The 115,343-nt window shown below is 44.3% G+C and carries 104 protein-coding genes (2 of these 104 cut by a window edge); 62 read left to right on the forward strand and 42 right to left on the reverse strand.

Translation table 11 applies throughout. The features are described from left to right. Positions 1–701: the 5' portion of an HD domain-containing phosphohydrolase gene (locus tag ACHUFZ_RS04660; protein WP_394126106.1), read on the reverse strand. 1,306 nt of this gene lie to the left of the window's left edge; only the first 701 of its 2,007 coding nucleotides appear in the window; it begins with the start codon at positions 699–701; its stop codon lies beyond the left edge, outside the window. Between the two features lie 102 nt (positions 702–803). After that, positions 804–1,616: a nickel-binding protein gene (locus ACHUFZ_RS04665; RefSeq protein ID WP_394126107.1), complete on the reverse strand. Its 813-nt coding sequence runs from the start codon at positions 1,614–1,616 to the stop codon at positions 804–806. Between the two features lie 162 nt (positions 1,617–1,778). Here ACHUFZ_RS04665 and ACHUFZ_RS04670 point away from each other — a divergent pair, with 162 nt between their 5' ends. The 5 genes from ACHUFZ_RS04670 to ACHUFZ_RS04690 all read left to right on the forward strand — a co-directional run bounded on the left by ACHUFZ_RS04670 (position 1,779) and on the right by ACHUFZ_RS04690 (position 6,300). Continuing rightward, positions 1,779–2,372: a LysE family translocator gene (locus ACHUFZ_RS04670; RefSeq protein WP_394126108.1), complete on the forward strand. Its 594-nt coding sequence runs from the start codon at positions 1,779–1,781 to the stop codon at positions 2,370–2,372. A 14-nt stretch (positions 2,373–2,386) separates the two neighbouring features. Next, complete coding sequence (locus ACHUFZ_RS04675) at positions 2,387–3,214, forward strand: AraC family transcriptional regulator (protein ID WP_394126109.1); 828 nt, start codon at positions 2,387–2,389, stop codon at positions 3,212–3,214. Positions 3,215–3,293: 79 nt separating this feature from the next. Continuing rightward, complete coding sequence (locus ACHUFZ_RS04680; protein WP_394126110.1) at positions 3,294–5,021, forward strand: sensor domain-containing diguanylate cyclase; 1,728 nt, start codon at positions 3,294–3,296, stop codon at positions 5,019–5,021. Between the two features lie 120 nt (positions 5,022–5,141). Then, positions 5,142–5,648, forward strand: a complete 507-nt coding sequence (locus ACHUFZ_RS04685) for a DUF3087 domain-containing protein (protein ID WP_394126111.1) — start codon at positions 5,142–5,144, stop codon at positions 5,646–5,648. A 457-nt stretch (positions 5,649–6,105) separates the two neighbouring features. Beyond that, positions 6,106–6,300, forward strand: coding sequence for a hypothetical protein (locus tag ACHUFZ_RS04690; RefSeq protein WP_394126112.1), 195 nt, complete (start codon positions 6,106–6,108; stop codon positions 6,298–6,300). A gap of 92 nt (positions 6,301–6,392) precedes the next feature. On the opposite strand, the gene ACHUFZ_RS04695 is transcribed toward ACHUFZ_RS04690, so the two are convergent. After that, the gene (locus ACHUFZ_RS04695) at positions 6,393–6,965 is read right to left on the reverse strand and encodes a YceI family protein (protein WP_394126113.1); all 573 of its coding nucleotides are present in this window, start codon (positions 6,963–6,965) and stop codon (positions 6,393–6,395) included. A gap of 286 nt (positions 6,966–7,251) precedes the next feature. On the opposite strand from ACHUFZ_RS04695, the gene ACHUFZ_RS04700 reads away from it, so the two are divergent. Next, positions 7,252–9,051, forward strand: coding sequence for an FG-GAP repeat protein (locus ACHUFZ_RS04700; protein ID WP_394126114.1), 1,800 nt, complete (start codon positions 7,252–7,254; stop codon positions 9,049–9,051). 120 nt (positions 9,052–9,171) lie between these two features. Here the strand turns inward: ACHUFZ_RS04700 and ACHUFZ_RS04705 are convergent, their stop codons facing one another. The 3 genes from ACHUFZ_RS04705 to ACHUFZ_RS04715 form a co-directional block, all read right to left on the reverse strand. Next, complete coding sequence (locus ACHUFZ_RS04705; RefSeq protein ID WP_394126115.1) at positions 9,172–10,557, reverse strand: TRAP transporter large permease; 1,386 nt, start codon at positions 10,555–10,557, stop codon at positions 9,172–9,174. After that, on the reverse strand, positions 10,547–11,101 hold the full coding sequence (locus tag ACHUFZ_RS04710) for a TRAP transporter small permease subunit (RefSeq protein ID WP_394126116.1): 555 nt from the start codon (positions 11,099–11,101) through the stop codon (positions 10,547–10,549). Before ACHUFZ_RS04710 ends, ACHUFZ_RS04705 begins: the two co-directional genes overlap by 11 nt. A 63-nt stretch (positions 11,102–11,164) precedes the next feature. Then, on the reverse strand, positions 11,165–12,238 hold the full coding sequence (locus ACHUFZ_RS04715) for a TRAP transporter substrate-binding protein (protein WP_394126117.1): 1,074 nt from the start codon (positions 12,236–12,238) through the stop codon (positions 11,165–11,167). 212 nt (positions 12,239–12,450) lie between these two features. Here ACHUFZ_RS04715 and ACHUFZ_RS04720 point away from each other — a divergent pair, with 212 nt between their 5' ends. From ACHUFZ_RS04720 to ACHUFZ_RS04745, 6 genes are all read left to right on the forward strand, one after another. Further along, the gene (locus ACHUFZ_RS04720) at positions 12,451–13,836 is read left to right on the forward strand and encodes a cache domain-containing protein (RefSeq protein WP_394126118.1); all 1,386 of its coding nucleotides are present in this window, start codon (positions 12,451–12,453) and stop codon (positions 13,834–13,836) included. After that, positions 13,833–14,462: a response regulator gene (locus tag ACHUFZ_RS04725; RefSeq protein WP_126572216.1), complete on the forward strand. Its 630-nt coding sequence runs from the start codon at positions 13,833–13,835 to the stop codon at positions 14,460–14,462. Before ACHUFZ_RS04720 ends, ACHUFZ_RS04725 begins: the two co-directional genes overlap by 4 nt. Beyond that, entirely contained in the window at positions 14,462–15,394 is a 933-nt protein-coding gene (locus ACHUFZ_RS04730; RefSeq protein WP_394126119.1) for a LysR family transcriptional regulator, read from the forward strand. Before ACHUFZ_RS04725 ends, ACHUFZ_RS04730 begins: the two co-directional genes overlap by 1 nt. A gap of 117 nt (positions 15,395–15,511) precedes the next feature. Next, entirely contained in the window at positions 15,512–17,086 is a 1,575-nt protein-coding gene (locus ACHUFZ_RS04735; protein WP_394126120.1) for an acyl CoA:acetate/3-ketoacid CoA transferase, read from the forward strand. Positions 17,087–17,151: 65 nt separating this feature from the next. Next, positions 17,152–17,886 (forward strand): beta-ketoacyl-ACP reductase, encoded by a 735-nt coding sequence (locus ACHUFZ_RS04740; RefSeq protein ID WP_394126121.1) that lies wholly within the window; start codon positions 17,152–17,154, stop codon positions 17,884–17,886. A 1-nt stretch (position 17,887) separates the two neighbouring features. Continuing rightward, positions 17,888–19,096 carry an acetyl-CoA C-acetyltransferase gene (locus tag ACHUFZ_RS04745; protein ID WP_394126122.1) on the forward strand — a complete coding sequence of 403 codons (1,209 nt, stop codon included), beginning with the start codon at positions 17,888–17,890 and terminating at the stop codon, positions 19,094–19,096. Positions 19,097–19,144: 48 nt separating this feature from the next. Here the strand turns inward: ACHUFZ_RS04745 and ACHUFZ_RS04750 are convergent, their stop codons facing one another. Beyond that, complete coding sequence (locus ACHUFZ_RS04750; protein WP_394126123.1) at positions 19,145–20,395, reverse strand: SGNH/GDSL hydrolase family protein; 1,251 nt, start codon at positions 20,393–20,395, stop codon at positions 19,145–19,147. Between the two features lie 426 nt (positions 20,396–20,821). Here ACHUFZ_RS04750 and ACHUFZ_RS04755 point away from each other — a divergent pair, with 426 nt between their 5' ends. The 4 genes from ACHUFZ_RS04755 (at position 20,822) to ACHUFZ_RS04770 (ending at position 25,375) form a co-directional block, all read left to right on the forward strand. After that, positions 20,822–22,843 carry a S8 family serine peptidase gene (locus ACHUFZ_RS04755; RefSeq protein ID WP_394126124.1) on the forward strand — a complete coding sequence of 674 codons (2,022 nt, stop codon included), beginning with the start codon at positions 20,822–20,824 and terminating at the stop codon, positions 22,841–22,843. Between the two features lie 9 nt (positions 22,844–22,852). Beyond that, positions 22,853–23,200, forward strand: a complete 348-nt coding sequence (locus tag ACHUFZ_RS04760; RefSeq protein WP_394126125.1) for an ATPase — start codon at positions 22,853–22,855, stop codon at positions 23,198–23,200. 126 nt (positions 23,201–23,326) lie between these two features. Further along, positions 23,327–24,856 carry a phospholipase D family protein gene (locus ACHUFZ_RS04765; RefSeq protein WP_394126126.1) on the forward strand — a complete coding sequence of 510 codons (1,530 nt, stop codon included), beginning with the start codon at positions 23,327–23,329 and terminating at the stop codon, positions 24,854–24,856. A 99-nt stretch (positions 24,857–24,955) separates the two neighbouring features. Next, entirely contained in the window at positions 24,956–25,375 is a 420-nt protein-coding gene (locus ACHUFZ_RS04770; RefSeq protein ID WP_394126127.1) for a VOC family protein, read from the forward strand. Positions 25,376–25,429: 54 nt separating this feature from the next. Here the strand turns inward: ACHUFZ_RS04770 and ACHUFZ_RS04775 are convergent, their stop codons facing one another. Next, positions 25,430–26,155: a TetR/AcrR family transcriptional regulator gene (locus ACHUFZ_RS04775; RefSeq protein ID WP_394126128.1), complete on the reverse strand. Its 726-nt coding sequence runs from the start codon at positions 26,153–26,155 to the stop codon at positions 25,430–25,432. Positions 26,156–26,369: 214 nt separating this feature from the next. On the opposite strand from ACHUFZ_RS04775, the gene ACHUFZ_RS04780 reads away from it, so the two are divergent. From ACHUFZ_RS04780 to ACHUFZ_RS04830, 11 genes are all read left to right on the forward strand, one after another. After that, a complete protein-coding gene (locus ACHUFZ_RS04780; RefSeq protein ID WP_394126129.1) occupies positions 26,370–27,416 on the forward strand; it encodes an efflux RND transporter periplasmic adaptor subunit in 1,047 nt (348 codons plus the stop codon). Between the two features lies 1 nt (position 27,417). Then, on the forward strand, positions 27,418–28,473 hold the full coding sequence (locus ACHUFZ_RS04785) for an efflux RND transporter periplasmic adaptor subunit (RefSeq protein WP_394126130.1): 1,056 nt from the start codon (positions 27,418–27,420) through the stop codon (positions 28,471–28,473). Beyond that, complete coding sequence (locus ACHUFZ_RS04790; protein WP_394126131.1) at positions 28,470–31,532, forward strand: efflux RND transporter permease subunit; 3,063 nt, start codon at positions 28,470–28,472, stop codon at positions 31,530–31,532. The genes ACHUFZ_RS04785 and ACHUFZ_RS04790 overlap by 4 nt, the downstream gene beginning before the upstream one ends. A gap of 248 nt (positions 31,533–31,780) precedes the next feature. Continuing rightward, a complete protein-coding gene (locus ACHUFZ_RS04795) occupies positions 31,781–33,541 on the forward strand; it encodes an ABC transporter ATP-binding protein (RefSeq protein ID WP_394126132.1) in 1,761 nt (586 codons plus the stop codon). Continuing rightward, entirely contained in the window at positions 33,535–35,322 is a 1,788-nt protein-coding gene (locus ACHUFZ_RS04800; protein ID WP_394126133.1) for an ABC transporter ATP-binding protein, read from the forward strand. The genes ACHUFZ_RS04795 and ACHUFZ_RS04800 overlap by 7 nt, the downstream gene beginning before the upstream one ends. Before the next feature lie 664 nt (positions 35,323–35,986). Then, the gene (locus tag ACHUFZ_RS04805; protein WP_394126134.1) at positions 35,987–36,727 is read left to right on the forward strand and encodes an SDR family oxidoreductase; all 741 of its coding nucleotides are present in this window, start codon (positions 35,987–35,989) and stop codon (positions 36,725–36,727) included. Between the two features lie 14 nt (positions 36,728–36,741). Further along, the gene (locus ACHUFZ_RS04810) at positions 36,742–37,950 is read left to right on the forward strand and encodes an acetyl-CoA C-acetyltransferase (RefSeq protein ID WP_394126135.1); all 1,209 of its coding nucleotides are present in this window, start codon (positions 36,742–36,744) and stop codon (positions 37,948–37,950) included. A 33-nt stretch (positions 37,951–37,983) separates the two neighbouring features. Further along, positions 37,984–38,331: a phasin family protein gene (locus ACHUFZ_RS04815; protein ID WP_394126136.1), complete on the forward strand. Its 348-nt coding sequence runs from the start codon at positions 37,984–37,986 to the stop codon at positions 38,329–38,331. 57 nt (positions 38,332–38,388) lie between these two features. Then, positions 38,389–40,164 (forward strand): class I poly(R)-hydroxyalkanoic acid synthase, encoded by a 1,776-nt coding sequence (gene phaC, locus ACHUFZ_RS04820; RefSeq protein ID WP_394126137.1) that lies wholly within the window; start codon positions 38,389–38,391, stop codon positions 40,162–40,164. Between the two features lie 119 nt (positions 40,165–40,283). Next, on the forward strand, positions 40,284–40,976 hold the full coding sequence (locus ACHUFZ_RS04825; protein ID WP_394126138.1) for an aspartate/glutamate racemase family protein: 693 nt from the start codon (positions 40,284–40,286) through the stop codon (positions 40,974–40,976). After that, positions 40,976–42,145, forward strand: coding sequence for an MFS transporter (locus ACHUFZ_RS04830; RefSeq protein WP_394126139.1), 1,170 nt, complete (start codon positions 40,976–40,978; stop codon positions 42,143–42,145). Before ACHUFZ_RS04825 ends, ACHUFZ_RS04830 begins: the two co-directional genes overlap by 1 nt. Positions 42,146–42,227: 82 nt before the next feature. On the opposite strand, the gene ACHUFZ_RS04835 is transcribed toward ACHUFZ_RS04830, so the two are convergent. From ACHUFZ_RS04835 to ACHUFZ_RS04845, 3 genes are all read right to left on the reverse strand, one after another. After that, positions 42,228–42,413: a hypothetical protein gene (locus ACHUFZ_RS04835; RefSeq protein WP_004411643.1), complete on the reverse strand. Its 186-nt coding sequence runs from the start codon at positions 42,411–42,413 to the stop codon at positions 42,228–42,230. Positions 42,414–42,592: 179 nt separating this feature from the next. After that, positions 42,593–44,251 carry an FAD-dependent oxidoreductase gene (locus ACHUFZ_RS04840; RefSeq protein WP_394126140.1) on the reverse strand — a complete coding sequence of 553 codons (1,659 nt, stop codon included), beginning with the start codon at positions 44,249–44,251 and terminating at the stop codon, positions 42,593–42,595. Between the two features lie 12 nt (positions 44,252–44,263). After that, the gene (locus ACHUFZ_RS04845; RefSeq protein ID WP_394126141.1) at positions 44,264–44,449 is read right to left on the reverse strand and encodes a YgaP family membrane protein; all 186 of its coding nucleotides are present in this window, start codon (positions 44,447–44,449) and stop codon (positions 44,264–44,266) included. Between the two features lie 171 nt (positions 44,450–44,620). On the opposite strand from ACHUFZ_RS04845, the gene ACHUFZ_RS04850 reads away from it, so the two are divergent. The 5 genes from ACHUFZ_RS04850 to ACHUFZ_RS04870 are packed head-to-tail and all read left to right on the forward strand — an operon-like array spanning position 44,621 to position 50,192. Beyond that, entirely contained in the window at positions 44,621–44,914 is a 294-nt protein-coding gene (locus ACHUFZ_RS04850) for a metalloregulator ArsR/SmtB family transcription factor (protein ID WP_394126366.1), read from the forward strand. A 16-nt stretch (positions 44,915–44,930) separates the two neighbouring features. Further along, positions 44,931–45,350 carry a YeeE/YedE family protein gene (locus tag ACHUFZ_RS04855; protein ID WP_394126142.1) on the forward strand — a complete coding sequence of 140 codons (420 nt, stop codon included), beginning with the start codon at positions 44,931–44,933 and terminating at the stop codon, positions 45,348–45,350. 13 nt (positions 45,351–45,363) lie between these two features. Next, complete coding sequence (locus tag ACHUFZ_RS04860; protein ID WP_394126143.1) at positions 45,364–45,822, forward strand: DUF6691 family protein; 459 nt, start codon at positions 45,364–45,366, stop codon at positions 45,820–45,822. A gap of 18 nt (positions 45,823–45,840) precedes the next feature. Beyond that, the gene (locus ACHUFZ_RS04865; RefSeq protein WP_394126144.1) at positions 45,841–49,146 is read left to right on the forward strand and encodes an efflux RND transporter permease subunit; all 3,306 of its coding nucleotides are present in this window, start codon (positions 45,841–45,843) and stop codon (positions 49,144–49,146) included. Then, on the forward strand, positions 49,146–50,192 hold the full coding sequence (locus ACHUFZ_RS04870; protein WP_394126145.1) for an efflux RND transporter periplasmic adaptor subunit: 1,047 nt from the start codon (positions 49,146–49,148) through the stop codon (positions 50,190–50,192). Before ACHUFZ_RS04865 ends, ACHUFZ_RS04870 begins: the two co-directional genes overlap by 1 nt. On the opposite strand, the gene ACHUFZ_RS04875 is transcribed toward ACHUFZ_RS04870, so the two are convergent. Next, positions 50,193–51,071 (reverse strand): endonuclease/exonuclease/phosphatase family protein, encoded by an 879-nt coding sequence (locus ACHUFZ_RS04875; RefSeq protein ID WP_394126146.1) that lies wholly within the window; start codon positions 51,069–51,071, stop codon positions 50,193–50,195. 300 nt (positions 51,072–51,371) lie between these two features. On the opposite strand from ACHUFZ_RS04875, the gene nrdD reads away from it, so the two are divergent. From nrdD to ACHUFZ_RS04900, 5 genes are all read left to right on the forward strand, one after another. Then, positions 51,372–53,492, forward strand: a complete 2,121-nt coding sequence (gene nrdD / locus ACHUFZ_RS04880; RefSeq protein ID WP_134837190.1) for an anaerobic ribonucleoside-triphosphate reductase — start codon at positions 51,372–51,374, stop codon at positions 53,490–53,492. Positions 53,493–53,568: 76 nt separating this feature from the next. Beyond that, complete coding sequence (gene nrdG, locus ACHUFZ_RS04885) at positions 53,569–54,036, forward strand: anaerobic ribonucleoside-triphosphate reductase-activating protein (protein ID WP_394126147.1); 468 nt, start codon at positions 53,569–53,571, stop codon at positions 54,034–54,036. Between the two features lie 162 nt (positions 54,037–54,198). Next, positions 54,199–55,380: an amino acid aminotransferase gene (locus tag ACHUFZ_RS04890; protein WP_394126148.1), complete on the forward strand. Its 1,182-nt coding sequence runs from the start codon at positions 54,199–54,201 to the stop codon at positions 55,378–55,380. Between the two features lie 55 nt (positions 55,381–55,435). Then, positions 55,436–56,086, forward strand: coding sequence for an ATP-dependent zinc protease family protein (locus ACHUFZ_RS04895; RefSeq protein WP_394126149.1), 651 nt, complete (start codon positions 55,436–55,438; stop codon positions 56,084–56,086). Positions 56,087–56,296: 210 nt separating this feature from the next. Continuing rightward, positions 56,297–56,683 carry an NUDIX hydrolase gene (locus ACHUFZ_RS04900; protein ID WP_394126150.1) on the forward strand — a complete coding sequence of 129 codons (387 nt, stop codon included), beginning with the start codon at positions 56,297–56,299 and terminating at the stop codon, positions 56,681–56,683. Between the two features lie 93 nt (positions 56,684–56,776). Here the strand turns inward: ACHUFZ_RS04900 and ACHUFZ_RS04905 are convergent, their stop codons facing one another. Both ACHUFZ_RS04905 and ACHUFZ_RS04910 read right to left on the reverse strand, forming a co-directional pair. After that, entirely contained in the window at positions 56,777–57,250 is a 474-nt protein-coding gene (locus tag ACHUFZ_RS04905; RefSeq protein WP_394126151.1) for an FKBP-type peptidyl-prolyl cis-trans isomerase, read from the reverse strand. 17 nt (positions 57,251–57,267) lie between these two features. Beyond that, positions 57,268–57,888 (reverse strand): thiol:disulfide interchange protein DsbA/DsbL, encoded by a 621-nt coding sequence (locus tag ACHUFZ_RS04910; protein WP_394126152.1) that lies wholly within the window; start codon positions 57,886–57,888, stop codon positions 57,268–57,270. A 252-nt stretch (positions 57,889–58,140) separates the two neighbouring features. On the opposite strand from ACHUFZ_RS04910, the gene ACHUFZ_RS04915 reads away from it, so the two are divergent. After that, positions 58,141–58,758 carry an OmpA family protein gene (locus ACHUFZ_RS04915; RefSeq protein ID WP_394126153.1) on the forward strand — a complete coding sequence of 206 codons (618 nt, stop codon included), beginning with the start codon at positions 58,141–58,143 and terminating at the stop codon, positions 58,756–58,758. 76 nt (positions 58,759–58,834) lie between these two features. Here ACHUFZ_RS04915 and ACHUFZ_RS04920 read toward each other — a convergent pair whose 3' ends face one another. Continuing rightward, complete coding sequence (locus ACHUFZ_RS04920) at positions 58,835–59,074, reverse strand: YgjV family protein (RefSeq protein WP_394126367.1); 240 nt, start codon at positions 59,072–59,074, stop codon at positions 58,835–58,837. Between the two features lie 293 nt (positions 59,075–59,367). Continuing rightward, positions 59,368–59,685 carry a DUF496 family protein gene (locus ACHUFZ_RS04925; protein WP_004411669.1) on the reverse strand — a complete coding sequence of 106 codons (318 nt, stop codon included), beginning with the start codon at positions 59,683–59,685 and terminating at the stop codon, positions 59,368–59,370. Between the two features lie 186 nt (positions 59,686–59,871). On the opposite strand from ACHUFZ_RS04925, the gene ACHUFZ_RS04930 reads away from it, so the two are divergent. The 6 genes from ACHUFZ_RS04930 (at position 59,872) to luxQ (ending at position 66,102) form a co-directional block, all read left to right on the forward strand. Further along, complete coding sequence (locus ACHUFZ_RS04930) at positions 59,872–60,063, forward strand: hypothetical protein (protein WP_394126154.1); 192 nt, start codon at positions 59,872–59,874, stop codon at positions 60,061–60,063. 36 nt (positions 60,064–60,099) lie between these two features. After that, the gene (locus tag ACHUFZ_RS04935) at positions 60,100–60,750 is read left to right on the forward strand and encodes a YceH family protein (protein WP_394126155.1); all 651 of its coding nucleotides are present in this window, start codon (positions 60,100–60,102) and stop codon (positions 60,748–60,750) included. Beyond that, positions 60,750–61,064 (forward strand): GIY-YIG nuclease family protein, encoded by a 315-nt coding sequence (locus ACHUFZ_RS04940; RefSeq protein ID WP_394126156.1) that lies wholly within the window; start codon positions 60,750–60,752, stop codon positions 61,062–61,064. The genes ACHUFZ_RS04935 and ACHUFZ_RS04940 overlap by 1 nt, the downstream gene beginning before the upstream one ends. A gap of 74 nt (positions 61,065–61,138) precedes the next feature. Further along, positions 61,139–62,299 carry a conjugal transfer protein TraF gene (locus ACHUFZ_RS04945; protein ID WP_394126157.1) on the forward strand — a complete coding sequence of 387 codons (1,161 nt, stop codon included), beginning with the start codon at positions 61,139–61,141 and terminating at the stop codon, positions 62,297–62,299. Positions 62,300–62,446: 147 nt separating this feature from the next. Further along, positions 62,447–63,544: a substrate-binding domain-containing protein gene (locus tag ACHUFZ_RS04950; RefSeq protein ID WP_394126158.1), complete on the forward strand. Its 1,098-nt coding sequence runs from the start codon at positions 62,447–62,449 to the stop codon at positions 63,542–63,544. Further along, complete coding sequence (gene luxQ, locus ACHUFZ_RS04955; RefSeq protein ID WP_394126159.1) at positions 63,544–66,102, forward strand: quorum-sensing autoinducer 2 sensor kinase/phosphatase LuxQ; 2,559 nt, start codon at positions 63,544–63,546, stop codon at positions 66,100–66,102. The genes ACHUFZ_RS04950 and luxQ overlap by 1 nt, the downstream gene beginning before the upstream one ends. 55 nt (positions 66,103–66,157) lie before the next feature. Here the strand turns inward: luxQ and ACHUFZ_RS04960 are convergent, their stop codons facing one another. The 4 genes from ACHUFZ_RS04960 to yccS form a co-directional block, all read right to left on the reverse strand. Beyond that, entirely contained in the window at positions 66,158–67,417 is a 1,260-nt protein-coding gene (locus ACHUFZ_RS04960; protein ID WP_394126160.1) for a hydroxymethylglutaryl-CoA reductase, read from the reverse strand. Positions 67,418–67,516: 99 nt separating this feature from the next. Then, positions 67,517–67,798, reverse strand: a complete 282-nt coding sequence (locus tag ACHUFZ_RS04965) for a hypothetical protein (RefSeq protein WP_394126161.1) — start codon at positions 67,796–67,798, stop codon at positions 67,517–67,519. Between the two features lie 55 nt (positions 67,799–67,853). Continuing rightward, positions 67,854–68,015 (reverse strand): hypothetical protein, encoded by a 162-nt coding sequence (locus ACHUFZ_RS04970; protein WP_394126162.1) that lies wholly within the window; start codon positions 68,013–68,015, stop codon positions 67,854–67,856. Between the two features lie 219 nt (positions 68,016–68,234). Further along, positions 68,235–70,403, reverse strand: a complete 2,169-nt coding sequence (yccS, locus tag ACHUFZ_RS04975) for a YccS family putative transporter (RefSeq protein WP_394126163.1) — start codon at positions 70,401–70,403, stop codon at positions 68,235–68,237. A gap of 244 nt (positions 70,404–70,647) precedes the next feature. On the opposite strand from yccS, the gene helD reads away from it, so the two are divergent. The 3 genes from helD to ACHUFZ_RS04990 all read left to right on the forward strand — a co-directional run bounded on the left by helD (position 70,648) and on the right by ACHUFZ_RS04990 (position 74,072). Then, positions 70,648–72,714 carry a DNA helicase IV gene (gene helD / locus ACHUFZ_RS04980; protein ID WP_394126164.1) on the forward strand — a complete coding sequence of 689 codons (2,067 nt, stop codon included), beginning with the start codon at positions 70,648–70,650 and terminating at the stop codon, positions 72,712–72,714. 12 nt (positions 72,715–72,726) lie between these two features. Then, positions 72,727–73,047, forward strand: a complete 321-nt coding sequence (gene cutA / locus ACHUFZ_RS04985) for a divalent-cation tolerance protein CutA (RefSeq protein WP_394126165.1) — start codon at positions 72,727–72,729, stop codon at positions 73,045–73,047. 185 nt (positions 73,048–73,232) lie between these two features. Beyond that, positions 73,233–74,072: an isopenicillin N synthase family dioxygenase gene (locus ACHUFZ_RS04990; RefSeq protein ID WP_394126166.1), complete on the forward strand. Its 840-nt coding sequence runs from the start codon at positions 73,233–73,235 to the stop codon at positions 74,070–74,072. Between the two features lie 10 nt (positions 74,073–74,082). On the opposite strand, the gene ACHUFZ_RS04995 is transcribed toward ACHUFZ_RS04990, so the two are convergent. The 3 genes from ACHUFZ_RS04995 to ACHUFZ_RS05005 are packed head-to-tail and all read right to left on the reverse strand — an operon-like array spanning position 74,083 to position 78,821. After that, positions 74,083–75,585 (reverse strand): ATP-binding protein, encoded by a 1,503-nt coding sequence (locus ACHUFZ_RS04995; protein WP_394126167.1) that lies wholly within the window; start codon positions 75,583–75,585, stop codon positions 74,083–74,085. A 1-nt stretch (position 75,586) separates the two neighbouring features. Next, complete coding sequence (locus ACHUFZ_RS05000; RefSeq protein ID WP_394126168.1) at positions 75,587–77,293, reverse strand: ABC transporter substrate-binding protein; 1,707 nt, start codon at positions 77,291–77,293, stop codon at positions 75,587–75,589. 13 nt (positions 77,294–77,306) lie between these two features. After that, the gene (locus tag ACHUFZ_RS05005; protein WP_394126169.1) at positions 77,307–78,821 is read right to left on the reverse strand and encodes an HD domain-containing phosphohydrolase; all 1,515 of its coding nucleotides are present in this window, start codon (positions 78,819–78,821) and stop codon (positions 77,307–77,309) included. Between the two features lie 248 nt (positions 78,822–79,069). On the opposite strand from ACHUFZ_RS05005, the gene ACHUFZ_RS05010 reads away from it, so the two are divergent. Next, entirely contained in the window at positions 79,070–79,687 is a 618-nt protein-coding gene (locus ACHUFZ_RS05010; RefSeq protein ID WP_394126170.1) for a DNA-J related domain-containing protein, read from the forward strand. Here ACHUFZ_RS05010 and ACHUFZ_RS05015 read toward each other — a convergent pair. The 5 genes from ACHUFZ_RS05015 to tesA form a co-directional block, all read right to left on the reverse strand. Further along, positions 79,676–80,227, reverse strand: a complete 552-nt coding sequence (locus ACHUFZ_RS05015) for a GNAT family N-acetyltransferase (protein ID WP_394126368.1) — start codon at positions 80,225–80,227, stop codon at positions 79,676–79,678. The two genes, ACHUFZ_RS05010 and ACHUFZ_RS05015, sit on opposite strands and share 12 nt — an antisense overlap. A gap of 63 nt (positions 80,228–80,290) precedes the next feature. Beyond that, positions 80,291–81,946 carry an ABC-ATPase domain-containing protein gene (locus tag ACHUFZ_RS05020; protein WP_394126171.1) on the reverse strand — a complete coding sequence of 552 codons (1,656 nt, stop codon included), beginning with the start codon at positions 81,944–81,946 and terminating at the stop codon, positions 80,291–80,293. Positions 81,947–82,030: 84 nt separating this feature from the next. After that, positions 82,031–83,944 carry a sensor domain-containing phosphodiesterase gene (locus tag ACHUFZ_RS05025; protein ID WP_394126172.1) on the reverse strand — a complete coding sequence of 638 codons (1,914 nt, stop codon included), beginning with the start codon at positions 83,942–83,944 and terminating at the stop codon, positions 82,031–82,033. A 201-nt stretch (positions 83,945–84,145) separates the two neighbouring features. After that, positions 84,146–85,339 (reverse strand): enoyl-ACP reductase FabV, encoded by a 1,194-nt coding sequence (fabV, locus tag ACHUFZ_RS05030; RefSeq protein WP_394126173.1) that lies wholly within the window; start codon positions 85,337–85,339, stop codon positions 84,146–84,148. Between the two features lie 73 nt (positions 85,340–85,412). Next, complete coding sequence (gene tesA / locus ACHUFZ_RS05035) at positions 85,413–86,012, reverse strand: multifunctional acyl-CoA thioesterase I/protease I/lysophospholipase L1 (RefSeq protein WP_394126174.1); 600 nt, start codon at positions 86,010–86,012, stop codon at positions 85,413–85,415. On the opposite strand from tesA, the gene ACHUFZ_RS05040 reads away from it, so the two are divergent. The 3 genes from ACHUFZ_RS05040 to ACHUFZ_RS05050 all read left to right on the forward strand — a co-directional run bounded on the left by ACHUFZ_RS05040 (position 86,011) and on the right by ACHUFZ_RS05050 (position 90,859). After that, on the forward strand, positions 86,011–86,685 hold the full coding sequence (locus ACHUFZ_RS05040; protein WP_394126175.1) for an ABC transporter ATP-binding protein: 675 nt from the start codon (positions 86,011–86,013) through the stop codon (positions 86,683–86,685). The genes tesA and ACHUFZ_RS05040 overlap by 2 nt on opposite strands. Beyond that, a complete protein-coding gene (locus ACHUFZ_RS05045; RefSeq protein WP_394126176.1) occupies positions 86,685–89,126 on the forward strand; it encodes an ABC transporter permease in 2,442 nt (813 codons plus the stop codon). Before ACHUFZ_RS05040 ends, ACHUFZ_RS05045 begins: the two co-directional genes overlap by 1 nt. Before the next feature lie 287 nt (positions 89,127–89,413). Further along, entirely contained in the window at positions 89,414–90,859 is a 1,446-nt protein-coding gene (locus tag ACHUFZ_RS05050; protein WP_394126177.1) for an FAD-dependent oxidoreductase, read from the forward strand. A gap of 25 nt (positions 90,860–90,884) precedes the next feature. On the opposite strand, the gene ACHUFZ_RS05055 is transcribed toward ACHUFZ_RS05050, so the two are convergent. The 3 genes from ACHUFZ_RS05055 to ACHUFZ_RS05065 are packed head-to-tail and all read right to left on the reverse strand — an operon-like array spanning position 90,885 to position 93,273. Continuing rightward, positions 90,885–91,817 carry a 5-oxoprolinase subunit C family protein gene (locus tag ACHUFZ_RS05055; protein WP_394126178.1) on the reverse strand — a complete coding sequence of 311 codons (933 nt, stop codon included), beginning with the start codon at positions 91,815–91,817 and terminating at the stop codon, positions 90,885–90,887. After that, on the reverse strand, positions 91,814–92,521 hold the full coding sequence (locus ACHUFZ_RS05060) for a 5-oxoprolinase subunit B family protein (protein ID WP_394126179.1): 708 nt from the start codon (positions 92,519–92,521) through the stop codon (positions 91,814–91,816). The genes ACHUFZ_RS05055 and ACHUFZ_RS05060 overlap by 4 nt, the downstream gene beginning before the upstream one ends. Continuing rightward, positions 92,518–93,273 (reverse strand): 5-oxoprolinase subunit PxpA, encoded by a 756-nt coding sequence (locus ACHUFZ_RS05065; protein WP_394126180.1) that lies wholly within the window; start codon positions 93,271–93,273, stop codon positions 92,518–92,520. Before ACHUFZ_RS05065 ends, ACHUFZ_RS05060 begins: the two co-directional genes overlap by 4 nt. Before the next feature lie 256 nt (positions 93,274–93,529). On the opposite strand from ACHUFZ_RS05065, the gene ACHUFZ_RS05070 reads away from it, so the two are divergent. The 4 genes from ACHUFZ_RS05070 to galE all read left to right on the forward strand — a co-directional run bounded on the left by ACHUFZ_RS05070 (position 93,530) and on the right by galE (position 99,022). Further along, entirely contained in the window at positions 93,530–95,470 is a 1,941-nt protein-coding gene (locus ACHUFZ_RS05070; protein ID WP_394126181.1) for a TonB-dependent receptor plug domain-containing protein, read from the forward strand. Beyond that, positions 95,460–95,957 (forward strand): YfiR family protein, encoded by a 498-nt coding sequence (locus ACHUFZ_RS05075; RefSeq protein ID WP_394126182.1) that lies wholly within the window; start codon positions 95,460–95,462, stop codon positions 95,955–95,957. Before ACHUFZ_RS05070 ends, ACHUFZ_RS05075 begins: the two co-directional genes overlap by 11 nt. Next, the gene (locus ACHUFZ_RS05080; protein ID WP_394126183.1) at positions 95,954–97,921 is read left to right on the forward strand and encodes a sensor domain-containing diguanylate cyclase; all 1,968 of its coding nucleotides are present in this window, start codon (positions 95,954–95,956) and stop codon (positions 97,919–97,921) included. The genes ACHUFZ_RS05075 and ACHUFZ_RS05080 overlap by 4 nt, the downstream gene beginning before the upstream one ends. 84 nt (positions 97,922–98,005) lie before the next feature. Beyond that, positions 98,006–99,022: a UDP-glucose 4-epimerase GalE gene (galE, locus tag ACHUFZ_RS05085; RefSeq protein ID WP_394126184.1), complete on the forward strand. Its 1,017-nt coding sequence runs from the start codon at positions 98,006–98,008 to the stop codon at positions 99,020–99,022. Positions 99,023–99,142: 120 nt separating this feature from the next. On the opposite strand, the gene ACHUFZ_RS05090 is transcribed toward galE, so the two are convergent. The 6 genes from ACHUFZ_RS05090 to napF form a co-directional block, all read right to left on the reverse strand. Next, positions 99,143–99,277 (reverse strand): TIGR02808 family protein, encoded by a 135-nt coding sequence (locus ACHUFZ_RS05090; protein ID WP_134834659.1) that lies wholly within the window; start codon positions 99,275–99,277, stop codon positions 99,143–99,145. Between the two features lie 13 nt (positions 99,278–99,290). Next, positions 99,291–99,869: a NapC/NirT family cytochrome c gene (locus tag ACHUFZ_RS05095; RefSeq protein WP_134834660.1), complete on the reverse strand. Its 579-nt coding sequence runs from the start codon at positions 99,867–99,869 to the stop codon at positions 99,291–99,293. A 28-nt stretch (positions 99,870–99,897) separates the two neighbouring features. Continuing rightward, positions 99,898–100,353, reverse strand: coding sequence for a nitrate reductase cytochrome c-type subunit (locus ACHUFZ_RS05100; protein ID WP_394126185.1), 456 nt, complete (start codon positions 100,351–100,353; stop codon positions 99,898–99,900). 73 nt (positions 100,354–100,426) lie between these two features. Next, positions 100,427–102,916, reverse strand: a complete 2,490-nt coding sequence (napA, locus tag ACHUFZ_RS05105; protein ID WP_394126186.1) for a periplasmic nitrate reductase subunit alpha — start codon at positions 102,914–102,916, stop codon at positions 100,427–100,429. Continuing rightward, entirely contained in the window at positions 102,913–103,227 is a 315-nt protein-coding gene (locus ACHUFZ_RS05110; RefSeq protein ID WP_134834663.1) for a chaperone NapD, read from the reverse strand. Before ACHUFZ_RS05110 ends, napA begins: the two co-directional genes overlap by 4 nt. A gap of 14 nt (positions 103,228–103,241) precedes the next feature. Beyond that, complete coding sequence (gene napF, locus ACHUFZ_RS05115) at positions 103,242–103,724, reverse strand: ferredoxin-type protein NapF (RefSeq protein WP_394126187.1); 483 nt, start codon at positions 103,722–103,724, stop codon at positions 103,242–103,244. Between the two features lie 243 nt (positions 103,725–103,967). On the opposite strand from napF, the gene narQ reads away from it, so the two are divergent. Together narQ and ACHUFZ_RS05125 are read left to right on the forward strand one after the other, a co-directional pair. Further along, positions 103,968–105,701 (forward strand): nitrate/nitrite two-component system sensor histidine kinase NarQ, encoded by a 1,734-nt coding sequence (gene narQ / locus ACHUFZ_RS05120; RefSeq protein ID WP_394126188.1) that lies wholly within the window; start codon positions 103,968–103,970, stop codon positions 105,699–105,701. Then, entirely contained in the window at positions 105,688–106,320 is a 633-nt protein-coding gene (locus ACHUFZ_RS05125) for a response regulator (protein ID WP_053439123.1), read from the forward strand. The genes narQ and ACHUFZ_RS05125 overlap by 14 nt, the downstream gene beginning before the upstream one ends. 72 nt (positions 106,321–106,392) lie before the next feature. Here ACHUFZ_RS05125 and dcuC read toward each other — a convergent pair whose 3' ends face one another. From dcuC to ACHUFZ_RS05140, 3 genes are all read right to left on the reverse strand, one after another. Next, entirely contained in the window at positions 106,393–107,760 is a 1,368-nt protein-coding gene (gene dcuC, locus ACHUFZ_RS05130) for an anaerobic C4-dicarboxylate transporter DcuC (protein ID WP_004411725.1), read from the reverse strand. A 242-nt stretch (positions 107,761–108,002) separates the two neighbouring features. Further along, complete coding sequence (locus tag ACHUFZ_RS05135; protein ID WP_394126189.1) at positions 108,003–108,848, reverse strand: EAL domain-containing protein; 846 nt, start codon at positions 108,846–108,848, stop codon at positions 108,003–108,005. A 374-nt stretch (positions 108,849–109,222) separates the two neighbouring features. Further along, positions 109,223–109,858 carry a hypothetical protein gene (locus ACHUFZ_RS05140; RefSeq protein ID WP_394126369.1) on the reverse strand — a complete coding sequence of 212 codons (636 nt, stop codon included), beginning with the start codon at positions 109,856–109,858 and terminating at the stop codon, positions 109,223–109,225. Positions 109,859–109,961: 103 nt separating this feature from the next. Between ACHUFZ_RS05140 and ACHUFZ_RS05145 the strand changes: the two genes are divergently transcribed. The 3 genes from ACHUFZ_RS05145 (at position 109,962) to ACHUFZ_RS05155 (ending at position 111,468) form a co-directional block, all read left to right on the forward strand. Beyond that, entirely contained in the window at positions 109,962–110,210 is a 249-nt protein-coding gene (locus tag ACHUFZ_RS05145; RefSeq protein ID WP_134834667.1) for a DUF2164 domain-containing protein, read from the forward strand. A 152-nt stretch (positions 110,211–110,362) separates the two neighbouring features. Then, positions 110,363–110,902: a cytochrome b gene (locus ACHUFZ_RS05150; protein ID WP_394126190.1), complete on the forward strand. Its 540-nt coding sequence runs from the start codon at positions 110,363–110,365 to the stop codon at positions 110,900–110,902. Next, a complete protein-coding gene (locus tag ACHUFZ_RS05155; protein WP_394126191.1) occupies positions 110,899–111,468 on the forward strand; it encodes a YceI family protein in 570 nt (189 codons plus the stop codon). The genes ACHUFZ_RS05150 and ACHUFZ_RS05155 overlap by 4 nt, the downstream gene beginning before the upstream one ends. Positions 111,469–111,566: 98 nt before the next feature. On the opposite strand, the gene focA is transcribed toward ACHUFZ_RS05155, so the two are convergent. Further along, the gene (gene focA, locus ACHUFZ_RS05160; protein WP_394126192.1) at positions 111,567–113,018 is read right to left on the reverse strand and encodes a formate transporter FocA; all 1,452 of its coding nucleotides are present in this window, start codon (positions 113,016–113,018) and stop codon (positions 111,567–111,569) included. A 251-nt stretch (positions 113,019–113,269) separates the two neighbouring features. On the opposite strand from focA, the gene ACHUFZ_RS05165 reads away from it, so the two are divergent. Both ACHUFZ_RS05165 and ACHUFZ_RS05170 read left to right on the forward strand, forming a co-directional pair. Next, positions 113,270–114,175, forward strand: coding sequence for a LysR substrate-binding domain-containing protein (locus tag ACHUFZ_RS05165; RefSeq protein WP_134834671.1), 906 nt, complete (start codon positions 113,270–113,272; stop codon positions 114,173–114,175). A gap of 179 nt (positions 114,176–114,354) precedes the next feature. Further along, positions 114,355–114,837, forward strand: coding sequence for a DUF1097 domain-containing protein (locus tag ACHUFZ_RS05170; protein WP_394126193.1), 483 nt, complete (start codon positions 114,355–114,357; stop codon positions 114,835–114,837). Between the two features lie 111 nt (positions 114,838–114,948). Here the strand turns inward: ACHUFZ_RS05170 and ACHUFZ_RS05175 are convergent, their stop codons facing one another. Next, positions 114,949–115,343: the 3' end of an ATP-dependent endonuclease gene (locus tag ACHUFZ_RS05175; protein WP_394126194.1), read on the reverse strand. Its footprint extends 1,237 nt past the window's final position; 395 of the gene's 1,632 nt are visible here — the last part of the coding sequence; its start codon lies beyond the right edge, outside the window; it ends in the stop codon at positions 114,949–114,951.

Below are 115,343 nucleotides of genomic sequence, written 5' to 3' on the forward strand. Positions count from 1 at the left end.
GGTTTGTCTTGGATGTCATAAACATCTTCGATATTCACTTCGTGACCATGAATCGCCACATAGCCGGAGATACTACTGTCATTAAGGTCGAAGCGTTTTTCTTCAAAATCAAACTCAATAGAGGCGTTCTGAGTAAGTTTTAAAACTAACTGACGATGGTCTTTATCGTGATCATCAAGCAAAAAGAGTGAGGCTGCATCACACACAGCGAGCTTTCGTCCTTCATCCAAAATCCGATTGAGTAGAGCCGTCAGGTTTTTTTCCGCTGACAGTGCAATACCAATTTCGGTCAGTCGACTTAAGCTATTCGATTTATTGCTCAGGAGCTGTTTTAACTCCTTTTGTTGCTCTCGTTGAGTATGTATTAATAGTGCGGATTCGATATGTTTTAGGGTGATTCTTTTCGTGAATCCTGTTGGTACATAAAGGTCGGCTTCAACCTCAAGGTGCTGCTCAGCAATAACGATTAAACCTTGATTCTCGCGCCACTGGTTAATGGTGGCTATGCTCACAACTTCAAGCAATTGTTGATCTAATATCAGTAACGTGGGGGATAGGTTGAGGATCTCTTGCTCGTTACTCACTTCGACGCAACGTAATTGGCGTTGATTCAACTCCTCCGACATCACTGTTGTGGCAAACGAGCGGCCATGTGCTATCGACAGCTTTCCAAGTGAATACGTATCGTCGGTTAACTTCATCACAACTCCCTTTTGAACTTCTTTAGAATAGTTCAGTTTTCACGAAATGACTCTGCCGCACAGAGCTGTGGTGATTAGGGATTAGCGCAAAGTTCGCTAGATCTAGATAACCTGATAAACCTGCGTCGGTTCATTAAATCCTTTGAACATCTTCTTACCAAACTCGCGAAACTGGAACTGACTGTTTGAGCAGCTTTGTTTAACCAGTTCGACAACCAATATTTGATCAGACTCTGTGGCATCACACACTCTAGAAGCCATTTGAACCGCACTGCCAAATAGGTCGTTGTTCTCTTCGACCGGTTCGCCCGCACTTAAACCGATACGAACATGCATACTTTGCTCTGGCTTATTCTGGTTATGTTCTTTAAACGCATCTTGAATACTTTTCGCACATTTAACTGCTTCATCTGCTGAAGTAAAAGAGACCATGAAGCCATCGCCAGTATGTTTAATTTCACGGCCTTCATGCGCCTTAATTGCCTCACGAGTAATGACATTATGAATACGTAATAGGTGCATAGATTTCTTATCGCCCAACTCAGTAGTCATAGCGGTAGACCCCGCTAGATCAGTAAACATGATGATACGAAACGCGCTATCGATTTCCGTTGTTTCATGGGGCTCTGAAGGGACCGGATCTGCAATCCGTCCTAAGAATAACTTAACAATATCGCCATCGACGGGGATGATCTCTCCGGGAATATCACCGTGTGCTTCTTGATGGACTTTCCGTATGACAGATTCGTCTTCAGCTTCGACCAAGCAAAAGGTAGTGCCGCGCATTTCATCAAACCAGTAGGTGACAAATTTGACGCCATATTTGTCTTGAATATCCAAGTCCTTTTTATGTGCTAATTCAATGGCTTCTCGGGTGGGATTCTCTGAAAAATGACGATCCATAAATAGAGGCATAATGATGAACTCTCGACGCGAAGTGTTGAATTAACCATAGCACACGCCACTTTTTTGTGATGATTATGCCCGCGGGATAGCACTGCGCAATATCGTTCAATACTGTTAATCCCATTCTCTTTATCTTGATAGGTCTGAGATCGCATCTTACAAGGAGAGGGTATGAATAGCGTATTTTTAGCAATGGTGATTTTCGCGTTTGTTGGCGCCGTCACTCCTGGTCCCGTCAACCTAATCGCCACTTCTACGGCAGCGCAATTTGGTAAATCCACCGCTGCTAAGCATGTTATCGGTGCATCGGTTGCTTACGCGCTGGTGGTGTTTATTACAGGTAATACGCTGAACAGCCTCGTTGAATGGTTACCAAGAATTGAGTTGGCGATGCAGCTTGTTGGCAGCGCCTTTCTCAGCTATTTAGCCTACAAGATTTATACCGCGCCATTTGGTCGACTAGAAACGGAAGATAGTCGTCATTCTAGCTGGCTGAGCGGCGCATTGGTTCAGCTACTAAACCCCAAGGCTTGGTTGGTTGCCATGTCTGGCGTCAGCCTTTATGTGGTAGGGCAAAGTGAGCAGCAAGCTTGGTTATGGATGTACACATTAATCTCACTTATCGCATGCCTAATCGGTGTCGGACTATGGGCTGTGGTTGGAACGATGTTTACCAGCCAACTTCAAGAGCAAAGAAAACAACTGTTCTTTAATCGTTCAATGGCTATTATATTGTTAGCCTCAGTGCTAATGATTTGGCTTTGACAAGGAATGTCATAATGAAAAGAGATAACAGCGCGAGCTTTAAGCAAAACCTAGTTCTACCTTGGATTGAACTAAGAGTCGCCAATCGAAGTAGCGCCTGTTATGACGCCCATTCCCATGATGAGTTCTCTTTTGGTGTTATTCTCCAAGGTGCTGCAGACTATAAAAATCGCAATAAGTCCCATCGAATCAGCGTGGGAGATTTGGTCACGATTAACCCTTCCGATGTGCATTCATGTAACCCTGCAGCGGGCCTATGGTCCTATAGTATGTTGTTTGTGAACGCGACAAAAATGGGCCAATTACAGCGCGATATTTTGCGTGAGAACAACCAGCAGATGCCGATGGATTACCAAGCATTTAATAGTGACTTTGAGCGCAACGATGTGTTAAAAGCGCAATATCTGACTCTGTTTGATGCCTTGGAAAGTGAGCAATCTAGCTTAAACATTGAAACTTGCTTGTACAGCTTCGTTGAATCAACTTTTCAAATCACCAGCCCAACAAATCGATATAAGCATGTCGAGCCGATCAAACGCATTCGAGAAAAGCTGCTTGATGAAGTAGCAGAACACCATGAGTTAGAAAACCTAGCAGCAGAAGCGGGGATGAGCCGTTACCAGTTGCTGCGCGCATTCAAAAACCAATACGGATTGCCGCCATACGCCTACTTGATGGATGAAAAGATCAAGCGCTCGAAAGTGATGCTTAAAGCGGGGGAATCTCTATCAGATGTGGCGCATAGTCTAGGTTTTTCTGATCAAGCGCACTTTCAACGCCAGTTCAAAAAGCGCTTGGCGGTGACGCCGAAGTATTATCAGTCGCACTTTGTTGGTGCTTAGTACAATTGAACTAGTTGGTCGTGTTACTTATCTTTTTATCATCTAAACTGAAAGTTAAGGTGATTTGAGGCGTAAGTTAATGGTGGCCACCCCGATTAGTAAGATCCTTTACCTACCAATTATTGCTCTGGCTTTGTCATTTATTGCTGGAGCGTACCTATTTCAAAAGACATTAGAGAACTGGACTACTGAGATTGTTAGTGATCACATGCTAGGTCTGCTTAATGATGTACAGCATGAGATTGTTGAAAAACAGCTTCATATTTATGATTTTTCGTCAGATGAAATCGATGACTTTCTTGATAACTTGTCCCAATCTACCTCCGACCAAAGATTTACCATTATCCATTCTAGCGGGAAATTACTCGGGGATTCTCACCTCAAGAAACATGAGGTGAATAGCGCAGAAAACTTTAGTCAAAGGCCAGAAGTGCAGGCTGCACTTGCTGATGGAATCGGCGTCGCAAAACGATTTAATACCACCAGTAATCAAGATTTTCTGCATGTAGCGGCTCGAGTGGAGATCATCGATCCACATCATTTCCAAGAGCACAATGAAGAAGATACTGATGTTGAACACGATCATCACGATGAACACGAAAGCGAACATGAGGTGCACGATTCTATCTACGTGATTAGATTGGCGGTCCCCATGGCTTCTGTCTATCGAATGGCTAAGGACTTAGAACTCATCAACTATTTGATCATGGCATTTTCGATGATCGTTCTGCTCAGTACATCATGGTACGCGTACCGAAGTGTTGCAGCGGTGGTTGGCCGTGACAAAAGAGAGCAGCAGTTACGAATTGACCGTAGTACGCTAGAAATTGATTTGCTGCGCCAACTAGCAACCACACTAGCGGCTTGTAAAAGCATGGAGGAAGCCACATTCGTTGTTAAAGATGTCGTGCCTCGCATATTGGGAGATATCAATGGCTGCATTTCGATTATGCGTGAGTCGCAAAACTTACTAGAAGTGGTGATTGATTGGGGAGGCAAGTGGCCCGGAGCGGTAACTTTTGCACCAGATGACTGTTGGGCAATGAGAAAAGGTAAGTACCATTTGTCTAAAGAGAAGAATCAACATTTAGATTGTGGCCACATGAGCGGGATGGATACCTCAGATACGACCATCTGCATTCCGCTTATCGCCCACGGTAATACTATGGGGCTCTTTCACCTTTATTTTTCAAGTGAAGATAAGCCCATCGATGAAGAAACAAAACAGTTGGCATTTACCTTAGCTGAGCACCTTGGCTTAGCCTTGGCCAATTTACGCCTGCAAGAAACGCTGCGTTCTCAAGCCATGCGTGACCCGTTAACTGGATTGTATAACCGTAGACTGTTTGAAGACATGTTAGAGAAAGAGTATTCAACGTCTTATCAAACAAAAGCGCCGCTTTCAGTTCAGATACTGGATATTGACCACTTCAAACAATTTAACGACAACTTTGGCCATGATGCGGGTGATTTCGTCTTAAAAGAAATCGCAAATCTAATGACGTTCATCACTGAAGGACAGGGAGTCGTATGCCGAATTGGCGGTGAAGAGTTTGCGGTGGTTTGTCCCAATCTGTCGTCAGAGCAAGCGGTAACCTTAGCTGAAACCATTGTTGAGTCGGTGAAAAAACTTCATCTGGATATGAAAGGCTTATCCCTCGGGCAACTCGGTATCTCTGCAGGTATTGCTACTTTTCCTGATGCCGACGTGTCATATCAAGGCTTGGTTAAACTCGCCGACAACGCATTGTATGAAGCTAAGAACCGAGGCCGTTCCCAAGCGGTGCATTCAAGCGATATGCAGTGAATCAACAACTCACTATTTGCAACAAATTAGCGCTTATCTCAAGCCGTACAAAATGTATAATCATCAGTTCATTTCAGCCTATCGATGCGATGTTAAGGCTACTCAAACAATGGACTATTGATGAAACTACAAAAGATCGACAAGCAGTTATACCGCTCACGTTTAAACATTGTCATTGTCGCGTGTATCGCAGTCTTAGCGGTGTTTAGCCTTGCCATTTCTCAGGCGCTTATTTTCCTCTTTCCAGACGAGTCCGGCTCACATTTCCATTGGAACGTACTTGGCGTGATTATCAGCGCAATTGGTGTCGTGATGACGCTTATTAAGCTCAAAACGCACCCTAAAATGCATGAAGTCGCCTACGTTTGGGACCTTAAGCAGGCGTTAAACCTCATCCACCGTAAGAAGAGAAAGCTTGATGCCGCAGCAGAGCAGGGTAATGCTGGGGCCATGCTTGCGCTTCAATTTAGCTATGACGGTTCTCGCCAGCTTTGGCAATTGGACGACAACACCATCACCATGGATAGCTTGAATACGGCTCAAGCTAAACTGGATGAGCTGGTAGAAGAGCATGGTGTGACGTTAGATATTGCGAATTATGATTCGGCGATTCTTAAGGCGTTTTAGGTCGTCGTTAGGTTAGATTCACGCTAAGTATTTCTCCCAATGCCTGTTCTACATGAACTTGCCTAAATTAGGTTCTCTACTTACTGTTAGAGATCCCCAACTCGTTCGTGCCTCCCTCTCGGGGATGACAGTGGTAAAGCAGAAGTTACTCTAGTTGCTGTCATTCGATATATGGACTCCCAAGTAAATAGAACCTTTTTATCGAGAATAGATTAGATTCGTTTGCTGAGTAGCTAGCTCTGACCCAAGATGTATTCGCACTTTGATGTTATTTCAATAGCTGATTGATATGTCGTGGGCTGTTGCACAATGAGGCTTTGTTGTGTGGACGGTATTTGTTATTTGCGCTGTCTCTTAAAGAGCCATACTAAAATAGAAGTTGACCAGCTTATATTTTGTAGAGAAAGAGTCCTATGCTACGCTGTCTTATATTTTATAAGTGATAAGGTAAATAAGAATGAACACCGAAGTATTGCTTTTTCTAGAACGTAACCCTATACGTTCCTTTGAAACTGATGAAATTTATTTGTCGCGAATTGCTGATATAGCAGTTGAAGAAAGTTTGGATATGAAGAGCTTCTTTCTTGTTCTCGGGGAAAAATACCCTCAAAGTTGGAAGCTAATCGCTAATCTAGAAAGTAAGTTATCTTAAGTAATTTGAGACTATAAAAATCCGAAAGGACTGACGAATAATGTCAGTCCTTTTTACGAACTTGGCTTTGTCAGAGTTCCTCTCATACCTAACTATTTCCTAAACATCAGATTCAATGTAAGCGGCACTCTATCTGAAATCCCAATATCACCAACCGTTGCGGCTAAGTCAGTTAAGTTCTTACTTGGAATCCCAAAGTCAGCAGCACCAATAATCACAGGTGCGCTAGAGCTCACCATTACCATATCACCAGCATTTAAGATGACCACTGGGAACTCAATCGACTTAGTATTACCAAACAGCGTTACTTCAGCCGGTACATTCATCTTGAGCGAGCCTTCACCTAATGATGCCCAATCAACTTTTCCGGTTACGGTTACCGGTGAATGCTTGGCAGATTCAAAGAAGATCTCATTAAGGCGGGTATTGCGGATCTCAACGCCAGTATCAATCCCGTTTAGGTCGATAGAGACATTAAACAGACCACTGCTATCTAACGTGCCAGATAGGGTGTTTATCGTTGCAGGTTCAACGATGTACTGTTTTTTAATCGTAGCAAAGCTAACGGAAGAGACGTTTGAATCTAACGTGTAGTTATCAGAAGCAAAAGATGCACTAGAAAGCAGCGTGAGCGTCATAGCGAGGGAAGATAAAGCTTTTTTCATTTTTTATTACCTCTAATTTGTTGAGCGTTATGTGTTAAGCATAGTTTTTGAGCAATGTGCTTCACGATAGTAGTCCGGATTAGAAAACGTTTTTGAGAAACTCTGTCCAATAATTGCGCAGAGTGAGTTCTCAAATTCTGAAAAAACCAACGACTATCATCGTGGGCTTTGAGTGTTTTTCTTGCCACCCTAGCACTGTGAAAATTATATATTTCATTTGCTATTTTCTGACTTTAGCGCATCATTTACTATTAGCGTACTAAACTCACCAGGGTGCGTTAACTTAATGATTTTAATTAAAAATTTACATTGTTTGTTCTTTGTTAGTTTATTCACTACATTACAACTTACTGGGTGTAGTGATGCTGTTGTCAACCAAGAACAAGAATCTTCACACTTTTCCCTAGCGCCATTTCAGTTTTACGATATTTCGTTACAGTCTGATGGTAAAGTCAAAGCCCAATGGCAAGCGGTGGATGCTAATGGAAAACAGGTGGTCTATACGCTTTGTCAGACAGATCCAGACCAGTCAGGTGAATGTATTTATTTAGGTTCGGTGACCAATAGCACTGAGATTTCGCTCGATATTAATCCCCTTCCGCTTATTAGTAGCGATCTGTACATTATGGCGAGTACAGGCGAATATCAAAGCCATTCGAATATCCTTGGCGTTAATTTCGATTCAGCCCAACTGACTTCTATGATACGTGAGATAGAGCTTTCTAACGCAAGTGATGAGCAGTATTTAGGGTGGTCTGTGAGCTTAAGTGCCGACGGAGAAACGTTAGCTATAAGCGCACCTGGAGAGCGTTCAGACGGCTCGTCACCGGCCGATACGAGTTTGACGGTTGCTGGTGCGGTTTATATCTATAAGCGCCAAAATAACCAATGGCAAAATGTGGACTACGTTAAAGCCCCTTTACCTGTTAGTAACGATTGGTTTGGCTATAGGGTAGCTCTAAATGCTAACGGTTCGGTGTTGGCAATTACGACCAATGATAGCCTCTCCCGCAACAGGAAAGGGATCGTCTATGTATATCGATATAAAAATTCTAATGGCGCTTGGCAACGTACTCAGAGCGTTGCCACTATAGAGCCTAACTCTGCAGCATCAGATACAGAAAATGCCTTTGGTGAATCTATCGCTATTAGCGGTGACGGCAATACTTTGGCGATTGGTGATCCCGCCAATCATAGTAACAAAACCGGTGACAAAGATGTTGTCTATATTTTTCGATATCATCACGCTAATGATGAATGGATTGAAGAGGATTTTTTTCAATCGAATGACAATTTGAATATTGGCGGTGGAGCCGGAATCAATGACAACACGTCCGATGGATATGGGCAGTCGGTTAGTCTGAGTTGGGATGGCAATGTATTGGCTGTTGGCGCAGTATATGAAGATTCTGCCACTACAGGGGTAGCTGGTGGTAGAGTTGGTTCAATGAGCAACTCAGGAGCAGTTTATGTGTATCGCTATTCTAACGGTAGTTGGGACAATATTAATGAAACCTATATCAAAGCCTCTAATACTGCTTCGAACGAGTTTTTTGGTAATGCAGTTAGTTTAAGTGGTAACGGAAACACTCTTGCAGTTAGCGCTTTGTTTGAAGGCTCTGATGCCGTTGGTATTAACAGCAGTGACCAACATAGTCGTTCTTCGTCGTTACGTGGGTCAGGTGCCGTCTATCTGTATGAGTATGACGGGAATGAATGGATGTTTACTGATCATATAAAAGCGAAGGTACCAGAAGCTTTTGATCAGTTCGGAATGAGTGTGTCTCTCAGCTATGATGGTGACACACTAGCGGTCGGGGCGATGGGTGAAGACTCGGATGCCATTGGTATTAACGATGACTCAAATCTCAATACTTCGGCAAAGGCGGATTCTGGTGCCGCCTATCTTTTTAAAAACAATGGTCGCGAGTGGAGTCAAGTAGCCTATCTCAAAGCGCCAATTACGCTCGACGATAGTCGCTTTGGTTACTCACTTAGCTTGTCAGATGATGGTAGTACAATAGCAATAGGGGCTCCTTATAAAGATAATACTCACACCAATTCTGGAGCAGTATTTATTTATTAATAAATACCTTCCTCTGAACTTCTCATGATAAATGCATTTCTTGAAGAAGCTATAAGCTACCTATTCAATAACAAAAAAGCCAGCGACTGACATCGCTGGCTTTCTCATTAACGGTCGCCATTAACCATAAGCGACGCTTGGGAACCACAGCACTAGCTGAGGCCACATCACCAAACAGATGAGCGCGGTAAGCTGGATTAAGATAAACGGAATCACGCCGCGGTAAATATCTTTCAGTGCAACACCGTCTGGGCAAACGCCTTTTAAGTAGAACAAGGCAAAGCCAACAGGCGGAGTCAAAAAGCTGGTTTGCAGCGCCATGGCAACCAGCATCACAAACCACACTAAGCTTGGGTTATCGACCACGCCATGACCATCAAGCTCAATACCTAGACTAGAGATAACAGGCGCTAAAAGCGGTAGGGCGATAAGCGTAATCTCAATCCAATCTAAGAAGAAACCAAGCAAGAACACAATCAGCAAGATAAACGCGATGATGCCGTACGGGCCAAATGGCAAGCTGGTTAGGAATGACTCTATCAGCTCATCACCGCCTAGCTCACGCAATACCAAGGCGAAGCAAGATGCGCCAAGGAAGATCATAAAGATATACGCGGTTGTGCCATACGAAGAGAGTAATACCTCTTTAAGCACTTTAAGGTTGAGCTTTTTGTTGTAGGCCGCGAGTAGCGTTGCGCCTATCGCACCAATACCAGATGCTTCCGTTGGCGTTGCAACACCTGCGAAGATAGAACCAAGCACGCAGAAAATCAGCATCACTGTCGGGGTAATGTCTTTGAACACTTGCAGGATCAAACCCCATTCAACAGGCTGAACATCTTCAGGCACTGGCGCTTTGCTTGGATTCATTTTGCCGACAATCAAGATATACAGAATGTACAAGCTGCCTAGCAATAGGCCCGGCATAATCGCGCCCATGAACAAATCACCAACGGATAGGCCAAGTTGATCAGCCATGATAACCAGCATGATCGATGGCGGCAGAAGAATACCAAGTGTACCCGCAGAGGCGACTGTACCCAGTGCAAGCGGTAAGTGGTAGCCTTGACGCATCATACTCGGCAGTGACATCACGGTAAGCAGTACGACAGACGCGCCGATAATGCCAGTCGAAGCGGCGAGAATAATACCGATCGCCATAACGGTAATCGCTAAACCGCCATGAACTTTACCAAACAGTGCCTGCATTGAAGACATCAGCTTCTCGGCAATACCAGACTTATCGAGCATGTTACCCATAAAGATAAACATCGGCAGCGCGACCAAAATCCAGTTATCCATGATCTTATAGATACGGTTAACGACTAAGCCCAAGCTGGTGTAATCCAATCCGGTAAAGGTATCTAAGTAGATATCAGCAAAATAGCCAACTGCCGCAAAGACAACGCCAATGCCGCCCAAAACGTAGGCAACAGGAATGCCGGTAAACAGCAGCAAGATAAAAGAGCCAAACATGGCAATAACGATCCACTCATTAGCTTCCATGATGATCTCCTTGAGATGTGTCGCCTTTAAATAAGGTTTCGATGTTACGTAAGATTCTGGCGACTATCGACAGTAGCAATAGGCAGAAACTCAAAGGGATAACGCTCTTAATTAGCCAGCGATAAGGCAAGCCAGAAGGGGAAGCTGAGCTTTCATTCACACGCCAAGACTCATAGGCAAAGTCATAGGAATGAAGGATCACCACGACAACAAACGGAATCGCCAACAAAGACAAACCCAATAGATCGACGAGGGCTTTTTTGCGCTCTGAAAACTTGTGATAGAAGATATCGACACGAACGTGCAAGTTACTCACTTGCGCATAAGCGGTACCAAACATGACCGCGGTGGCGTAAAGGTGCCATTGCAGTTCTTCTAATGCGATTTGTCCGTTGGCAAAGGCTTTGCGCAGCACGACTTGGATAATAATCACCAAGACTAAGGCTAGATTAGTCCACGCGAGAAAGCGGCTAGCACTGGTGATCGCTCGTTCTATATGAAAATAGAGAGGATAAGTGGGGGTAGAATAAAGTACCTTGCTCATTGGCAACTCCTTACAACCAATGGCCGACAAGACTGCCGGCCAACAGGTCCAATTCACACAGGGTTATTGATTTTGCGTTTCACGTGGTAAGAAACCGTTCGCAGACCAAAGCGCGTATCCTTTACGGAACTGGCTTAAGTCATCCCATACCTTGTTGAAGAATGGGTCTTCGGTTTTCTTCTCTTCGACCACTTCCATCCAAGTCGTTTCGAACAGGTTCAACATTTCGTCGTTCCAGTAACGGATCTCAACACCATTCTCTTTGGCTTTTTCCATTGCTGAGTATTGCAGTGCTTCACCTTCGGCAATCGAGTAAGTCATGGTGGCCATACACGTGGTCTCGACTGCCGCTTGCTGAGCATCACTCATCTTGCCCCAAGTATCTTTGTTGATTAGCAGCTCAAACACGGTCGATTGTTGGTGCCAACCAGGGAAGTAGTTGTACTTCGCCACTTTGTGGAAGCCCAAACGCTGGTCGATAGCTGGTTGAGAGAACTCAGAAGCATCAATCGCGCCTTTCTCAAGTGCGCCAAAAATCTCGCCGCCCGGTAGCTGAACCGTACCTACGCCCAGTTTTTCCATAACCGATGCGCCAAGGCCAAAGAAGCGCATGTTGAGACCTTTAAGATCTTCAGGCTTTTCGATTGGTTTACGGAACCAACCAGAGGTTTCAGGCGAAATGATTGCACAAGGGACCACTTTTACGTTGTAGCCACCTTCGTCATACATTTGTTGGTACAGCTTCAGACCGTTACCAAAGAAAAGCCACGCCATGTATTCACCCGCTTCTGGGCCAAAAGGAACCGCAGAGAATAGGGCAGATGCAGGTAACTTACCTTGCCAGTAGCCAGCCGTTGAATAACCGGAGTTCACCTTACCCGTTGATACTGCATCAAGGATCTCGGCAGGGCTAACCAGTTTACCCGGCTCGTAGATTTTCATTTTGATGGTGCCACCAGAAGTCTTGGTGATGTGGTCGGCGTACCATTGAATCGGTGTACCTAATGCAGGTAAGTGGCTACCGAAAGCGATAGGGGTCTTAAGTAGTATCTTCTTGTCAGCGGCATGAGCCGAAACTGATAGACCCGTTGCAGCGATAGCAAGCGCAGAGGCAATGGCAGCTTTCTTAAGGTTCATGGTGTTCTCCTTGTTTGACTATGTTCCATGTCGATCTTGGTAAATGTGAACGCCGCGTATTTATTTGTGTTAATGCGATGTTACATTTGACGCTAAGTGTAGATAGGAGATTTATTGCGCTCTATTGGCAAAATTGCGCAAATTTAATCCGTAGAAAAGGCAATTTTCCGCACGATCTTTCAGTAAAACTACGTACTCGCATGGATGGGAATATGGGATTTGTAAGCAACCGACGACTGACGGTGAACATAATATTGTTGTCGATCGTGCCACTTATTATTGTGGTCTCGATTGTTGCTAGCATTCTATTTAGTCAGGCAAAACAACTAGTTGAAGATCAGGTTTCGCTGACAAGAAACAATGTGCTGGCGGTGAAAAAGCAAGAATTAAAGCAGTACGTAGAAATGGCAGTCAAAAGTATCGAGCCTTACTACTCAGATGAATCCCTAACCCCCGAGCTTGCTAAGCAAATTGTTATCGAAAAATTGAGCCAGCTCACGTATGGCAGCGACGGATATTTCTTTGCTTATACATGGGAAGGTGATGCGCTGGTGCTGCCATATCAAAAAGATCGCATAGGAAAGAATTGGTGGCATGTAGAAGATGTCCAAGGCAAAAAACTGCTCCAAGAATTGATTCGAGCGGGTAGAGAAGGTGGCGGCTTTGTTGATTATCTTTGGCATAAGCCCTCAAAAAAAGAGCCGTTGCCTAAGCTGAGCTACGCAATCTCATTAGATAAATGGCAGTGGATGGTGGGCACCGGAGTCTATCTTGATGATATTGAGCGCCAAGTCGACCATATGGAGAGCGGCTTTGATCAGAATATTGGCAAAACCAGTACTGCGCTGTTTGGGTTGATGTTTGTTGCGGTGACAGTGATTGCCGGGCTGGGCGCTTCGCTCAACTTGAATGTTAGGCGCTTAGCCAACCAACAACTGAGTGTGTTGAATCAACAGATCATCGACTCGCAAGAGAACGAACGTCGCCGCGTATCAAGAGAGCTGCATGATGGGGTAAACCAACTGTTGGTCGCGGCCAAGTATCGCTTAGACAATGTCACCAAAGAGCAAGACGAAGAGAAGAAACGATTTGAGCTTGATGCGAGCAAGAACGCGATGGAACACGCCATTGTCGAGGTTCGACGGATTTCTCGTGATTTACGACCGCCGCAACTGGATGATTTGGGGTTGGTCGCAGGTATTGAAACTTATATCAATGAATTGAGAGATCGCGTTCAAATGGAGCTGGTGTTTGAGCATGATATAGAAGGGCTTGAGTTTTTACCGCAAGTGGAAACGACACTTTATCGAGTGGTGCAAGAAGCACTTCATAACGTGGAAAAGCACGCTAATGCTCAGGGTGTAGATGTGATTATGCAGCGTGAAGGACAAATGCTGATCTTAACTATTAGCGATGATGGTGTTGGCATTCCTGCCAAGCAGTTGAAGTCGAAGAGAAACAGCAGCGCGCATTTAGAGCATATGGGGCTGCAAAATATGAAAGAACGGATTCAAGCGATTGGCGGAACGTTTAGCGTCACCAGTGAGCAGGGTGAAGGAACGGAAGTACGCGTGAGCTTAAACATGGAGTTTGTATGATTAGATTGATATTGGCGGATGACCACCGCCTAATGCAAGACGGGCTAAAATCGCGATTAGAGCGTGAAGATAACTTAGATATTGTTACCTGTGTCGGTACGGGCACTGAAGCCTTAGAAGCGACACTGGAGCTAAAACCCGATGTACTGCTACTCGACATCAACATGCCCAACCTTAATGGGATTGAAGTGTTGGAACAGCTAGCGAAAACCAGCTCTGCCACGTCAGTCATTATGCTCTCGATGCATGATAGTCGCGACTATGTGGTTCGCTCGGTTAAAGCAGGCGCAAAAGGTTATGTGCTAAAAGATGTCGGCTCAGAAGAGCTGGTTATGGCGATTAACCAAGTCGCGCAAGGTCGATCTTATTTGTGTCCACAAGCCTCAGATCGACTGCTTGAGCAGATCAACGAAGCGCCAGAAGAAAAGGATGACACCTTATCTAAGCGTGAGTCGGATGTTCTTAAGGCGATTGCTAATGGTGCATGCAACAAAGAGATTGCTGATTCGCTGCATATCAGTGTTCGTACTGTTGAAACTCATCGCTTAAGAATCAAGAAGAAGCTCGGCGCAACGTCGACCGCAGCGCTGGTTAAGTTGGCGTTACAAAAGGGGTTGGTGACCTAATGTCTAAGAATCTGCTCTCTAGCCGACAACCCATTCTTGATAAGATCGTCTTCTTTTGCGCGGTGGTGCGAAGTGGCTCGTTTCGCGAAGCGTCAATCCAGCAAGGACTATCACCCGCTGCGGGAAGCCGCTGGGTAAAAGAGCTAGAAGAGGCTTTGTCCGTTGAGCTGATCAAACGCAGCACACGTCAATTGGTGGCGACCCAAGCAGGTCAATTACTCTATGACCGATTTGCCCCGCTTTTGCCAGACATTAATAGTTTGTGTGAAGAGGTACAAAACCTTGCCGAAGAGCAGCAAGGCGAAATCCGGATCTCATCTACACCGCTGTTTGCACGTCAGTATCTGACCAAGATTGTCGCTGAATATATGCAAAAGCACCCGAAGGTTAACTTTCGTATCTTCATTGAAGCGGGAGAGTTTGATCCGCTGACCATCGACTTTGCCTTTCGAGCCAGTGCCAGTTATGAAGGTGAGCGAGACATCGATTCTCTATTAGTTAGAAAGCGCCTGCTACGGGAAACGCTCTATTTATGTGCATCACCAGAGTACATCAAACAATATGGTGAGCCAGTTAACCCAGAGCAGCTCAAACAACATCGCTGCCTTTACGCGAAAACCTTGCTCAGCGGTAATCGTTGGTGTTTTGAGCATCAAGGGGAGTCTGAGATCGTCACCATTCAAGATACGTTAGAATGTGATAACAGTGAAATGCTGCTCGATTTGGCTTTAGAGCACGCTGGTGTTGCTTACTTACCCCATTCACTCGTTCACCCAGCACTGGAGTCTGGTGAGCTTTGCCAAATTATGGCCAACTATCAATGTGCCAGTTTTGATGTTGATATGTTCTACCGACCTCGCTCGCCAATGCCTGAACGCTGCAGTGGTTTCAAGCAGTACCTCGTTGAACGCGTTGCAGCACTGAGCGCCTGATTCATTACGATTGTTCCTATTATGAAATTCACAATCTACATTTGTGCAATTAACATTCAGCGCATCTGCAACTAAGCTGCATTAAGAACGAATAACAAGCAATCAAGGAAGAGTGCAGTGGTAGCGAAGTTAACGCCGGAGCAGGCAGCAAATTGGATCAATGATGGTGACGCCGTTCTACTCGGCGGATTTATTGGCAGTGTGGTACCTGAAGCGATAGAACGTGCGATTGGTGAGCGCTTTAACCAGACTCAAACTCCCCGTGATTTAACATTGATATTCGCCGCAGGCCAAGGTGATGGCAAAGGGCGCGCGATCAATCATTTAGCCCATCAAGAGCTAGTAAAATGCGCCATTGGTGGTCACTGGGGGCTCGTACCTAAACTACAACAACTGGCGAATGATAATCTCATCCAAGGTTACAATCTTCCTCAAGGCATCATCTCTCATCTTCTTAGAGACACCGCGGCTGGCAAGCTTGGAACGCTGAGCAAAGTTGGCTTAGGTACGTTTGTCGATCCGCGCATTGAAGGCGGAAAAATCAATGCTGTCACCGACAAAGAGTGGGTGGAAGTCGTAGAGCTGCTCGGTGAAGAGCACCTGTTTTACCACAAGCTCCCCGTCACCGTAGCGGTCTTGCGTGGCACAACCTCAGACCAAGATGGCAACATTACCATGGAAGATGAGTGCTTAACGGTGGAAAGCCTTGCCGCTGCACAGGCTGCGAAGAACAATGGCGGCCGAGTGATTGTGCAAGTTAAGCAGGTTGTTGAAAGCGGCACGCTAGACCCGCATGCCATCAAGATACCGGGTATTTTCGTTGATGCTGTTGTCGAGTGTGAAAACATTCAAGAGCACATGCAGACCTTTGCGACGGTGATGAATCCTGAGTTTGTTGGTATTGCATCGAGTGACACTGTCACTAAGTCTACTACACAAGAGCGTACTTCACTGAATGCCAAAACCCTAATTGCACGTAGAGCGGCGATGGAACTCAAAGCGGGCTCGATTCTGAATTTAGGTATTGGCGCACCAGAGTACATTGCTGAAGTGGCAGGTGAAGCAGGCGTGTTAGACGAGTTTATTTTAACGGTTGAGCCCGGCGCGATTGGCGGCACGCCGCAAAGTGGCCTCGATTTTGGTGCTTCTCGTTTACCTCAAGCCATTATTGGTCAAGATCAGATGTTTGATTTCTATGACGGAGGTGGCGTCGATCAAGCGTTCTTAGGTTTAGCCCAATGCGATGTGAAAGGTGATATCAATGTCTCGCGTTTTGGTAGCAAAATTGCTGGCTGTGGCGGGTTTATCAACATCACCCAAAACGCCAAACAAGTAGTGTTCTGCGGTACGTTTACCGCGCAAGGATTGCATCTTGAAGTCCAAAACGGTGAGCTAGAGATCGTCACTGAAGGTAAGCAGCACAAATTCATTAGCCAAGTCGAACAAATAACGTTCAGCGCTAAGCAAGCACTGAGCAAAGGCACACCAGTACTCTACATTACCGAGCGAGCGGTGTTTCGCTTGACCGGACAGGGTCTTGAACTGATTGAAGTCGCCCCAGGGATAGACCTACACAAAGACGTGCTGGATCAAATGGCCTTTGTGCCTGTCATCAGCTCGTCATTAAAGGTTATGGATAACGCCATATACCAGTCTAATTTTGAACTTACTATTAACAGAGACACTGACTAAGTGTCCGTCAATTACTCATAACTTGTCAGTTTAGTGAAGCAGTCATACACAAAAAGGATAGAGAAATGTTTGAGAAGAAAGTGTGCATCGTCACTGGTGCAGCCCAAGGAATAGGTAAAGCGATTGTTGAGCGATTTGCTAGCCAAGGAGCGTTGATGGTTTACGCCTTAGATATGAATGAGCAAGCGCTGAGCACTGCTTATGAAGGCGTTAATAACATCACACCAGTAGTGATGAACATTTGCGATCGCCAAGCGGTATCTGAGCTAGTGGAACAGGTTCAAGCTGACTATGGCCGCGTTGATGTGTTGGTAAATAATGCGGGCATTACCCGTGATGCTCTCATAGAGAAAATGACTGAAGATGAGTGGGATGCGGTGATCAACGTCAACCTAAAAGGGGTCTTTAATCTCACACAAGCCATTGCGCCAATCATGATGGAAAACAACGCAGGCTCAATCGTAACCATGTCTTCGGTGGTAGGAACGGACGGCAATATCGGCCAAAGTAACTACGCTGCGACCAAAGGTGGTGTGATTGCGATGACGAAAGGTTGGGCTAAAGAGTTTGCCCGCAAAGGGGCTCAGGTGCGCGCAAACTGCGTGGCTCCGGGTTTTGTGGCGACGCCAATGACTGAGAATTTGCCGGAAAAAGTACTCGATTTAATGAGAGCTAAAACGCCACTAGGCAGAATGGGCACGCCTGAAGATATTACCAATGGCGTTGAGTTTTTAGCTAGCGATAAGGCGAGCTTTATTACAGGCCAAGTGCTCAAAATAGACGGTGGACTGGTGCTGTAAGATGACTCAGAAAGTATATATTGTCGCGGCGAAACGAACCGCAATTGGCTCTTTTCTTGGCAGTTTAAGTTCTATTTCTGCGATCGAACTGGGCGCTGAAACCATTAGAGCCGCACTTAAACAAGCCAATGTTGAGCCGGATTGGGTTGATGAAGTTATCGCAGGTAATGTGCTGGGTGCAGGACAAGGTCAAGGTGTGGGCAGACAAGCGTCGATTCGTGCTGGCATACCTGCAACGGTGCCTGCTTATACGCTGAATATGATTTGCGGCAGCGGTATGAAAACTGTGCTCAATGGTATTAATGCGATTAAGTCTGGTGATGCGAATCTGGTGGTTGCAGCAGGTATGGAAAGCATGAGTAACGCGCCGTTTGTGATGAGTGGGAAATCTCGCCAAGGCCACAAATTAGGCGATATGGCGATGGTTGACTCGCTACTCAAAGATGGACTCACCGATGCGTTTGGTGATTTTCATATGGGGATCACCGCAGAGAACGTCGCCAAGCAGTACCAGATTAGCCGCGAGGAACAAGATCAATTTGCGCTAACAAGCCAACTTAGAGCACAAACGGCAATAGAGCGGCAGCACTTTGAAGATGAAATCGTACCGATCAGCATCAAGACTCGAAAAGGTGTGTCTGAGTTTGCGGTTGATGAGCACCCAAGGTTCGACGCATCACTGGAAGCATTGGCAAGTCTGAAACCTGCCTTTGAACGTTGTGGTAGTGTCACCGCGGGCAACGCGTCAGGCATCAATGATGGCGCTGTGGCGCTAGTCTTAGCCAGTGAGCAAGCGGTAGAACAATATCAATTAACACCGCTAGTTGAGGTGCTGGCGACTGGGCAAGGTGGCGTTGAGCCTGATGTGATGGGCTTAGGTCCGATTCCAGCAGTTGGGCAAGCACTTGAGCGTTCAGGGCTGACGTTGGGTGATATTGAACGCTTAGAGCTCAATGAAGCCTTTGCCGCACAAGCATTAGGTGTCATTAAAGGCTTGGCTAAGCAGCATCAATTGTCTGAAAGCTGGTTTGCTGACAGAACCAACGTTAATGGCGGAGCAATTGCTCTTGGGCACCCGATAGGGGCGTCTGGTGGGCGAATCCTCACCAGCTTGATTTATGAGCTTATCCGTTCGAAGACTCAGCTAGGGTTAGCCTCTTTGTGTATCGGGGGCGGAATGGGTACGGCGATCATCGTCAGACGAGTTTAAAAATAAAAAGGCGAGCTAATTAGCTCGCCTTGTTTCTATACACTGTGGTTAGAACGGATGATTAGAAAGTTGATTGCTGCTTTCTAGCATCTTCTCTGCAACGTATCGATGTGTCGCGGTTGTTGGGTGGGTGACATCCCAGAATACGAACTTCTCAGAACCTTCATAAGCACACTCAGAGCGTAATGAATGGTTGTAGAGGTAATCGGCCGCAGATGAACGGTTGATGTCTAAACACGCTTCACTCGCGTTCACAAAACCATGCTCTTGCGGTGCAGAGGTTAACTCTTCAAACAGTGCATGAGTGTCGTATAGAGTGATGCTGTAGCCTTGCATCATGTAATACTCCACTTGTGACTGGATAAAGGCGTTCATCTCGACGATCTTCGCTCGGATCGCATCAATTTCCTCTTGGGTCGAATATTTAAACTGCGGAGCTCGCGTCGCATCCGGCAACGTCATCAAGAGTAAATTAGTCGCTCTTGCATCCGTTAGACGAATTAAAGCTTCGGCATAATCAGACTTTACTTCGGCCACACTTCGGCCGTAGTTCATAAAATCGTTTAAGCCGAATTCTAATGTGAAGAGGGTATTTTCTGGTCGGTAGTTCTTCGCTAACTTCGCGTAAGTGAGGTAAGAAGACACCTGATCACCAACCCCAGTTAGAGCGATGTATTGGTTCTCACCCGCAGCGCCGCCAACCGCCCAGTTGTACAGAGGCAGCCCTTTGGCTTTAGCAATGTATTCCGTCCAGACAAATCCGTTAGAGAAATGACCTAAGAACCAGCTGTCTGGGTTAGGGAAGCGCCATTGTGAGGCGTTAAAGATATTGCCTGTGTCAGAGAGGCTATCACCGAATGCGACCACTTTATTGATCTGTGCTGGTTGCATCACAGGATCATTACTCCAAATCGTATGATTATAGGAGAAACGGTTATCTGCTGCGAAGAAGGTAATATCTGCGTTGTCGTTGGCAAGATCTAAGGTCTGTTCACAGCGTTGCTGAATAACACTTTGTGGTGTGTCGGTATAAAACATGTTTTTGAAAGAGACGGCACTCCACCAATAGCCATCGATAGTGAAATAACTACCATCCGGGTTTTCGGCCCATTCCCAGTCTGTCGCAGGCTCATCTATAGAATAACTGGTCCGGTACCAACAACGTACATAAGTATAGGTTTGATTGCTTCTCGCGCTCTCAACTTGTGCAGAGCTAACCATTTCTGGAGAGATGGAGGTTTCTGATGCGGTTGCAGTGAGCGGCAGCAAAGCACTCAATAAAATCATTGTTCTATTCATAATAGTCTCGTTATCAGTCGCAATAAATGAGAAGTTCTCTCATCTAAAGGTCAGTTTCTGACTAAATACTCTAATATGTCAAATATCCATAGACTGAATGTTTCAGCTTTGGGTTGAAGATCTACTTTCAATAGATTTAGTAAATACCAAAAATCTAACCAATTTAGGATATTTACTCAAATTTGGTAAGTAATGATGCACTGATCATGTTATTAAGTAATTGCTTTATAAGGAAAATATTAGTCGATTAGTGTTAACGGAAAGTGTTGCTTTGAAGATCTTTTGTTCAAATTTATCCATTCAGGATGTAAATGTGTTGGCATTTTGAGGTTGTGGATTATAGCTATGCTGGTCACTCAGATTCACACTAAGTGACTATTAATTAACATTTAGTGAATAAAATTGTCTCAAAAGGAATAAGGCAAAATGCATCACACATCAAAAATAACAAAAGGCCTGCTATCAACGACTGCGGTCGCAGCAGCGCTAGTACTACCAACGTCAACGTACGCTTCTTTAACTGGGTTCGATGAATCGAATCTGCCAACTAAATATATTGTTAAGTTTAAAGAAGATTCATCAACGCCTTCCACATTGTCGAACAGTCGGTTTTTTGGACCGCGCATTGTGCAAGAGTCGGTATTGGAACAACTTGATGCCAATAAAGTTGAAAAGCTAGGTGACCAATCGATCTACAGCATTGAAATCGACAACGCGCAATTGAGCCAACTGAGCAATCGCAGCGATGTTGAATATGTAGAAGTTGATCCACCTCGCTATCTACTTAGTGAAACAATTCCGTGGGGTTATACTGCGGTGAATGCGCAGTTACTGGATGATAGCAACGCGGGTAATCGAACGGTTTGTATTATCGACTCGGGCTACGACTTAGCGCATAACGACCTAAGTGGTAACCGAGTTGACGGTACCAATGATAGTGGAACGGGTTCTTGGAGTGCACCGGGCAACAATAACGCGCATGGTACCCACGTAGCGGGGACAATTGCAGCGATTGCGAATACCGAAGGCATTAAGGGGGTAATGCCAAATCAAAATGTAAACCTGCATATTGTTAAAGTGTTCAACGAAGCGGGTTGGGGATATTCGTCGAGCTTGGTTAAAGCGATCCAAACTTGTGCAGACAATGGCGCTAACGTCGTTAACATGAGCTTGGGTGGTAGCCAATCGAGCGTCACGGAGCAAAATGCACTGCAGCGTATTTACGATCAAGGTGTGCTGCTAATCGCTGCAGCAGGTAACGACGGCAATACAGCGCATAGCTATCCTGCTTCTTATGATTCTGTAATGTCTGTAGCGGCAACAGATACTCATAACGACCATGCGGCGTTTTCGCAAGCGACGGATCAGGTCGAAATCTCTGGGCCGGGTGTGGCGATTCTGTCTACCGTTACGGTCGGTGAAGGTAAACTGTCTGATATCTACTTAAATGGAGTCAGCCAATTTGAACGAGGTGTTGTGCCGCATAACCGATTGGTGCAAAGAAGTGGTAGCTACACTCCAGAACCTGTTGCGGGTTCGTTCACGGGTGTACTGGCAAGTTGTGATGCTTCAAGTGGCAGCTTTGTCTGTGAAGATATGACCAACAAAATCTGTTTAGTTGAGCGAATCGGCAACCAAGGTTCAGGAAGCTATCCTGAAATTGATGCGGTGCAAGCGTGTTACGATGCTGGCGCAAGTGCGACTGTGGTATACAGTAATTCTGAATTACCTGGGCTGCAGAATCCTTTCTTAGTCGATCAAAATGATACCGCGCGTATGGTGTCTGTCACCGTCGACCGTCAATTTGGTCAAGAGCTACAGGCTTATGTCGGTCAAGAGATCACGGTCTCAACGGAGCTAGGAAAAGATTACGAATATTACAACGGTACTTCGATGGCCACTCCGCACGTGACTGGCGTAGCAGGCTTAGTATGGAGCTACTACCCAAACTGTACCGCGAGCCAAATTCGTAACGCATTAACCAAAACCACTACAGATATTGATGTTGCGGGCCGAGATAACCGAACGGGTTATGGTCTGGTCAATGCTGACGCAGCAAAAGAATACCTTGCACAAGGGTGTGAAGGCGCGGGCGGCACTGATACGAATGCATACGTCAATGAGACACGCGAATCAATCCCAGACAACAATGCGAAAGGGGTGACTAGCGGCCTTAATGTTGATCGTTCAGGAGACTCAGGCGTTGTTACCGTTGACCTTGATATCAGCCATACCTACATCGGTGATCTTAGAGTAACGCTAACGTCCCCTGACGGTGGTCAAGTAGTGCTACATGACTATTCGGGTGGCAGTCGCAACGATATCCAAACCAGTTATCAAGTTGATTTCTCCGGCTTTGATTCACTTGGCGTTTGGGAACTAAAAGTGGTCGACAGTGCCAGAAGAGATATTGGTACACTAAACCGATGGTCATTGACGTTTCCGTAAGGAGTGACAGTGAAAAACAAAACGATACTCACGCTATTGTCGTTGCTAGTTATCCCAACGATTGGGTTGGCGAGTAGCAACGCGGCAGCAGCAAACAATCAAGGGTTTCCTCTCATAGATACTCGACCTGAGCTTGTTGACCAGCAAAGTGCACGTTACTTTGTTAAATATAAGCAAGGCAAAGAACAACAGGTTCGCGACATGTTATATGAGAAAGGCCTTGAGGTGGTTGAGACGCTAGACAATGAACGAGTTTTGGTAGTGACCGGAGCGAGTGAAAACGTTGAAGCACTCAATGACAGCTCTGCCGTTGAGTACACCGAACAGGAACCAATACGGAAATTGTTGAGTCCGTAAAACATAAGGCGAACCAAGTGTTCGCCTTTTTCTTTGTTTATCAGGTATTTTCGAATTTGAACTGTGCTGTTTGAGCGGTCTTAGTTTAGTATTGAACTTAGTAGATAAGCACATGGAATTGATTTAATGCCCAATCTTAAGCGTAGCGCTGTCGTAGCACTTGCTGTTATATCCTTAGCTGGCTGTGGCTCTTTGCCAGAACAAGTGGTTCACTCAAACGAACCTGTGATCTTTACAACCAGTACGTTGTCTCAACTCAGTGCGAAGTCTGAACCGAGTGAAACAGCCGCAGAGTCCAGCTCTGTTGTGTTGCAAGAGAGTGGTTGGGATGCGCTTGCTCAAAGGCTCGCTTTAGTCGAGCTGGCGGAGCATACCATTGATATTCAATACTACATTTGGAACTCAGATGTATCGGGGTTGTACCTCGCCAATCGCTTGTACGCTGCTGCGGATCGCGGAGTGAAAGTGCGCGTGATGTTGGATGACATTAACCTCAATGAGCGTGAAGATTTGCTCACGGCGCTGGATGCCCATCCCAATATTGAAATCCGTGTGTTTAACCCAATCCCAACCAGACGTGGCGTGACTAAATGGTTGAACTTCTTAGGTGATTTCTCTCGCTTAAATCGTCGTATGCACAACAAGTCGTTCACTGTCGACGGGGCGTTTTCAATTGTCGGTGGCCGAAACATTGGCGACGAATACTTCGATCTATCCGAGCAGATAAACTTTAAAGACCGTGATGTATTGGTCAGTGGTGATGTCGTAAGTGATATCCAGTCTGGGTTTGTTGAATACTGGAACAGCCGTTGGGCGTACCCAGTAGAGCTGTTAGGGGGCGAGGTCGATACTTCGTTGCCTACCTCAGATCAAATAGCCAAGCCGAGTTATGCAAGCTACCCATCGTTACCAGACAACCCTTCTGCTGCATCACGCTTGCTGACCGACGTAATGCAAGGGGCGCACTGGGTAGACGCAAGCTATGTCTATGATGAACCTATCCCAGCAGAGGTCAGTGATACCGATACACCAAAGCGCACCGCGCAGTACTTGTCTGAGTTAGTCGATAGCGCAACGGATAGCGTTATTATGGAATCTGCCTATTTAGTGTTTGATGACAGTCAGCTAGAAGAGTGGCAAAAGCTCGAGCAAACTGGCGTCGATGTTAAAGCGCTGACCAACTCAATGGCATCTAACGATCTTGTGACTAACCATTCTGCGTATGCGGGTCGCAGGCAAGATATGCTTGAGCACGGCATTGACCTGTATGAATTAAAACCCGACAGCGAGCTATGCGTAGAGTCGACAAAAGATAGCAATAAGTGTGCGCCGTCTGTTGCTTATGGGCTTCATACTAAATCAGTTGTGATTGATGACCGTATTGCCTCTATTGGTTCGTTCAATTTTAACCTGCGCTCAACCTACCTGAATACCGAATCTATCCTAGTTATTCGTGATAAAGAGGTTGCTGAACTGCTAAACGTTAAAATGGAGCACGCTTTGACTGATGAAAATAGCTGGCATTTAGAATTAAAAGATGGCGATGTCTATTGGTTATCAGGTGACCGTGAATGGGACAAAGAGCCTGAAACAGGAAAATGGCGTCGGATGCAGTCTGGATTCCTACAATTATTGCCGATTGAAAAATATCTATAAAAAATTGAAATTAGCCCTTTACCTCAACTTAACTTGAGGTATTAGCATGTTCTCAGTTGCTTAAAACGAATCAAAAATGAATAACCTAAGGAGAGCGTTATGATTCAACTAGAACATGTAAACTTGGTCGTAAAAGATATTCCAGAGATGCTTAAATTCTACCAAGCGGCGTTTCCACATTGGTACGTGCGTGATGAAGGCCAAGGGGAGTGGTCGGGTAAGCCTCGTAACTGGCTCCATTTTGGTGATGAATACCAATACATTGCGCTCAGTGATCACGGTGAAGGTGAGAATAGATACTTAGCAGGGCATCAAGTCGGACTCGCGCATTTTGCTTATGTGACAAACAACATCGACTCTGTCATTGAAAGGTTAGTAGAGGCAGGGTTCCCAATTGCGAAAGATGGCGCAGAAGAGCCTTACCGCAAGAATGTTTACTTTGTTGACCCAGCAGGCTTTGAGATCGAATTTGTTGAATATTTGAGCGATGACCCTAAGAAAAGAAACTTAAGCAGTTAGTACGTAATAATAGAAAAGCGAGCCTGATAGCTCGCTTTTTAAATGTGGGGATGACTATTCTTGAGTCAAGGATTCTGCATCGCACTCGACTTCATAGACTAGATCAGTCACGCGATCTGGACGCAAAATGTATTCGCTTGGTACTTGGAATCGACATGCCATCATATTGTTGAACATTTCCCAGTGCTTAAGTAAGCACACTTCAATGTCATCGGTTTGATCGGCCCAAGTTTCTTTCATAAATGGCGTAAGGCTGGCAGCACCGTGCGCAAACATCATCATTTGCCATTTGATCTCCCATATTTTGACAGGTGTCTCAGGGTGATTTTCATTGTATTGCTCTGCTAGGCTATACACTAACTGCTCAATTTCGCCTGAATTATCGATAAAGTAATCAAACAGGGCATCTTCTTGACGCACTGCGTCAGCAATCAACTGAATAGGCTGTTTGCAATCAAGCATATGGGCGAGTAAACGAACGGAAAAGTGGTATAGCTTAATGTTAGAGCCGACACCTTCTGGCATATTCGCGATGATCGTGCGCATATACTTTTCCATGTACAGGTGTAATCCGTCACTGATCGAATACCAGATCTGCTCTTTGCTGCCAAAGTGATGGCGAATCAGGCTGTGCGATACGCCTGCTTTTTCACTGATATTTCGCAGCGAAACTCGTTCATAGCCAAGCTCACAAAATAGCTCAGTTGCGACACGCATAATCTCACATTTGGTTTTCTCAGCGTCTTGAGCGCTTCGTCTGCCTTGCTTTCTTTCCGTCATAGTACCTAGTCAATTTGGTTTAACGCCTTCTTTCTACCAGAAAATGAGCATCATTTCATTAAAGAATCCGCTTAACAGTATAGCCTACATAAATATTATATTGCACGGGTGGAAAATAAATATTGATCTCACTCATATAATTTATATACTGCACAGGTGTGCAATATGAAAAGATAAATAAACAATGAACACATCGACAAAAGGAATAAGACCAATGGTGCGTTTTGCTGCGATAGGGTTATCCGTATTGGTGCTTGCAGGGTGTAACAAGGCAAACTCAGAAATATCAGAGCCTGTGGTTAAGCCCGTTAAGCTGACTGAAGTGCCTAACGTTCAGAGCGAGCGTTATGATTCTTTCATTGCAAATATTGATGCGACTGATCGCGCGTCATTGTCTTTCCAAGTGGCAGGGGAAGTAGACGAACTCTTGATCCACATGGGCAGTGAAGTAAAGCAAGGCGACGTACTTGCGAAACTTGACCCAACCGATTACCAATTGGCTTATCAAGCTCGTTTAGCTGAGTTTAATTTGGCGAAAACTGTGTTCCAACGAGCGGAGACACTGCACGCTAAAAAACTCATCAGTGTTGATACCTATGATCAACATGAGGCTCAATACAAAGCGGCTCTCGCTTCTCTAGAACAAGCCAAAACAGACTTAGACTACACCCAAATCCTCGCGCCGTTTGATGGTGTAGTGTCTATTACCTTTAGCAAAGAACACCAAGTGGTTGGCGCTAACCAGCCAATACTCAATGTTATCGATAACGGCGTAATGGACGTGGTGTTTACCATTCCGGTGAGTTATGCCGAGCAGTACGGTTTAGAGCATATAGAGTCGTCTACTTTTCATGTTGTTATGGACAGCCATAGCGGAGTGGCTATTCCTGCACGATTCAAAGAAATTTCGACCAAACCTGACAGTGATACAAATAGCTATTCTGCCAGCGTGTCTATTGAGCGTCCTAAGTTAATGAACCTGCTCCCGGGCATGACTGCACAAGTGAAATTACTTAATGAAACGGGGCAACGATTCGTTCAGATAGCGGATACGGCGTGGGTCTTTAAGCAAGATACCAGCGGTGAGCTATATCGATTTGATCAAGACTCGCAAACCATCTCTCCGATTGAGGTTCAACTGGATAGCAATGGCAATGTGATTGCGGGGTTAAACAGTGGCGACCTTATTGTCGAAGCCGGTGTAGAGAGTCTGCTACCAGGTCAACAAGTGAAAGCATGGAAGAAAGAAGGTGGTATCTAGGATGCTTAGTAATAAATTTGCCGTAGCGATGCTATCAGCCAGTGTGTTAGTCGCTTGTACGCCAGAGGTGGAACACCGCCCAACGAAACCAGTCATGGTTGATACATTTACCGTAGAACAAGCGTCTCAGAGTCAATATCGTAACTTCAATGCCCAAGTGATGCCTGCAGAGTTGACGCCGCTGGCTTTTCGTATGGATGGTGAGCTGTCGGCTATTTTAGTCAAAGAGGGCGATCGTGTATCGAAAGGGCAAGTCGTCGCCTTGTTAGATGATGCGAAGAGCAAGCAGCAACTGATCGATGCTCAAGTGAAATATGAGTTGGCCTTAAAACAAGCGAAACGCGGTGAGGAGTTACGTGGCAACAAGATGATCTCACGTGCCGAACTCGATGAGTTGAACGCCAATTTGCAATTGGCAAACGCGAACTTAGGTGTGGCAAAAGCCAGCATGCGCTACACACGTTTAACGGCTCCGTTTGATGGCGTTATTTCATCTGTTGATAAGAAAAAACACGAGAACGTAACACCCGGCGAACAAGTGGTCACGATTTATCAAAATGACCAAGTATACGTAAAGATTGAAGTTTCTGACTCTGTGCTTGCGATGTTGAACCCGAATGTTAATGCACAGAGCTACCAGCCTACGGCGACCTTTGCTGGCCATGAAGGCAGTTACCCAGTGAGCTATTTGGAACACACTAGTGAGCTTCATCCACAAAGCCAAACTTATGAGGTTTGGCTCAACATGCCGCAAATCGAACATCAAATTTTGCCCGGAACCAGTGCGAGAGTTTCCGTTGATCTGATTAAGGCGGGACTGAGCACATTTGAAGCTTACCAACTTCCTATGACAGCAATTGATGCTGGGAGTGAAGCTCAGCAGTTTCACGTTTGGAAACTCGAAAGTGGCGAAGCGCACAAATATCCGATCAGCGTTGACCAAATCACAGGTAACGGTGCTTTAGTCGCATCGGGCGTGAGTAAAGGCGATGTTCTCATTAATTCGAATCTGAGAAAGCTGCGTGAAGGAATGGAAATTAAAGGAGTTGAGCTGTGAGCATTGCTGAGTACTCAATAAAGAATAAAGTGATCAGTTGGCTATTCCTCGTCATTCTGGCGGTGGGGGGTTATACCTCGTTCATGGATTTGGGCAGACTTGAAGACCCTGCGTTTACCATCAAAGACGCAATGATTATTTCTACTTATCCGGGGGCAACGTCTCAAGAGGTAGAAGAAGAGCTGACTTATCCACTAGAAAAGGAAATCCGTAAGCTACCTTACTTAGACAAAATTACCTCGACTTCATCGAACGGAATGTCGCAGATAATGGTCAGTATGGAGATGGAATACGGCCCAGACGAACTCCCTCAGATTTGGGATGAAATGCGCCGTAAGATCAACGATCTTCAACCAACGTTGCCATCTGGGGTGAACTCAATTCAGATCATTGATGATTTTGGTGATGTATACGGCATCATGCTCATGCTTACTGGCAACGGCTATGACTATATTGAGCTTAAGCGCTATGCCGATTATCTGAGTCGTGAGTTAGAGCTGGTTGATGGTGTAGGTAAAGTGGCCATTGCCGGTGATCAGCAAGAGCAAGTGTTTGTTGAGGTTTCTTTAGAGCGATTAGCCGCTCTTAATCTTGACATGAACACGGTTGTCGGTCTGCTTAGCCAGCAAAACAGTGTCCAATCAGCGGGCGAAGTGATGGTTAACGGACAAACACTGACCATCCGCCCTAATGGCACTATGAGCTCGCAGCAGGAGCTAGAAGATTTAATTATTCATGGTCGTGATACAGGTAACCTGATTCGACTAAAAGATGTCGCAACGGTGACTCGCGGTATTCAAGAGAAGCCGAGTAATGTCATCACCTTCAACGGCCAACCAGCCATAAACCTTGCTATATCATTTCGAGCTGGTGTAAACGTCGTTGAAGTGGGTAAAGCCTTAGAATCAGAGCTCGAAGCGCTAGAGTCTATTCGTCCGGCAGGAGTAGAGATTAACTACTTCTATAACCAGTCGGCGGAAGTCGAGAAGTCAGTCGATGATTTCATCGTCAGCTTAGGTCAAGCAGTAGCGATCGTAATCATCGTGCTGTTATTTGCAATGGGCTTGCGTAGTGGCCTGATCATCGGTGCTGTGTTGTTACTGACGGTGATGGGCACGTTTATTCTGATGAAGCAAAATGATGTCGAACTTCACCGTATTTCGCTTGGTGCACTCATCATTGCGCTAGGTATGCTGGTGGACAATGCCATTGTTGTTGTGGAAGGAATATTGGTTGGATTGAAGCGTGGCAAAACCAAACTTCAAGCCTCGGTTGATATTGTTAAGCAGACTCAATGGCCACTACTTGGCGCGACCATCATTGCGATTACGGCGTTTGCTCCAATCGGCCTGTCTGAAGATGCGACCGGTGAGTTCATGGGCTCACTATTCTGGGTGTTATGTTATTCACTCTTCTTGAGTTGGATTACAGCGCTGACACTTACTCCGTTTTTAGCAGACCTACTGCTGAAAGAGGAAGACAAACTAGCGCAAGCAGAAGATGTCGACCCATACAAAGGCGTATTGTTTACGGTCTTCGGCGCAAGCCTTAAGTTCGCACTGCGTTTCCGCTGGTTAACGGTCATCAGCATGGTTGGTCTGCTTGTCGCTGCGGTTGCGGGTTTTGGAATGGTTAAGCAGCAGTTCTTCCCGCCGAGCAATACACCGATGTTTTACGTTGATATGTGGATGCCGGAAGGGACAGACATTCGCGAGACGATCAACGAGACCAAAAAGGTTGAGCAGTACATTCGCCAGCAAGAGAACGTCGAGTTTGTCTCTACCACGACGGGACAAGGCCTACAGCGTTTCGCATTAACCTATCAACCGGAGAAAAGCTACGAAGCGTATACCCAGTTACAGGTGCGTACCTCTGATCGAGAAACCATGTTCGAACTGCTGGCAGAGCTAGACGAAAACCTAGCAGTGAAGTTCAATCAACCAACGTTTCAGTTTAAGTTGATGGAGTTCGGTCCGTCACCTGCGTCAAAGATTGAAGCGCGAATTACTGGCCCTGATCCTAAAGTTCTGCGTGAAATCGCGGTGCAGGTCGAAGACGTATTACTGCAAGACCCTGGTGCTAGGAACGTCCGTCATGACTGGCGTGAGCGTACAAAAGAACTGGTTCCTCAATTCAATGAGTCTAAGGCGCGACGCTTAGGTATCTCCAAAGAAGACTTATCGAACACCCTGCAGATGGCATTTGGTGGAACACCGATTGGCTTACTGCGCGACGGTACGCACATGTTGCCGATCATTACTCGTCTGCCTGAGCAAGAGCGTATTGATTTTGAATCTCTGGCTAACGTGAAAATTTGGAGCCCAACGCTACAAAGCTATGTTCCTGTTGAGCAAGTCATTGATGGTGTAGCCCTAGAGTGGCAAGAGCCGTTAATTCAGCGTCGAGATAGAAAACGCACTTTGACCGTACTTGCCGATCACGATGTGTTAGGACATGAGACACCAGCGAGTTTATTTAGTCGAGTGAAACCAAGTATTGAGGCGCTAACACTCCCTGTTGGCTACGAAATTACTTGGGGTGGCGAGTATGAATCTTCAAAGGATGCGCAAGAAGCACTGTTTGGCTCTTTGCCGATGGGTTACTTGCTGATGTTCATTATCACTATGTTGCTGTTTAACTCATTGCGAAAGCCGTTAGTCATTTGGTTCACGGTTCCTCTGTCTATCATCGGTGTTTCTATTGGCCTGCTCGCGACGGATATGCCGTTTAGTTTTACCGCCTTCCTCGGTCTATTAAGTCTGAGTGGGATGATCTTGAAAAACGGTATTGTATTGCTCGACCAAATCAACATCGAACTTGAGTCGGGTAAAGACCCATATCAAGCGGTATTTGATAGTGCTATCTCACGAGTACGTCCCGTGAGTATGGCAGCACTGACCACAATTCTGGGCATGATCCCACTTGTGTTTGATGCATTTTTTGGCTCAATGGCGATTACCATTATGGCTGGCTTAGGCTTTGCTACGGTGCTAACACTGATTGTTGTACCGGTATTATTCGCTATTTTTTATCGAATCAAACCATCCACTGCCGGATAGTTCAAGGATTGAAATCGATTCGTTTAATGCCAGCCCGGATTAATTCCGGGCTTTTTTCATCCTATTTTTGGGCTTGAAAACTGGACTCAACTTGATGATTTTTCATGCTGAAGAGAGTAAAATTCCCAGTTTCAAACAGTACACTGAACATTAGTCTAAAAGCGTTTCTCGTCATGTACTCGCCGCCTTATCGTACTGAAATGCTAAATTGAATCGAATACTAAAATTTTCTAGAAAGAACGAGTCGTATGACAAAAACTGAGTTTTTCGCGCATTATGTGCGCATGAATCGTAAATCGTATTTGCTTGCGATTGTATTTATCTTTCTTGTTAACTGGCTGCAAGTCGAAATCCCACGTTATATTCAACTAGCGATTGATTTGATTGAAGATGCGTCGGTGGCAGGCCATGACCAACTTAAAAACTACGTTGGTATTGTGGTCGCTATGTCGATAGCGATGGTGGTCGTCCGTATTCTATCCCGCATCTATGCATTGAACCCTGGCAGGATTACAGAAGCGGCATTAAAAAATACACTGCTTCAAAAGCTCAATCGTTTGCCGAGTAGTTTTCATCAGCAGTTTGCTTCTGGCCGCCTCATTTCAATCATCAATAATGATCTCAACGGAATTCGACTGTTATTCGGGGTCGGATTTTTGCAGTTTTTTAATGCCTTGTTAGCACTGTCATTAACCCCTTTGTACATGTGGCGCATTTCTCCTGAGCTGACTTTGTATTCAGTTATTCCCATTTCAATTGCTTTCGTCATATTTCGAGTGGGTTTTACGCGCATGAAAACTTTGCACCTTGAACATATGAATCGACTGCAAAACTTATCGGCTCAAATGATGAATTACTTGTCTGGTATCGACTTAATTAAGAGCCAGAACATGTCTCCTTGGGTGAAAGCTGAGATAGAAAAGCTCAACCAACAATTACTGCGCTGCCGCATGAGAATCATGCGCATACAAGTCTACTTTATGCCGGTTTTGGATTACGCCAATGACTTAATGAAGATCATTATTCTAGGTCTAGGCGGGTACATGTTGATGGCGCAAGAGCTGACACTGGGTGAGATAACCGCATTTCTGACTTATTCCGTGCTGCTTGCGATGCCATTAATGCAGTTGGGCCGTATCGCGACCGTTTATCAGCGAGGAATTGTTGGCATTCAGAGCGCTCAAACAATCTTGAACGCGGATATGCCAGAGCTAGATGAAATTAAACTTTCTCAGCCTGAAGTTGCTCAACTCACGGGGAAAACCATCTCTGTCCGTAACTTGAGTTTTCAATATGATTCAGATGAAGAAAATGTACTGTCCAATGTTAGCTTTGATATCCCGAAAGGAAAGAAAGTCGGGGTGCTTGGTGGGATCGGTGCGGGTAAAACGACGCTGGTTAACTGCCTAAACCATCATCTAGAGGTACCCGCAGGAAGTATCTTTATTGGTGATAGGGACATTACCTCTTTTTCGCGCTCGGACTTGCGACGCTATATCAAAACAGTGACCCAAGATCCGTACTTGTTTTCAGCAACGGTTGAAGACAACATCCGCTTTGGTAGTCAGAGTGAGGTGGCTAAAGCGCAAGTCGATGAAGTATTAGAACTCAGTCAGTTGGCCAGTGATGTGTCTCGTTTTGAACATGGTGACCAAACCCTAGTGGGTGAAAAAGGCATTATGCTGTCTGGCGGGCAAAAGCAAAGGCTTAGTATTGCGCGTGCGCTTCTAGAGCCTGCAGAGTTGATCATCATGGATAACGTACTCTCTGCCGTTGACTACGAAACAGAGAGAAAAATCTTAGAGAATCTATTCGAACATTTAGGCGACAAGTCAGTTTTGGTCGTGTCTCACCGTGTTAATGCTCTTGAATATATGGATGAGATTGTTGTTTTAAACAACGGTGAAGTGATTGCCCGAGGGGAGCATCAAACGTTGCTCAAAACGTGTGATTACTATCTAGAAACTTGGCAACTACAACAAAATGAGACGGAGGCAGCAGCATGTTAAAAGGTGTCGACGTCAAATATCTTAAGCACTTCTTCAAGTTCGCTAAGAAGTATAAGAAGTCAGCAATTTTGGGCATCGCAATGTTGCCGCTTACTGTGATGACGAGTTTACTGTTTCCATGGTTAATCATCCAAATCATCGATGTCCACCTCAGTCAGGGAGACATGGAGGGCTTGCTAGAATATGTCTCGTATTTAGTTGCGGTTCTAGTGATGAGTTACCTAGTTGATACGACTTACTCATACAACTTACGAAAAACGGGACAAAACACCGTGACAGATATGCGCAGTGTTCTGTTTGATCGCGTATTAAAGTTACCCCGCAGCTATTTTGATAGTACGCCTATTGGTGTCACGCTATCTCGCCTGACAAGTGACCTAGAAACCATCGGAGAGACCTTCGTACAATCGGTGGTGGGGTTGGTGAAGGATACGTTTAACACCATTGCTTTGTTGGTGATGATGTTTTTAATTGATTGGCAACTAACGCTGATTGTTTTGGTTGTCATGCCGCCGGTGATGTACTTAACGGTATACGTGAGAAACAAGCTCCGTGAGCTGTATCTGCTGACTCGCTCTGCATTAGCAAGAGGCGTTGGCTTTTTGCAGGAAGTCTTGTTTGGTATGAAAACCGTTCAAATGTATCGAGCAGAGACACAAGTAGAAGAGAAGTTCAAAAGCTACACTGATGAATTTTTGCGTGCGCAGAAGAAGATCAACAAATATGATGCAATTCTGTTTTCCTTTATCTCGGGTATTACCTCTGTAACCATTGCTCTACTGATTTGGTACGGTTCAGAACAAGTGATTGCAGGTGCTTTGACACTTGGTGTTTTGATTGCATTTATCAATACCTTGGAAAAAGTCTTTGTCCCGATACGTGACTTCACCTCTCAAATTGCCTCAATACAGAGCTCATTTGCTGCGTTCGATCATATTGAAGAGCTCTTCGCTCAACCGACAGCGGAAGAAGGGCGCCAGTTATTGTCAACTAAAGAAGTGAAACGTCAACTCACACAGTTCGAGAGATTGGAGTTTCGTAATGTGAGCTTCCGCTACAAGGATGATGCACCATATGTATTAAACAATGTCTCCTTTGTACTCGAAAAAGGCCATCAAATAGCGCTGGTAGGGTCAACAGGTTCAGGGAAGTCGACAATACTGCGGTTGATCTCTAGGACTTATCTAAACTACGAAGGAAGCATCCTATTGAACGGTATCGAGTTGTCACAAATTGCCGTAGAGGACTCCATGCACCTGTTCTCACTGATGATGCAGGAAGTTCATTTATTTGAAGAGAGTATCGAGTTTAACATTGCGTTAGGTAAACCCGAGATAGAGAGTAAGGATGTAGAACAGTCGGCTGAGTATGTATACGCGAATCGTTTTATCGATAAGCTCCCTGGGCGATATGAGTTCAAAATTGAAAAGAATGGTTCGAACCTCTCAGTAGGGCAAACCCAGTTGATTTCATTTGCTCGTGCGGTTGCACAAGGCGGGCAAGTTATGATGTTAGACGAAGCAACGAGTTCGGTCGACTCTATCACTGAATCCCTCATTCAAAAAGCGATGCAGCGATTGTTTAATGAGAAGACGGTTATCGCTATTGCTCACCGGTTAAGTACTGTAAGGCACTCTGACATGATACTCGTGTTGGAAAAGGGTGAGATTGTTGAGCGAGGAAATCATAAACAGTTACTGGCTCTTAATGGTTTATACGCAGGCTTGTTAAATGAAACCATCAAGTCGTCTAGTGACAATATCGAAATTGCAGGCCAATAATGTAATACTTGTTATCAACAAAAATTCAATAAACGATACAGCCCGGATTAAATCCGGGCTTTTTTATCTCGCTAATATTTAGCTCTGATAAATAAGTAAAAGATATAGTAAATATTTCTGTTTTCATAATTAAATATAGACAATGGTATAGGTGTGAATTATTTATCTAACCTTTGTTAATCATAATCTTATAAATTCTGTGGTTATATCCTAGTTGAAGTGTTGACCCAGTCTAATACTAAAGTTTAAATCTTTATTGATGGCTTACTCACTAAATTTTCTTAGGTTATGGGAAACTAACTATTGATATTTCACGTAATGGAAATTTTATGCAAATGCTATGCAATTATATATAATCCTTAAAATAACAGTAACTTAAATCTTAATGAGAGAACTATTGGTTAAAAAATAACCATTAAAAACATATACTTAATTTGAGTTAACATCAATATAACATTTCATTCCATATGAGACTTTGTTCAACTTTACGAACTAATTTCGAGAAAATATTTGAACTGTAATAATTTAGGATTAGTTTTAAATATTAAAAGGCACAGGGAAGCCTTAATAGGTTTTATTTGATTTCGATTTTTACGTATTGAGTTACGTATAAATTAGAACTTATTACGTTATATTTATTGCTTGTTAAGAATGGAGTCCATTAATGAAGAAAATTGCTTTGATCACAGGCTCGAAAGGTGGAATAGGTTCTGCTATTTCGGAGCAGTTAGTGAATGACGGATATCGAATCATCGCGACGTACTTTACTGGTAACTACGAGTGCGCGTTAGAGTGGTTCAATGAGAAGCGATTTAGCGAAGATCAGGTACGCTTGTTTGAACTGGATGTGACCAATACAGAGCAGTGTGCGGAGCGCCTAGCGATTTTGCTTGAAGAAGAGGGCACCATTGATGTCATCGTCAATAATGCAGGCATTACTCGTGATGGAACGTTCAAAAAGATGCAAGCGTCAGCATGGAAAGAAGTGATTGAAACAAATCTCAACAGTGTGTTTAACGTTACCCAACCTCTGTTTGCCGCTATGTGTGAAAAGGGCAACGGCCGAGTTGTTAACATTTCATCGGTGAATGGACTAAAGGGCCAATTCGGACAAACCAACTACTCTGCAGCGAAAGCGGGCATGATTGGTTTTTCGAAAGCGCTTGCAGCGGAAGGCGCTCGTAGTGGTGTCACAGTAAATGTTGTGGCACCGGGTTATACGGGGACGCCAATGGTGGAAGCAATGAAGCCAGAAGCGTTGGAATCTATCAAAGCTCAAATTCCTATGGGTCGTCTCGCAACACCAACTGAAGTTGCAAAATCGGTCTCTTTCTTAGTCAGTGATGCAGGCGCGTACATTACAGGGGAAACACTCTCTGTAAACGGCGGCTTATACATGCATTAAGAAGGGGCAGAATAATGGAAAAAGTATATATCGTAGCGGCAAAGCGTACTCCAATTGGCTCATTTGGTGGAACGCTGAAAGACATCTCTGCTGGTAACTTAGCGTCAATCGCGATTAAAGCGGCGCTGTCAGAAGGTAATGTTGACGTGAACCTAGTTGATGAGGTGATCGTTGGTAATGTGATTAGTGCTGGTCAAGGGATGGGAGTCGGCAGACAAGCGTCTCTCTACGCTGGAATTCCCAATGAAGTGCCAGCGTACTCTATCAATATGGTTTGTGGCAGCGGTATGAAGTCGGTTATGGACGCGGCGAGTCACATTAAAGCTGGAGACGCTAACATAGTTGTTGCTGCTGGTGTTGAAGTGATGTCGCAAATCCCATTTACTATTCCTTCTGGTATTCGTGACGGCCACAAAATGGGCAATATGAATCTGACAGACTTGCTGATCAATGATGGTCTGACGGATGTGTATAACCAATATCATATGGGTGTTACGGCTGAAAATATCGCAAAAGCCGTAGACCTTAGTCGTGAGCAGCAAGATGAATATGCGTTAGGTAGTCAACTTAAGGCTGTGTCAGCGATTGAAGCTGGAAAGTTCAAGCAAGAGATTGTTGCTGTTGATGTGAAGAAACGTCGCGAAACCGTTGTATTTGATACGGATGAATATCCAAAAGCGGAAGCAACACTAAGCGGATTGGCAAAACTACGACCAGCGTTCGATCGTGAAGGCACAGTGACGGCAGGAAATGCTTCAGGCCTAAATGATGGTGCGAGTGCGGTTATTGTTGCCAGTGAATCTGCGGTTAAAAAGCATGGGTTAAAACCTATTGCAGAAATCGTGAGTTATGGCCAGTCAGGTCTAGAGCCGGAGCTAATGGGACTCGGTCCTGTAGAAGCGGTCAGCATTGCACTCGATAAAGCAGATTTAAGCATCGAAGACCTAGATCTGTATGAACTTAACGAAGCATTTTCGGCGCAAGCACTTGGCGTTATCCATAAACTTGCGGATAAACACCAAGTATCGATTTCAACCATCTTAGATAAAGCCAACGTAAACGGTGGGGCAATTGCGTTAGGCCATCCACTCGGAGCGTCTGGTAACCGAATTCTTGTATCACTCATCCATGAACTCAACCGAAGAGGTGACCAGTACGGTGTGGCGTCTCTATGTGTTGGTGGTGGCATGGGTACCGCGCTAATCATCAAATCAACCCAGTAATTATTAAATGGAATTAACCCAGGAGTAATACTCATGTACACAGATTTTTTTAAAACATTTAGCGATCAAACTGAAAAAAGCCTAGAACCATACCTAAAGTTCAACAAGCTGGTGACTAAGAATATTGAAGTATTAACTGAGCTTCAGCTGAACGCGATACGTACTTACAGCGAAATGGGCCTGACTCAAATGAAAGCGGCAAGTGAAATCAAAGATGTAACGTCACTAACTGCGTTCAACAGCCAGCAGCTAAGTGTTCTAACTAAGTTGTCTCAGCAAATGATGGACGATAGCAACAAGCTTCAAGCCGTTGCCAAAGAGTTCAAAGATGATGTGGAACAGATGACGACGGAAAACCTTAAGACAGTGACTCCCGCATAACACTGCCTATATTAGCCGCCGAAAGGCGGCATTTTTTCCGATCGTAGGAGTCTAATTATGTTACACAACTTCTTTTCGGACTACCTTGTTAAGCTCCAAGAAACCAATCAAAAGTGGTGGGAAGATCTAGAACTCAGCAGGGCAGCCGCAAACACTCCTCTCAATAAAGCAATGCAAGAGGTGAACCTCGAAGACACCGCTAAGTTGTTAGAGGTCGCAGCCAACCAACCAGCAGCAATGCTTAAAATCCAAGCCGATTGGTGGCAGCAACAATTGCAGATTTGGCAAAATGTTGCTCTTAGCGCAAATACTGACGATGTCATTAAGGCTGAGAAAGGCGATAAGCGCTTTACTCACGAAGAATGGCAACAAGATATTTTCTTCAACTTTATCAAACAGTCTTACCTGCTTTTCAGTAAAACCTACTTAGAAACTATCGATAGCATCGAAGGCTTAGATGATAAAGCCAAGGAACGAATCAGCTTTTTCTCGCGTCAGGCTATCAATGCACTTTCTCCAAGCAACTATATTGCGACCAACCCAGAGCTGCTAAAGCTGACACTTGAGCAAAATGGTCAGAACTTGTTGGTTGGTTTAGAGCAATTGAAAGAAGATGCCGAGTCTAGCGCCGATATTCTTAAAATTCGTATGATCAACAATAATGCTTTCCGCATTGGTGAAGACGTTGCGAATACCTCGGGCGATGTGGTTTTTAAGAATGAGCTATTTGAGTTAATTCAATACCGCCCTCTGACGGAGCAAGTTAACTCGACACCTTTGATGATCGTTCCACCGTTCATTAACAAATACTACATTCTTGATTTGCGTGAAAAGAACTCGATGGTACGTTGGTTACTAGAGCAAGGTCATTCAGTATTTATGATCTCTTGGCGTAACCCTGGTGCTGAGCAGCGTGATGTTGAGTTTGGTGATTACGTAACTGAAGGTGTGGCAAAAGCGGTTTCTGCGATTGAAGAAATTACTGGCCAAGACCAAGTCAACGCGGCAGGTTACTGCATTGGTGGCACTGTGCTTGCGAGTACTATTGCTTACTACGCAGCGAAGCGCATGAAGAAGCGTATCAAGAGTGCATCATTCTTTACGACATTGCTTGATTTCTCTCAGCCAGGTGAAGTTGGCGCATACATCAACGACACGATACTCACAGCTATTGAAGCTCAGAATGATGCCAAGGGTTACATGGATGGTCGTTCCCTCAGCGTGACGTTCAGCTTGCTACGCGAGAACAGTTTGTACTGGAATTACTACGTTGATAATTACTTGAAAGGGAATAGCCCGGTTGATTTCGACCTGCTTTATTGGAACAGTGACAGCACCAACGTGGCAGCTAAAACGCACAACTTCATGCTGAGGGAGTTGTACTTGAACAATAAACTTGTTCAAGACAAAGGGGTGAAAATCGGTGGCGTGTGGATAGATCTCAACAAGATCAAAATCCCGAGTTACTTTGTTTCGACCAAAGAAGACCATATTGCTCTCTGGCAAGGAACGTATCGTGGTGCACTGAATGTGGGCGGCAACAAGACGTTTGTTCTTGGTGAGTCAGGCCATATCGCAGGTATCGTAAATCATCCTGATAAAGATAAATATGGCTATTGGACGAGTGACACGCTAGATGAGAGTGCTGATGAATGGTTGGCTAACGCAAATCATACTGAAGGTTCTTGGTGGAAACATTGGCACCAGTGGTTAATGGGTTTCAATGCTGAAGAACAAGTTGCGCCTTTCTCTGTAGGCAGCGAGCAGTTCCCAGTATTGGGCCAAGCTCCTGGCGACTATGTGAAGCAAGTTCTACCGATACGCTCAGAATAACAGCGTTACTAAGTGAAACAACGCAAGGCTTTCAAACTCTGTTTGGAAGCCTTTTTTATTTGTAATGTTACATGGGATCTGTTTAATTATTTGTAACAAATAAATGTGAGGGGGAAGGGATGAAAACGATAGGGATCATTGGCGGTATGAGTTGGGAGTCTACAGCTGAATATTATAAGCAGCTCAACGAGGGCGTAAAACAGCACAAAGGCGGACTACATTCGGCGAAGATCATCCTCAATAGTGTCGATTTTTCAGAGGTAGAACTGCTGCAGCGTAGCGGAGAGTGGGACAAAAGTGCCGTATTGCTGTGCGATGCTGCTCAGTCAGTAGAACGAGCGGGTGCAGACTTTGTTTTGATTGCGACCAACACCATGCATAAGGTGGCCGAACAAGTAGAAGAGGCGGTATCCATCCCACTGCTTCATATTGCCGATACTACAGGTGAGGTGCTCGTTAAAAAGGGCATTACCAAAGTGGGGTTGCTAGGCACCGCGTTTACAATGGAAGAAGCCTTTTACAAACAACGTTTAAGTGACAAATTCGGGATTGAAGTCGTTGTGCCAAACGGCGTCCAGAGAAAGTTGGTACATGATGTTATTTACAACGAACTTTGTCTGGGTAAGGTAAACCGTCGTTCGAAAGATGATTTTCATACCATCATCAGTGATCTTGCCGAAAATGATGCGCAAGGTGTGATTTTAGGTTGTACAGAGATTGGGCTGTTAGTCTCACAAGATGAAACGGAGACTCCACTATTTGATACAGTTGAGATTCATGCTTTAGCCGCAGTCCAACAGGCGGTGAGTTAATGAATCGAAATGTATGGTTGTTGTCACTCTGCCAAGCTCTGTTAATGACAGGCAATATACTGCTTATCTCGGTAATTGGTCTAGTTGGTAAAGCGATAGCGCCAAGTTTAAGCCTGATCACTTTGCCTGTAGCTTTACAGTTTTTAGGCTTAATGACTGCCACGATTCCTGCTTCTTTGATTATGGGCAAGCTAGGTCGACGTAAGGGCTTTAGCATTGGTAATCTAATTGGTATTTCAGGCGCAAGCGTGTCGACTTATGCACTATCCCAAGAGATGTTCTACCTGTTTTGTGTCGGTACATTCCTGCTAGGGATTGGTATTGGCTTTGGTACGCTTTACCGATTCGCTGCGATAGAAGTGTGCGATGAAAGCGCAAGGCATAGGGCGATTTCGATTTCTATGGCTGGTGGCGTTTTAGCAGCTATGCTTGGGCCCAATCTAGCAATCTATTCACAGCAGTGGTCGGCTGACGGTTTGTATGTTGGCGCATTTATGGCGTTAATTGGCTTGAATATTTTCGCCTTGGGCCTGCTTCAGACCATTCAGTTTCCACCCACCCACGAGCACCATCAGCAGGTACAAAGTGAGCCTTTGCTCGACATTATAAAAGCGCCCAATTTTATGCTGGCGGTATTCGCAGCAATGGTGGCGTATGCAGTGATGAACATTTTGATGACCGCAACGCCTTTGGCCATGATTGGTTGCGGGTTTGATTTCGAAAAAGCGGCAGGCGTGATTGAATGGCATGTATTGGGCATGTTCGTTCCTGCGTTTTTCACCGGACGTTTGATTGAACGCTTTGGTGCAAGGAACATGATCATATCCGGTGGTATTTTGTTTGTGCTATGTATTGCGATCAATATTCATGGGCAATCAATCTGGCACTTCAGTTTTGCTCTTATTCTGCTCGGTGTTGGTTGGAACTTTATGTTTATTGCAGCAACAGGGCTTTTTAGTCAATCGTATTCGCCGCGTAATAAGTCCAAAGCGCAAGCGTTTAATGAGTTCTTTGTCTTCAGCTGCGTAACCGTAACAGCGCTCCTATCAGGCTGGCTAGAATCTACCGTTGGGTGGGAAATGATGAACATCTACGTATTACCATTTGTATTGGCCGTGTTAGCGTTATTTGGTGTAAATACGTATAGAGCGCGACAATCTATCGCTTAGGCAATCGTTCTACTCGTTGACATAAAAAAAGGGCTGCTTGGTGCAGCTCTTTTGCTTTTATTGAATTCATTCTGAGAGGAGGTTATTTAAGATTGTGTTGAATGAGTTCAATAAGTTCGTTTTCAGTTTCTGGCATTTTTTTTAGTTCGACGGCACATGAAGCGCCACCTTTAAGCATGTAAGCGCTGGTAGTGCAGTGATCATGGTGAAACCACTTTCCATCAATACAAACGTCTGTATAACAGCGAGGGTCTTGTTTCAATTCCATAATTCAATCCTTTGTTAAAGAGTTATTAACATATATTAAACATAGCCTTGTTTTTAATATGGTTAATTGATCTAAATCAATTCTATGTGGCCTATATACCAAGGTAGTAGTGATACTGACCACAAGTCGTAACAACAAAAAAGGGAGCGAGTGCTCCCTAAATGCAGTGTTTTGTTTGACTAGGCTTGCGCGTATAGATAGGTGCGATAACCGCCGATGAGGTTTTTGGCTCTATACCCGTTGTTAACCAATTGTCTGTACGCAACATTGCCACGCAACCCTACTTGGCAGTAGATGATGATTTCTTTGTCTTTTGGTAGCTCATCCATGCGTTGGCGAAGCTGATCAACTGGAATGTTGATTGCGCCTTCAAGATAGCCCACGGATTGGAGTTCCCTAGGATTACGAACATCAAGAAGAATCTGATCATCAGTGAGATTCGTTATCTCATCATAATGTATTGCCGTTGAATCGCCTTTGATGAGGTTATTTGCGACAAATGCCGCTTGGTTGATGACATCTTTAGCGCTGCCGAAAGGAGGAGCGTAAGTCAGCTCCAAATGTTGCAGCTGTTCGACGGTCATCCCAGCACGTTGCGCTACCGCCATGACGTCGATACGTTTATCTATGCCATCTTTACCGACCGCCTGAGCACCTAGAATCTTTCCAGACTTAGGATCGAAGAGCATCTTAAATGAGACTATCTCGGCGCCAGGGTAATAGCTCGCATGACTTGCGGTGTGCACGTACACTTTCTCGTAGCCAACGCCATCGCGCTTAAGTTGCTTTTCATTTTTACCAGTAGAGGCAATAGCTAGATCAAATACCTTACAAATGGCGGTACCTTGGGTGCCTTGATATGTTTCACGTCTGCCCAGCATATTGTCTGCTGCCATGCGGCCTTGTCGGTTTGCTGGCCCGGCAAGCGGTACAAGTGTTTGTGCACCTGTTACGAAATCTTTTTCTTCAATGGCATCGCCCACAGCAAAGATTGAAGGATCTGATGTCTGCATCATATCGTTGGTTTTGATGCCGCCTAATGGCCCAAGTTCTAACCCGGCCTGCACGGCGAGATTGGTCTCTGGGCGAACACCAATTGCCATGATCAACAAGTCGGTTTCTATCTGTTGGCCATTATTCAGTGACAGGAGTAAGTTCTCGTTGTCCTCGTTTGGTTGGTATTCAATGGCTTCGAGTGCCACGCCAAGCTGTAAATCAATGCCTTTCTGTTTGATTTCTGCATGGACAAAGCCTGCCATTTCACGATCGACCGGCGTCATGACTTGATCAGCCATTTCAATCAGAGACGTTTGAATCCCTAATGCGTGGAATGCTTCCATCATTTCTAATCCGATAAAGCCACCACCAACAACCGTGGCGTGTGCCACTTGTTTGGTTTTGAGGACATTGAGGATTTTATCCATATCGGGAATATTACGAAGAGAATGGGTGAGAGGGTTATCAATCCCTGGGATAGGCGGAACGACAGGTGAAGCGCCAGGGCTTAGGAGTAAGAAATCATAGCTTTCTGTATATTCGCTACCATCAAGAACATTTTTAACAGTGACAGATTTATTGCTTCGATCGACCGAAATTACTTCATTCATGACTCTGACATCAACGTTGAAACGAGCTAAAAAGCTTTCCGGTGTTTGAAGCAACAGCTTGCCTCTGTCTTGGATTTCACCGCCAATATGGTACGGAAGACCACAGTTAGCAAAAGAGACATGTGGGCCGCGCTCGAACATGATGATTTCAGCGTCTTCGCTAAGGCGACGGGCACGAGCAGCGGCAGAAGCGCCACCGGCAACTCCTCCAACAATTAGAATTTTTGTCATTTGAAACTCCGGTTAATGAAAGCCTAACTTTTTAAGGAAGAAAGCTGCGGGGCAAATTCCCGTAAATGCACTTTGGATTAAGTTAACGCCGACAAATACTGTCAGCCACACAAAACCTGAGTGGACAGCCAATGTTAACACAACAGATAGCAAAACCATGCTACCAGCCAGTACACGTATTGCGTTATCAAGTGTCATAACATCTTCCTTAACATGTTGTCTGTTTCCATAACTATAAGATCATACATTAGCAGTGTCTAATGTTATTTTATCTAATTTGTTGATTACTAAATTAGGGTTGACTAATTAATGTATTTTAGTAATATCTAAATTAGCTAAATGAGTGAGGTTGATATGGTTGAGCATGAAATGAACCTAGCTGAAATGCAGGAGAGCGCAATTGAAGCGGCTGAGTTACTGAAGGTTATGGCCCATCCAGAACGTTTAATGGTGTTGTGTCAGTTAACTCAAGGTGAGGTCGGTGTTGGGCAACTACAACTGAGTTCGGCGTTAAGTCAATCTGCCTTTTCTCAACATTTGACCGTGCTACGAAAACATAATTTGATTCGAGCGCGTAAGGCCTCTCAACAAGTATTTTATTCTCTAGCGGATCTGCGAGTGGAACCGCTAATTCAAAGCTTACACAGCGTTTTTTGTAAATAAGAAGGTGTTAATTTCTATGTTAGAAATCGTCCCTTGGCAGTCGTTGTTTGGTGGGGTACTCCTTGGAGTGTCGGCCACTTTTCTCATGCTATTTAATGGAAAAATAGCCGGTATCAGTGGTGTGATAAATGGCTTGATTACCCCGAAAGAAGGGGAGTACTCATGGCGACTGCTGTTTTTTGCCGGCATGATTATTGGTGGTTTTGTCAGTGTTGTTGCATTTGGTGTTTCTAGCCCTATTACTGAAGGAATTTCACTTCCTATTCTGGCTGTTGCTGGTCTGCTCGTTGGTATGGGTACTCGATTAGCAAATGGTTGTACGAGCGGACACGGAATATGTGGCATCGGACGTTTATCGAAACGTTCTTTGGTTGCGACCATGGTTTTTATGTTTACTGCTGCGGTGACGGTATTTGTCCGTTTGCACGTTTATTAATAGAGGCCGTTTAATGAACAAATTAGTATTTCGTATCTCCGCTTTGTTTAGTGGTGTGCTATTTGGCGCGGGCATGGCTATTTCTGGCATGATTGAGCCAAAAAAAGTGATTGGTTTCTTAGATGTTGCGGGCCGTTGGGACCCAAGTCTGGCATATGTGATGGGCGGAGCATTGATGGTATTCATGCCGTGCTATTTTTTAGTCATCAAACCTAGGCAGCAGGCGGTAAATGGCTGCGAGTATAGTCTGTCAACACAGCAAAATATCGATTCTAAGCTGATTTCAGGATCGGCATTATTTGGACTTGGTTGGGGAATCGCGGGAATCTGTCCTGGTCCAGCAGTAGCAAGCTTAGGTCTAGGGAATGCATCCATAGTGGTTTTTTTCTGCGCCATGGTCATAGGCTCCTTAATTGCGAAAGTGATATTTGACAAGAGCGACAGGCAAGCACGAATAGTTGGGTCTAGCTAGGACTTTTTGGAGGGATAAATGGAACGAAAAGCAACCAAGGACGGTGTGATTCATTCAGTGATGAATAGTTTCTTTCCTGCCATACTCATCGTTGTTTTATTGGCCGTTGGTTCCGCAGCGTTGTGGTTAACACCGAAAGAGGAAGATCCACAAATTGTTGTTCCCATGGCCGATGTGCTGATTTCAGCTACGGGCCTAAGCGCAGAACAAGTTGAAAACCAAGTTACCGAGCCATTAGAAAAGCTACTTAGCCAGATCGATGGTGTTGAATACGTCTATTCCTCTTCGATGGAAGGGGCAGCACAAGTTATTGTCCGTTTTTTTGTCGGTGAGCCTCGCGAAGCGGCATTGGTCAAGCTTTACAATAAGCTCTATTCCAATCAAGACCGCATACCGCCTTCTGTTACTCATTGGATCGTTAAACCAGTTGAAATTGATGATGTGCCTATTGTCGTAGCTGCAGTCTATTCAACGGACGCAAACAAAGTAGATCGTTACCAATTGCGTCGGCTTGCTGATCAAGCAACGCTAGGTCTCAAGTCTCTGCCTTATACGAATAGTGTTAGCGTAATTGGTGGTGAGGCTCGTAAAATTCACGTCAAACTTGATTCGGTTGCAATGGCCAATTTTGGCGTCACGGTCAGTGACTTGAATTACGCACTAAGGGTAAGCCACACCAAGTCGCAAGCTGGCGCTGTACAGATTTCGGGCCAGCAGTATCAACTGGAATCGGGTCAGTTGTTCAAATCGGCGCAAGAGATCAGAGACTTAGTGATCGCGGTGGTCAATAACAAGCCTGTCTATTTACAAGATGTTGCAGATGTAATTGATGGTGCGACGGAAGCCGCAACAGATACTTGGCATATCTCCAAAGATAATGTGACTGAGTATCCTGCGGTATTTATCTCCGTTGCGAAACAAAAAGGTTCAAACGCGGTAGATGTGGCGCAATCTGTCGTCAATAAACTCACTCGCTTGCAAAGTGAGCAATTCCCGAGTGAAGTCAAGGTAGACATTATTCGAAATTATGGTCAGACAGCAGATGACAAGGTGTCCAATCTTGTTTCTAGCTTGGCCATTTCGATAGTGACTGTGGTGGTGTTTGTTGGCCTATTTCTAAACTGGCGAAGCGCCTTGGTGGTTGGGATCGCGATTCCTATCAGCTATGGTGCGGCGCTTGGAATGGACTTGTTGTTCGGGTATTCGATTAATCGTGTGACGCTGTTTGCGCTTATATTGGCACTCGGTCTAATCGTTGACGATCCCATTGCCAGTATTGATAACATTGAGCGTTATCTTAAGCGTAAAGAGTTATCCCGCTCGAAAGCGATAGTGTATGCAATGGCGGAGATTCGCAGTGCTTTGCTCATGTCGACAGTCGCGATCGTTATTGTATTTACACCAATGTTTTTCATCACCGGCATGATGGGCCCCTATATGGCGCCCTTGGCATTCAACGTGCCTATCAGTGTCATCTTTAGCACCATCGTTGCTTTCTTTATTACTCCTTGGCTGGCGAAGAAAATTCTAAAGTCTGCGCAGCAACAGGGACACTATAACGTTGAAAATACCTCGCTCTATAAACTTTATGCAACCTTGTTATCACCATTGTTGGTGAGTCGTAAAAAGGCGTGGCTATTTCTGAGCCTAGTGGCAGCGCTGTTTATTGCAGCAGCTATGCTCCCAGCATTGCGTTTAGTACCCCTCAAATTATTGCCATATGACAACAAGAACGAATTTCAATTGATCGTTAACATGCCTGAATCTACGAGCTTTGCAGATACTTCTAATACGCTACGTGTTTTTGCTGATTATTTATTGGATGTCCCAGAGGTGGAGTCTGTGTCGGGGTTTGCTGGAGTCGCATCCCCTATGGATTTTAATGGTATGGTTCGACACTATTTTATGCGTAGTGAAGCGTATCAGGGGGAACTGCGCATCGTGTTGGTTAAAAAACACAATCGTTCGATGCAATCACACCAGATTGTTACACGGCTCAGAAGCGATTTAGAGCGTATTGCGTCTAAGTATCAGGCCGACATTCAGTTAGTCGAAGTGCCACCAGGACCACCTGTGATCGCGACGATTACGGCTGAGGTGTATGGCGATGAGCAGACTAGCTACCAAGAGTTAATTACTCAGGCCGACATTGTCGCCAACCGACTAAGAGATGAAGCATATGTCACTGAGGTAGATACCAGTGCTCAGCAAAAGTTGGAAACTTGGCAGTTTATTATCGATCAAGAGAAAGCAGCTCTATCTGGAGTATCCATTGAGGATATTAATGGCACCATTGTCGCTGCAAATAAGGGTAAAGTGCTGGGCTATCTTGCAATTCCTCGCGAAGTCGCTGCATTACCGATTGAGGTCCGTCTGCCAGCAGCTCAGCGAGACTCCCTTGAAAGCATTAAGCAGTTGTATGTCCGTGGCCAAGCCGGGGTAGTGAAAGTTGCAAGCCAAGGATCATTTATTGATGCGCCTCAGCCCTTGGTACAGCTATCGGAGTTAGGTGAATTTGTTAAACGGTCTGTCGATAGCCCGATCTACCATAAAAACTTAAAGCCTGTTGTATATGTATATGCGGAATCTGTGGGTCGAGTGCCGGGTGAAATCGTTGCTGATGTTATTGCCGATTACAATCGCGAAGACGAGACAGAGTTTATTGATTGGCAAGAGCGAACCTATTTAACTAACGGTTCTGGCCAAAACTGGCAGCTCGATGATCACATCAAAGTGGTTTGGAGTGGAGAAGGGGAATGGAAGATTACGGTCGATGTCTTTCGTGATCTTGGTATTGCCTATGGCGCTGCTTTGCTTGGGGTGTTTGTCGTGATGCTCGTTCAAACTGGTCTACCTGCAGTATCAGGAATCATCATGCTCGCCATACCACTTACCGTTATCGGTATTATGCCCGGGTTCTGGCTGCTGAATAGCTTATCTGCTGACATTAACGGCTATCCTAATCCAGCTCTGTTCACTGCGACGGCGATGATCGGCATGATTGCACTGGCTGGCATTGTAGTGCGTAACTCGTTAGTGCTGATTGAGTTTATTCAGCAGTCTCTATCTAGAGGTGAGTCATTGCACAACGCGTTGCTCCAGTCGGGAGCGGTAAGAATGCGACCAATACTATTAACAGCAGGTACAACATTGCTTGGTAACATTGTGATTACCCTTGATCCTATATTTAATGGCCTTGCGTGGGCAATCATCTTTGGTATTTCAGCATCAACCGTTTTTACTTTGCTGGTGATTCCAGTTGTCTATAATCTCGCCTATCAAAATACTAAGGGACACGGACTTCCAGTAACGGAGGAGGAATAATGATGAATCGTAAACTTTTTCTTGGATTAGTACTGTTCGCTGGATTAGCCGTTGTGTTTCTCTACATGGCAGGAGTGTTTAGCCCTAAGGTTCCTGTTCAGATGCAAGCACGTCAGTCTATGATAGAGCCGCAACAAGTAGTGACCCTTGTCGCCACAGAGCAGCGAGTGATGCGCGATTTTCCAGGCTCTGTAGTTGCTGACCAAAAAGCAACGATAGCTGCAAGACTTACGGCCACAGTAGTGGAGGTACTGGTTGAAGTAGGCCAGTCCGTTAAGCAAGGTGATGTACTGTTGAGATTAGAAAGTGATGACCTGGATGCGAGAGTTAGACAAACAGAGCAGAGTCTGTCGTCGTCTCAGGCTCAGCTTAATGCAGCCAGAAAAGAGTATGCTCGAATTAAAGAACTGCTTGCTAAAAAACTGGTTCCACAAGCGCAATTTGATCAGGTTGAAAGCAAGCTAAAAACGGCCTCTGCAAACTTAGAGCAAGCGAAAGCGGCTGTGTCAGAAGCAGAAACAACCTTTGGCTTTAGCGTAATTACTGCTCCGTTTGATGGTGTCATTACTAATAAACCTGTTAACTCAGGTGATACATCAACTCCAGGCATGGCTCTACTATCAATGTATAATCCTGAGTCCTTAATTGTTGAGGTTGATGTGGCAGAGTCCGTGATGCCTGTATTATCAATCGGTAGAACGTTGGCATTAGAAATCCCCACTTATGGCCTAGTATTAGATGCGACGATAAATGAAATTGCACCTGCAGCGGATAGTGGTTCAAGAAGTTATCGTATTAGGCTTGGTTTTGAGAGTGAACACCCCCTTTATCCGGGTAACTTTGCGCGAGTGTCCGTCGACCTTGGAACGGAGAAAGTCTTAACAGTACCTGTTGCTGCTATTTATCAAGTTGGCCAACTGGACTATGTCAAAGTCGTCGAAGAGGGAGCCTTACATACTCGATTGGTTCAGCTGGGAGATGGTTTCAGAGTACGTAAGGGACTAAGTGAAGGTGATAGGGTAGTGCTAAATCCTCGTGATTTTTAGTTAGCGAACATCGGAGGAGAGAGGGCAATGGTCACTTAACTGATACTTGAGTACGTCCTGTACGGGAAAGATGTCTTGCTTAGGAGTTGAAGCCGTAAGGACTTTGCTGACAATAATATGGTCGATCAATGAACGGAATTGGTGAGTCTTATTCGGATTGTTTCGAGATCTCACCTTACATTCTGCTTTGCTTGACTTAGATGCGAGTACGGCTTTTGTACCTCGAGCAATCTCATCCCAAAGCCAGTCTCCTTGATACCCCATATTATGGTTAAAATCACCAAGGATGACATAAGCGTCGTTGGCTCTCTCACGCTCCTTTATCCATTTATTGAGTTCTTCACCTTGTGCCTTTAGCGTTCGGCACGCTTTACTCCCATTATAAGCACCCGAACAACGCGCTTTTAAATGCACCGACAGAGCATGGATTGGCTTGTGTGAGTCTGGGTGAAGCAAGACGTAGCTAGCAAATCTAAGCTTGCTATTGCGTGACCTGTCCAGCTTCACGTCGGGCATATCTTTTACCGAAATACCTTTTTTGACCGCAAAACCTGTGTACTGATTAATGTCACTAAATTGATGATGTTGATTGGCAGCGTTTGAACGATGAGAGAAAAAGATTTGGTAATCACTGCCGATGACCTTTTTTAAAGCCTGCTTATCATTGACCTCTTGAAACGCCAAAATGTCACTGTCCATAGACGTGAAATGACGATGTAAAGACTGGTAGTCCTGATCATCTCGCAACGAGGATTTAAATTTGCTAGATGGCGTACTAGTTAACCATTCTAAATTCCAAGCTGAATAAACAGTATCCGCATAACTGTAAAATGATCCTAATAAGGCAAGGATACTAATAATTGACCACGTTTTTTGCATAATAGTTGACGTAATGTTTCGAATTCTATTGCAACCTTTATCCTATAAGTCATCGCAAAAAATCAAGTCTCAAATACGCCAATTTTGCAATTTTCACGAATTACTTTCTAACTTGGATCAATGCCACCAAGATTGATTTGATCTTGAGCTAGGCTCTCTTTTTATTGATCGAAATCAATACTTTTGGCGGTGTCATCTCGTTAAATACGCCACAACATCTTGTGTCAGCTAAATAATAAATCGCCTATATAGTGTATTTTGTGGATAACTCTGTGAGTATGCTTAGGGTAAGGAGAATCAGTGAAACCAATCGTAATCAAGCGTGATGGGTCGAGAGCACCATTTAGTCGAGACCGTATCCAAGCAGCAGTGGAAGCAGCAGCGGATCACAATAGCCAAGAGATCGCTATTTATGCCCTAAATGTGGCATTAGCAGTTGAGCTCAAGCTACAAGATCGCGATGAAGTTGAGATCACTGAAGTTCAGAACCTTGTTGAAGATGAATTGATGCAAGGGCCTTATAAAGAGCTGGCACGTTCGTACATTGAATACCGCCATGACCGCGATACTGCACGCGAGAAACAGAGTGCGTTGACGCAAGAGATCGAGGGTTTGATCGAAGAGAGCAACTTAGATCTTATCAACGAAAATGCCAACAAAGACGGTAAAGTGATTCCTACGCAGCGCGATTTACTTGCGGGTATTGTTGCTAAGCACTATGCAAAAACCCACATTCTGCCGCGTGACATTGTTCAGGCACATGAGCAGGGTGATATTCACTACCACGATCTAGACTACGCACCGTTCTTCCCAATGTTTAACTGTATGTTGATTGACCTACAGGGCATGCTGACACGTGGCTTTAAGATGGGTAACGCAGAGATTGATACTCCAAAATCAATCTCTACTGCGACAGCGGTAACGGCGCAAATCATAGCGCAAGTAGCAAGCCATATTTACGGCGGCACAACGATCAACCGTATTGATGAAGTACTAGAGCCGTATGTGATGACGAGCTACGATAAGCACTTCGAGATTGCCAAAGAGTGGAACATTCCTGATGCAGAAGCGTTTGCTACTGCTCGCACTGAAAAAGAGTGTTATGACGCATTCCAGTCGCTTGAGTACGAAGTAAACACGCTACATACCGCAAATGGCCAAACTCCGTTTGTTACTTTTGGCTTTGGTCTTGGTACTAGCTGGGCATCGCGTTTGATTCAGCAATCTATTCTTAAGAACCGTATCGCGGGTCTTGGTAAAAACCGTAAAACAGCGGTATTCCCAAAACTTGTGTTTGGTATCAAAGATGGTTTGAACCACAAAGCTGAAGATCCAAACTACGACATTAAAAAGCTCGCTCTAGAGTGTGCTTCTAAGCGTATGTACCCAGACATTCTTAACTACGACAAAGTGGTAGAGATTACGGGTTCATTTAAAACGCCCATGGGTTGTCGCTCTTTCCTTGGTACCTACGAAGAGAATGGCGAACTGATTCATGAAGGTCGTAACAACCTTGGTGTTGTGAGCCTGAACCTGCCACGTATTGCGATTCAAGCAAACGGGAGTGAAGCTAAGTTCTACGAACTACTGAATGCGAAGCTTAAACTGGCTCGACGCGCACTAGAAACACGCATTACGCGTCTTGAAAACGTGAAAGCGCGTGTCGCACCAATTCTTTACATGGAAGGTGCATGTGGCGTTCGTTTGAAAGCAGATGACTCAATTGCGGACATCTTTAAACATGGTCGCGCGTCTATCTCGCTTGGCTACATTGGTATCCACGAAACGGTTAACGCACTGTTTGGCACAGAAGCACACGTTTATGATGATGCGGTTCTACGTGAGAAAGCACTTGGCATCATCAAGCACATGAAAGAAGCGGTGAACTCGTGGACTGACGAAACAGGTTATGGCTTTAGCCTATATGGCACACCAAGTGAAAACTTATGTAGCCGTTTCTGCCGTATCGACAACAAAGAGTTTGGCGTGATTAAAGGTGTGACTGATAAAGGTTACTACACCAACAGCTTCCACTTAGATGTGGAGAAGAAAGTAAATCCATACGATAAGATCGATTTTGAGATGCCATACCCAGAAATCTCAAGCGGTGGCTTCATTTGTTACGGTGAGTTCCCGAACATGCAACGCAACGTTGAAGCGTTAGAAAATGTCTGGGATTACAGTTACAGCCGCGTGCCATATTACGGTACCAACACTCCGATTGATGAGTGTTACGAATGTGGCTACAACGGTGAATTTGACTGTACCAGCAAGGGCTTTACGTGTCCGAGTTGTGGTAATCACGATTCAACCAAGGTATCTGTAACACGCCGTGTATGTGGTTACTTAGGCAGCCCAGATGCACGTCCGTTTAATTTCGGTAAGCAAGAAGAAGTTAAGCGTCGAGTGAAGCACCTTTAAGCGCTTACTTCCTCACTCATACATTGAAAATCAACCTGTAATGGGTTGATTTTCTTTTCGTCGATAAGGTCTCTCCATGAACTACCACCAGTACTATCCGATTGATGTCGTTAATGGCCCAGGTACACGCTGTACGCTGTTTGTATCAGGGTGCGTCCACCAATGCCGTGGCTGTTATAACCAATCGACTCAGCGTTTAGACTCTGGTATCTATTTCACTCAAGAGGCTGAAGACCAAATCATTGCCGATTTGAATGACACGCGCATTAAAAAGCGTGGCTTGTCGTTATCAGGTGGCGATCCTTTGCATCCAGTGAATGTGGCAGACATATTGAAGCTGGTTAAACGCGTTAGAGTGGAATGTCCGGGCAAAGATATTTGGGTTTGGACTGGTTACACATTAAGTGAGCTTGATGAGGCGCAAAGAGAAGTCGTTGAGTATATTGACGTGCTGATTGATGGTAAGTTTGAGCAAGACAAGAAAGACTTGAATTTGGAGTGGCGGGGTAGCTCAAACCAGATCATTCACACCTTCAAGCTATAACGAAATTTACTTCTAAGCGTGGAGTCTTGAATGTTGCGTGTATGTTAAACTTTACAGATTTTAATCCTGATTTGTTCTTGGTCGCTAAAATTTGTTTTTGAATTTGTAAGTTAGATGATAACGTGTCAGCCGTTACTTGAATTTCAAAGGGTTATGACTTTCATGTTTTCTAATCTACCAACTCCAGTATTAGATCCTATTTTATCTCTTTCCGTTGCATACCGTAACGATGAACGCACCAACAAGGTTGACCTTGGCATTGGTGTATATAAGAACAGCGCAGGCGAAACGCCAGTCATGAAAGCCATTCAAATGGCTCAAGACGTTGTGATTGCAAATCAAAAAACCAAGTCTTATGTAGGCCTTGCCGGTTGTGAAGAATTCAACCAAAGCATGATCGACCTGCTACTGACGGGCACATCGGCAACCGATCGCGTTGCTGCTATCCAAACGCCAGGCGCGAGTGGTGCACTGCGTATGTTGGGTGACTTAATGAAAGTTGCGCAGCCAGATACGACTGTTTGGATCTCGAATCCAAGCTACGTTAACCATAAGCCAGTTATGGAAGCGGCAGGTCTTAAAGTTAAGTTCTACCATTATTTCTCGCCAGAGACGAAGCAAGTTGACACTGCAAAGATGCTAGACGACTTGTCAAAAGCGGGACCATCTGATGTTGTGCTTCTTCATGGCTGTTGTCACAACCCAACAGGGGCAGACATCGACTTTGAAGCATGGCAAGCAATTACGGCGCTAGCTCAGAAAAATGGTTTTACGCCATTCGTTGATATCGCTTATCAAGGTTTCGGTGACGGATTAGAAGAAGACGCAAAAGGTCTTCGCCATATGGCCGACAACGTCGAAGAAATGCTGATCACAACCTCGTGTTCGAAAAACTTCGGTCTATATCGTGAGCGTACTGGTGCGGCGATTGTTATCGGTAAATCTCAGCAAGATGTTGGTAACGCGAAAGGCAAGCTTCTGACGTTAGCGCGTTCTACTTATACTATGCCACCAGACCACGGTTCAGCATTAGTAAAAACCATTCTTCAAAATCAAGAGTTAACAACAGTTTGGAAGCAAGAGTTGAGTGAAATGCAACAGCGCTTGTTAAACTTGCGTCAGACTTTGTGTAATGAATTGAGAAATACCCACAATACTTCACAATTCGACTTTATCGAGAGCCACAAAGGCATGTTTACTGTGCTAGGCTTTACGCAAGACCAAATGACGCAACTCCGTGAAGAATATGGTATTTATGGGGTAGGCGATGGTCGTATTAATATCGCGGGCCTAACTGAAAAGGACATTCCTTACGTAGCCGAAGCGATTATCAAAGTATCTTAAATATAACGGGGCGCGATGCGTCCCTTATATTGTTTTGTCGAGATTAGGTGGTCGAATGAATAAACCTTGGAAAGTGCTGATTCCATTAATGTTAAGCGGTGGCTTAATGGCATGTTCCACAACAGGTCCTGCTCCAGTAGAGCCGGAAGAAAAGCCTGTTATCGAAGAGCCAATCGTTGAACCAGAAGTCGAACAACCAAAAGAAGAGGTTGTCGAGCCAGTTAAACCTGAGCCAACCAAACCAAAAGAGCCAGTGGTTGAAGTACAGGCTAAGAAAACATCTGATGGCAAACTGCTGTTAGGTGAAGAAGAGTGGGTATATGTACCTGGGTTAGAGCAAAGCTTTAAATCTCGCGTTGATACAGGTGCAACAACGTCTTCAATTAGCGCAGTTGATGTTATTCCGTTTGAGCGAGATGGCAAGGACTGGGTTAAATTTAAAATTGAACACGATGGTGTGAAGAGTAAAGAAATTGCGCTTCCAGTTAAACGTTGGGTCAAGATTCGACAGTCTAGTGCAGAAGGTACGCAAAAACGTGCAGTCGTTGAAGCTTGGATTCAACTTGGTGATTTGAAAGAGAAAACCGATTTTACCTTAGCTGACCGTACGCACCTGTCATTTCCACTTCTGCTAGGGCGTAGCTTTTTCAAAGATGTCGCTGTTGTCGATGTAAGCAAGAAATTCGTTCAAGATAAGCATAAATAACCTCTTTATGTTCTAGATATAAAACCAGCACGATGATGATGTGCTGGTTTTTTTATTTCTAGGTCATACTTTTGCGACCCATATCTGCATACTCTTTTTCCATAGGTTATTATTTGCACGTTTAGTCGGTCCCTCAGGCGCTTGCGTTCCCCTACATAAAAATCAAACACGCAGGCTGTACATACAAATAAAATAATAAGGAATATGGATATGAAGCACTTGTCTAAGGCTATTGTTGTGCAAGATGGCAAAGTTTTGGTTCAAGAGACAGTCAAGTCATCAAGTGGGGCTAAAGTCATCGACTTTCCACTTGGGCTAGTTAGCGACAATGAGTCAGCAACTGATGCGGCGCGTAAGCTAATTGTCGAAGCAGATGAGAATCAAGTTCAGCATACTGCGACATTTAGTGGCGTTAATGAAAAAGGCGGGCGCACTTACTACGCCATCTTTAAGGCGGATGCTAAAGCTAAGTTGAAGCTTGCTAAATCAGACATGCCTGAAAGTGCTCGTTGGGTTGAGCCAAAAGATTTGCCGCTCAATGATTTTTACGCAGAAGATATCGACTTTATTAAGACGCATCTGCCTCAATACAGCTAATTTATCTATTCGCTACGAATAAAACTATTCCAGTGACAATAAAAAAGCCAATCGAAATTTCTCTCGATTGGCTTTTTTGTTTATCCGCAGTTGTTACTGGATTTCCAGCAGCTCCACGTCAAAGATAAGTGCTGATGCTGGTGGGATTGGACCTGAGCCGTTTTTACCGTAAGCCAGTGGGCTAGGGATATAAAGGCGGAACTTATCACCTACGCTCATGTAGGTTAAACCTTCTTGCCAGCCTTTAATTACTTGATTTAGTTTGAAGCTGATTGGTTGGCCGCGATCAACAGAGCTATCGAATACAGTGCCATCGATAAGTGTACCGTGGTAATGTACCTTCACTTTGCTAGACGCGGTTGGCTTTTCTTCACCTTCGCCCTTGTGAAGAATTTCGTACTGAAGGCCGCTTTCAGTGGTGATAACGCCTTCTTTCTTACCGTTCTCAAGTAAGAAAGTTTGACCAATCGCAAAGTTTTCTTCACCTGCTTTATGGTTTGTCCAAGTACGGTAGATAAAGAACGCCGCTAGAACGAAGATAATGATTGGAAAAATAATCTTAGACATAAATCCTTTCCGTCGAATTATGGTTGAGTGATTAGGAACTTGATGGTGTTAGCGATACCTTCAACATCTTGGTGAGCGCTAGTATTAACGATGTACTTACCTTTAACAATGAAGGTAGGAACTGAGTTGATTTCACCTTTGGTTGTGATGTCGTCAGCCAGTTGCATCGCAGCAAATAGTTGCTTTTGTTGCTCTTCATCAAAGTTATATGGGCTCGTTAAGCCTCTACTTTCAAATGCTTTATCAATCGCTAACTTCTTATCACCCAGTGATGCGCCGTCACCCATCTGCGTTGCAGCAAACAGTTCTAGCATCATGTCGTGATCAGGTTTTTTACCCAATTGCATTTCAGCTGCGTAATAAATCATCGCACCAATTTGTGCGCTTTCATTAAATGTCACGTGAACTTTGCCAATGTTTTCGCCAGTTAGTTTCTCAATCGTAGGCATTTCGTCTTCCATCTTACGGCAATGGCCACAGTTCAGAGAGAAGACTTCAGTGACAAGAGGCAGACGGAAGGTAGTAAGGTTTGCTGGCAGTTGTTGATAGTGTGTGCCTTCTTGTGGGGTAGTGCTTTCAGAACACCCAACAAGCAATGTTGATAACGCAATCAGCGCGAAAGTAACAAGCTTTTTCATATTAGATTCTCATATCGTTACTACTGCTGCGCGGAGACAATTAGACAGTAGTTCGTAAATAGTTGACCAATTTTACTTGCTCCAAGTCAGAAGAGAAACAGCTAGGTTGCTGAATTTAGAATTAAAGTATGACTAATAGTTAAAGCAGAGCAAAGATTAGCCACACAAATAAAGAATTTTGATTGCTAAGCTAAAGTCTGCCGAAATTGGCCGATACAGTTAGAGAACAGTAAAGGACTCACGGGTGAACGAATGAAGCGCTTGGTATTACCACTTATATTAACATTAGTGGGTTGTAGCAATATGACTGACGAGATAGCGATGCTAGGCAATGATATGCTTGATACCGCGCCACGCTCAGATTTTGATGTTAGATATCCAGAGTGGGGAACGCCAACCAATATTTCACCGTCTGGAGTAAGAGGCCCTATGGGGCAACAGCGCACACAGAGCTATCATAATTTACAAAGCTTCTTGACTAGTAACGGTGTTGACTATGAGCTGTTGCCGGGTAATCACGTTATGGTAAAACTTACCGATACCATCAAGTTCAATACTGGGTCGTCAAACGTATCAGCTGACTCGCAATATTGGCTTGATATGATGGGCAGTTATCTTGCCACTCAGCCAGGAATCGATATTGTGATTGATGGCCACGCTGACAGTACGGGCGTGCCAACGTTTAACGACAGTCTTTCAATGAAGCGAGCGAGCGCCGTTAAACGCCAGTTGGTGCGTAATAACGTTGCGATGGATTCAATTTTTACGCGCGGATATGGTGAATATGTCCCTGCTTGTAGCAATAAAACCAAAGCAGGTAAGGCGTGTAACCGTCGCGTAGAAGTACTCTTTATTGTCTCAAACAACTAGAGCTTACTGAGCTAGATATATTAAAAAAGCCCTGAATAGTCACTATTCAGGGCTTTTTGATAACTTGTATTAATTGTTATGCGGCGCTTTTAACTTGCTCGTCTTTTTTTTCGCTTTGCATCTTTGCTAGGAAATAAACGTTAACACACGCAATGAAGCCGTTAGTAACGACGACAGGCCAAGCATCAATCATAAGGCCGTATGCAGTAAATAGAGCACAACCGATGAAGTTAAGAACACGTAGTTTAACAATGTCTTTCATCATTAGTGAGATAGCGACCATAATAGAAGCTGCATAACCTAGAATTTCAACCATATCCATAATTTGACCCTCTTAATTTTTGCCGAACGTTGTCGGTACCAATTCTTCTCTTCTTGAGATAACTGAGGAAGCTCCGTGCCTCGAATGGTCTAAATGATTAACTGAGACGAACTATAACAGGGCTAAATGTGTGATGAAACCCCCAGAAATGTGAACGGAGAGGGTTAGCGATTACGCAAACGTTTTACGCATATTTCACTCAATAAATAACCAAATTTGTTGGTAGCAAGTCTTAATAAAAAGCCCGCTGATTTCAGCGGGCTCTATGAATACAGGTGAAACAAGAATTACTTCTTCTTACCTTGAATTACTTTATCTTCTTCCGTTAGTTCACGTATACGACGGCTGATATCACGACGCTCTTTAGAGATCTCTGCACTCTTGATGATGTGATCATCAACGCGATCTTCGTAGTCAGCTTTCATGTTCTTGATAATGCCAACAATCTCGTCGGTGCTCATGTCTGAACTGATGTAATCAAGCAAGTTTTCTAATAGGTCTACACGCTTACGGTTATCGCGAACTTTCTTCTCGTTGTCGATAAGTTCACGTTTCAATTTATTTTTACGACGTGCTTCAGATACGATTTCAAATACACCGCTCATAAGTCTCTTTCCCTAATTTTTGGTTAACTGCTATCGATTAAATCACAACATCTACTACGATAACAGTCTTTAGATCAATCATTACAATGTGTTGACGCTTTTGTAGTCAATCTGCGACGAGGCAATTGAGCGCTGGCAAGGAACGATATATGATTTGCACATTGTTAGTTAAATAAAGCGCAAGCAATGCGTACGTCCCAGATTGTCATTCCTCCACCTAAAGACGCTCCTGAAGGTAGAGCAAGTAAACTTGTATCAGCGTATAAAAAGGAGCGGACTCAACAAGAGATTACTGATGTAGAATTGAATCGCAGTAAAATTGTGATGATTGATGAGAACGGAGACTTCAAGTCTGTACCGATCTTGGCTGAGCACTAGTGGAATCACGTAACAAGAATAAGATAAGGAAACGGTATGAATATTGAGCTTAACCCTATTGAGGCGCGTGTTATCGGCTGCTTGATTGAGAAAGAAGTCACCACACCTGACTACTACCCGTTAACTCTCAATAGCTTAACGACGGCTTGTAATCAAAAGAGCAACCGAGAGCCAGTGATGGCACTGACCGATGGTGATGTCCAACAGGCTGTAGACGCGTTAATTTCTCGCCGTTTAGTTAGCGACGAGAGTGGCTTTAACAGTCGTGCTAACAAGTTTCAGCATCGTTTCTGCAATACCGAGTTTGGTGATCTTAAATTAACCAAACAAGAAAAAGGGATTGTTTGCTGCCTGCTACTACGTGGCGCTCAAACACCGGGTGAACTCAGAACACGCACCAACCGATTAGCTGACTTTAGCGACGTTAAAGAAGTCGAAGCTGTGCTTGATAACATGGCGTCTCGTGAAGAAGGAGCGTTAGTTGTGAAGTTACCGCGCGAAGCGGGCAAGCGCGAATCTCGCTACATGCATCTATTTAGTGGCGAAGTGGATATTGAAGCTTTATCTGCTGCAGTACCAGTTTCATCTCCAAGCAATGATAGAATCGAACAGCTGGAACAAGAAGTAGAATCTCTGAAAACAGAAATGGCAGAGCTTCGCGCTATTGTCGAGCAGCTTCAAGCTTAATGAGTTCTGAGACTGACAAGTCAATTTCGGGTTGGTATATCTATTTAGTCCGAATGCGAAATAATGCGCTCTACTGCGGTATAACCACCGATGTAGAACGCAGGTTTTCAGAGCATCAAAGTGGCACTGGTGCTAAAGCATTAAAAGGCAAAGGACCGCTTGAATTGGCTTGGTTTCATGAAGCAGGAAGCTCAAGAAGTAGTGCTTCTAAACTTGAGTATAAAATCAAGCGTTTAAGCAAATGCCAAAAAGAAACGCTCGTTTCAGGGGTAAAACAACTCCCCGATTTGGTAGAGCTAGCACTAATTGACTAAAAAACGCTCTAAAACTTAATATTTGTATTAACCTTGATAATGATAAGTATGCAACTTATAAGGTTAATAAGGATATGAATCAATTAAGTAAAATATCATTAGTGGTGGGTTGTCTCGGCTTTTCAACGGTGAGTATTGGTGCAACCGTGATTGCCGATGGTCGAGGCAATGGTATGGGTAATACCGGTGTGACGAGCGCGGATTATCTATTGGCTCCTTTCTATAACCCTGCTTTAACCGCTGTTCATCGTGATAGCGACACATTTGGTATTCTTGTACCAGCGATCGGTGCCAATGTTCGTGATACCGACGGTTCACTTGATACCATCGATAGCCTACAAGATACGATTACAAGTTTTGAGAATAGTGGTAGTACTGATCCCGCTATTGCGACTCAGCTAAATGGCTATTTGACCGATTTGTCAGACGACAAACCTCTTGCCGTCACTGGTGGAGTTGGTATTGCTGTCGCTATACCAATCAACACACTATCAGCCAATATTTTCACCCGTGGTTATGCAGAGGTTATCGCTGTTACAGCAATAGCGCCAGACAATGGTAATGGACTCACTGAAGTCACCACTCGTTATGAAAACTCCGAAGTTGATATGATCGCGTTTGGCTACACAGAGTTTGGTGTTGCGCTCGCCAAACGTATGACAGTTCAAGGCCAAGATGTTTCATTTGGTATCACACCCAAGTATCAGCAGCTCAAAACTTACAAACAAAACCTTTCGGTTGAAGATTTTGATGTCAGTGACTATGACGAAAGTGAAACCAAAGAGAATGCGTTTAATATGGACTTAGGTGCGGTTTGGTTCTATGACGCTTATCGAGTAGGTATCGCAGTCAAAGATCTATTTTCCAAAAAAATCGATACGCTAAATGTGGGGAGTGGCGTGAGTACGTATAAGCTTAATACACAAGTGACTGTGTCAGGCTCTTACGCAATGGAATACTTAGTCGCAAGTGCGGACTTAGATCTAACTTCCCAAGAACGTTTTTCTGATTTAAACGATGATACTCAGTACTTCCGCCTTGGTATTGAAGGAAACGCGTTTGGTTGGGCTCAACTAAGAGCGGGTTACGAAATGGATCTAGAAAGTACCGTGGATGACTCAGTAACATTGGGCGTCGGTATTAGCCCTGGTGACTTAGTTAGTTTTGATCTAGCGGGAAGTTACGCTGGTAGTAACCAATTCGGTCTTTCAGGCAATTTAGCTTTTACGTTCTAGACACTATACGGCATAATAGAAATCCTGAGATAAATGAATGAGTTGGATTCATTCATTTTATCTCAGTATATAAAATAACGAATAAGGCGCTAGAAACTCTAATATAATAAATAGTGCTCAGTCTAGTTGGTTACAAGAGAAATTTGCATGTCAAAAACGCTAATATTATCGATATTCGCTTTATATTCTTCGGCTTCATTTGCCCACACTACTCAAGTGCTGAATGGTTACTGGCAGTACGACGAGTACTTAGAAGCTCATCCAAAACAACAACAGCTTACGGCTCAACTCAGCGACGAAGTTCGCCGTTATCCCACCCCTTTAGCGGTTCAGCAGCAAAAGCCAGTGACTATCTCAGTTGTCTATCCTGGGCAGCAAATCTCAGATTACTGGAGCCGTAACATCAAGGCGTTTGAAACGCGCCTAGAGAAATTAGGGGTCAGTTACAGCATCAACCAAGTATTTACTCGACCTAATATAGACGTTAGGCAGCAGAGTCTTTCGTTACTAGAAGCGGTTCAAAATGACACCGATTACTTAATTTTTACACTCGACACGACGCGTCACCGTAAGTTTATAGAGCATGTCTTAAGCTCAACCGATACCAAATTGATACTGCAAAACATCACGACTCCTGTTCGCGCGTGGGATCACCAACAGCCATTTATGTATGTTGGTTTTGACCATATCAAAGGCACGCGAGTGATTGAAAACTACTATAAGGAACAAGTAGAGAAAGAAAGCCGTTACTCAGTGCTCTATTTTTCTGAAGGTTACGTGAGTGATGCTAGGGGTGACACATTTATTGAAGAAATGAGCCACCATGATGACTATAAGCTCTCGTCTTCGTTTTATACCAAAGCGACTCGTGACTCAGGCTATCAAGCCGCGTTAGCTGCGATTGAAAAAGATCCTAGCCTCAAATTTATCTATGCATGTTCAACAGACGTGGCGTTAGGTGCGGCAGATGCATTAACTGACCTTGAGCGTACAGACATTTTATTAAATGGTTGGGGAGGCGGAACTGCAGAGCTCGAAGCGATCGCAGAGAAGCGTTTAAACGTGACGGTAATGCGTATGAATGATGATACGGGTATCGCGATGGCAGAAGCAATCAAGTGGGATATTGAAGGCCGAGCGGTTCCTCATGTCTACTCGGGAGATTTTGAATTAGTGACCAGTGAAGATAGTGCCGGCAAGCTAGAGAAACTAAAACAGCGCGCGTTTAGGTATTCGGATCAGTAATGAGAAGACTTTTCTCACACGGCAATAAGAACCGGCTTGCCACGATACTGACCAACTCCATTTTCCTCGTAATTGGGGTATTGATTATCGTGATGGTGTTACAAAACTATCAGGTTAATCGAGAGGTAGTATCGCAAGAAATCGGTCGGACTAAGCAGCAAACAAAGAGTCTGGTTCAAGAGATTTTCAATCTTAGGATTAAGTCTCTAGAAATCCAGCAAGATAGCTATAGTCGAAACCGTGTGCTGCTCGAAGGGCTGCTGAGTGATGACGCTCCAGCCCTTGGTCGATTCTTTAATGGAATCGACCAAGTCTCACCTGATCTGGCACCAGATTTTCGTTTTATCTATAGCGATGATGAGATTGTTTGGGATGATGCAAATTATCAGTTCTACGGTATTTCTGAACAGCAAATTCTACATCTTACCGAAGATATGGTGAGTGGAACGGATTGGTATATTTCGCAAACACCATCGAGCATGGGCATGCGTTATTTGATGATGCGACGAACTGCTATCATCGATCTCTATACCGGGGAAGTGGTTGGCTTTCTATTTATCGGTGTGGTGCTAAATAACAACTTCTCTTTAGTCAATGCAATAACGAAAGGGGGCAATGCCGATGAGATACTTTTGGCGGTTGGCTCACAAGTGATCGCGGCGAGTACAAAGGACCAAGACTTTCAGCATATCGAGTGGCTTGAGCAATCTTCGCATTCCTTAAATGCAAGCCGTTACATGGTGTCGAAAACCGACCTCACCATTAATAATGTGCCGACCTTTCTATCGGTTTATACCATTCAGGGCAACGAACACGTTGTCCAATTTGTTCGTAGTCACTATGTGTGGATCGCGATAGCGAGTCTTTTAGTCATGTGTATTGCCATCTATACGCGCATTTGGGTCGGTAAAAGGGTATCCAAAGAACTACAGAGTCTGATGAAGTACGCTGATACTTCGATCCAACGCCAAACCGTTAGTGACTTCGCGGGTTCAAGTATTGAAGAGTTCCATCAGATAGGGAACTCGTTCCAGCGTTCCTTTAAACGATTAAATGAGCAAGAAAAGCAGTTTGCAGACCTATTTAACTTCTCTTTGTCGCCAGTGACGTTATGGAATGTTGAGGGACAGTTGGTTCGATTCAACCCATCGGCTGAAAGGTGCTTTAAAACCGATAAAGCGCGTCGATTGCTGATTGAGAGTCTTCAACCGCATATAAGAATGTGTGCTCAAGGAGCGACGTTAACTGGTATCAATACCACTATTGCCAATAAAACCTTCCGTTGGAATTTATCACCGATTACTACAGACAGCAGCGTGATGCGAATTATGGCGCAAGGGCAGGATATTACGAGCTTTATTGAAGCTGAGAGGCAGAGTGAAGCGGCAAGGGAAGAGGCCGAGGAATCCGCGCGCGTGCGAGCAGACTTTTTAGCCAAAATGAGCCACGAACTCCGCACACCACTCAACGGTATCTTAGGGGTTTCCCAACTGTTGAAGAGCAAAATGGATGATCCTCGTGATGTCGAACACATGGAGGTGCTGTGCAATAGCGGTGAACATCTCTTAGCAGTGCTGAACGATATCCTTGATTTTTCAAAGATTGAGCACGGTAAGTTTCACATCGAGAAATCTGCGTTCAGGCTAGCTGAGCTGACCAATACGGTTGAGAAAATATTCACACCACTGTGTGATAGTAAAGGTGTCGACTTTAGCGTTGAAAGTAACATCGATGCTGAAAGTTGGGTATTTAGCGATCAAATTCGCTTGAACCAGATCATGTTCAATCTTGTTAGTAATGCGGTTAAGTTTACTCATCAGGGGCACGTTCAAGTAAGCGTTAATGCACTAGAGCAAGATGGAACGACGTTTCTGAAGGTTGAGGTTTTTGACACTGGGATTGGTATTGAAAAGAGTAAACTGAAAGATATTTTCGAACCCTTTGTACAAGCCGAATCAACGACGACTCGTGAATATGGCGGTAGTGGCTTAGGTCTAGCAATTGTTCGTAGTCTAGTGTCGATAATGGATGGCGAAATTGAAATTGAAAGTGAAGTCGCGAAGGGGACACATTTCACCGTACATGTTCCGATTCAGTTAGGGATGAATCCGACCTTTCTGCCGGAAAATACTGGTCTTTTGGCTGAGCCAGCGACCATGTTTGACGAGCAAGTACATGTACTTTTGGTCGAAGACAATCATACCAATGCCTTTATCGCCAAAGCGTTTTGCGAAAAATATGGCATGAAAGTGACTTGGGTAAAAGATGGTTTGCATGCGATCGATTTCTTGAAGAAAGATAGTCAAGTCGCGCTTATTTTGATGGACAATCAGTTACCCAATTTGGGCGGGATAGAGGCGACAAAGATTATCCGTAATGAGCTGGGATTGACCATTCCGATCTATGCATGTACCGCAGATGGTATGCAGGAAACGCGGCATTCGTTTTTGAGAGCCGGAGCAAATTACGTGATCGTAAAACCGATAAAGGAAATTGCGTTAAATAAGGCGTTTTTACATTTCAAAAAAAACTATCATCAACTGGCGACATTAAAATAGAAAAAGGGCTGTGAACACACAGCCTTTTTTCTATTCGTTAATATCTAGACTGACTTTAGCGAGCCAGTTTTTGGTGAGCGCGCGAAAAGTGACCAGCACAAAAAGCGCCAACAATAGATAACTCGCCAGCTAGGCACAAAGCGGCTGCTACTTCTGCAAGTGCTTTCGCTTTTCCATTACCGTGTAGGTTCATCAGCTCTAGGCAGGCTTTTTGGGATGGTAAGCTTGTACCGCCACCCACAGTGCCAACCATGATATTGGGTAAGGTTACACAGGCGTAAAGCCCGCCTGTTTTACTCACTTCCATGCGTGTTATGCCTACCGCTGACTCTGCCACGCAGGCTGCATCTTGGCCACACGCAATATAAAGCGCAGCCAGAGCATTAGCGTAATGAGCGTTGACGCCAATACTGCCACTCAATGCCGCTCCAGTTGTTGTTACTTGGCCAAAGCGCGACATCTCTTCCGGTGTTGTGTGTAGATATTTTTCCACAAGGTGACGCTCGATGTGAACTTCTGCGGTAACCTTTTTACCGCGAACATGGCGCAGCGTATGAGAATTGGCTTTCTTGTCGCCGGACAGGTTTCCATCGAGGAAGGCTTCCTCAGGAGTATGAGGAGAGTTCTCTAATATGTAATGGAATACTTCGTTGGTTGCGATGGTGACCATATTCTGGCCTGAAGCATCGCCAGTGCGGTATTCAAAGATGAGGTAAACATGGTTACCTTCAATATTGACATTGATGTCATGCAGTTGACCATGAGAGGTTGTGGACTCAGCAATGCGCTTGAAATGATCATACTGAGTGACCACCCATGCAACGAACTGACCAGCGTCGATTAAGGATTCGAATAAAAATACCGGTGTACGTGTTACCCCTTCATTAATCAACATCGCACTTGCGCCACCAGCGGCGGTAATTAACTGAGCGCCACGATTATAAGAAGCAACAAGGGCGGCCTCTGTAGTGGCAAGGGGGACCAGGTAATCATCTTTGGCATGCAAGCCATTCACACGTAATGGACCAGCAAGACCGACAGGGATTTTTACTGTACCAATAAAATGCTCAATGTTCTTATTGTATAGAGAGGCATTTTGTAGAGTTTGCTTGTCTAGCAGTATGTCCTGATCTGTGAATTGACCAACCTTTTCCCAGCGTTTAGCTAATGCTTTTTCGGTTATATATGGGCTAGGGGTTAATCTTAACGTTGAGCGAGCAAAGTTAGGACTGAGCTTTTGTTCTAAAGTGGAAGTGCAGTGTTCTGGCTGGAGAAATTGAGTAATATCGCGAGTAGATAGATTGAGTTTCGGCATTTCAAATTAAAACGATAAATTTGTCTGCATTCTAACGTATAGGGTAGGGAAAACAACGACTGTTTAATGTATTGCTACAATTTAAGCTGGAGCTTAGTGTTAAACATGAATATCAAGCAATGTACCAATCATATCTTGGTCGCGCTGCATCACATTCGTACCCACCCGAGAGTAACGTTCGGAAGAATTTAGCTTGTTGATGGCGTCAAGGTGAGAAAGGGGAGGTTCAGCATGGAATTCAACTTTGTTGAATTCGTATGTATTATCTTTTGGGATTGAGAGTTCACGTTGAGTCTGCTGTATTTCAAGCGCAGCGTCTTCGGCCATCTTCGATGACATATCAACGATTTGATATCCGGATTGAACGGAAGAGACTGGCATATACACCTCCACTTAATTATAGCTTAAATGCAGCTATGAGATTCAGCAAGTTTGGTTATGCAAACAGGCTCGAAATCAGTTTAAGTTCTTCGTCGGTGATAGCGATTTTCTTATCTGCGTCTAACTCACTGTTGATCTCACATTTCAGTACGCGCAATTGCTGAGCCGATAACTTCTTCAACTGCTTCTTCATTAGTTCAAATTGTTGTTGAGTCATAGTCCAAAACCTCCGACATCTTGTTAGCGTGTCATGTCAGAAAAATCCGTTCTTCTGTGTAAGAATTATCTAATTTTAATTTTATTTGGCACAGCTCAAATTTTGTCCGAACAATGTCAGGGCGTGTAAATAGTAGGTAAGGAGGTTATAAATTAGCCAAATTACGTAAACAGTTATAATAAATCGGTTACGTAATTTGGGTTGAGGAAGGATTTATGATTACTTCTGGTCGCTATGGTTTACTCTGACGGCAAATTTACTCGCTAACGAGTGTAATTCAGGCAACATGCGATAGATGAGATGGAGCTGCTGCAGCACCATGCGAACGGAACTGTCGTCCTCATCACGCCACTCTGCCAATCGTTGTTCAAGCGCTGGATCATCGATATCGCTAGTATCACAGGTGTCGCAGTGTTGATTGAGTTGAGCAAACAGAATATCTAAATGCTGATGAATGACACGGTGGGCATCGAGGATCAGTTTATGTGTCGTTTCATCAGCAATCTGGGTTCTATGTGCCCCAAGAGCAGAGACATAACTCAGTAAAGCGTGATTGAGCGTTAAGAAGCGATAACTTTCATTGATAGCGGATTGATAACGGCCCGGCTCAGCTAGCATAGTGCTAATCGCATTGGTCAGGTTGGCATCTTGGTTGTGTGCGCTTCGACGTGAGATACGGTAAGACAAGCTGTCCTTTTTACCGATGCGATATTGGCCAATAATCTGCGCCAGGTAATTCTTATTTGCCTCAATGGCATCTGCCATCACTTTATGTAATCGCTTAGACTGCCAATCAGGTAGGATTAAAGCAACGGCTGCCACGGCCAAAGCGCAGCCGACTAATGTATCGGCGAGTCTTGGCAATACTACTGCGTAGCCTTCACCCAGTTGGTTAAAGCAGAACAGCACCAGTAGAGTAATAAAGCCTGTCGCATAGCCATAATTTGCTAAGCGGAATGCAAAAAAGGCAACGCCTGAGACAACAATAAACACTAACTGGCTCTCTTGCGACGGGAAGAACGTCAGCAGAGGCACACCGATGAGCAGACCTGCAAAAGTGCCGAGAACACGGGCGACAAGCTTTTGTCTTGTAGCGCTATAGTTGGGTTGGCATACGAACAATGTTGTAAGCAGAATCCAATAGCCACGTTCAATATCGAATAGTTGAATAATGCCGTAGCCGACGGTCAATGCAATCGACATACGAACGGCATGCCTAAACAGCATTGAATCTTTACTGAAATTGGATTTTATCTTGGCCCACATCGCTTTAATCGAGTGAGCTTCAGTATCATCGAGAACATCTTCTTCGAGTCGGTTCGCATCAGGGTTATTGACGTTACTGAGCTGCTTTTCGACGGTCGCGAGGTTGTTAAATAGATAACCTAACTGACCAAGCAACAAGCGCCATTGAGGATTGTTTTGTTCTTGTAAGTAATTGAGTGAGTTCTGCAGTTCATCAAGCGCGATCACCGAGTCATCGTTATGTTGATACTCCTTACCTAATAGAATGGCCTCCGCGATTTCTCTACACGACTGAGCTTGTGTTTCCATTAGATGTTTGAAGCGAAACAACACATCAGAGCGTTCGAAGTGATGTGCTAAGTCTTGGTAACGGTAGTGCGTTGAACTAATACGCTCATGAATGTCTTGAGCAAGAAAGTAGATATTCAAAAAACGGTCACTTGCGCCATCGACATGACCACGTTTAGAGCGGCTGAGAAACGTTGCTTTGCAAGAATTCAAAGCATTTACCGTTGCAGCGTTGAGTTTTGCCTCAGCAATACGGTGAGGTTGAGGAACCATACTACTCACCGGGTGAAACAGCTGACTTTTAGAGTCAAAGTAGTTAGCCATTTGCAAAAAGACGTTGGCAAGGCTCTGCTGCACGGGTTGCATCGGCCAAAACGCATGCCAAATCATTGAGACAAAATAGTACCACGCTGCACCAGTTAATAGCAGTAAGGGTTGAAACCATAGATTGATACTTTCATGCGCGCCAAGCATGGCATAAATTGCGATAAGTAATGAGCCAAATGCGATACTAGCGTAGCGCGGACCAATCGCACCAAGCATGATGAAGCCAAACGTAGAAATAAACAGGCCTAATGCGAACAGCCATGGAGTATTAAACAGCAGCTCAATGGATAGGGAGGCGATGGCAAAACAGACAAGGGTGAGAGATTGAGATTTAAGTCGACCAGTGAAACTGTCGTCGCTTTCTGCCAGTGCTGCAGCAATAATACCGAGGATCAGTGGAATGATCAGTGAGTTTAATTGAAAGTACCATGATGGAATAACAACCCCAAGCAAGGCAATCAATATCAAAAAACTATAGTTGATGGTTTTGTTCGCCCAATGATGGCGCAACTGACTAATAAAATTCACTAGAAACTACTTTTGACCGATGATTATCTGCAATGTATCGATTTGTCTATCGTAACGCCCTGATCCAAATAAAGATACCGAAGAGTTTGATGAAGTTTTGCCCAATTGGGGCCTTGACTATTTATCGTCAATTAAACTCGAATTGGCCTCATGTCCAATGGCCCGATATTTTTGTCTTTATTTTGTCACAAGCAAAATCAATTGCGTTATGATGTTTGCAAGGGAATTTAAAGGCTTAGATATAATGCAGCTAACAGCAAACAAGACTGCACAGTTTTTCATCCAACGCGAATACAATCAAATTGAAATCACCCAAGATGCGCTTATTCTAAATTCAGAAACTCGCCAAGAGACGATTCCATTCAACGTATGGAGCGGCCGCGTACAAGTTAAGAACGGCCTAGTCTGGGGGAGTTTACTCTTCTACGCATACAGTGAAGAGGGCGCTGAACAAGCTTGGTTAGTCCAAGGTCTTCCTTTATCTAAATGTCGTGAATTTGCCCGCTTCGCCGTTGCCACGTATCAGCAGTGGCATAAGAAGCAGTGCGTTCAGTTATTGAAACATTTGCCAAAGTGGGAAGAGAGCTTAAACCTTCTTCGTTTCCAGCCGTCTTTTCTTACGCATTCAGCACTTGGTGAGTGGCGCACGAATCTGAACAACGATTTCAACTCTATGGAAATGGATCTTGAGGATGCATGCTTACGTATGCCCAATAGAATGAGCGATATCGAGTCTTGGTTGGTTGAAGAAAATGACGCACTGCCTCAGCGTAACGATGAGTGGATGGCAAACGAGCTAGAAAACTGGCAAGTTCTTTTCTCTCAGATTGAATCATCACCTCTAAATCTAAGCCAAAAGCGAGCTGTGCTGCTAAATGATGATAACAACCTTATTCTTGCTGGTGCCGGTTCGGGCAAAACCAGTGTATTGACTGCACGCGTCGCATACTTATTACAAAGTCATCTAGCGCAAGCCAGCGACATACTGATGTTGGCATTCGGTCGAGATGCAGCGTCGGAAATGAGCCAGCGATTGAGTGATAAAATTGGTAGTGGTACGGAAGGGATCAAAGTGAATACCTTCCACCAACTTGGCCTTTCTATTTTAAATCAGGTCGACGGACAGGGCGCAACTTTGTCTCCGCTGGTGTCTGATGATAACCAGCGTCACAACTGGTGCATTGATTGGTTGAAAAAGCATTGGATGACGCCAACTAATTTTAAACGCTGGCAAAAACACTTGTCTAAATGGCCTATCGCGTATCTAGCGGGTGATGAAGAGTTAGGTAGCCATGTAGAGAACCCGAAATTGATTGCTTGGCTTGAAAAGCAAGTATCTCAACTCGCGACAATGGGCTTAACGAAAAAAGAGCTTCAGCAACTGCTGGTGGATAACTCAGAGTATACGCGTTTAAACAGCGAGCTCGGTTTAGTGTGGCCATGCTATCAGGCTTGGCAACAACAGCTCAAAGAGCAGGGTCATATCGATTTCAACTTGATGATTTCGAAAGCCACTCAGCATGTGAAAAGTGGTAAGTTTAAATCCCCGTGGCGCTATATCATGATTGATGAGTACCAAGACATTTCACCACAGCGCTTGCAACTTGTTGAAGCGTTATGCCAACAAAGCAATGATGAACACTGTGTGCTCTTTGCCGTCGGTGACGATTGGCAGTCTATTTATCAATTTGCTGGCTCAGATGTTGATTTAACCACTGGCTTTGAGGATCGTTTCCCTCATTCAACAGTGCACTACCTAGACACGACTTATCGCTTTAACAGTAAAATTGGCGAAGTGGCTAATCGTTTTGTGCAACAAAACCCGGCCCAATTAGAGAAAGAACTCAATAGTCACAAAGAACAGAAAGCCAAAGCGGTTAATTTAATCCCGAGCAATAATGTCGAGAAGGTTCTCGATCAACTGAATCGCAGCGCTAAATCAACTCAAAGTGTGTTGTTGCTGGGACGAAATCATTACCACAAGCCTGAGCTTCTTTCAGATTGGCAGAAAAACTTCGCCTTGCTTAAGATCGACTTTATGACTTGTCACGCCAGTAAAGGTAAAGAAGCGGACTTTGTTATTGTTGTTGGGGTGGATGAAGGTCAGTTCCCAGCAAGGGTTAAAGCGCTGCATCTCAGTGATGCATTGACGAAATCGAAAGATACCTTTGCTTATGCTGAAGAACGACGATTGTTTTACGTAGCATTAACCAGAGCAAAGAAAAAAGTTTGGGTTTCCTATTCAGGTTCAGGCTCATGCTTTGTGAAAGAATTGATTGAACAAGACTACCCAGTGACGGTTTCGAAATAATAAGAGGATCTAATGAGCGGCCAATTTTGTATTGTATTAACCACGACAAACACAGAAAGCAATCGTAAAGAAATCATCGAGCAGGTATTAAAACGCGGATTAGCGGCCTGTATTCAGGCGATGCCGATCGAGAGCCACTATGTTTGGAAAGATGAAGTGTGCACAGATAAAGAAACCTTACTCATCATGAAAACAAAAAAAGCCTGCTACGCCGAGCTTGAACAGGTGATTGTGGAACAGCATAGCTATGATGTTCCACAAGTGGTGCAAGTGCCATTTATTGAAGGTTTTAACCCTTATTTAGCTTGGATTGAGCAAAACACGCGTTGCTGAGTCGACGGCGACTGGGCGTTATTATTTGAATACGCTAATTTATCTAATTACAGATTTTGTTGAAAAGTCGTCATCTTGCACACTCTTAATGCAAATGAAACGCGTATTCGGTTTATCGTTTGCTTTACCAAAATGTCACATTTACAATCTGCGTTTCACATACATAACTATTAGAAAGTAAAGTCATGAAACTGGAAACTGTCGATTATCAAGCTGAAAATGCCGCCGAGCTATTTGTTACCTCTCTCCGTGAAACGGGCTTCGGTGTACTGAAAAATCACCCAATTCCAAAAGAACTTGTAGAGTCAATTTATGAAAATTGGTACAAGTTTTTCACTTCAGATCGCAAAGAAGAATTTCACTTTAATGTTGAAACTCAAGATGGTTATTTCCCACCAAATGTTTCTGAAGTTGCGAAGGGACACTCTGTTAAAGACATTAAAGAGTATTTCCACGTTTACCCTTGGGGTCAGATCCCTGAAGAGTTGAAAGAGCAGATCTTAGATTACTACAACCGCGCTAATGCATTCGCGGAAGAGTTGCTAGGTTGGGTTGAAGCGCATGCTCCAGCAGATGTTCAGGAAAAATTCTCTATTGCTCTTTCTGAAATGATCAACGGCAGCGAAAAAACACTGCTGCGTATCCTTCATTACCCACCAATGACTGGTGAAGAAGAGCCGGGTGCGATCCGAGCAGCAGCTCATGAAGACATTAACCTTCTTACGGTACTACCAGCTGCAAACGAGCCGGGCCTACAAGTACTAAGCAAAGAGGGTGATTGGTTAGATGTACCGTGTGACTTTGGTAACTTAATCATTAACATCGGCGATATGCTTCAAGAAGCATCAGGTGGTTACTTCCCATCAACAACGCACCGAGTGATTAATCCAACAGGCGCGCGCCAAGAGCAGTCACGTATTTCATTACCACTGTTCTTGCACCCGAAACCAGAAGTTGTGTTATCTGAGCGTTACACTGCAGATAGCTACCTAATGGAGCGTTTAAGAGAGCTTGGCGTTATCTAACCGCGAATGATTAGTCGGTAACTAATGTTGCAGGGCCGGGGATGTCGATAGTGAATATCGTACCTTGGCCCTTTTTACTTTTGCAATCTATCGTGCCATCGATTCGAGCAAGCACGTTGTAGACAATCGATAAGCCTAATCCCGTTCCGCCGTTCTCACGGTTGGTACTAAAAAACGGATCAAATATCTTATTTTGGTCTTCTTCATCAATCCCGTTACCATTGTCAGCGACGGTAATCCGTACATACTGGTCGTTGTAATCGTCCATTCTTATTGTCACAGTAGGGTGCTCAATATCTTCAAACGCATGGTTCTTAGCGTTTAAGACCAAGTTTGAAATAGTATGATAGATAGCACCAGAATCTGTTTTTACTTCAATATTTTGGAAGTTTTCACACTTAATTTCTATTCCTTTCATATTGGGGCCAAGTGCTAAAATAGTGTCATTGATTTTTTGCCCAATGTTGAGTTTCTCAATCAGAGAATGGATATTATCAGATGAGAGACGTTTGAATCGCTGGATAATATCCGCAGCTCGGGTTAGGTTACTGATCAAAATACGGGTGACATCGCGTGAATGGTCTATGAATTCGTCTAAGTCAACTCTGGTTAATGTACTCTCTTTGACCTTTTTTTCGATCTTATCGGTTAAGTCCTCTAGGTGTGTAGACGTCGTGATGCCCAATCCTACTGGCGTGTTAATTTCGTGCGCGACACCGGCAACGAGTTTTGATAGAGAGGCTTGTTTCTCCGCTTCTATCAATTGATTCTGCACTGACTGAAGCTGCTTGATGTTGTTTTGTAGTTCTTCATTTTTGTTCGTCAACTCACGAGCGTGTTGTTTTCGCTCGTCGAGCCGTTTTTTCACTAGGTTCAGGACATAGAATAGAATGATCTTCAAAATGATCGCTTCCGTGACCGTAGTAATAATGACGGCCCAGAAGGCCCACTTAGAGTTTTCTTGAGCTTCAATGTAGATCTCGTCACTCAGCGTGACGAGATGATTATTATAGGCATCGACGTCGGAAATCATCTTGTCGTAAGTATTTTTTGCATCAGTGGTGATATGCATAAATTCTGCAATTCGAATACCTTCTTCTGAATACTCTAAAGTTTGCAGGACAGTTGCTCGGTACTCTAACCATGAGCTTCGTATCTGCAGTGATAAACTTTGAATTGTCGAATCCAAGTTAGAGTTTTGAATTTCTCGCTCAATACCTCGATCTATCAGCGCGATATCTTTGTCAATTAAAGTGATGATCTCACGCTTGGTCTTGGCGTTAGGAGCCATAACCAGAAACATGGTGAGTTGTCTAAGTTCAGATACCGGATAGGAAATTTCTTGGTTGTTTTGGTTGACCAAATAGACCGAGTCGTGAACTTGTCGAATTGAGGTATTGACCTCATTCATACTATAGATGTTGTACAGGCCTTGTAAGACAAGTACCGTCGTTGTCGTGATAAACAGCAACAGTATCTTTTTAGATAGGCTATCTCCTGCGAATCTCCCCATTTTACTCTTCTCCTGATGTCATCACTTTAATTGGCACCTTTAGCTCCTCAGGGTAGGCTGGCTCTTTTCTTACAGACCAATGGTAGTCACTGACTTGAACTTCCCACAAAGGGAAAACGGCAGAGGTACGTGGCTGGAATATGATCTCTTTATTTAGGGCGATGATATTAAAAGGACTCGGCAAACTGAGTTGGTAATTCATGTGTCGAATATGCGTGAGGAGATCACGTAGCCGTTCGATATACTCTTCAGAGGTATAGGGCGTAGCAATAAAGTCATTAATTAACTTATCGAGGTTTTTCTCAGGCTGAGTGGTAGACCAGACAGAACTGGAATCAAAGATAAAGAAGGAGACCCAAGGGTTTCTCAGCCAATCGAAATTGGGCCATAGGACAAGGTCAAAATCGATATCGTTGGACTGACTGCGTGCACCTATGGCGCTAGTGAACATCGCAGATTCTGAATCGGCGATGATCAATTGCACATCAAAGTCGAATTTCTCTAGGTAAAACTTAATGTCGTTGAGCATATAACGCATGCTTTCTTGAGCTAAAAAGCGCAGTGGAATCTTTTGGGTTTCTTGATATCCATACTGAATTTTGTATTCGTTCAAGCGTTCCCGCATTGCTTCACGGTTTGATGCTGTCGAGCTTGGTTGATGTGCGTCGATTTGCTCTAATGCTTCACTCATGCCATAAAACTGCTCGGGAATGGAGGCATAGGTTGGCCTGCCTTCGCCGTTCATGGAGAGTGATACCAGTGAGTTTTGGTCGATAAGGTTATTGATGATTTCACGAACTTCACGCTCTTGGAATATTGGGTTACCGGTGAATAAGTTAAATCGCGCGATGTAGGTATTGGTGGATTGAAGCCGACTGGTCTTGGAATATGGAGCAAATATCGCTTCTAGTTCATCGGAAAACAAAACCGGTGTAATATCGATGTCGCCCTCTGCATGCAGCGCTTTATCTTTCGCCTCTTGTTGTGTCATCCCCATATACAGGGTGAACTTTTCAACCTTCGCTGCGTCAGGATCCCAGTAATAGGGGTTTCTTTCCAGTACCGCAACGTCACTGCGACGATTTCCCTCAATGTATCCTTCTTTTAAGATGTAAGGACCTAAACCATAAGGGCCAGCTTCCGCAAGATTAGGACAGAATGGTTTCCCGTTCCAGCCATGCTTTTTGAGGTAGGCTTGTGTGTAAAACTGCAACCATATAGCATCGTAGAGTAATAAACCGTAATCTTCGCTTAGATGAAAGCGTACTTTGTATTGAGAGACTTTCTCTACCTTGGTTAATATGCGATGGAGCTTGGTGAATGTGTAAGGCTCTTTAACGAAATACTCCATATTAAGTAGTACGGCGTCTGCATCGAAAGGTGTTCCATCTTGAAACCTCACCCCTTGTCTTAAGGTAAACTCGTATAGGGTCGGACTAATGATCTCATGACTTACTGCCATGTCATATTCCCAACCTAACTCATTATTCGCTGGGCGAAAGAGTGCCCCGTTGATTGAATGCGAACTCGCAATGTAGGGAAGGTTAGGTAGATAGACCTTAACATGTGAACCCGCCTTGAGTTTCCCGGTCGCAGTTTGTGCACTGGTATCTTCTCTAAATTGTTGCTTTGCGATACTTGTGATGGGGAAGATCAGGTTGGCGATGAGGACTAGTGCAGTCGTGTTACGAGCAAGAGAAGCAAGCATAATGTGCTCCTAGTTAATCAGGGTAAGAATTCCGAAGGGCCACGCATTTTTCGTATATTCCAAGAAATACGTCGCACAGCTCTGGATCGAAGTGTAAGCCATTTTGCTGTTGAAAATGCTCGACGATTTGGGCATGGCTCCAAGGCTCTTTGTAACTGCGCTTGGAAGCAAGCGCATCAAATACGTCGATGATGGCGGTAATTCGGCCCTCAATGGGTATATCCAAACCAGAAAGGCCTTTAGGGTAGCCACTGCCGTCCCATTTCTCGTGATGGCTTGACGCAATGACGGCGGCAACTTTTAAAATATCAAGGTGAGAGCCGGACAGAATGTCACCACCGATGGAGGCATGAGTTTTCATTATTTCCCACTCTTCCTCGGTTAATTTACCTGGCTTGTGGAGTATGTTGTCGGGAATGGCGATCTTTCCGATGTCGTGGAGTGGGGAGGCGAGTTTGATTCTCTCTGCCATCTTTTCCCCGAGCCCTGCTTCTAACGCCAATAGGTGCGAGAGTAACGAAAGTCTTTTTACGTGACTACCTGACTCTTTAGAGCGAGTTTCGACCACCTCGCCTAGACGGTAAGCTATCTCTTTTTGGGTCTCTAGCATGTCATTGAGAATATAGAGTTTTTCGTAGGCTATGGAGGCATTTTTGACCATCAATTCGATCAGTTCTTTGCGCTGTTGAATAACATGCTTGCTGCAATTAATGATGATGACGCCGTGTTTATTGTGTACTTCAATCGGTAAGGCAAATTTAGTGGGAGAAATCTCAATCAGCTCAGAAGATTGGTTAAAACTCGTCAGGTGTGAGGCATCTATGTAGTTAGTCAGTTCATGACCAATCGTTACCTTGTTCTCATCAGTTGAGGTGGCGATAGTCCAATCACCATCGATTTCTGAAGCGCCAAAATGCAGGGTATGGGCGTCGTTGAGTTTGAGTAGAGCGACGATCTGTTGAAGTATCCCATTGAGCCATGTGCTACTGGTATCGTCAGTTAAAATATTCGATGTAGATTCGATAATGGTTTTAAGGCCATCTCTAGTGTGCTCAATGGTGATGATGTCACTGTATGAGCGGATAGCGGAATAGATAGTGGTGAGCAAGCGTGTGGAAGTGAGCTCAGTTTTCGTCTTATAGTCATTGATGTCGTAGTTCAATATGACTTTCTCTTCAGGCGCGTCACCGGGTTGACCTGTTCGCAAAATGATTCGGCAGTGTTTGTCGCCAAATTCGTCACGGATCCACCTTGCTAATTCCAATCCTGCTTGGCGAGTTTCCATAACCACATCGAGAAGAATGACGGCATATTGAGGCCCTTCTTTGAATTTTAGCTTTGCTTCTTTTGCAGAGTACGCGTGGGTGAAATGGAGTTTATGGCCAAGAAATTCATTTTTGCCAAGTACAAGGTTGGTGACATCATGAACATCTTTCTCGTCATCAACGACAAGTATTTCCCAAAATGATTGTAATGGGCCTTCGATTGGTTTGTCGGAGGGCGCGAAACAGTACGTATCGGATTCCATAAGTAAGCTCGGGTCCTTGGCTAATCAACGCGACATCACGGCGATGAACGATTGAAAACTATAATTAAGGTTTAGATGAGCAAAGCCTAAATATCAACTTTATTACTAAGCGACGACTCACTCAAAAGCCGGAAGTTAGGGAGTGAACTCTCAAAAATGTCGAAAATGTGTCTGTTTGTGCTTTCTATACTCGACAAACGGCTACTCCTGAATTTCAATTAAAGTAAGTTCAACAATTAGTGAATCATATGTCACAGCAATCAGGCGTCGCTGCGCAGTTTCAGCAGTACATGGAGAACCCGTTACTCTGGCCAATACTTGAGGTGTTGAGAAAGCAATCGAGTGGCTGGAAGGTGCATACGCTCGCTTCTCATTTGACCGAAATTGAAATCATGCCATTGCTTGACGCTAGACCTGAGAAGGACTTATTCAAGCGAAATTTCCTAATTATGAACGCGCTTTATCAACTCCAAGAAACCCTATATCCGGATAACTGGTTGCAAGTACAGGCGATGGATATAGTCCTAATGCCAAGTCAACAGGTGTTTGGTCATGAAGTTGACCACAATGACCCATTGCGCGATTACTATCTTGATTGGCTTAATTATGAAGCGGAAGAAGGGGAAGTGAAACGTTTACTGAACGAGTTCTGGACACGTTATCGCGAGTTTGTTGGCAGTACAAATGGCAAAGATATGGATAGGGCAAAAGCGCTAAGCCTGTTTAAGTTGCCACATGACGCGAGCCAAACGGAAATTAGAAAAACGTGGCGTAGATTAGCGCTTAAGTGGCACCCAGATCGTCAATCAGGAAATAGTGAACAATTTAGGATCCTGTGTGAAGCTTGGCATGTACTAAGACACTAGTTCTCTGTTTAACCATTCATTACGCAAGAGCGCCAGCACGGTGCTATCCCACCAGCAGTCTTTAAAGTATCTGTTTTGTATGAACTGAGCTTCAATACGCATACCTAAGCGCTGACAAAGTCGAATAGCTGCCTTGTTTTTACTTAACGTTTCCGCGTACGCTCGATGAATATCTAAGTGGTTAAAGCCGTATGAGAGTAGAGCACTCATCGCTTCTTCACTGGCTTTTTTTCCTTGATAGCCTCTCACTAAGCCGCACCCTATAGACGCTTGCTTGTCCGCTTCCACTCTTAATGCAGCGATACCAATATATTGCCCGGTTGCTTTATCAACGATGGCTAAGTGGTATTGAGTACGAGGGGTTTCTAATGCTTGTTGCCTGAAAAGCTCAGCCAAATAAAGCGATTTTTCCTCAGAGCAATCCTCATCGCTATAAAACCGCTGATACTTAGGGTCTTGGCATTGATTAACATAGTGAGCCGCATCGGCTTTGGTAAAGTCTCTTAATAGGAAACGTTCGGTGGAAAGGATAAAACTCATCATCATACAAAAAAATAAAAGCGCCACATTAGGCGCTTTTATACATCAAAAATGACTCAATTGTTAATGAGATGCTTTGAACTGCGACTTACGCATGCGGTTTAGTGCAGCCATGACATCTAATGTGCGTGGCTTAGCAAGGTCGCCTTGGTTAGGCATCGAGTTTGACCAATCACCTTCAAGTTGTTTCGCTACCTCTTTTGCTGGGTTCTTTGACCAACCAGCGTGTTGTGCCAGTTGGAACCAAACCCAGCCAATCGCCTGCAATTCACTGGTTGATTCTAACTGCTCAAGCGCGCTTAGGTCCGCGAACTCTTTACCAAAGCGCAGCGAATCTTTGCCTTTAGCAGAAATACGGAATTTGCCTTCCACCAATATTTTTTGCAGTGATGCGCAGTTTAATTGACGTGGAGGAAATGTCTCTAACAGTGATTCGCTTTCGTTAGTACGCTGGGTAGGGTGCTGAGCGATAACTTGCTTAGCTTTTTCTGTCACGTCCACAGCTTGGTAATCGTGCATCTGAATAACCAAATCAGCGACATCTAAGTAGTCGCCAGAACCGCCCATAACTATAATGGTTGAAACATTGAGCTCGTCTCTTAACTGGCCAATACGATCCACTAGAGGAGTAATTGGCTCATCACCTTTAGACACCAATGCCTGCATACGCTCATCACGAATCATAAAGTTAGTCGCGGATGTGTCTTCATCGATCAGCATTGCTTGCGCACCTGCTTCAATAGATTCTTGGAGCCAAGCAGCTTGAGACGTTGAACCTGAAGCATCTTGAGTTGAAAAGTCGGCGGTGTTTTTGCCCATCGGTAGGTGATTAATGTAGTTCGATAAGTTCAAGTTATGAACACAACGTCCATCTTCCGCACGTATCTTCATTGCTTCGTTATTAGTGACGATCCATTCGCGGCCATCACCTGGAATATGGTTGTAGACAGAGCGTTCAACAGCATTTAGCAGGGTTGATTTACCATGGAAACCACCACCAACGATCAGTGTGATGCCTTTTGGAATGCCAAGACCAGAGATTTCACCTTGGTTAGGTGTCGTCAATGTCACTTCAAGCGACTTAGGCGCATTGAAGGCAACCGCATCTTTCATCGGCAAATCACAGTTACCTGCGATACGTGGAAGAACTGAGCCGTTACCGACGAAAGCAACCAAACCTTTCTCTTCAAGCTGTTCACGCATTGCCACTTGGTCTTCGATGATTTGACAATGTTTAATCAGTGCTTCTTTGTCCAACTCACGCTCTAATGTCGCGCGGCGAATAAATTTAGGCAGATGGAAAGTTAGGATATTGTCGGTCTTTTTACCCAGCACTGAACGACCGTCAGCAGGAAGGTTAATTCTAAAACGTAGTTCAATACCTTGATCTGTAAACAATACCGCAGTGCTGTCGAGTACCGTTTGACCCGTTAATGCAATACTAATGCTCTGTTCCTGCTTGGCGAACTCTGCAAAACTGCGAGCAATAAAGTCGCGTGCAGCGATCTGATAAGCATCAGATTGATCACGTAACCAAGCAAGACCAGTAACAGACCAAGGTCTTACCGCTCTTACGCGCGATGCAGAGGCATATGGGTCGCCTTGTACATAATCGATATAAAAGGTGTAATCAGTGAAATCGTATTGGCCTTTGATTTGCTGATATGCACGATAGTTTTGTTTTTCGATCTTTTTTAAGGTGGCGGTAAGTTGGTCCATAAAGAGGTATCACTGATTGAGAACAGGAAAGGCGTGGATTATAGGAATCGCACGCCTGAGAGTAAAGGCCTTACTGATGATCTATCAACAAGAGTAGGAATAATGTTCCGGTCGGTAGTTTTGATTGATCAAACTGTTTTCAAATTCATCGCAAGGCATTGGCTTACCATAAAGATAGCCTTGGCCGATATCACAGCCTTCGCTGAGGATGAACGCCTCATGGTCGAGATTTTCAATACCCTCAACCGTGACTTCAAGATCGAGCTTCTTAGCGATGCTGATTATTGAACGCACAATCTCTTTATCTTCTTCGCTGGTGTCGAGTTGCTGAACGAAACTGCGGTCAACTTTGATGGCATCGAAAGGAAACTTCTTCAGATAGTTGAATGACGCGTAGCCAGTACCGAAGTCATCAAGTGACAACGTCACCCCGAGCTCGCTTAATGACTGCAAGGTGTTCTTAGCCACTACCTCATCAGCAATTAATCCGCTTTCAGTGATCTCCAGCTCTATGTAGGAGCCGGGCAATTGATAGGCTGCCAATAGATCTTCTATCTGAGTGGTAAATTGTGGGCTTTGCAGTTGAACCGCAGAGACATTGATACTCACTTTAAAGTCTTGAACTTTTCCTCGCCATTCTGCCGCTTTTTGAATTGCAGAGCGTAAGACGAAACTGCCAACTTCAAAGATAAGACCATTTTGTTCAGCTAAGTGAATCAAGGTCTCGTTTGAAATGTCACCAAGAATAGGGTGACGCCAGCGAATTAGAGCCTCTGCACCAATCCATTTATGTGTTTTTGGAGATACCTTTGGCTGGAAGTAGAGTAATAAATCATCATTACGTACCGCTTGGAGTAGATAGCTCTCTAACTGATTGATGTTCTTTTGCGTATCAGAGATATGTTGGCAGTGGAAACTAAACTTATGTCCTGAGTCCTTGCATGATTGCATCGCGCCCACTGCGTATTTGAGTAAGGTTTTAGAGTTCAACGTATCATCCGAGCTGGCTATCCCAATATAGCTATGCAAGTGGAGGTGCTCTCCATCAAGGTAGAAAGCTGACTGGCTGACTTCTACTAATTCTCTACATAACAAATTAATGTCTTCGTCAAGGTTATGACTCTCAAATACAAACACTAAATCTGTAGAGCGAGGGCGAGCGGTAATCAGTTTATAGTTGCTTTGGGAGGTCAGTCGCTGTTTGAACTCGATGAGAATGTTTTCCCACATCGCGTAACCATATTTAGCTTGGATACGGCGGCCATTAGTAAACCCGATATGTATCACGCCAACCTTATGTTTTGAATGGGGTGTTAACGTAGCAAGCATTTGGTTGGTGTGTTGTTCAAGCGCTAAGCGGTTAAGAAAACCAGTACCGAGATCATGTCTCTTTTGGTAACGAATGGTACGCTCAGCTGCTCTACGCTTATCAATTTCTAAGTTAAGTGAGTAGTTCAAATCAACCAAATCTTGGGTACGCGTCGTCACTCTAGATTCAAGTTCAGAGTTTAACTGTTGCAAGTGATGGTTTTGATATACGGTTTTCAACTGCGCTTCGACCGAGATTTTAAACGCGTTAAGGAGCTGCTGGTAAGTGGTGGAAATATGGTTTTCTTTATCATCAAGCACACAAATGGTGCCAAATGTGTCCCCGTTTGGCCATTGGAGTGGTAATCCGCAATAAGCGAGAAGTCCAAAGCGCATATCGGGATTGTTGCACCATTCTTCATCGATTTCCGCATTCGGCACTAACAGTTGGCGGTTCTCGTTAATCACAGTTTCGCAATAGAGACCGTGGCCCAATGTTTCGGTATCGCCAATACTGTAGGGGTGTTTGCGGTTATTGTTGGCTGAAAATACTTCAATATGGTCCTGATGAACGCGCATAATCAAAGCTGCGGGAACAGAGGTGATTTCCGCTAATAGATTTACAATTTCTTGCCATCCTGAAGCCAACTCGTCAGGAACGACCATGTTACTTGTGTTCAGTTTGGACATACAAAATCCCTATGCACTATTTTCTCAATAAGGGCATTCCTTGCTCTCATTAATCTAATAATAGTCGGTATCATTATAATGAATCCACTTATCGTGTGGGTTAGGTTAAGAATGCATGACCAAATCGATAAAAAAAACCCCTAAGCAGAGCGTAGGGGCCTTTGTGTAATGCCTGTATCAAAAATAAGACATCTTTTTAAATCATAAGCTTTTACTTATATAGTTATCAATATCAACTTTCTTAGTGTAGTCAACGTTGTCAAAGCCGAATCCATTTAGATTCAAGAACTCTCTCTTAAATCCTTCGTAATCAGCTAATTGCATAAAGTTGGACTCGTTGAGTTGAGCCAGCAATGCAGTTACTTCCTTTTGCGTTTCTGGATCAAGCTCAAAGTTATCGATACGAATCAGACGTTCATTATCAACAGGAACATGGTCTACGTTGTATAGCTTGGTAGTGAAAAGGCGTTGCATCTGCTCAATGCAACCTTCATGGGTACCTTGCTCTTTCATCACCTTGAAGAGGGCGGTGATATAAGGACTAAACCCAGGAATATAAGCACTTGCCTTGGTGACCAACGCCTTACACACTGTCGCGTAAGCGCCGCCGTCAAAATTCGCGAGCTTAAGATTGAGTGAGTGACTGGTTTGATGCAAATCGGCTTTCGCTGCCCCCAATGTCCCTTCAAGATAGATTGGGTGAGTGACGCAAGGACCGATATAAGAAAAGGCAATAGTTTTACATCCAGAGCTGATAGATTCCGAATTGATAAGCGCGTCGATCCAAGCTTCCCAATCTTCTCCGCCCATTACTTTAACTGTGGCATCGACTTCTTCTGCTGATGCAGGTGTTAGGGTTGAGTCTTGCCACTGATCGTTTTCAAGCACTAACGTAGAACCTGAAACAGGCTCACCAATAGGTTTGATCACTGAGCGCCAGACGTTGCCTGAATCGTGGCGAACACCACTGGCGAGACTATAAACGATGAGGTCAACTTCGCCTTCGAAATATGTCTCAATAGCTTCGATGACTTGTTCTTTGGTTTCGGGAGAGAAGGCGTCACCTTGAATGTTGATCGCGGTACGGCCTGCTTGCTGAGCAAATTTCTTAAAGTAGTGGTTGTTATAATAACCTGCTGTGCCTACACCCTTTTCAGAAGGGCCTTTTTCAAATGAGACACTGATGGTATCCGCTTTGGAACCGCCGAAAGTCAGGGCAATACGTGAAGCCAAGCCAAACCCTGATGAGCCACCAATAATAAGAACACGCTTAGGGCCATCGACAATTTGTTGAGATGATTCAGCATATTCTATCTGCTGGCGTACTGCTTCTTTACACCCGAGTGGGTGCGCGGTACGAGCGACAACTCCATCTATTACCGATTTGATAATCATAGTTATTCCTTTAAAAGAAAGCGTACGAATTAAGTTAGCGTAAAGCTTTGTAAAGTTTATTGAGCTAGGGCAATTAGAGGTGATTAATTAGCTGCTCAGCTACAAAGTTCGATATCCACGCTTGTGCTTGAGGCTTAGGGTGAAGGCCATCGTCCATCATCCATTCGGGGTTGATGATCACTCCTTCAAGAAAAAACGGTAATAGTGGTATATCAAGTGATTGAGATACGGCAGGATAGACTGCAGAGAATGCTTCTGTGTAACGTTTGCCATAGTTAGGCAAAACGTGTATTTGCATTAGCAGTGGATTTGCACCGGATTCTCTAATCAAACGTATGATCTGTGTTAGATTGTTTTGAACTAGCCCGGGAGGAAAACCGCGTAAACCGTCGTTGGCCCCGAGTTCGATCAAAACATAGTCTGGTTGATGTTGGTCAAGAAGGTTAGGCAGGCGAGCCAAACCATTGCCAGTGGTATCGCCAGAAATACTCGCGTTCACTACAGTCACTGTTTGACCTTTGCTCTTTAGGTCAGCAGGTAATAAAGAAGGCCACGCTTCAGCGATTGGCATTTGGTATCCGGCGCTTAAGCTGTCCCCGAATACCATTAACGTCTTACTGTATGCAGGATTTAGAACAAGAATTAAAATTAGAAAGGAAAGTCGTCGAAACATGCAAACATCCGTAATTAAAGCAGAATCATTATCTAAAGTAGTCTCTACTAATCAGGAACAATTAACAATCCTTGATAATGTGAGCCTAGACATAAAATCTGGTGAGAGTGTTGCGATCGTTGGAACGTCCGGTGCGGGCAAGTCGACACTGATGACGCTTCTTGCAGGGCTAGATACGCCGTCAAAAGGTGAAGTTGACCTACTGGGACAACAGCTGCATACCCTAGATGACGAAGCGAGAGCGGCCATACGAAGTGAGTCAGTTGGTTTCGTATTTCAGAGTTTTCTACTTATCCCTAGTTTAAGTGCTTTAGATAACGTGACATTGCCTTGTCTATTGAAAGGTGAAGCGGAAAATAAGCAAAGAGCGATAGATCTCCTCACTTCAGTGGGTTTGGAACATCGAGTTAACCATTCACCGTCACAGCTTTCCGGCGGCGAACAGCAACGAGTCGCTTTAGCTCGAGCATTTATGATTGAACCCAAAGTTCTGTTTGCAGACGAACCGACGGGGAACTTAGACCAACAGACCGCAAGCAACGTCATCAAACTGTTGTTCGATTTAAATAAACAGCATGGAACGACTCTAGTGCTTGTGACTCACGACCAAAACTTGGCTCAGCGTTGTGATCGTATATTCACAATGAAAGCTGGACAATTGGAGGAGTCATAATGGCTGTTCAGGGAAAGGCAGAATTAAATAAACGCTTTATACGCTGGAGCCTAAGTGAGATTAAGCAGGGCCAGCTCTGGCCTGTCACTATTGCTCTTGTTCTAATCATTGCTTGTATTTTCGCGCTGAGTGCCCTTGCTGAACGTATGGAGCAGGTGGTTGTAAAGCAGGGGAAAGAGGCGTTGACGGCTGATACGGTTTACGTGTCAGCGAATCCAATTGACCGGTCTTTTGAAAAACTCATTGAATCTTATTCGTTAACCCATACGACACAAACTCGCTTCGCTACGATGGCCTTTAGCGACAATGCGATGAAACTGATTACCGTTAAAGCCGTTGACGAGCAGTACCCGCTTCAGGGAGAACTTAGACTTAGCGATGCTCAGTCTGAGTTTGGTCAAGTGAAGCCTGGCGAGCTATGGCTTGATGAACGTCTGTTTAACCAACTTGATGTTACGATTGGTGACGCTGTCACGGTGGGCGATGCAGATTTTGTCGTTACAGGACGTATTTTAGAAGAGCCAGGTTTGAGCTTTAACCCATTTCAGCAAATGCCATCTGCGTTTATTCACTCTGCTGATTTGGACAAAACGGGTGCGGTTCAACTAGGTAGCCGAGTTCGATATAGCGTCTTCCTTAATGGGGATAGTGACGTTATTGAGCAGTTGAAGCAACAGGTTGAGCTTACGCCGAGCGACCGTTGGCGTGATCAAAACAGTGCCAGCCGCACCAATGAAGTCTTCCAGCGTACCGAACAATACCTTTCCTTAACCGTGGCGATCGTTGTCATAATGGCAGCGACAACGTTGGTGTTGACCTGCCAACACTATGTAGCAACGAGACGCAAGACAATAGCAATGTTAAAAAGCCTAGGCGCGAGCAAAGCTTGGGTGATTCGTTGGCTGATAACCCAAGTTACTATCTTGTTAGCAACAGCGGTCTTGGCCGGAATTGCACTTGGTATCGGCCTAGAGTTTCTGCTGAGGATACCATTAGCCGATTTGTTACCTAACCCGTTACCGAGCTACGGTATCAATCCTGCCTTGATTGCTATCAGTACTAGCATATTAATCGCTGTGCCAGCACTAGGGATTCCACTGATCGGCTTGGTTAATGTCAGTGCTGTTAACGTGATGCAAGAGGGTGAGTCACCTCAAGTTGGGCTGGGACGTTTTGCGCTAGTTCTAGTGCCAGTTATCCCAATGTTGATTACCTATTATGACAACCTTTTTGTTTGGATTGTTCTTGGTGGCATGGTCGCGCTATTTATTTTGTTAGCGGTAATTAGCGTTTTGATTACTCGATTGTTGGCGAAGGTACCGCTAAATACAGCATTTAAGTTAGCTTTAAGTCGAATTAACCGCTCGGTTTCGGCTACTGGCGTCCAGTTTGGTGCGTTGGCGTTATCTTTAATGTTGCTATCAACAATGTGGCTGGTAAGAACTGATTTACTGACTGACTGGCAACGAACTTTACCTGTAGATGCGCCAAATGCTTTTGCACTCAATATTGCGCCCTATGAGAAAGATGCGTATTTAAAGGTGCTTGATGACAATGCTATGACGCGTTCAGAAGCTTACCCGATTGTTAGGGGCCGTTTGGTCAATATCAATGGAAAAGATGCGAAATCACAGGCTCAAGGAGAAGAGGGGTCTGACGTTCTAAGGCGAGAGATCAACTTTACCTTCGCTGATGCTAATCCAAATCATAATGGAATCATTAGTGGGGATTGGAGCAAACGAGGTGGTGTATCCGTTGAGTCTGATGTCGCACGTGATTTAGGCTTAAAATTGGGTGACGAGCTTAGCTTTGTTATCAACAGTCGTGAGGTGACGGCAAGTGTCAATTCGATCAGAAGCGTCGAATGGCGAGACATGAAGCCTAACTTCTACTTCATCTTTACGCCTGATGTACTTGCAGAGATTCCAGCGACCTACTTAGTGAGCTTCAGAGTGGAGGAAAGTAACGACCAAGTGCTTAACGCGCTCTCTAGGCAGCACCCAACGGTGAGCTTGATGGATATACGAGTGATGGGCGAGAAGATCCAGCAACTTCTGTCTCAAATCGTTTGGTCGATCACCTTGTTGGCCGCGATAGGGGTAGTCTCGGGATTATTGTTGATCTTTACTCTATTACGACTGAGCTTGGGCCAAAGGCAAGACGAGATTCAGTTATATCGGACCCTAGGTGCGAGCAGAAAGCGCGTACAACAAACTATATGGGCTGAATATGGATTGATGGCACTTGTGGCGAGTTTTATTGCAATAATTGGCTCAGAGTTAGTTGTTGGCGCCATCATGTCGTATGGGTTTGACTTATCGCCAAGCCTCCATCAACTCCTCTGGATTGCATTACCTAGTGGCACGTTTTTCACACTTGCTTTAGTTGTGAACAGTCTTATAAAACGGCTGTTAACCCCTGTAAATAAAGCGTTTAGCTAAATACTCACAGGCCTAGATGTTCAGTTATCCACAAAAACAGTGGATAAAGTTTTGGATAACTAGGCCTGTAGATAACTTCAATCGTCGGCAAGCCCCAGTTTATAAAAGCGTTGGCGAGTTCTGTTATTCACAGTGGTGATTTATTCAAAATTCTCAATTTATCAGTCAAGTTTTTTTTTGATTTTTTTCGTCGTGAAATTGTCTCATTTCACCCTGCAAAAAATGTGATTTTATTCGTCGTACATAAACAGTAAAATGTCCTGAGAATGAAAGGATTAGCGACATAAATGCAACCTCATAACGACAACTCGATGCACACTAAAATTGCCATTATCGGTGGTGGTATAGCCGGTGCAACAGCCGCAGTGCACCTAGCTGAGCTTGGCCTAAACGTCACTTTGATTGAGAAAGGGGCAGGCCTAGTTAGCGGACCTCCCATCTGTCATTTGCATGCTGGTGGAAATTTATACAGAGAGATTGATACGGAGCAGTGTCTTGAGCTGCTAAAGCAATCTATCGAAACGGTTCGTCTATATCCAAATACGATTAATCATCGACCAACTGTCATTGCTGTTCCTTATAGCGATGGCGGCAGTCCGGAAGAGCTTTACGAACGGCTAATTACGATTCAAAAGTGCTACGCTGAGCTAGTTAAACTCGATAGTGCTAACAAAGTTCTAGGTGACCCCAAGGACTACTATCGTTTTTATAGCAAAGAAGAGCTAGAAGCGTTGGTGGCTAAGTCTCAGCCAGTTAACCCTCAAACGATCGATGAGTGGATGATTCCATTTGCCAAGCATACTGATCTCGAAGGCCTCAAGTTCCCTGTAGTGGCGGTTCAAGAGCATGGATGGAGCGTTTTTCGTATTGCTGCTTCTGCCACGCTTGCGCTAGAGAAGATGAGCAACTGTCAGTTGTTAACCAACACCGAAGTGGTTGGCGTCGAAGAGGAAACGAATGGTTGGAAGATTGAGTACCTAGCGAGTAATGGCGAGCGCAAAATCACTGAGGTTGATTACCTGGTAAATGCATGTGGTTATGAAACAGGCGCAATCGATGATTTAGCCAACAAGCCCCGAGAACGTTTAGTTGAATTTAAAGCCGCTTACGTAACGCAATGGGATTTATGTGATGAACTGTGGCCAGAAGTGATCTTCCACGGCCCAAGAGGAACACCAAATGGCATGGCGCAGTTAACGCCTTATCCGAATGGTATCTTTCAGCTGCACGGTATGACGAAAGACATTACCTTGTTTGATGATGGTCTAGTCGCAACTCAGGGGCAATCTTCACAGCCGTTGCTACCAAATCGTTTAATAAAAAAAATCAAGAAAGGCTGGAATGATGATGTGATCATTGATCGCAGTCGACGTGCAATAAATCATATGGCTCGTTTTGTTCCGGCATACGGAAGCGCACATGAATATGGCACGCCATTGTTTGGCGCCCAACAAATTCCCGGTAAAGATGACACCTTGCGAGCAGCCGACGTGACTTTTGAAGGTGAACATTACGCGCGCGTAGAAGTGGTGAAAGGGTCGTCAGCGTTGGAAGCCGCGATCAAACTCGTAAATACGTGGGGGTTGTATGAATATGGTTCAAAATCCATTGAGCAGCTTCATCCGGTAAGTATGGCGCTGACAAATCAAGACGTTGAGTACAAAGCCGTTCAGCTCGCGCTGGAAAGGGGTTACCCAGAAGGGCTAGCGCGTTATTACGGCGTACAACAATAGAGGTGGCATTCACCACCTCTTATCTTTAGTAGCCGAAGAAGCGTGCCCACTGCGACCAAACGTCCTGTAGTCCTAGCAAGTCTCCTTTCACAAAGCGTACCTTCTGGCCTGGTTTAGCTTGCGCTAATCTTGGCAAGTCAATTCTGGCCACACAGCCCACTTTTGGATAGCCGCCGATGGTCTGCCGATCATTGAGCAAAATGATTGGCTCACCATTAGGTGGGATTTGCACTGAACCTAACGCTATACCTTCACTTAAATACTCTTTGCTCGGTACTTTAATCCTGCCATTCGTTAGCCTGTAACCCATACGATTAATCAGTTGGCTGACTTCGAACTCAATCTTGTAAAGCAAATCAACTTGATCACGGTTGAAGTCATCGACTTGATAACCTTCGATTAGACGCAACTCAATAGGAAGGTCGTAGTCTGGTTTATAGCGGAATGTCATTTGTTTCGTTTGTGATGAAATCTGGTGCGGTACAAAACTGAGTACGTCACCAAGAGCAAGAGGGTGGCCTCCGCTAATACCGCCCAATTTGTCGCGAGTGACAGTCGCTACACTCCCGAGTTGCTGAGGAATGCAAAAACCGCCTTTAATGGCTACGTATGCGCGTAATCCATTTTTAGGTAACCCGAAGGTGAGTCTTTGCCCTTTAAGTGCGCGAAATGTAGACCAGTTCTCGATAGGCTCACCGTTTAAACGAGCGTTAAGGTCTCCTCCTGCAATAGCCATTTCGCAGGAAGCGTGACAAAGAAACTCCGCTTGCCCTAGAGTGATCTCTAGTGAAGCCGCATTGATCGAATTGCCAAGTAAATGATTAGCCCAACTATAAGCGTAATCGTCTACTGGGCCGCCTTGAGTAATACCAAAATGGGAATAACCAAAACGTCCAAAGTCTTGAATCAATGTCTGTTGGCCCGGTTTGATCACTTCAATGCAATAGGATTTGTTCATTGCCAACCCTCCGATATCGTTCCGCCTAACTGTGTAAATTCCTCTAGATCGATAGGGTAGAACTTGACTTGGGAACCAATTGAGAAAGGTGAAATCGGCGAAGCGTCTGGATGATACAAATCTACTGGGCAGTTACCGATAATGTTCCAACCACCGGGGCTTTCGCACGGATAAATTGCCGTTTGATTATTGGCAATACCAACACTGCCTTTGGGTAGCATTACTCTCGGGCTGGCTTTACGGGGTTGACGGATACGTTCATCGACATCAGTCAAAAACGCAAACCCTGCGGTAAAACCTATCGCACCGACGGTATAAACTTGGCTGTGGTGAGCATCAATAACACTGTCTATATCGAGTCCTTGCTGTCGATATAGTTCTAAGTCAGGGCCGACCGACACGTCGTAGTAAATCGGCAGCTCAATCATGTTAGAGCTATGATGCTCAGGCATCCCTTTTAGTGCTTCGGTGACGAGGTGTTCCAAGTAGGGAACGAATTCAAAGATGGAAATACGGTGTGGGAGATAATCAATCAAGATAGTCGTAAAAGATGGCGTAACGTTCATCACCCATGGGCCGAGCTGATTACTGAGGGTTTGGCTAATTTGGCCAATGACCCAAGAGAGGTGATCATTCGGTTCGCTGTTGAATTTGATCAAGATTGAGCACTCGGCTACCGGATCGATGGATGTTTCTATATTCATTCAGCACCTTCTTCAGCTTTGATCAGATTACGGATATCTTGAATGAGTGAAATACTTTCGTCGTTATCTCCATGAACACAGATTGTGTCGGCTTCAAGCGGTATTAAAAAACCATCAATAGTACGAACTTTTTTATAACGAATAATTTGCTGCACCTGACTGAGTAAGTCATCTCGGTTATGAATGACTGCGTCTGGTAGGCTGCGAGGTGCGAGTAACCCGTTAGCTTGATAGCGTCGATCAGCAAAAGCTTCGAATAGAAGAGGGACATTATACTTATCAGCAATATCGAGCAATGCTTGGTTATCGGTAACCGCGAGTGTCATAAGAGGAAGATCGAAGCTTGAGGTCGCATCAACCACAGCTTCGAAAACGGTGAGGTCGGTCTGCATATCGTTGTAGAGCGCGCCGTGAGGCTTGATGTATGTCACTTCAGTATTATGACTTTCACATAAAGCCTTAAGAGCCCCGATTTGATAGATGACCATCGCGGTAATTTCTTCTGGCTCCATTGAAATACTACGACGGCCAAAGCCTTGTAGATCCGGATAACTCGGGTGAGCGCCAATTTTTACATCGTGAGTGACAGCGAGTCGGATTGTATTACTCATTATGATGGGGTCGGAGGCGTGAAATCCACATGCTATATTTGCCATATCGATATGCGGCATAACGGCTGGGTCGTTCCCCATTTTCCATGAGCCGTAGCTTTCGCCCATATCACAGTTTAAATATGTTGTGCTTTTTCTCATCAAGCATTGCTCCGATGTAAGAGGTACTTAGTAACATCTTTCATATGTGGAATACAAACAGTGATCAGATTCATTGTTTGGTTAACAAATCTTAAAAAGATGCCATTCCGTATGTAAATTGGTAATGATAGATGAAATAATAGCAATATCTAATATATCAGGCTCATCTATGTTCAAAAGAACGTTTATATCGTCAATGGTTACGCTTTGTTGCTATTCAGCATACGCAAATGACGAGCTTACAGATCTTATGTCTATGAGTTTAGAAGAACTTTCTATGCTCGATGTAACGATGGAGACTGCTTCAAAGTTTTCGCAAAAGCTGACGGATATCCCTGCTGCTGTGTATGTGCTTGAGGGAGAGCGAATCAAGCGTAGCGGGGCGAAAACCATTGCTGAAGCCTTAGCACTTATTCCTGGTTTACGGGTGAGCCATTTCTCAGCCACTGAGCCAACAGTTTCTAGTCGAGGTTTTCACGGCGGTCTGTTCAATAAGATGCTCGTCCTTCAAGACGGCCGCAGTTTATACAGCCCCGTTTACGGTGGAGTCTATTGGGCTGAAATAGACTATCTACTTGAGGACATTGAACGCATTGAAGTGCTTCGAGGGCCTGCAGGCACCATTTGGGGCGGTAACGCGGAAAATGGTGTAATAAATATCGTCACTAAGTCTGCAGATAAAACTCAGGGCGGTTTAGTTACGGCAACGTATGAGCAATACGGCGGGTATAACTTAGGCGTTAGACAAGGCTTTGCGCTGTCTGATGATGTTTATGCTCGTGCATTCTATAAGTACAAGTCAATTAAGCGCGATCCAATTAAAGATCCCACACGATGGAACACTCATGTTGCAGGGATGGTGTTTGAAAAAGTGGATGATTGGAGCTTAAGAGTTGGTGGCGAACAAGCGAGTTTTGATGAAAATGTCTTTAAGGTCAGCTATGACAATGGTTATTACACCGATATTCGCTCTGAAACGGAAGAGATTGATAGCTACTCGTACTATGCCCAGTACGACAAGACCGTTCAGTTCTCTGCAGATACTGACAGCAACTATCGCCTCTGGTTTCAACAAAACCATGACTCTGCGTACGATGCGCCCGGAAAGTACCTCACCGTTGATGCTGAAGCTAACTTTATCACTGCATTGAATGATCAACATACTATTACTTATGGTGGTGGTTACCGCTTTATTCACCTTGATTTCTATCATCAATTAGAAGGCTATGACTTTGATGATTCGCACTACTATATCCGTCTCTACAATATAGATTCAGCGTCAGACAGTATCGTTAACGGCTTTCTTCAGCATACCGCGTCTTGGACCTCTAAGCTGACAACGATTATTGGTGCTAAAGCAGAATATTTCGAACAAAACGATCAGGTAGAGCTATCGCCACAAGCGCGCGCAATTTACAGCATTGACGCTACTAACAGTATTTGGGCGGGTATTGGTCGTAGTGCAATAGCGCCTTCCTATATGGATACCAATTCATCATTTATTTCGACAGGGACTTATTGCCCTACTGGAGAGGATTGCATCTCTGACTCAAATAAGTATGAATATTTCTACTCACTATCATTACCAAATGAATCTGACAAAATTGAAAATGTGCTCACGTATGAGCTTGGCTATCGCCATATAGCGAACGATTTTGAACTCGATGGTACGGTCTATTTCAGTCAGTATGACAATATTGTTGGACAAGAATTTATTGGTATTCATCCCGATTACTATCAAATCGATGTTTATCAATCTAGCTCAGATTATGTTGTTGATTCGTTCGGTGTCGAAGTCGCGGCTCATTGGATAATTACCGATACATTTGGCTTGTATGGCGCCTATAGTTACCTAACACTCGATCAAGACTGGCAACCTTCTGGTAGCAGCAATGGTAGTGATATTGATTATTTCTCTATCGATTCACAACATATTGCTTCTATGCAGAGCTTATGGAGTATTACCGATCAAGTTGAGTTAGATATGGTGCTAAGGGGTCAATCAATTGATTATGGTAACCAATCGGAACTCGATAACTTCCTTGCTCTAGATGTCCGTTTAGGTTGGCAACATACACCCGCATCACCGCTAGTTGAGTTGCTAGTTAAAAACCTGGGTGAAGGTTACTACGAGGAAGCGTACGGCCGCTATAAACAAGAACAAAGTATCGCGCTGAGGGTGAGTCATGCTTATTAATCACCTGTGGGCTCGCTTAGTCACTTTATTCGTTGTGCTGGTGGTTTCAATGCCGGCATGGTCAAAGTACACCCCTGAACAAGTGAAGGCGGTTTATCTGTATCGTATAGCAACCTTCATCCAGTGGGATCAAGAGTTAGAGATGAACAGGATAAATATTTGTGTTGCTGATGACTCTGAAATGCAAAAAATTCTAGTACAAATCACTCGTGGCAAGCAAGTCCGGAATAAACCACTAAATATTACTGATGCGGACTGTGATGTACTCTACATCAGTGAACGGAGTAATTTGAACTTGTTAGTGGGCCTTCCGAAAGGGACAGTGACTATCGGTGGTATGGAGCAGTTCACGAATAGTGGCGGCGCAATAGAGTTGGTCGAAAAACAAGGAAAAATCAAACCTAAGGTGAATTTGGAAAACATATCGGGTTACCAGTTGTCATCAAACTTCTTACGTGTTGCAGAGATTGAAGGGGGGAAACAGTGAAGCTCCTAACCAACCTCTCTTTGAAGAGTAAATTGATCGTACCGATCATCGTGTTTACTGGGATGATTTTTGTTGTTTCACAAAGTTATGCGTTCTTTAACGCTTTCGAAACTCAGAAAGAAAACTTGATTAATCGAGTTGGCGTATTGGCAAAAGGGGTCGCCTATAACCTACAGGCTGCGATCTTATTCAGTGATAGCTTGAGTGCAACAGAAGTACTCGATGCATTCTCAGCAGATGATGAGGTATATCGAGTCAAGCTCTATACCTCTGATGGTCAGCTATTTGCGATGTATGAACGCGATGGTTCTGTGGCTCCGGTACCAACTGAGCGCCAGCGAGAAGAAATTGTATTGAATAGCTACTCGATTGGTAGCGAATATATTTTCTTACTTGTTCCCGTAGAGCTAGAAAAAGAAGTTATTGCTAATCTTAGGGTGACGATTTCAAAAGCGTCATTCGATAGCCTATACACGAATGCGTTACTCAATAGTCTAGTGTTCTTCGTGCTATTAGCGGCTGCAGGCTTAGTCCTGTATATGACAGTACAAAAATACATTCTGGGCCCAGTGTATAACTTGAATGTCGGCATGCGTTCCTTTATCGATCGCAAACAGACGGCACTGAATATATTGCCGGCGGCGAATGATGAAATTGGTGCCCTAGTTAAAGCCTTCAACACCATGCTTGATAGATTGAAGCAACGTGAACAGCAGGTTGCTTTTACGCTTGATAAGCTTGAGGAAGAAAAGTCGTTTGCGAATGAAGTGGTAGAGACGGTTAAACACGCTCTGATTGTTGTGAATTCTCGTGGTGAGATCATTCACTTTAACCCAGCAGCATGCGATGTGTTCCGCTGTACCTCAGCATACCTGAAGGGAACAAAACTTGTCGATATCATCAATGAGGGCGATTCTTCCGTTATTTCTGACGCGATTAATCGCCATTTGGAGTTTACCGATAAGCAAGTTTGGGTCATGGATGTGTTTAAACATCATCAATTGCTTAACATCAGTTCCACTCAGCTAAGTAAGGTTGGTCAGGTTCTGTTTGCGATTCAAGATATCACCGAAGTCGAAGCAGCGTTAAGGCGTCAGCGTTTGGCTGCAGGTGTGTTCGAGAACAGCCAAGATGGCCTTATTGTGACGGATGATAACGACGTGATCACTATGGTTAACCCGGCGGTCACACGTCTTCTGGGCTATACCCAAGAATCCTTACTTGGTAAGAAGCCGGAAAACTCTTTTGAGTGGCAGCAGTTTTACTCATTAATGCCCAAAATCAAAGAGTCTGTTGAGGAGTTCAGCCAGTGGCAAGGCGAGATTTGGGAAAAACACCGTGACGGGCATAAGGTACCTATGTTCGTTAAAGTGTCGCGCATTGTGAGTAGCGAAGGGGTTGATAATTACGATTACGTTTATATCCTTTCAGATCTCTCTAATCTCAAAGAGATGGAAAGGCTAGAGTACCTAGCGCACCATGACTCCTTAACCGGGTTGGCCAATCGTGCCAAGCTATATCGAGTACTGGATGAAACTTTAACGATTGAACGTGATATCAATGATGGCGTAGCACTCTTGTACCTTGATCTAGATGGTTTTAAAGGCGTCAATGATACGTATGGCCATGACGCCGGGGATGAGGTGTTAAAACAAGTTGCTGAGCGTCTGTTATCAACGTTTACCAGTCATGACTTAGTTGCACGGCTTTCTGGCGATGAGTTTGTCGTACTTGTTACCAAAACAACCGTGACCAATATCTCTTCGATTGCTGAACAGCTAATAGATGCCATCCAGCGCGATATCGTCTATAGAGGGCGAGTTCTGAGGGTTGGTGCGAGTATTGGCGTTCATTATTCTGCTAACTTGAGTGAGAATTTAGACCAGTGGCTTAAAGCCGCGGACACTGCCATGTATCAAGCAAAAAGTAGTGGTAAAGGTCGATATGTCATCAATCAGGGTTAACTTTGTCCTTTGATGCAAATATGTCCTATGTTTTGTAGTAACACTTCTTTATTATACGGTCAGTGATTTCAAAAGGTTAGCAATATGAATGTTCTAGTAACCGGTGGTATGGGTTATATCGGTAGCCATACCTGTATTCAGATGATTGAAGCAGGGATGAAGCCTGTTATTTTCGATAACTTGTACAACAGTAAATCTTCTGTGCTTGAGCGCATCGAGAAAGTCTCTGGCGTTAGGCCGCATTTTATTGAAGGCGATATCCGTGACAAAGAGCGACTAAAAGATGCGCTAGAAACCCATCACATTGATGCTGTGATTCATTTCGCAGGCCTAAAAGCGGTCGGTGAGTCGGTTGAGAAGCCGCTTGAATACTACGACAACAACGTAAATGGTACGTTAGTTCTTGTGGATGCGATGCGTGAAGTGGGCGTGAAGTCCTTGGTTTTCTCATCGTCAGCGACAGTATATGGCGATCCAGCATCTGTGCCTATTACGGAAGATTTTCCGACCAGTGCAACGAACCCATACGGTCGTAGCAAACTCATGGTCGAAGAGTGCTTAACTGATTTTCAAAAAGCGAACCCTGATTGGAGCATTACGCTACTGCGTTACTTCAATCCGGTAGGCTCGCACCCTAGCGGTGAGTTAGGCGAAGATCCTCAAGGTATTCCAAATAACCTAATGCCTTTCGTTTCTCAAGTCGCAGTCGGTCGCCGTGAGTTTCTATCTGTTTTTGGTAATGATTACGCAACGCCTGATGGCACTGGTGTGCGTGACTATATCCATGTGATGGATTTGTCTGATGGTCACATTGCGGCGCTAAAAAAAGTAGGGCGTAACGATGGTTTGCATATCTACAATTTAGGCACGGGCAATGGCTCAAGTGTTCTTGAAATGGTTAAGGCGTTTGAACTTGCGTCTGGTAAACAGGTTCCTTATAAGATTGTAGAGCGTCGCCCAGGTGATATTGCCGAGTGTTGGGCAAACCCAGCTAAGGCAATGAATGAACTTGAGTGGCAAGCTAAGCGCTCATTAGAAGAAATGACCGCTGATACTTGGCGCTGGCAGTCAAACAACCCTCAAGGTTATCCAGAAGCTTAAGTCTAAAGCCAATGAATAGAAAAAAGCCACCGTATACACGGTGGCTTTTTTATTTACGCTTGATACAAAATAGGCAAAATTGATTAAGCGTTAAAGTGTTAATGACTCAAGTAAAGTCGATTAAACCTCTTTATCTTTACCTAGCGATAGTAGCCATACAGAGATAGCAGCGACTACTGCAAAGCCTGATAAGATAATGAAGGGCATAGCGCCATAGCCTAGGACATGCCAAATTACAGATTCTAATGTACTCATAATTCAGTGCTCCTTATTGCCAGCCTTCGATGCCATGCATGTCAGGTAGTTTGTGTGCGATACCTTTGTGGCAATCTACACAAGTCTTTTCACCAGATGCTAGGGCAGTAGAGTGTTGCTTCGCGCTACGTGTGCTTTGCTCTGAGAAATCCATGTACTCGAACTGGTGACAGTTACGACACTCGAGAGAGTCATTCTTCTTCAAACGAGACCATTCACGTTCAGCTAAGTGAGCGCGACGCTCCTGGAATTTCTCAGGGGTGTCGATGGTCTTAGCGATAAAGTGCGCATAAAGCTCTTTAGACGCCTGTACTTTACGTACGATTTTATCTGTCCACTCATGAGGAACGTGACAATCTGAACAAATTGCACGAACACCAGAACGGTTAGAGTAGTGAATCGTTTCTTGGATCTCTTCGACGATAGGTGCGTGACAACCAGAACAGAATTCTTCTGTGTTGGTTGCTTCCATACCTGTGTTAAATGCGCCCCAGAATAGAAGACCACCGGCAAAGCCCATAAATAAAACCACACCAACGGCAGCTTTACTCGGACTAGCTAGTCTCTTCCAAAACGCTTTCAATAATTTCATAGGTAGCCTCTTATTTACTCACGTGTGCTTATTTAAGCGCATCTACACTCTTGTATTCATTTTCTACAAGCGGTTTCGCGTTTGCTTGAGGAACGTGACACTGAAGACAGAAGTAACGGCGAGGTGATACGTCAGCAAGTACAGCATCTTCGCGGTTTACATAGTGAGTCACACTGATTTTAGTTGCACCCATCTCTTTTGCGTTTTTCCAGCTGTGACATGCTAGACATTTATTCGCATTTAGAGACACTTCGTAGCTACGAATGTTGTGCGGGATCAGTGGTGGCTGATATACAAAGCTGCTGTCTAGTACTTGTTCACGTGGGAACTTTTTAAAGTCGTCTGCAGCGCGCGTTGTTTCTAACTCGCTTGCACCACGTAAAGACTCAAGACCACCGATACCGCCTGGGTTTTCGATTTCAGCAACGGCCGCGCCGCTGATAAGAGCACCAACAGATAACAGTGCAATTAGAAATTTTTTCATTATTAATTCTCCGCCTAATGGCCAAATTCTTGATTCTGACTGCTCTAAAAAAGAGCAGTCAGAGCATTCATATTTAAGCGATCTTAGTGATCTTAACTGGACACTTCTTGAAGTCTGTCTGTTTAGACAGTGGGTCAGTCGCGTCAAGAATTAGCTTGTTAATAAGAATGCGTGCGTCAAAGAACGGTACGAATACCAAGCCTTGAGGTGGGCGGTTACGGCCGCGTGTTTCAACACGAACACGTACTTCACCACGTTTGTTAGCCATCAGTACTTCGTCACCACGGCGAACGCCACGTGCTTTCGCATCTGCTGGGTGCATATAACAAACAGCATCAGGAACGGCTTTGTAAAGCTCAGGTACGCGACGAGTCATAGTACCTGTGTGCCAGTGCTCAAGAACACGGCCAGTACATAGCCACATATCGAATTCAGCATCAGGTGCTTCTGGTGGCGCTTCATATGGAGCCGAGATAATAAGAGCCTTACCATCTGGTTTACCGTAGAAGTCCCAACCAGAGCCAGCTTTCGCATATGGATCTGAGCCTTCTTTATAGCGCCATAATGTTTCTTTACCATCAACAACAGGCCAGCGTAGGCCACGTACTTCGTGGTAAACATCGTAAGGGGCTAAGTCGTGGCCATGACCGCGACCAAATTCAGCGTACTCTTCGAATAGGCCTTTTTGAACGTAATAACCGAAGTGGTGCGCATCGTCGTTTAGCTCACGAGATTCTTCGATAGGGAACTTGTTGATCACGCCGTTAGCAAATAGCATGTCATACATAGTTTTACCGCGGTATTGAGGCGCAGCAGCAAGTTGTTCTTCAGTCCAAACTTCTTCCATCTTGAAGCGTTTAGAGAACTCCATAACCTGCCACAAGTCAGATTTCGCTTCGCCAACCGTTTCAACTTGTTGGTACCAAGCTTGAGTACGACGCTCAGCGTTACCGTAAGCACCTTCTTTTTCGATCCACATTGCTGTAGGTAGAACTAGGTCGGCTGCTTGCGCTGTTGCTGTTGGGTACGGGTCAGAACATACAATGAAGTTTTCTGGGTTACGGTAACCCGGTAGACGTTCACCGTTGATGTTTGGACCGGCTTGCATGTTGTTGTTACACATTACCCAGTAAGCGTTAAGCTTGCCGTCTTTTAGCATACGGTCTTGAAGAACCGCGTGGTAACCCGGTTTCGGAGGGATAACACCATCAGGAATATTCCAAATACCTTCGGCAATCTTACGGTGTTTAGGGTTAGCAACAACCATATCTGCAGGTAGACGGTGCGCGAACGTACCAACTTCACGTGCAGTACCACATGCTGAAGGCTGGCCTGTTAGTGAGAATGGGCTGTTACCAGGAGTCGCAATCTTACCTGTTAATAGGTGGATGTTGTACACAAGGCTGTTCATCCATACACCACGAGTATGTTGGTTCATACCCATAGTCCATAGTGACATTACTTTTGTATCTGGATCAGCGTATTGCTTAGCAAGCTCAATAAGTTGCTCTTCAGAAACACCAGACATCTCAGATGCTTTTTCTACTGTGTAAGGTGCGACTGACTTCTTGTATTCCTCAAATGAGATAGAAGACATTTTACCCGAGTTAGGGTTAGCAGCTGCTTTTTGTAGCGGATCATCGTCACGCAGGCCGTAACCGATGTCGGTTGTCGCTTGCTTGAAGTTCGTGTGCTTATTAACGAAATCCCAGTTTACAGCATCGTTTTCGATGATGTAGTTAGCGATGAAGTTTGCAATTGCAAGGTCTGTCTGTGGCTCGAAAATGTAGCCTTTGTCTGCTAGCTCGAAAGAACGGTGGTAGTAAGTAGACAGTACGTTTACTTTAACGTGTGGGTGGCTAAGACGACGGTCAGTAATACGAGTCCATAGAACAGGGTGCATTTCTGCCATGTTCGAACCCCAAAGCACGAAAGAATCCGCAGCTTCGAAGTCATCGTAACAACCCATAGGCTCATCGATACCGAAAGTACGCATGAATGCGCCTACCGCTGATGCCATACAGTGACGAGCGTTAGGGTCGATATTGTTTGAACGGAAACCGGCTTTCATCATTTTAGCCGCAGCGTAACCTTCCATTACTGTCCACTGACCAGAACCAAACATACCAACGCCTGTCGGACCTTGCTTCTTAAGAGCTTCTTTCCATTTTTCAGCCATTGTGTCGAAAGCAACATCCCATGAAACAGGAGCGAAGTCGCCGTCTTTATCATACTTGCCATCTTTCATACGAAGAAGTGGCTGAGTTAGACGGTCTTGGCCATACATGATCTTAGAAAGGAAGTAACCTTTAATACAGTTTAGGCCTTTGTTTACTGGTGACTCAGGGTCACCTTGAGTCGCAACAACTTTGCCGTTTTGCGTACCTACAAGAACAGAACAACCGGTACCACAGAAACGACAAGGCGCTTTATCCCATGTGATTTTAGTTTGGTCTGAGCTAGCGATCAGGTTAGTAGCTGAAGCTGGTAATGTAATACCTGCAACCGCTGCTGCTGCTGATGCCGCGTTTGCCTTCACAAACGCTCGTCTTGTCATCTTCATACTTCACCCTCGGTTTGGGAATGTTGAGTTCCAGTGTTTTTATTTTTTGATTCGTTTTCATCAAGCTCTGTTTCGATTTGGTGATAAACCAAAACCGTGCTCAAAACGTTTGGTAAGTTGTTGATTGCTTCGATATTGTCAGTAATGAAACCTTGATTTTCTGTTTCCATTACCACGACGATTTTACCTTGTGGGCTATCACCGTAGATCTCTGCGTTATCAATCTCATTAATCTGTGACTTGATCGTATCCAAGTGCTCTGGGGCACAATGAACGACTAAGCTAGAAATATGCACTTCATTCAGTGACATTGGTTACTTCCGTTTTATACTAATTTGCTCACATTGATGGATGAAGTAGGGCACACTGCAACGCATGCTCCGCAACCTGTACATTCATCAAGGTCTAAATTGGGTTGTGCGACTTTACCTATTTCCAACTTAAACTGGATTGCCATGGTTTCGCACATATCGCCACAGCTTCGGCATTCGACATTTTGCTTTGCTAAACACCCGTTAGTAATGCTTGCTTTCGCATACCACGGACTATTTTGTTCGGGTTCAAATAACGACTCCGGACACACCTGCGCGCATCCGTAACAAAAAGTACATTCACCACGTGAGAAGTCGACCTGAGGAAAACCACCGTCACCATTAATGATGATGTTCGTTTCGCAGTTTTCAGCACACTTACCACAGCGAGTACACAATTCGGTGAATTGAGTGCTGTTTGCAAGCCACGGTAAACGAATAGTATTATCGTCAACTGTACGTTTTGAAAATAAGCGTCTTTTGGATAGGTCTACCACTATCTCACCTAAACTTGTTAGCTATTGTAATTCTGGATAAATTGTTGTTCATAACCTTTCATTTATCCATATATAAATTGTAGTTTTTGAAATATTTCGATAAATACCCCCTAGGAGGTAATTAGCGATGAAAGTTGTTTTAGATCAATAAACTTACAGCGAAGTGATCACATATTGTCGCGCTAATTGATTATAAGCTTAGTATGTAAACAATAAATTTGTGTGAAGGTGTTAAAAAATCACATGTTAAAGAATGTGAAAAGCTCAGTTACAACGACTATTGCTAAGGCAATGATATGCATCCTGTTACTTTCGGTGGCGACAACTAGCTTTGCGATTTTTATGTTGGCTTCTAGCCTAAATGATGCAGAAGCGGTTAACGTTGCCGGTTCAATGCGTATGCAAAGCTACCGTCTGGCTTACGATATTCAGTCTGAATCACACGATTATGAGTCTCATATTGTGATGTTTGAGCACTCGATTTATTCACCTTCAATGAAAGCGCTGCAACATTGGGTGGTGCCTAGGGACATAACCCACGATTACTACAGTTTGATCACTCGTTGGCATGAGCTAAAACTGGTTCTAAAAGGCGACGATAGAGAGCGCTATTTGGAGCTGGTCGAAGGGTTTGTTAATCAGATCGATGCGTTTGTGTTTAAACTGCAAGACTTTTCGGAAACGAAGCTGATCTCACTTGCTTGGGTTGGTGGTTTAGGGCTAGGTTTTGTACTCTTAATCAGTATTTTTGTTGTGCACTACACGCGAAAACATGTTGTGACGCCTTTGAACTCGTTAGTTTTAGCAAGTGAGCAAATTCAAGCGCGCTCATTTGATGTCCAGCTCAATATCTCTAGCGAGAATGAGATGGGCGTGTTAGCCAAAGCGTTTAACAATATGGCTCGTGATTTAGGTAACCTATACCGAGGTCTAGAAAAGGCCGTTAACGAGAAAACCTTAAAACTGCAAAATGCCAACGATTCTTTGCGCGTTTTATATCAATCCTCACAAGAGCTTACGGTTTCGAGGATTACGCAAGATAACTTTTCAGCAATCTTAAAGCATATTGTTAGCTTAGAAGGCATTTCAGCAGCTAGATTAGAAATCAATGAAGTAGGCGAAAAACCTATTTTGATCTCTGAAGGTGAGGCATGCAGAAACTGCAAGAAGAGTTGCAGTAGTCAGAAACTCGTTTTAGATGGTCTAGAGCTTGGTACGCTATATTGGAAGGTCTCTTTACCGTGTCCAGATCAAGCATTGATTGACAACTTTGTACAGATCTTATCGCGTGCGGTATATTACAATCAGGCTCAGCGCCAAGCAGAACAGTTACTCGTTATGGAAGAGCGTGCCACTATCGCCCGTGAGCTCCATGACTCATTAGCGCAAGCGTTGTCATACCTGAAGATACAAGTCTCTTTATTGAAGAGAGGTATGAGCAAGCTACCGGATTCACCGGCACTAGAGAAAACTTCACCAGTGTTGGCTGAGCTAGATACAGGGTTGTCTGCGGCTTACACGCAGTTGCGTGAGCTACTGACGACCTTCAGGTTATCTATTCAAGAAGGCAGCTTTGGTACCGCTCTTCAAAGCATGACGGAACAGCTATCTGATCAGACCGATGCTGAGATTGAGCTCAATAACCAATTGTCCTCTATTGAACTAGAGACAAACCAACAAGTACACTTATTGCAGTTGATACGTGAAGCGGCAACTAATGCAATCAAGCATGCGCAGGCAAAACATATAAAAATAGAGTGCGACGAAACAGAAACTCACATCCAAGTCTTGGTAAAAGATGATGGGATTGGCTTCGATACGAAACTAGAAAAAGCCAACCATTACGGACTGAGTATTATGCAAGAGCGTGCCTCAAGGCTTAGCGGCAAGCTAACCATCACAGCGAATGAAATGCAGGGCTGTGAGGTCTATTTAAAGTACCCAAAAATTAAGGATTCAAACATTGACAAAGTGTAGAGTGTTATTGGTCGATGACCATCCATTAATGCGACGTGGTATCAACCAACTGTTGAGTTTCGAAGATGAATTTGAAGTTGTTGCAGAAGCAAGCAATGGTACGGATGCCGTTGCCCAAAACCATGAGCACAAACCAGATCTAATTCTCCTTGATTTGAATATGAAGGGGATGTCTGGCCTAGACACACTTAACGCTTTACGTGCCGATGAATGTGATGCAACTATCGTTATCCTAACGGTTTCAGATAGCCCAGCAGATATCGAAGCGATCGTTAAAGCAGGCGCAGATGGTTACTTGCTTAAAGATACTGAGCCTGATGAATTGATCGATTTGCTGAAAGATTCGTTACGCGGTAATAAGGCGTACAGTCAAGAGGTGGCAACTTACTTGGCTGAAAGAGAAAACAGCAGCAGTGTGTTTGACGAGCTAACTGATCGTGAAATGCAGATCTTGAAAGAGGTTGCGAAAGGTCTTAGAAACAAACAAATCGCGGATACCTTGTTCATTTCTGAGTCGACCGTAAAGGTTCACATGAAAAGCTTGCTGAAGAAGCTTCAAGTGCCATCGCGTACCGCAGCGACAGTGCTGTACCTTGAGCGTTATGGTGAAATGAAATAACGTGCTCAAGTAGCGATAAACGAAAAAGGGGGAGCTCAAATGAGCTCCCCCTTTCTGTATGAAAAGTATCAATTAAGCGGTCATTGGTACCAGTACTAAGGTACCGAAGATAACCGTAATCAAACCACATACAACCGGCACTGAGGTACGTTTTACGACTTCAAACGGGCTAATTTTACCCATACCGGAAGTCGCAACCACAACGCCAGATACTGGCGAAATCGTACGACCCAAGTTAGACGCTTGAAGCATCGGAATAATAAGGAATGCTGGGTTTAGGCCCATCTTAGCTGCCAGAGAAGGCGCTAGCTCAACAAAGGCATAGAAAGGCGCGTTACCTGAACCTGTCGCAATCGCGGCAGCAACTGTTAGACCTGTTAGGATAAGCATTAGAGCGATACCACCAGCACCAGCGGTTTCCGCAAGGTGAAGTAGGTTATCGATCGCGCCAATAGACATTAGACCTTGCGCAAACACACCCGCAGCGACTAATAGCATGACCACACCTTTAAATGCGTCAGCCATGCCTTGGTAGCATGATTCGAGATCTGCGAGCGTCTTTTCTCCATCAAAACGCTTAACAACAAAGTCGGTTAGGGCGCCAATGAAGATTGATAGCACTACAATGGTGTAGATATCGAGTTTCAGGCCTGGAATAGTGCGACCGTTGAATAGAAATACCCCGATGATTGGAAGAAAAGGCAGTACTGCATAGAAAGCAGGTGCGTTTACTTCAATCTCAGAAACGTCGACACGCTCCATTGGTGAATTGTCTTTCTTATCTAGGTACTTGTTCCAGAAGAAGGCAGCAACGGCCATTACGATGATCGCGCAGATAGAAACTGGCAATACCGTTTGTACCGCAAATACATCTAAATCTAAGCCTGATTTCTCTGCCGCGATCACAACGTCACCGGAGGTTGGTGAAAGGATGATTGCTGCAGGTGAAGCACATACCGCTACCGCTGCTGGGCGAGAGATACCCATTGCAGTCATCATAGGGAATAGTGTTGCCATCAAGAGTACACCTAGGCCCGTTGCTGAGCTCACAGCCAGAGACATAAGACATGCAACAATATAGGCAGCCACTAACAGAACGTAAGGCGACTTAATAACAGATAGAGGCTTAGAAAACTGTTTAACAACAACATTGTTTGCGCCAATGTGAGTCATGTAAGAAGCGAAACCACAAAGTAACATGATTTGCATACCTAGACCGCCACCACGGTACTGCAGCATGTATTTGACGTATTCTAGCGCGTCAGTAAATAGGTTACCGGTTGAGGCTACTTTTGAAGGGAGAACGGTATGTCCAATGAGACCCGTTAAAATTAGAAGTAGCACACCTGCCGTGAGTAGAACACCGGCTGGTTTGTAGCCCTTAACAATGAAGTAGCCAACGGCAACCGTCACTGCTAACCCGATTAAGAGTTCCAGCATAGAAATATCCTCAACTATTGAAAATTATAAAGAAACTGTTTCAAACTATTTCAAAGAATGTACAGAATTCTATGCTGTCCGACGAGGCTAAGTTGAGGTTCCGATGATCTAGAGCAATAAAATGAGTTGGGTATTAAATCTAGTGAAACATCTTGTATTTATATGGTTTTACAGATGTTAAATATAATGCTAATGGAGGGCTAGAAAGTTTTAGCTAGATCAAATCTCGATCTACAGTCGACTCATCGAGACGAACCGATATAAATAGAGGCAGGGTTACCAAGTGAAGCGAGATCATTGCACTCCTCACGGTAAACCGCTTCCAGAGGCTCTGGCATGGCTAAGTGATATCCTTGGTACATATCGACATTGAGTGAGCGCATTGCCGTTAACTGCTCTTCTGTTTCAATGCCTTCAACGACGATGAGAGAGCCTAGCTTCTGCGCCAGTTTCAATCCGGAAAGTAAAGCGAACTGGTCACCATCCATATAAGAGAGCATTAGCGAGCGATCGATTTTTAAAATATTGGGTTTGAGCCTTTCAACACGTTCACGGTTTGATGCATCAATACCGAAATCATCGACTGCGATATTGAATTGACTGTCATTCAACTTTTTCATCGCGTTAGCAAGGCTTTGCTCATTGTCTGCTTCCAGTTCTACAACTTCCATCACAAGTTGGTTGTTGCTAATACCTAGAGCTCTAAGGCGCTGGGCAAGCAAGCTAGTATCAATGTTTTCTAACGCTAAATATTCACCTGCAGAAGGCAACACATTCAAAAAGAGCTTTAGATGGCGCAGCTTAGATCTTGCGAAGTTGCGGATATGGATAACACGGCTTAATCGCTCGACATTGATCTTGTCATCAAAGCAAGTCTCGTCTGAATGGAAAAAAACGTCTGGTCTAACGCAACCATTCTGAGCATGCTGGATACGAACTAGAGCCTCAACACCAATGATTTGGTTGTCTGAGTTAAAGATGGGCTGAAAAACGCTATGTAGAGTCAGTTCCTTGTATTGGCCGATATATTGGAAATGCTCATTGATAGAAAGACAGTCAACAAACTGTTGCTGTGTAGAGAGAATCATATTTACTACCGACCTCAATTAACTAATGCACTTTACAGAATGCTATAAAGCAAACTTTTGACATAATATTGACAATGACGTGATTTTGTCAATGTTTGCGTCATCTTTAATCTTAGCAATATCCGAATCGACGTAAAGTCTTATTAATACCATACAAAATCAAACAACTACCTTGATAGTTATATTGTTAGATACAAGCTAAGCCGTAAGATTTTATCTGTTACAATTTGAAATGATAGTAGTGAAGGGTCTCACAGTCTCTTTTCGGGAGGAGTCTCTCATCCTCCCTAGAAGGTAAGTGGTTCTACAATAGCAATTTGAGGACTGTGCTAAGAAAATGGCGACCAATTACAAATAAAGGTAGCTAAAGCCTATCAGCTCAGTTGAACGACAGAGTACAGTTGGATGTATTTTCGAACCAGTTGGCGGTCCGTTGCTCTTTTTAGCGGGTGCGTGAATTTTACGAAGTACGGGCTCAATTTGAAATGCTCTTCAAGTGACAACGCCAGTTGGGATTCACTTTCATACAATGAGATTCCCTGAATGCGGTATTCATCGATTTCATCAGGGAGTTCGCCCGTCCACCAATGAAGTAGCTCTCGGCTCTGTTTACTGCGTGTAATCCAGTGGTCAGTAAGCAATAGGAGAAGGTCATTAGGTTGCACCGCAAAGCCATATTCTTCTTGCCATTGGGCGATTGTTTTAAATAGTTTTTTACGGCATGAAGGCCCTGCACTCACAAGGTGTGAAGTTAAGATCCAAACAGTGCCAATATCAGAGCTGACACGATAGTGATGGGGAAGATCAGATGCTTGAGGGGTATCTAGGGGCTTATAATCGTAATCGTGCCCAAACTCATTCAAGGTTCTCGATAGCCTGCGCGCAAACGCTAATCCTAAATGATGTTCGCTCATTCCTTTATTGTGAATTGTAGGGTAGTGCTTTTCACACAACGCCATGCAGTCAGCCTGAAATTCATTGACACTCTGAACTAGCACATCCAATAACAAGATCCATCTCTCCATAATGAGCAATATGCGCAACTAGCGTAACACGCGTATGATAACTTTAGTTACACTTAATCGACTAAAACATGAGGAGCCTTAGGGGTTTATGTCGAAGATTGAATTTACATCACAACAAAAACAGGCAATGGCTAAGGCGCTACAAGGCTACTTAGAAGATGAGCTTGATGTGGAAATTGGTCAATTTGATGCTGATTTTTTACTTGAATTTATTACCAATAAATTTGGTCCAGCCTTTTACAATCAAGGGTTGGCGGACGCAGAGACGATCATGCAGCGTAAGATTGTCGATATTGCTGATGAACTGTATGAAATAGAGCAGCCAAGTGACTTTTGACACGCTGAAAAAGTTTCTTCAAATTTTTTGAACGACTTCATCGAGCGGAGAATATTTCACTAATGTAAAGAATGGTAAATAATCTGTTGCAACGAAAAAGAGATATGTACTCTAAATAATAACAAGAGTCATTTAACCACTAGGGCATACAAATGGAATCAGAAGTAAAAAACTACAATGCACTTGCGCGCGCCATTCATTGGCTGTCGGCAATTGTCGTCATTGGTATGTTTGCGGTCGGTTTGTGGATGGTTGATCTTTCGTACTACAGTGAATGGTACCGAACGGCGCCGCATTGGCATAAATCTATTGGTCTACTGTTGGCTGCATTGACCGTGATTAGATTTGCTTGGAAGTTTGTTACGCCGTCACCAAGGGTGGAGGGGGCAAGCTACGAAGTCGTTGGTGCTAAATTGGCTCATTTAGTCATGTACGTCATTTTGCTCGTACTGCCTATTTCAGGCTACTTGATTTCAACAGAAGATGGTCGAGGAATCGATGTCTTCAACTGGTTCACTATTCCTGGCCTAGGTGCTCTATTCGAAGGGCAGGCTGATATGGCTGGACAGATTCATTTTTATGCTGCTTGGGCGCTGATTCTTATTGCTGCCGTCCACGCTATAGCAGCTTTAAAACACCACTTTATTAATAAAGACAACACGCTACGCAAGATGATAGGAGCTTCAAAATGAAAAAAACGTTATTTGCTACCGGATTAGCAATGGTAATGGCATTACCATTTGGTGCAAGCGCGGCGGATTACATGATCGATACAAAAGGCGCTCATGCTTCAGTGAACTTTAAAGTAAGTCACTTGGGCTACAGCTTTATTAAAGGTCGTTTCAACACATTTGATGGTGAGTTTTCATACGATCCAGCAAACGTATCAGCATCAAAAGTAACGGTGAATGTAGACACTACAAGTCTAGATTCAAACCATGCAGAGCGTGACAAACATATTCGTAGCTCAGACTTTATTGATGCGTCTAAATTCTCAACTGCAACATTCACAAGTACAAGTGTTGTAGACAAGGGTGAAGGCAAACTAGCGGTTAATGGTGATCTAAACCTTCACGGTGTGACTAAGCCAATCACAATTGACGCAACGTTTATTGGCGCAGGTCAAGATCCATGGGGTGGTGAGCGCGCTGGTTTCATCGGAACAACTCGTCTAGAGCTTGCTGATTTCGATATCGCCGTAATGGGCACTTCAAGCTATGTTGACATGGAACTTCATGTCGAAGGTATTAAGAAGTAAAAACAAAAATGCCCCCAACCTAGGTTGGGGGCGGTTTGGTCAAGCGACTTATTTCCGGACCAAATTCTGAGCCAAAGCGTTGTTAGTGTTTAGTATTATTATGCTGTTTCAAGTTCACGCTGGGTTTCTACGATATTCATACGCTCGCCGTAGATAGGGCGTAGTGCTTCCAAAACATTTTCTCTTGTAATCACACCAACAAGCTTCCCATTATCTAGGACTGGCAGTACATGCGGTTTACTTACTCTCATTGCTTTAGCACGTTCTTCAAGTGATAGAGTGGTGAGCTGAGTAGCAATGCCCATGCTGGTCGTTGGATAAAGCTGCTCTTTATCGATGCAAAGAAACTCTGCAATATCAACAAGCTTATCGTTCGCATCAATCGCAACCACGTCACGAGCCATAATATCGACAACTTTCTGCTCCTTAGCTGGAAGGTAATCTTGGCACCAAAGGTCGACCATAACGTCATGCGCTGAGAAGAACCCAACTAAGCGACCTTCAATATCACAAACTGGCGCGCTGATTTGACGATGCTCTAGTAAAGAATCAATAGCAACAGGAGTAAGCATCTCTGCACGTAGAGTGAGTGGGTTCGTGTTCATTACATGTTTAGCTGTGATGTTGTTGTTCATGGTGATTTCCTTAGCCGAATTAATCTGAGTTGTCTTTGTAATAGTGCGAATGTTCGCTGCTTTAAGTTGTGGTCTGCGGTAAATCCCCCAATTGGCCAGGCCAACCAATACTGCGCCGCCAACGATGTTGCCGAAGGTCACAGGGATTAAGTTCGCAAACAGAAACTGCTTAATATTTAGGTCTGAGTATTGCGCTGCGCTAACGCCGACTTGCTGCCAGAATGAATCGGGAGCGAAGTTTTGAATCACGATGCCAAGTGGAACCATAAACATATTCGCCACACAGTGCTCGAAGCCACTCGATACAAACATCGCAACTGGCATAATTGTCATCGCCGCTTTAGTTAGGGCATTAGCGCTACTAAAGGTCAGCCAAATTGCCAAGCAAACCAACAAGTTACACAGGACACCTAAAGCGAAAGCTTGCAAAGTGGTGTGATGAAGCTTGTGCTGAGCAATGTTGAGTGCATTCAACCCCCATTGACCATGATCCATCTGGTATAAACCTGCCGCGGCGACAATGGTTAATAGCAACATGGCGCCGATGAAGTTGCCGATGTAGACCTTGCCCCAGATTGAGATCATCTTGCCAAAGCTAATCTGTTTGTTTGCCCAAGAGATGCTTGAAAGTACTGAGCTAGTAAATAGCTCACCGCCGCAAATGACGATAAGTATTAAGCCCATACTAAAGGCAAGTCCTCCGGCTAAGCGGCTAAGCCCCCAGCCAGCATCGGTACTACCTGTCGTCACCGTTATATAGAACAAGAAAGCTAAGCCAATAAAAGCACCTGCCATGATCGCCAAGCTTAATGTCATGCCGCTGCTTTTCTTCGCTTTGCTTAATGCGAACTTCTCAGCTTCGGCCATCATTTCCATTGGCGAAAAGTATTGGTTATTCGTTTGAGCCGGTGTCATACGCACTCCCGAATGTAAACGTCATAAGTAATCTCCTTAAAAGTGCAGTTACGTTTCGTGACTGCCCATTCAGAATATGTAGGGTGGAGGTAGAGGTAAAATTGATAATTTTTAAAATCCTTATCAAAAATATTGATATAGGGGTGGGAGCAGGTAAAATGAAACGGCTTGCGTATCATTGATGATGGATATGTAACTAGTAGAGTTTTTAATGGTGTAAAACTCATGCAATACACAAGGATAGGAGTCCTATGCGATACTCATTAAAGCAGCTGACCGTGTTTGATGCTGTTGCGGATACAGGGAGTGTCAGCCTTGCCGCCGATAAGTTAGCTTTAACTCAATCAGCGACAAGTATGTCGTTAGCTCAATTAGAAAAGATGCTTGGGCGACCTTTATTCGAACGCCAAGGTAAACAGATGGCGTTAACGCATTGGGGCATGTGGTTAAGACCTAAGGCCAAACGCTTATTACAAGATGCCCAGCAGATTGAAATGGGCTTTTACGAGCAGCATTTGCTTAGCGGTCACCTTAAGCTAGGGGCTAGCCAGACTCCCGCAGAACATCTTGTCCCAGACCTTATCAGTATTATTGATAACTCATTTCCAGAAATGCGAATCTCACTAAAGGTAAAAAGTACTGATAGCGTCATTGAAGGGGTTTTAGATTATAAATATGACCTCGGTATCATCGAAGGTCGTTGCGATGACAATCGACTTCACCAAGAGGTGTGGTGCCGAGACCATTTGACCGTTGTCGCGGCAGCCCATCATCCATTTGCAAAGCAAGAAACAGTAGGCCTAGCACAACTAGAACAAGCTAAATGGGTATTACGTGAGCACGGCAGTGGTACGCGGATGATATTCGACAGCTCAATTCATCACTTAATTGAAGATCTTGATGTATGGCGAGAATACGAACACGTTCCAGTACTTCGTAGTATGGTTGAACATGGCCAATACATCACTTGTCTGCCTTACCTTGACGTTGAACGCTTTATTGAAAGTGGTCATTTAGTTGCGTTAAATGTACCTGAATTGAAAATGGAAAGAACGCTCTCTTTCATCTGGCGTGCCGATATGGTTGAAAACCCGCTTGTGGAATGTATCAAAAGAGAAGGCGCAAGGATGATGAAGGGCAAGCCATCTGTGCTCTGACTGGTGATTTTGTTATTACCTATTTCTGTTGAAATATCGATTGCATCACAGGTTTTGTGAAATGAATGTATTGATATGACTTTAAAATGTGATCTGTAATGTGTGATTGCGAGCGGAGTTTCTCTAAGATGCCTACTTGTTACTTTTGATGTGTGAAACCACACACTGAGCGAGGCGTAATGAGCACTTTATTCGCAATCTCCCTGACTACTGGCATTTTATCTGGGCTTTGGGGCTGGATAGCGGTGACACTTGGACTACTATCGTGGGCTGGGTTTTTAGGCTGCACAAGCTACTTTGCATCACCTAACGATGGCTTTAAAGGCCTATCAGTAAGTTTGATAACCAATATGAGCGGTGTTTTCTGGGCGATGGTGATCATTCATGGTTCGCAATTCGTTTCGCTTGAAATCCTCGGCTATGTCATCACCGCCGTTGTTGCATTCTTTATGTGTATTCAGGCGAAACAGTCGTGGCTTGCTTATATTCCAGGTACGTTTATCGGATCTTGCGCGACATTTGCTGCCGATGGTAACTGGAAGCTTGTGGTTCCATCGCTAATTTTAGGTGGCATTTTTGGTTACCTAATGAAGGCGAGTGGACTGTGGCTACATCAAAAGTCAAAGCAATCTCAGGTTAATGCAAGTCTACAGACACGGTAGTGACCTTTGATAAGTCTCAGCTGTTTTTGAAAAGGGCAGCTTGGACTACCCCCGATTGATTTGTATCACCGATTTTTGATACGCGGCATCGATAAATTCGATGCCGCTTTTTTATGTGTTACCGTTCGCCATAGTCACGACTCGTTTTAGCGTCCAACGTAACAGTAAAGGAATCCCTTCCACACCTTGCTTCTCACAGTGAGAAACAATCGCCAACGCTAAGTCGGGTTTAGCAAACTTTTTCAATACACGAGTGACGACCTTTTTCGCTGGAATAGGATGATCGAGAGGAATCTTAAGCATGTTTTTAAAGAATTCCTCGAAGCCATTGTTATAGAGATAATGTTCGATATCTCTGTCTGGAAGCTCAGTGAGGCGATGTCTTTGCTGATCGTTATCCAATTGGGCCTTCACTGCTGCTGCATATTTCTTACCTGCCGCATCGCCATCCGTCACTACATGCCAATCAATGCCAAACGCTTTAGCCACTTTAATCAAAGATTTCA

Source organism: Vibrio hepatarius (assembly GCF_043642085.1).
GTDB classification, from domain to species: domain Bacteria; phylum Pseudomonadota; class Gammaproteobacteria; order Enterobacterales; family Vibrionaceae; genus Vibrio; species Vibrio hepatarius_C.

Bases quoted from the DNA above. Each gene is read 5' to 3' on its own strand.
- ACHUFZ_RS04665 (WP_394126107.1), bottom strand. From the start codon at position 1,616: ATGCCTCTATTTATGGATCGTCATTTTTCAGAGAATCCCACCCGAGAA.
- ACHUFZ_RS04670 (WP_394126108.1), top strand. From the start codon at position 1,779: ATGAATAGCGTATTTTTAGCAATGGTGATTTTCGCGTTTGTTGGCGCC.
- ACHUFZ_RS04675 (WP_394126109.1), top strand. From the start codon at position 2,387: ATGAAAAGAGATAACAGCGCGAGCTTTAAGCAAAACCTAGTTCTACCT.
- ACHUFZ_RS04680 (WP_394126110.1), top strand. From the start codon at position 3,294: ATGGTGGCCACCCCGATTAGTAAGATCCTTTACCTACCAATTATTGCT.
- ACHUFZ_RS04685 (WP_394126111.1), top strand. From the start codon at position 5,142: ATGAAACTACAAAAGATCGACAAGCAGTTATACCGCTCACGTTTAAAC.
- ACHUFZ_RS04690 (WP_394126112.1), top strand. From the start codon at position 6,106: ATGAACACCGAAGTATTGCTTTTTCTAGAACGTAACCCTATACGTTCC.
- ACHUFZ_RS04695 (WP_394126113.1), bottom strand. From the start codon at position 6,965: ATGAAAAAAGCTTTATCTTCCCTCGCTATGACGCTCACGCTGCTTTCT.
- ACHUFZ_RS04700 (WP_394126114.1), top strand. From the start codon at position 7,252: ATGATTTTAATTAAAAATTTACATTGTTTGTTCTTTGTTAGTTTATTC.
- ACHUFZ_RS04705 (WP_394126115.1), bottom strand. From the start codon at position 10,557: ATGGAAGCTAATGAGTGGATCGTTATTGCCATGTTTGGCTCTTTTATC.
- ACHUFZ_RS04710 (WP_394126116.1), bottom strand. From the start codon at position 11,101: ATGAGCAAGGTACTTTATTCTACCCCCACTTATCCTCTCTATTTTCAT.
- ACHUFZ_RS04715 (WP_394126117.1), bottom strand. From the start codon at position 12,238: ATGAACCTTAAGAAAGCTGCCATTGCCTCTGCGCTTGCTATCGCTGCA.
- ACHUFZ_RS04720 (WP_394126118.1), top strand. From the start codon at position 12,451: ATGGGATTTGTAAGCAACCGACGACTGACGGTGAACATAATATTGTTG.
- ACHUFZ_RS04725 (WP_126572216.1), top strand. From the start codon at position 13,833: ATGATTAGATTGATATTGGCGGATGACCACCGCCTAATGCAAGACGGG.
- ACHUFZ_RS04730 (WP_394126119.1), top strand. From the start codon at position 14,462: ATGTCTAAGAATCTGCTCTCTAGCCGACAACCCATTCTTGATAAGATC.
- ACHUFZ_RS04740 (WP_394126121.1), top strand. From the start codon at position 17,152: ATGTTTGAGAAGAAAGTGTGCATCGTCACTGGTGCAGCCCAAGGAATA.
- ACHUFZ_RS04745 (WP_394126122.1), top strand. From the start codon at position 17,888: ATGACTCAGAAAGTATATATTGTCGCGGCGAAACGAACCGCAATTGGC.
- ACHUFZ_RS04750 (WP_394126123.1), bottom strand. From the start codon at position 20,395: ATGAATAGAACAATGATTTTATTGAGTGCTTTGCTGCCGCTCACTGCA.
- ACHUFZ_RS04755 (WP_394126124.1), top strand. From the start codon at position 20,822: ATGCATCACACATCAAAAATAACAAAAGGCCTGCTATCAACGACTGCG.
- ACHUFZ_RS04765 (WP_394126126.1), top strand. From the start codon at position 23,327: ATGCCCAATCTTAAGCGTAGCGCTGTCGTAGCACTTGCTGTTATATCC.
- ACHUFZ_RS04770 (WP_394126127.1), top strand. From the start codon at position 24,956: ATGATTCAACTAGAACATGTAAACTTGGTCGTAAAAGATATTCCAGAG.
- ACHUFZ_RS04775 (WP_394126128.1), bottom strand. From the start codon at position 26,155: ATGACGGAAAGAAAGCAAGGCAGACGAAGCGCTCAAGACGCTGAGAAA.
- ACHUFZ_RS04780 (WP_394126129.1), top strand. From the start codon at position 26,370: ATGGTGCGTTTTGCTGCGATAGGGTTATCCGTATTGGTGCTTGCAGGG.
- ACHUFZ_RS04785 (WP_394126130.1), top strand. From the start codon at position 27,418: ATGCTTAGTAATAAATTTGCCGTAGCGATGCTATCAGCCAGTGTGTTA.
- ACHUFZ_RS04795 (WP_394126132.1), top strand. From the start codon at position 31,781: ATGACAAAAACTGAGTTTTTCGCGCATTATGTGCGCATGAATCGTAAA.
- ACHUFZ_RS04800 (WP_394126133.1), top strand. From the start codon at position 33,535: ATGTTAAAAGGTGTCGACGTCAAATATCTTAAGCACTTCTTCAAGTTC.
- ACHUFZ_RS04805 (WP_394126134.1), top strand. From the start codon at position 35,987: ATGAAGAAAATTGCTTTGATCACAGGCTCGAAAGGTGGAATAGGTTCT.
- ACHUFZ_RS04810 (WP_394126135.1), top strand. From the start codon at position 36,742: ATGGAAAAAGTATATATCGTAGCGGCAAAGCGTACTCCAATTGGCTCA.
- ACHUFZ_RS04815 (WP_394126136.1), top strand. From the start codon at position 37,984: ATGTACACAGATTTTTTTAAAACATTTAGCGATCAAACTGAAAAAAGC.
- phaC (WP_394126137.1), top strand. From the start codon at position 38,389: ATGTTACACAACTTCTTTTCGGACTACCTTGTTAAGCTCCAAGAAACC.
- ACHUFZ_RS04825 (WP_394126138.1), top strand. From the start codon at position 40,284: ATGAAAACGATAGGGATCATTGGCGGTATGAGTTGGGAGTCTACAGCT.
- ACHUFZ_RS04830 (WP_394126139.1), top strand. From the start codon at position 40,976: ATGAATCGAAATGTATGGTTGTTGTCACTCTGCCAAGCTCTGTTAATG.
- ACHUFZ_RS04835 (WP_004411643.1), bottom strand. From the start codon at position 42,413: ATGGAATTGAAACAAGACCCTCGCTGTTATACAGACGTTTGTATTGAT.
- ACHUFZ_RS04840 (WP_394126140.1), bottom strand. From the start codon at position 44,251: ATGACAAAAATTCTAATTGTTGGAGGAGTTGCCGGTGGCGCTTCTGCC.
- ACHUFZ_RS04845 (WP_394126141.1), bottom strand. From the start codon at position 44,449: ATGACACTTGATAACGCAATACGTGTACTGGCTGGTAGCATGGTTTTG.
- ACHUFZ_RS04850 (WP_394126366.1), top strand. From the start codon at position 44,621: ATGAACCTAGCTGAAATGCAGGAGAGCGCAATTGAAGCGGCTGAGTTA.
- ACHUFZ_RS04855 (WP_394126142.1), top strand. From the start codon at position 44,931: ATGTTAGAAATCGTCCCTTGGCAGTCGTTGTTTGGTGGGGTACTCCTT.
- ACHUFZ_RS04860 (WP_394126143.1), top strand. From the start codon at position 45,364: ATGAACAAATTAGTATTTCGTATCTCCGCTTTGTTTAGTGGTGTGCTA.
- ACHUFZ_RS04865 (WP_394126144.1), top strand. From the start codon at position 45,841: ATGGAACGAAAAGCAACCAAGGACGGTGTGATTCATTCAGTGATGAAT.
- ACHUFZ_RS04870 (WP_394126145.1), top strand. From the start codon at position 49,146: ATGATGAATCGTAAACTTTTTCTTGGATTAGTACTGTTCGCTGGATTA.
- ACHUFZ_RS04875 (WP_394126146.1), bottom strand. From the start codon at position 51,071: ATGCAAAAAACGTGGTCAATTATTAGTATCCTTGCCTTATTAGGATCA.
- nrdG (WP_394126147.1), top strand. From the start codon at position 53,569: ATGAACTACCACCAGTACTATCCGATTGATGTCGTTAATGGCCCAGGT.
- ACHUFZ_RS04890 (WP_394126148.1), top strand. From the start codon at position 54,199: ATGTTTTCTAATCTACCAACTCCAGTATTAGATCCTATTTTATCTCTT.
- ACHUFZ_RS04895 (WP_394126149.1), top strand. From the start codon at position 55,436: ATGAATAAACCTTGGAAAGTGCTGATTCCATTAATGTTAAGCGGTGGC.
- ACHUFZ_RS04900 (WP_394126150.1), top strand. From the start codon at position 56,297: ATGAAGCACTTGTCTAAGGCTATTGTTGTGCAAGATGGCAAAGTTTTG.
- ACHUFZ_RS04905 (WP_394126151.1), bottom strand. From the start codon at position 57,250: ATGTCTAAGATTATTTTTCCAATCATTATCTTCGTTCTAGCGGCGTTC.
- ACHUFZ_RS04910 (WP_394126152.1), bottom strand. From the start codon at position 57,888: ATGAAAAAGCTTGTTACTTTCGCGCTGATTGCGTTATCAACATTGCTT.
- ACHUFZ_RS04915 (WP_394126153.1), top strand. From the start codon at position 58,141: ATGAAGCGCTTGGTATTACCACTTATATTAACATTAGTGGGTTGTAGC.
- ACHUFZ_RS04920 (WP_394126367.1), bottom strand. From the start codon at position 59,074: ATGGTTGAAATTCTAGGTTATGCAGCTTCTATTATGGTCGCTATCTCA.
- ACHUFZ_RS04925 (WP_004411669.1), bottom strand. From the start codon at position 59,685: ATGAGCGGTGTATTTGAAATCGTATCTGAAGCACGTCGTAAAAATAAA.
- ACHUFZ_RS04930 (WP_394126154.1), top strand. From the start codon at position 59,872: ATGCGTACGTCCCAGATTGTCATTCCTCCACCTAAAGACGCTCCTGAA.
- ACHUFZ_RS04935 (WP_394126155.1), top strand. From the start codon at position 60,100: ATGAATATTGAGCTTAACCCTATTGAGGCGCGTGTTATCGGCTGCTTG.
- ACHUFZ_RS04940 (WP_394126156.1), top strand. From the start codon at position 60,750: ATGAGTTCTGAGACTGACAAGTCAATTTCGGGTTGGTATATCTATTTA.
- ACHUFZ_RS04945 (WP_394126157.1), top strand. From the start codon at position 61,139: ATGAATCAATTAAGTAAAATATCATTAGTGGTGGGTTGTCTCGGCTTT.
- ACHUFZ_RS04950 (WP_394126158.1), top strand. From the start codon at position 62,447: ATGTCAAAAACGCTAATATTATCGATATTCGCTTTATATTCTTCGGCT.
- luxQ (WP_394126159.1), top strand. From the start codon at position 63,544: ATGAGAAGACTTTTCTCACACGGCAATAAGAACCGGCTTGCCACGATA.
- ACHUFZ_RS04960 (WP_394126160.1), bottom strand. From the start codon at position 67,417: ATGCCGAAACTCAATCTATCTACTCGCGATATTACTCAATTTCTCCAG.
- ACHUFZ_RS04965 (WP_394126161.1), bottom strand. From the start codon at position 67,798: ATGCCAGTCTCTTCCGTTCAATCCGGATATCAAATCGTTGATATGTCA.
- ACHUFZ_RS04970 (WP_394126162.1), bottom strand. From the start codon at position 68,015: ATGACTCAACAACAATTTGAACTAATGAAGAAGCAGTTGAAGAAGTTA.
- helD (WP_394126164.1), top strand. From the start codon at position 70,648: ATGCAGCTAACAGCAAACAAGACTGCACAGTTTTTCATCCAACGCGAA.
- cutA (WP_394126165.1), top strand. From the start codon at position 72,727: ATGAGCGGCCAATTTTGTATTGTATTAACCACGACAAACACAGAAAGC.
- ACHUFZ_RS04990 (WP_394126166.1), top strand. From the start codon at position 73,233: ATGAAACTGGAAACTGTCGATTATCAAGCTGAAAATGCCGCCGAGCTA.
- ACHUFZ_RS04995 (WP_394126167.1), bottom strand. From the start codon at position 75,585: ATGGGGAGATTCGCAGGAGATAGCCTATCTAAAAAGATACTGTTGCTG.
- ACHUFZ_RS05000 (WP_394126168.1), bottom strand. From the start codon at position 77,293: ATGCTTGCTTCTCTTGCTCGTAACACGACTGCACTAGTCCTCATCGCC.
- ACHUFZ_RS05005 (WP_394126169.1), bottom strand. From the start codon at position 78,821: ATGGAATCCGATACGTACTGTTTCGCGCCCTCCGACAAACCAATCGAA.
- ACHUFZ_RS05010 (WP_394126170.1), top strand. From the start codon at position 79,070: ATGTCACAGCAATCAGGCGTCGCTGCGCAGTTTCAGCAGTACATGGAG.
- ACHUFZ_RS05015 (WP_394126368.1), bottom strand. From the start codon at position 80,227: ATGAGTTTTATCCTTTCCACCGAACGTTTCCTATTAAGAGACTTTACC.
- ACHUFZ_RS05020 (WP_394126171.1), bottom strand. From the start codon at position 81,946: ATGGACCAACTTACCGCCACCTTAAAAAAGATCGAAAAACAAAACTAT.
- ACHUFZ_RS05025 (WP_394126172.1), bottom strand. From the start codon at position 83,944: ATGTCCAAACTGAACACAAGTAACATGGTCGTTCCTGACGAGTTGGCT.
- fabV (WP_394126173.1), bottom strand. From the start codon at position 85,339: ATGATTATCAAATCGGTAATAGATGGAGTTGTCGCTCGTACCGCGCAC.
- ACHUFZ_RS05040 (WP_394126175.1), top strand. From the start codon at position 86,011: ATGCAAACATCCGTAATTAAAGCAGAATCATTATCTAAAGTAGTCTCT.
- tesA (WP_394126174.1), bottom strand. From the start codon at position 86,012: ATGTTTCGACGACTTTCCTTTCTAATTTTAATTCTTGTTCTAAATCCT.
- ACHUFZ_RS05045 (WP_394126176.1), top strand. From the start codon at position 86,685: ATGGCTGTTCAGGGAAAGGCAGAATTAAATAAACGCTTTATACGCTGG.
- ACHUFZ_RS05050 (WP_394126177.1), top strand. From the start codon at position 89,414: ATGCAACCTCATAACGACAACTCGATGCACACTAAAATTGCCATTATC.
- ACHUFZ_RS05055 (WP_394126178.1), bottom strand. From the start codon at position 91,817: ATGAACAAATCCTATTGCATTGAAGTGATCAAACCGGGCCAACAGACA.
- ACHUFZ_RS05060 (WP_394126179.1), bottom strand. From the start codon at position 92,521: ATGAATATAGAAACATCCATCGATCCGGTAGCCGAGTGCTCAATCTTG.
- ACHUFZ_RS05065 (WP_394126180.1), bottom strand. From the start codon at position 93,273: ATGAGAAAAAGCACAACATATTTAAACTGTGATATGGGCGAAAGCTAC.
- ACHUFZ_RS05070 (WP_394126181.1), top strand. From the start codon at position 93,530: ATGAGTTTAGAAGAACTTTCTATGCTCGATGTAACGATGGAGACTGCT.
- ACHUFZ_RS05075 (WP_394126182.1), top strand. From the start codon at position 95,460: ATGCTTATTAATCACCTGTGGGCTCGCTTAGTCACTTTATTCGTTGTG.
- galE (WP_394126184.1), top strand. From the start codon at position 98,006: ATGAATGTTCTAGTAACCGGTGGTATGGGTTATATCGGTAGCCATACC.
- ACHUFZ_RS05090 (WP_134834659.1), bottom strand. From the start codon at position 99,277: ATGAGTACATTAGAATCTGTAATTTGGCATGTCCTAGGCTATGGCGCT.
- ACHUFZ_RS05095 (WP_134834660.1), bottom strand. From the start codon at position 99,869: ATGAAATTATTGAAAGCGTTTTGGAAGAGACTAGCTAGTCCGAGTAAA.
- ACHUFZ_RS05100 (WP_394126185.1), bottom strand. From the start codon at position 100,353: ATGAAAAAATTTCTAATTGCACTGTTATCTGTTGGTGCTCTTATCAGC.
- napA (WP_394126186.1), bottom strand. From the start codon at position 102,916: ATGAAGATGACAAGACGAGCGTTTGTGAAGGCAAACGCGGCATCAGCA.
- ACHUFZ_RS05110 (WP_134834663.1), bottom strand. From the start codon at position 103,227: ATGTCACTGAATGAAGTGCATATTTCTAGCTTAGTCGTTCATTGTGCC.
- narQ (WP_394126188.1), top strand. From the start codon at position 103,968: ATGTTAAAGAATGTGAAAAGCTCAGTTACAACGACTATTGCTAAGGCA.
- dcuC (WP_004411725.1), bottom strand. From the start codon at position 107,760: ATGCTGGAACTCTTAATCGGGTTAGCAGTGACGGTTGCCGTTGGCTAC.
- ACHUFZ_RS05135 (WP_394126189.1), bottom strand. From the start codon at position 108,848: ATGATTCTCTCTACACAGCAACAGTTTGTTGACTGTCTTTCTATCAAT.
- ACHUFZ_RS05145 (WP_134834667.1), top strand. From the start codon at position 109,962: ATGTCGAAGATTGAATTTACATCACAACAAAAACAGGCAATGGCTAAG.
- ACHUFZ_RS05150 (WP_394126190.1), top strand. From the start codon at position 110,363: ATGGAATCAGAAGTAAAAAACTACAATGCACTTGCGCGCGCCATTCAT.
- ACHUFZ_RS05155 (WP_394126191.1), top strand. From the start codon at position 110,899: ATGAAAAAAACGTTATTTGCTACCGGATTAGCAATGGTAATGGCATTA.
- focA (WP_394126192.1), bottom strand. From the start codon at position 113,018: ATGACACCGGCTCAAACGAATAACCAATACTTTTCGCCAATGGAAATG.
- ACHUFZ_RS05165 (WP_134834671.1), top strand. From the start codon at position 113,270: ATGCGATACTCATTAAAGCAGCTGACCGTGTTTGATGCTGTTGCGGAT.
- ACHUFZ_RS05170 (WP_394126193.1), top strand. From the start codon at position 114,355: ATGAGCACTTTATTCGCAATCTCCCTGACTACTGGCATTTTATCTGGG.